Source organism: Nocardioides sp. Leaf374, assembly GCF_916862475.1.
GTDB lineage: Bacteria > Actinomycetota > Actinomycetes > Propionibacteriales > Nocardioidaceae > Nocardioides > Nocardioides kribbensis.
On sequence record NZ_CAKASO010000013.1, the window covers coordinates 1 to 86,191 of the forward strand.

At 73.8% G+C, this 86,191-nt stretch carries 81 protein-coding genes and 1 riboswitch; of the genes, 39 read left to right on the plus strand and 42 right to left on the minus strand.

The features are described 5' to 3' along the window. The 5 genes from LPA27_RS08220 to LPA27_RS08240 form a co-directional block, all read left to right on the plus strand. On the plus strand, positions 1-917 hold a 917-nt coding region (locus tag LPA27_RS08220), incomplete at its 5' end, for a Stk1 family PASTA domain-containing Ser/Thr kinase (RefSeq protein ID WP_228942141.1). 128 nt (positions 918-1,045) lie between these two features. Further along, a complete protein-coding gene (locus LPA27_RS08225) occupies positions 1,046-1,972 on the plus strand; it encodes a deoxyribonuclease IV (protein ID WP_056862488.1) in 927 nt (308 codons plus the stop codon). After that, positions 1,969-2,901, plus strand: a complete 933-nt coding sequence (locus LPA27_RS08230) for a DMT family transporter (protein ID WP_228942142.1) — start codon at positions 1,969-1,971, stop codon at positions 2,899-2,901. The genes LPA27_RS08225 and LPA27_RS08230 overlap by 4 nt, the downstream gene beginning before the upstream one ends. Positions 2,902-3,065: 164 nt before the next feature. After that, a complete protein-coding gene (gene aroF / locus LPA27_RS08235) occupies positions 3,066-4,103 on the plus strand; it encodes a 3-deoxy-7-phosphoheptulonate synthase (RefSeq protein ID WP_227489285.1) in 1,038 nt (345 codons plus the stop codon). After that, positions 4,100-4,948: a discoidin domain-containing protein gene (locus LPA27_RS08240; RefSeq protein WP_228942143.1), complete on the plus strand. Its 849-nt coding sequence runs from the start codon at positions 4,100-4,102 to the stop codon at positions 4,946-4,948. The genes aroF and LPA27_RS08240 overlap by 4 nt, the downstream gene beginning before the upstream one ends. A 68-nt stretch (positions 4,949-5,016) precedes the next feature. Here LPA27_RS08240 and LPA27_RS08245 read toward each other — a convergent pair whose 3' ends face one another. The 4 genes from LPA27_RS08245 to LPA27_RS08260 all read right to left on the minus strand — a co-directional run bounded on the left by LPA27_RS08245 (position 5,017) and on the right by LPA27_RS08260 (position 10,134). Next, positions 5,017-6,009 carry a threonine aldolase family protein gene (locus LPA27_RS08245; RefSeq protein ID WP_056862485.1) on the minus strand — a complete coding sequence of 331 codons (993 nt, stop codon included), beginning with the start codon at positions 6,007-6,009 and terminating at the stop codon, positions 5,017-5,019. A gap of 93 nt (positions 6,010-6,102) precedes the next feature. Continuing rightward, the gene (locus LPA27_RS08250; RefSeq protein ID WP_056862484.1) at positions 6,103-7,440 is read right to left on the minus strand and encodes a class II 3-deoxy-7-phosphoheptulonate synthase; all 1,338 of its coding nucleotides are present in this window, start codon (positions 7,438-7,440) and stop codon (positions 6,103-6,105) included. A 104-nt stretch (positions 7,441-7,544) separates the two neighbouring features. After that, positions 7,545-8,999, minus strand: a complete 1,455-nt coding sequence (locus LPA27_RS08255) for an APC family permease (protein WP_156697698.1) — start codon at positions 8,997-8,999, stop codon at positions 7,545-7,547. Between the two features lie 106 nt (positions 9,000-9,105). Beyond that, positions 9,106-10,134, minus strand: coding sequence for a 6-phosphofructokinase (locus LPA27_RS08260; protein ID WP_056862483.1), 1,029 nt, complete (start codon positions 10,132-10,134; stop codon positions 9,106-9,108). Between the two features lie 245 nt (positions 10,135-10,379). On the opposite strand from LPA27_RS08260, the gene LPA27_RS08265 reads away from it, so the two are divergent. Both LPA27_RS08265 and LPA27_RS08270 read left to right on the plus strand, forming a co-directional pair. Further along, positions 10,380-11,201, plus strand: a complete 822-nt coding sequence (locus tag LPA27_RS08265) for a DUF1028 domain-containing protein (RefSeq protein WP_228942144.1) — start codon at positions 10,380-10,382, stop codon at positions 11,199-11,201. Positions 11,202-11,249: 48 nt separating this feature from the next. Then, on the plus strand, positions 11,250-12,101 hold the full coding sequence (locus tag LPA27_RS08270; protein WP_228942145.1) for an FGGY family carbohydrate kinase: 852 nt from the start codon (positions 11,250-11,252) through the stop codon (positions 12,099-12,101). Here LPA27_RS08270 and LPA27_RS08275 read toward each other — a convergent pair. From LPA27_RS08275 to LPA27_RS08295, 5 genes are all read right to left on the minus strand, one after another. Next, positions 12,079-12,978 (minus strand): hypothetical protein, encoded by a 900-nt coding sequence (locus tag LPA27_RS08275; protein WP_228942146.1) that lies wholly within the window; start codon positions 12,976-12,978, stop codon positions 12,079-12,081. The genes LPA27_RS08270 and LPA27_RS08275 overlap by 23 nt on opposite strands. 103 nt (positions 12,979-13,081) lie before the next feature. Next, positions 13,082-13,744, minus strand: a complete 663-nt coding sequence (locus LPA27_RS08280; protein ID WP_056862479.1) for a response regulator — start codon at positions 13,742-13,744, stop codon at positions 13,082-13,084. Positions 13,745-13,813: 69 nt separating this feature from the next. Beyond that, complete coding sequence (locus LPA27_RS08285) at positions 13,814-14,320, minus strand: flavin reductase family protein (protein WP_056904540.1); 507 nt, start codon at positions 14,318-14,320, stop codon at positions 13,814-13,816. Next, positions 14,317-15,501 carry a MacS family sensor histidine kinase gene (gene macS / locus LPA27_RS08290; RefSeq protein WP_228942147.1) on the minus strand — a complete coding sequence of 395 codons (1,185 nt, stop codon included), beginning with the start codon at positions 15,499-15,501 and terminating at the stop codon, positions 14,317-14,319. The genes LPA27_RS08285 and macS overlap by 4 nt, the downstream gene beginning before the upstream one ends. Before the next feature lie 19 nt (positions 15,502-15,520). Then, on the minus strand, positions 15,521-16,282 hold the full coding sequence (locus tag LPA27_RS08295; RefSeq protein WP_056862476.1) for a lysophospholipid acyltransferase family protein: 762 nt from the start codon (positions 16,280-16,282) through the stop codon (positions 15,521-15,523). 113 nt (positions 16,283-16,395) lie between these two features. Here LPA27_RS08295 and LPA27_RS08300 point away from each other — a divergent pair, with 113 nt between their 5' ends. Next, a complete protein-coding gene (locus tag LPA27_RS08300; protein ID WP_228942148.1) occupies positions 16,396-17,190 on the plus strand; it encodes an alpha/beta hydrolase in 795 nt (264 codons plus the stop codon). Between the two features lie 18 nt (positions 17,191-17,208). Next, entirely contained in the window at positions 17,209-17,718 is a 510-nt protein-coding gene (locus LPA27_RS08305) for a hypothetical protein (RefSeq protein ID WP_228942149.1), read from the plus strand. Positions 17,719-17,751: 33 nt separating this feature from the next. Here the strand turns inward: LPA27_RS08305 and LPA27_RS08310 are convergent, their stop codons facing one another. The 5 genes from LPA27_RS08310 to LPA27_RS08330 are packed head-to-tail and all read right to left on the minus strand — an operon-like array spanning position 17,752 to position 21,996. After that, a complete protein-coding gene (locus LPA27_RS08310) occupies positions 17,752-18,738 on the minus strand; it encodes an ROK family protein (RefSeq protein ID WP_228942150.1) in 987 nt (328 codons plus the stop codon). A 1-nt stretch (position 18,739) separates the two neighbouring features. Further along, positions 18,740-19,681: an ROK family glucokinase gene (locus LPA27_RS08315; RefSeq protein WP_228942151.1), complete on the minus strand. Its 942-nt coding sequence runs from the start codon at positions 19,679-19,681 to the stop codon at positions 18,740-18,742. After that, positions 19,678-20,337: a hypothetical protein gene (locus LPA27_RS19255; protein WP_267477196.1), complete on the minus strand. Its 660-nt coding sequence runs from the start codon at positions 20,335-20,337 to the stop codon at positions 19,678-19,680. The genes LPA27_RS08315 and LPA27_RS19255 overlap by 4 nt, the downstream gene beginning before the upstream one ends. Next, positions 20,334-21,542 carry an ArsA family ATPase gene (locus LPA27_RS08325; protein ID WP_228942152.1) on the minus strand — a complete coding sequence of 403 codons (1,209 nt, stop codon included), beginning with the start codon at positions 21,540-21,542 and terminating at the stop codon, positions 20,334-20,336. The genes LPA27_RS19255 and LPA27_RS08325 overlap by 4 nt, the downstream gene beginning before the upstream one ends. Before the next feature lie 13 nt (positions 21,543-21,555). Then, positions 21,556-21,996 carry an SRPBCC family protein gene (locus LPA27_RS08330; protein ID WP_056862471.1) on the minus strand — a complete coding sequence of 147 codons (441 nt, stop codon included), beginning with the start codon at positions 21,994-21,996 and terminating at the stop codon, positions 21,556-21,558. Between the two features lie 298 nt (positions 21,997-22,294). On the opposite strand from LPA27_RS08330, the gene LPA27_RS08335 reads away from it, so the two are divergent. From LPA27_RS08335 to LPA27_RS08380, 10 genes are all read left to right on the plus strand, one after another. Further along, entirely contained in the window at positions 22,295-24,088 is a 1,794-nt protein-coding gene (locus LPA27_RS08335; RefSeq protein ID WP_056862470.1) for an AMP-dependent synthetase/ligase, read from the plus strand. Positions 24,089-24,646: 558 nt separating this feature from the next. Beyond that, the gene (gene cpaB, locus LPA27_RS08340) at positions 24,647-25,384 is read left to right on the plus strand and encodes a Flp pilus assembly protein CpaB (RefSeq protein ID WP_228942153.1); all 738 of its coding nucleotides are present in this window, start codon (positions 24,647-24,649) and stop codon (positions 25,382-25,384) included. Positions 25,385-25,388: 4 nt separating this feature from the next. Next, on the plus strand, positions 25,389-26,582 hold the full coding sequence (locus LPA27_RS08345) for an AAA family ATPase (RefSeq protein WP_228942154.1): 1,194 nt from the start codon (positions 25,389-25,391) through the stop codon (positions 26,580-26,582). A 4-nt stretch (positions 26,583-26,586) separates the two neighbouring features. Continuing rightward, positions 26,587-28,173, plus strand: coding sequence for a CpaF family protein (locus LPA27_RS08350; protein ID WP_228942155.1), 1,587 nt, complete (start codon positions 26,587-26,589; stop codon positions 28,171-28,173). 38 nt (positions 28,174-28,211) lie between these two features. After that, positions 28,212-30,188, plus strand: coding sequence for a type II secretion system F family protein (locus tag LPA27_RS08355; RefSeq protein WP_228942156.1), 1,977 nt, complete (start codon positions 28,212-28,214; stop codon positions 30,186-30,188). Position 30,189: 1 nt separating this feature from the next. After that, positions 30,190-31,110, plus strand: a complete 921-nt coding sequence (locus LPA27_RS08360; protein ID WP_056904549.1) for a type II secretion system F family protein — start codon at positions 30,190-30,192, stop codon at positions 31,108-31,110. Between the two features lie 13 nt (positions 31,111-31,123). Continuing rightward, the gene (locus LPA27_RS08365) at positions 31,124-32,734 is read left to right on the plus strand and encodes a sensor histidine kinase (RefSeq protein ID WP_228942157.1); all 1,611 of its coding nucleotides are present in this window, start codon (positions 31,124-31,126) and stop codon (positions 32,732-32,734) included. Then, positions 32,731-33,387: a response regulator transcription factor gene (locus LPA27_RS08370; RefSeq protein WP_056862464.1), complete on the plus strand. Its 657-nt coding sequence runs from the start codon at positions 32,731-32,733 to the stop codon at positions 33,385-33,387. The genes LPA27_RS08365 and LPA27_RS08370 overlap by 4 nt, the downstream gene beginning before the upstream one ends. Positions 33,388-33,561: 174 nt before the next feature. Then, positions 33,562-33,789 (plus strand): Flp family type IVb pilin, encoded by a 228-nt coding sequence (locus LPA27_RS08375; protein WP_228942158.1) that lies wholly within the window; start codon positions 33,562-33,564, stop codon positions 33,787-33,789. A gap of 4 nt (positions 33,790-33,793) precedes the next feature. After that, the gene (locus tag LPA27_RS08380) at positions 33,794-33,988 is read left to right on the plus strand and encodes a Flp family type IVb pilin (protein ID WP_228942159.1); all 195 of its coding nucleotides are present in this window, start codon (positions 33,794-33,796) and stop codon (positions 33,986-33,988) included. A gap of 107 nt (positions 33,989-34,095) precedes the next feature. Here the strand turns inward: LPA27_RS08380 and LPA27_RS08385 are convergent, their stop codons facing one another. From LPA27_RS08385 to LPA27_RS08400, 4 genes are all read right to left on the minus strand, one after another. Next, entirely contained in the window at positions 34,096-35,316 is a 1,221-nt protein-coding gene (locus LPA27_RS08385) for a basic secretory family protein (RefSeq protein ID WP_228942160.1), read from the minus strand. 48 nt (positions 35,317-35,364) lie between these two features. Then, entirely contained in the window at positions 35,365-36,363 is a 999-nt protein-coding gene (locus LPA27_RS08390) for a C40 family peptidase (RefSeq protein ID WP_056904554.1), read from the minus strand. 12 nt (positions 36,364-36,375) lie between these two features. Then, a riboswitch (cyclic di-AMP (ydaO/yuaA leader) is annotated at positions 36,376-36,542 on the minus strand. Positions 36,543-36,724: 182 nt separating this feature from the next. Next, the gene (locus LPA27_RS08395) at positions 36,725-36,931 is read right to left on the minus strand and encodes a hypothetical protein (protein ID WP_193664864.1); all 207 of its coding nucleotides are present in this window, start codon (positions 36,929-36,931) and stop codon (positions 36,725-36,727) included. A gap of 128 nt (positions 36,932-37,059) precedes the next feature. Continuing rightward, complete coding sequence (locus LPA27_RS08400) at positions 37,060-38,358, minus strand: NYN domain-containing protein (RefSeq protein WP_228942161.1); 1,299 nt, start codon at positions 38,356-38,358, stop codon at positions 37,060-37,062. Between the two features lie 178 nt (positions 38,359-38,536). Here LPA27_RS08400 and LPA27_RS08405 point away from each other — a divergent pair, with 178 nt between their 5' ends. Then, entirely contained in the window at positions 38,537-40,318 is a 1,782-nt protein-coding gene (locus tag LPA27_RS08405) for a DEDD exonuclease domain-containing protein (protein ID WP_228942162.1), read from the plus strand. 112 nt (positions 40,319-40,430) lie between these two features. Beyond that, the gene (locus LPA27_RS08410) at positions 40,431-40,709 is read left to right on the plus strand and encodes an Lrp/AsnC family transcriptional regulator (protein ID WP_056862456.1); all 279 of its coding nucleotides are present in this window, start codon (positions 40,431-40,433) and stop codon (positions 40,707-40,709) included. Positions 40,710-40,725: 16 nt separating this feature from the next. On the opposite strand, the gene trpD is transcribed toward LPA27_RS08410, so the two are convergent. Genes trpD through LPA27_RS08425 form a run of 3 tightly spaced genes read right to left on the minus strand, consistent with a single transcriptional unit; the run spans position 40,726 to position 43,209 of the window. Beyond that, a complete protein-coding gene (gene trpD, locus LPA27_RS08415) occupies positions 40,726-41,748 on the minus strand; it encodes an anthranilate phosphoribosyltransferase (protein ID WP_056904557.1) in 1,023 nt (340 codons plus the stop codon). A 5-nt stretch (positions 41,749-41,753) separates the two neighbouring features. Next, on the minus strand, positions 41,754-42,164 hold the full coding sequence (locus tag LPA27_RS08420) for a response regulator transcription factor (protein WP_056862454.1): 411 nt from the start codon (positions 42,162-42,164) through the stop codon (positions 41,754-41,756). A gap of 10 nt (positions 42,165-42,174) precedes the next feature. Next, entirely contained in the window at positions 42,175-43,209 is a 1,035-nt protein-coding gene (locus tag LPA27_RS08425) for a cytochrome c oxidase assembly protein (protein ID WP_228942163.1), read from the minus strand. Positions 43,210-43,315: 106 nt separating this feature from the next. Here LPA27_RS08425 and LPA27_RS08430 point away from each other — a divergent pair, with 106 nt between their 5' ends. From LPA27_RS08430 to LPA27_RS08445, 4 genes are all read left to right on the plus strand, one after another. Further along, positions 43,316-43,921 carry a cytochrome c oxidase subunit 3 gene (locus LPA27_RS08430; protein WP_227489313.1) on the plus strand — a complete coding sequence of 202 codons (606 nt, stop codon included), beginning with the start codon at positions 43,316-43,318 and terminating at the stop codon, positions 43,919-43,921. 121 nt (positions 43,922-44,042) lie between these two features. Beyond that, complete coding sequence (locus tag LPA27_RS08435) at positions 44,043-44,846, plus strand: cytochrome c (RefSeq protein WP_056862923.1); 804 nt, start codon at positions 44,043-44,045, stop codon at positions 44,844-44,846. Beyond that, positions 44,843-45,991 carry a ubiquinol-cytochrome c reductase iron-sulfur subunit gene (locus tag LPA27_RS08440; RefSeq protein WP_056862451.1) on the plus strand — a complete coding sequence of 383 codons (1,149 nt, stop codon included), beginning with the start codon at positions 44,843-44,845 and terminating at the stop codon, positions 45,989-45,991. Before LPA27_RS08435 ends, LPA27_RS08440 begins: the two co-directional genes overlap by 4 nt. Beyond that, positions 45,988-47,736 carry a cytochrome b gene (locus tag LPA27_RS08445; RefSeq protein WP_056862450.1) on the plus strand — a complete coding sequence of 583 codons (1,749 nt, stop codon included), beginning with the start codon at positions 45,988-45,990 and terminating at the stop codon, positions 47,734-47,736. The genes LPA27_RS08440 and LPA27_RS08445 overlap by 4 nt, the downstream gene beginning before the upstream one ends. A 254-nt stretch (positions 47,737-47,990) precedes the next feature. Here LPA27_RS08445 and LPA27_RS08450 read toward each other — a convergent pair whose 3' ends face one another. From LPA27_RS08450 to coxB, 4 genes are all read right to left on the minus strand, one after another. Further along, a complete protein-coding gene (locus LPA27_RS08450) occupies positions 47,991-49,220 on the minus strand; it encodes a L,D-transpeptidase (protein WP_228942165.1) in 1,230 nt (409 codons plus the stop codon). Between the two features lie 184 nt (positions 49,221-49,404). After that, entirely contained in the window at positions 49,405-49,821 is a 417-nt protein-coding gene (locus LPA27_RS08455; protein WP_056862448.1) for a cytochrome c oxidase subunit 4, read from the minus strand. Next, positions 49,818-51,548, minus strand: a complete 1,731-nt coding sequence (ctaD, locus tag LPA27_RS08460; RefSeq protein ID WP_374108185.1) for a cytochrome c oxidase subunit I — start codon at positions 51,546-51,548, stop codon at positions 49,818-49,820. The genes LPA27_RS08455 and ctaD overlap by 4 nt, the downstream gene beginning before the upstream one ends. A gap of 56 nt (positions 51,549-51,604) precedes the next feature. Then, entirely contained in the window at positions 51,605-52,372 is a 768-nt protein-coding gene (coxB, locus tag LPA27_RS08465; protein WP_228942166.1) for a cytochrome c oxidase subunit II, read from the minus strand. Positions 52,373-52,593: 221 nt separating this feature from the next. On the opposite strand from coxB, the gene LPA27_RS08470 reads away from it, so the two are divergent. Both LPA27_RS08470 and LPA27_RS08475 read left to right on the plus strand, forming a co-directional pair. After that, positions 52,594-53,745: a cysteine desulfurase family protein gene (locus tag LPA27_RS08470; RefSeq protein WP_056862445.1), complete on the plus strand. Its 1,152-nt coding sequence runs from the start codon at positions 52,594-52,596 to the stop codon at positions 53,743-53,745. Further along, complete coding sequence (locus LPA27_RS08475) at positions 53,742-54,053, plus strand: sulfurtransferase TusA family protein (protein WP_228942167.1); 312 nt, start codon at positions 53,742-53,744, stop codon at positions 54,051-54,053. Before LPA27_RS08470 ends, LPA27_RS08475 begins: the two co-directional genes overlap by 4 nt. Before the next feature lie 33 nt (positions 54,054-54,086). Here the strand turns inward: LPA27_RS08475 and LPA27_RS08480 are convergent, their stop codons facing one another. Continuing rightward, a complete protein-coding gene (locus LPA27_RS08480; protein WP_056862921.1) occupies positions 54,087-55,028 on the minus strand; it encodes a carbohydrate kinase family protein in 942 nt (313 codons plus the stop codon). Positions 55,029-55,173: 145 nt separating this feature from the next. On the opposite strand from LPA27_RS08480, the gene LPA27_RS08485 reads away from it, so the two are divergent. Then, entirely contained in the window at positions 55,174-55,416 is a 243-nt protein-coding gene (locus LPA27_RS08485) for a hypothetical protein (protein ID WP_056862444.1), read from the plus strand. 529 nt (positions 55,417-55,945) lie between these two features. On the opposite strand, the gene erpA is transcribed toward LPA27_RS08485, so the two are convergent. Beyond that, positions 55,946-56,308 (minus strand): iron-sulfur cluster insertion protein ErpA, encoded by a 363-nt coding sequence (gene erpA, locus LPA27_RS08490; RefSeq protein ID WP_056862443.1) that lies wholly within the window; start codon positions 56,306-56,308, stop codon positions 55,946-55,948. A gap of 112 nt (positions 56,309-56,420) precedes the next feature. Beyond that, the gene (locus LPA27_RS08495; RefSeq protein ID WP_228942168.1) at positions 56,421-57,506 is read right to left on the minus strand and encodes a glycerate kinase; all 1,086 of its coding nucleotides are present in this window, start codon (positions 57,504-57,506) and stop codon (positions 56,421-56,423) included. A 53-nt stretch (positions 57,507-57,559) separates the two neighbouring features. Here LPA27_RS08495 and LPA27_RS08500 point away from each other — a divergent pair, with 53 nt between their 5' ends. Beyond that, positions 57,560-58,456, plus strand: a complete 897-nt coding sequence (locus LPA27_RS08500) for a GNAT family N-acetyltransferase (protein ID WP_228942169.1) — start codon at positions 57,560-57,562, stop codon at positions 58,454-58,456. Between the two features lie 91 nt (positions 58,457-58,547). Then, the gene (gene nadA / locus LPA27_RS08505) at positions 58,548-59,732 is read left to right on the plus strand and encodes a quinolinate synthase NadA (RefSeq protein ID WP_056904563.1); all 1,185 of its coding nucleotides are present in this window, start codon (positions 58,548-58,550) and stop codon (positions 59,730-59,732) included. Positions 59,733-59,861: 129 nt separating this feature from the next. On the opposite strand, the gene LPA27_RS08510 is transcribed toward nadA, so the two are convergent. The 5 genes from LPA27_RS08510 to LPA27_RS08530 all read right to left on the minus strand — a co-directional run bounded on the left by LPA27_RS08510 (position 59,862) and on the right by LPA27_RS08530 (position 63,930). Continuing rightward, complete coding sequence (locus tag LPA27_RS08510) at positions 59,862-61,166, minus strand: sensor histidine kinase (RefSeq protein ID WP_228942170.1); 1,305 nt, start codon at positions 61,164-61,166, stop codon at positions 59,862-59,864. Between the two features lie 129 nt (positions 61,167-61,295). Beyond that, positions 61,296-61,868: a PspA-associated protein PspAB gene (pspAB, locus tag LPA27_RS08515; protein WP_056862439.1), complete on the minus strand. Its 573-nt coding sequence runs from the start codon at positions 61,866-61,868 to the stop codon at positions 61,296-61,298. Next, positions 61,868-62,785, minus strand: coding sequence for a zinc metalloprotease HtpX (htpX, locus tag LPA27_RS08520; RefSeq protein WP_228942171.1), 918 nt, complete (start codon positions 62,783-62,785; stop codon positions 61,868-61,870). The genes pspAB and htpX overlap by 1 nt, the downstream gene beginning before the upstream one ends. Positions 62,786-62,860: 75 nt before the next feature. Next, complete coding sequence (gene pspAA, locus LPA27_RS08525; RefSeq protein ID WP_056862437.1) at positions 62,861-63,139, minus strand: PspA-associated protein PspAA; 279 nt, start codon at positions 63,137-63,139, stop codon at positions 62,861-62,863. Then, on the minus strand, positions 63,136-63,930 hold the full coding sequence (locus LPA27_RS08530) for a PspA/IM30 family protein (RefSeq protein WP_200918922.1): 795 nt from the start codon (positions 63,928-63,930) through the stop codon (positions 63,136-63,138). Before LPA27_RS08530 ends, pspAA begins: the two co-directional genes overlap by 4 nt. 256 nt (positions 63,931-64,186) lie before the next feature. Here LPA27_RS08530 and LPA27_RS08535 point away from each other — a divergent pair, with 256 nt between their 5' ends. After that, positions 64,187-64,771, plus strand: a complete 585-nt coding sequence (locus tag LPA27_RS08535) for a DUF3043 domain-containing protein (protein ID WP_056862435.1) — start codon at positions 64,187-64,189, stop codon at positions 64,769-64,771. A 103-nt stretch (positions 64,772-64,874) separates the two neighbouring features. On the opposite strand, the gene LPA27_RS08540 is transcribed toward LPA27_RS08535, so the two are convergent. Beyond that, positions 64,875-65,888 carry an aldo/keto reductase family protein gene (locus LPA27_RS08540; RefSeq protein ID WP_228942172.1) on the minus strand — a complete coding sequence of 338 codons (1,014 nt, stop codon included), beginning with the start codon at positions 65,886-65,888 and terminating at the stop codon, positions 64,875-64,877. A 63-nt stretch (positions 65,889-65,951) separates the two neighbouring features. On the opposite strand from LPA27_RS08540, the gene LPA27_RS08545 reads away from it, so the two are divergent. The 3 genes from LPA27_RS08545 to LPA27_RS08555 are packed head-to-tail and all read left to right on the plus strand — an operon-like array spanning position 65,952 to position 67,625. Then, entirely contained in the window at positions 65,952-66,506 is a 555-nt protein-coding gene (locus LPA27_RS08545; RefSeq protein ID WP_228942173.1) for a GNAT family N-acetyltransferase, read from the plus strand. Positions 66,507-66,516: 10 nt separating this feature from the next. Next, a complete protein-coding gene (locus LPA27_RS08550; protein ID WP_082503133.1) occupies positions 66,517-67,320 on the plus strand; it encodes an AzlC family ABC transporter permease in 804 nt (267 codons plus the stop codon). Further along, positions 67,317-67,625, plus strand: a complete 309-nt coding sequence (locus tag LPA27_RS08555) for an AzlD domain-containing protein (protein ID WP_056904567.1) — start codon at positions 67,317-67,319, stop codon at positions 67,623-67,625. Before LPA27_RS08550 ends, LPA27_RS08555 begins: the two co-directional genes overlap by 4 nt. 100 nt (positions 67,626-67,725) lie before the next feature. Here LPA27_RS08555 and LPA27_RS08560 read toward each other — a convergent pair whose 3' ends face one another. Further along, positions 67,726-69,720, minus strand: coding sequence for a PTS mannitol transporter subunit IICBA (locus LPA27_RS08560; protein ID WP_228942174.1), 1,995 nt, complete (start codon positions 69,718-69,720; stop codon positions 67,726-67,728). Between the two features lie 264 nt (positions 69,721-69,984). On the opposite strand from LPA27_RS08560, the gene LPA27_RS08565 reads away from it, so the two are divergent. Then, complete coding sequence (locus tag LPA27_RS08565) at positions 69,985-71,043, plus strand: zinc-dependent dehydrogenase (protein ID WP_056862430.1); 1,059 nt, start codon at positions 69,985-69,987, stop codon at positions 71,041-71,043. A gap of 208 nt (positions 71,044-71,251) precedes the next feature. Here the strand turns inward: LPA27_RS08565 and LPA27_RS08570 are convergent, their stop codons facing one another. Continuing rightward, positions 71,252-72,910 carry a M4 family metallopeptidase gene (locus LPA27_RS08570; protein WP_228942175.1) on the minus strand — a complete coding sequence of 553 codons (1,659 nt, stop codon included), beginning with the start codon at positions 72,908-72,910 and terminating at the stop codon, positions 71,252-71,254. 232 nt (positions 72,911-73,142) lie between these two features. After that, on the minus strand, positions 73,143-73,886 hold the full coding sequence (gene dapB / locus LPA27_RS08575; protein ID WP_193665218.1) for a 4-hydroxy-tetrahydrodipicolinate reductase: 744 nt from the start codon (positions 73,884-73,886) through the stop codon (positions 73,143-73,145). A 102-nt stretch (positions 73,887-73,988) separates the two neighbouring features. On the opposite strand from dapB, the gene LPA27_RS08580 reads away from it, so the two are divergent. Beyond that, positions 73,989-74,504 (plus strand): class I SAM-dependent methyltransferase, encoded by a 516-nt coding sequence (locus LPA27_RS08580; protein WP_056862428.1) that lies wholly within the window; start codon positions 73,989-73,991, stop codon positions 74,502-74,504. A gap of 76 nt (positions 74,505-74,580) precedes the next feature. Here the strand turns inward: LPA27_RS08580 and LPA27_RS08585 are convergent, their stop codons facing one another. The 5 genes from LPA27_RS08585 to ptsP form a co-directional block, all read right to left on the minus strand. Next, positions 74,581-76,008, minus strand: coding sequence for a pitrilysin family protein (locus tag LPA27_RS08585; protein ID WP_324251250.1), 1,428 nt, complete (start codon positions 76,006-76,008; stop codon positions 74,581-74,583). 6 nt (positions 76,009-76,014) lie between these two features. Then, on the minus strand, positions 76,015-78,261 hold the full coding sequence (locus LPA27_RS08590) for a polyribonucleotide nucleotidyltransferase (RefSeq protein ID WP_056862427.1): 2,247 nt from the start codon (positions 78,259-78,261) through the stop codon (positions 76,015-76,017). Positions 78,262-78,586: 325 nt separating this feature from the next. Further along, positions 78,587-78,862: a 30S ribosomal protein S15 gene (gene rpsO, locus LPA27_RS08595; protein ID WP_228942176.1), complete on the minus strand. Its 276-nt coding sequence runs from the start codon at positions 78,860-78,862 to the stop codon at positions 78,587-78,589. Between the two features lie 208 nt (positions 78,863-79,070). Further along, entirely contained in the window at positions 79,071-82,043 is a 2,973-nt protein-coding gene (locus LPA27_RS08600; RefSeq protein ID WP_228942177.1) for an NHL repeat-containing protein, read from the minus strand. 86 nt (positions 82,044-82,129) lie between these two features. Further along, positions 82,130-83,812 carry a phosphoenolpyruvate--protein phosphotransferase gene (gene ptsP / locus LPA27_RS08605; protein ID WP_228942178.1) on the minus strand — a complete coding sequence of 561 codons (1,683 nt, stop codon included), beginning with the start codon at positions 83,810-83,812 and terminating at the stop codon, positions 82,130-82,132. A 138-nt stretch (positions 83,813-83,950) separates the two neighbouring features. On the opposite strand from ptsP, the gene LPA27_RS08610 reads away from it, so the two are divergent. The 3 genes from LPA27_RS08610 to LPA27_RS08620 all read left to right on the plus strand — a co-directional run. Continuing rightward, a complete protein-coding gene (locus LPA27_RS08610; RefSeq protein WP_056862424.1) occupies positions 83,951-84,718 on the plus strand; it encodes a DeoR/GlpR family DNA-binding transcription regulator in 768 nt (255 codons plus the stop codon). Beyond that, positions 84,715-85,683 (plus strand): 1-phosphofructokinase family hexose kinase, encoded by a 969-nt coding sequence (locus LPA27_RS08615; protein WP_228942179.1) that lies wholly within the window; start codon positions 84,715-84,717, stop codon positions 85,681-85,683. The genes LPA27_RS08610 and LPA27_RS08615 overlap by 4 nt, the downstream gene beginning before the upstream one ends. Further along, positions 85,676-86,191: PTS sugar transporter subunit IIA (locus LPA27_RS08620; RefSeq protein WP_228942180.1), on the plus strand; the 516-nt coding region annotated here is incomplete at its 3' end. The genes LPA27_RS08615 and LPA27_RS08620, both read left to right, overlap by 8 nt.

Sequence of the window (86,191 nt, forward strand, 5' to 3'; positions counted from 1 at the left end):
GCAGCGCGCCCCCGGGCGCCCGCCCGCGCCGCTCGCGCCGTGGCCTGCTGCTCCTGGTGGTGGCGCTCGTGCTCGCCGTGGGCGTCGGCGGCGGCGCCTACTGGTTCGGCTGGGCCCGCTACTCCACCGTGCCGGCCGTGCTCGACCAGACCGGCGCCAGCGCGGTCACCGAGCTCGAGGCGGCCGGCTTCGAGGTCGTCGTGGGTGACCCGGTCTACAGCGACGACGTGGCGGAGGGCCGCGTGGTCTCCACCGACCCCGATCCCGGCTCGCGGCTGGTCAGCGGCCGCGAGGTCACCCTCGTCACCTCCCTCGGCGTCGAGGAGTACGAGGTGCCGCGCCTGGCCGGTCGCACCCGCGCCGAGGCCGAGGACGCGCTGCGCGACCTCACGCTCGTGCCCGGCCGCGTGCGCGAGCGCTTCTCCGAGCGCGTGCCCGAGGGCGTCGTGATCCGCAGCACCCCCGGCACCGGCGCCGTGCGCCGCCCCGGCGCCACCGTCGACCTCGTGGTCAGCAAGGGCCGACGCCCCCTCCAGGTGGGCGACTGGGTCGGGCGGTCGGCCGACCAGGCCGAGCAGACCCTCACCGAGCGCGGCCTGGTCGTCGTGCGCGACCAGGAGGTCTTCGACGACGAGGTCGCCGCGGGCGACGTGGTCAGCCAGAGCCCCGACGGCGGCACGCTCTTCGCCGGCGAGACCGTCACCTTCGTGGTCTCGAAGGGCCCCGAGCTGGTCGAGATGCCGCGTCTGACCGCCAGCGGCGTCGACGCGGCCCGCGAGCGGCTGGAGGACCTCGGCTTCGAGGTGAGGGTCGAGAACTCCTCCACCTACATCGGGCTGGGCTACGTGCTGTCCACCGACCCCGACCCCGGCGACATGGTGCCCAAGGGCAGCACGGTCACCCTCTTCCTGGTCTGACGGCCTGGTCCGACGTCCTGGTCCGACGTCCTGGTCCGACGTCCTGGTCCGACGTCCTGGTCCGACACCTTGGCCTGACGTCCTGGCCTGATTTCGCCGGCGGACGGGCGCCGCCCTAGCCTCGCGCCATGCGCAACCCCGTCGGCACCCACGTCCTCGTCGGCAAGGGGCTCGCGGCCGGTGCGCTGGCCGACGCCGAGCGGCTCGGCTGCGAGACCCTCCAGGTGTTCGTGGGCAACCCCCGCGGCTGGCGGCTCTCGCCGGGCAGGCCCGCCGACGACGCCGCCTTCCGCACCGCCACCGCCGAGCGCGCCATCCGCTCCTTCATCCACACCCCCTACCTGGTCAACCTCGGCTCCCCGACGGCGAGCACCTACGACAACAGCGTCGCCGTGGTCGCCCACAACCTGCGCCGCGCGGTCGAGATCGGCGCCGAGGGCGTCGTCGTGCACACCGGCTCCTACGTCGAGACCGGCGCGCCCGCCGGCGCGGCGGACCCCGCGGCGACGCAGGCCGCCCGCGCCGCGCGCCACGCCGCCGCCCTGCGGCAGGTCCGCGAGGGTCTGCTGCCGTTGCTGGAGACCCTCGAGGACGACGCCGCGCCGTGGCTGCTGCTCGAGCCCACCGCCGGCCAGGGCCGCTCGCTGTGCGCAGGCGTGGAGGACCTCACCGCCTACCTCGACGCCCTCGACCACCACCCCAAGGCCGGCATCTGCCTCGACACCTGCCACGTCTTCGCCGCCGGCGCCCCGCTCGACGAGCCCGGCGGCGCCGCTGCCACCCTCGACCGGGTCGTCGAGATCGGCGGGCCGGGCCGGCTGCGGCTGGTGCACGCCAACGACTCCATGGACGTGCGGGGCGCCCTGAAGGACCGCCACCAGAAGATCGGCCAGGGCCACATCGGCGAGACCGCCTTCGCCGAGCTGCTGGCCCACCCCGCCACCGCGGGGGTCCCCTTCGTGCTCGAGACCCCGGGCTCGCGCGAGGAGGGCGACCCCGACCTCGCGCTGCTCAAGCGGCTGCGGGCCCGCGTCGGGTCCGAGCAGGCCCGGTGAGCGCCCCGGCCCCGGCGACGCCCGCCCACGACGCGAGCGGCGTCGACCGGCGTACGACCCTGCTCGCGACGGCCGCGCTGCTGGCCATGACGGCCTGCTGGGGCAGCACGTTCTTCCTCATCAAGGACCTGCTCGAGCGGGTGCCGACCCTCGACTTCCTCGCCGTGCGGTTCACGATCGCCGGGCTGGTGATGCTGCTGGTCGCACCGCGCGCCGTGGCGCGCCTCAGCGCGGAGTCGCGTCGCCACGCCGCCGTGCTCGGCCTGGTCTACGGCGCGGCCCAGATCCTCCAGACCGCCGGCCTGGCCCACACCCCGGCGAGCGTCTCGGGCTTCATCACCGGCATGTACGTCGTGCTCACCCCCGTGCTGGCCGCCCTGCTGCTGCGCACCCGCACCTCCCCGGTCACCTGGGCCGCGGTCGCCCTCGCCACCGCCGGCCTCGGCGTGCTGACCCTCGACGGGCTGTCCATCGGCTACGGCGAGTCCATCACCCTGGTGAGCGCGGTGCTCTACGCCCTGCACATCGTGGGCCTGGGCGCGTGGTCCGACGCCCGCCAGGCGCTCGGCATGTCGATCGTGCAGCTGCTCGTCATCGCGGCGGTCTGCCTGGTCGCCACCGCGCCCGACGGCGTCGTGCTGCCCGCGACCACCGGCGACTGGGTCTCGGTGGTCTACATGGCCCTCTTCGCCGGCGCCCTCGCCCTGCTCGGCCAGACCTGGGCGCAGGCCCACCTCGCGCCCACGCGCAGCGCGATCATCATGAGCATGGAGCCGGTCTTCGCCGCCTTCTTCGCGGTGCTCCTCGGCGGCGAGGGCCTGACGCTGCGCATGCTCGGCGGCGGCGCGATGGTGCTGGCGGCGATGCTCGTCGTGGAGCTGGTGCCACGGCGCACGGTCGAGGGCGAGGTCCAGCACCTCGTGGTGTGACCCGGTGGTGTCTCGGGGGCCGGGAACGCCCCCGACGCGCGCCGTCACCGCCCTAGGGTCGGGCCCGGGCCCGGGTCAGCACGACGCGGGTCAGCACGGTGCGGCGACACACCACCGGCACCGTCCCGCGCCCGGCGAGGAGGGAGCACGTCATGGTCGTCGTCATGTCACCCGAGGCGACCGACGAGGACGTCGCCGCCGTCGTGGCCCGCGTCGAGGGCGTGGGCGGCCGCGCCAACGTGAGCAAGGGCCTCGAGCGCACCGTCATCGGGCTGGTCGGCGACATCACGTCCTTCCACCACCTCAACCTGCGCACGCTGCGCGGCGTCGCCGACGTGCACCGCATCTCCGACCCCTTCAAGCTGGTCAACCGCCAGCACCACCCCGAGCGCTCCACGGTCTGGGTCGGGCGTCCCGGCCGGCAGGTCCCGGTGGGGCCCGGCACCTTCACCCTCGTCGCCGGGCCGTGCGCGGTCGAGACCGCGGCCCAAACCCTGGAGGCGGCGCGGATGGCCCGCTCGGCGGGCGCCACGCTGCTGCGCGGCGGGGCCTTCAAGCCGCGCACCTCGCCCTACGCCTTCGCCGGCCTCGGCGTGCCCGCCCTGCGGATCCTCGCCGACGTCGGCGAGGCCACCGGCCTGCCGGTGGTCACCGAGGTGGTCGACGTCCGAGACGTCGACGTGGTCGCCGAGCACGCCGACATGCTCCAGGTCGGCACCCGCCACATGAGCGACGTCGGCCTGCTGCAGGCCGTCGGTGACGCCGGGCTCCCGGTCCTCCTGGAGCGCGGCGCCACCGCCACGGTCGAGGAGTGGCTGATGGCCGCCGAGCACGTCGCCCAGCGCGGCAACCTCGACATCGTGCTGTGCGAGGGCGGCATCCGCACCTTCGAGAGCGCCACCCGCCGCACCCTCGACCTCTCGGCCGTGCCGGTCGTGCAGGCGTGCAGCCACCTCCCCGTGGTCGTCGACCCCTCCCACGCCGTGGGCCGCAAGGAGCTGGTGGTGCCGCTGTCGCGCGCGGCCGTCGCGGTCGGCGCCGACGGGCTCGTCGTCGACGTGCACCCCGACCCCGAGACCGCACTGTGCGACGGCCCGCAGGCCCTGGTCGACACCGAGCTGCGCGAGCTGGCCCAGGCCGTACGCCGCTTCCCACCCCTGGTCGGCCGCGTGCCTGCGACCCCGACCCGGAGAGACCCGTGAGCAGCTGCCACCGCTGCGGAGCCGCGACCCCCACCGGGCGCTTCTGCGCCGAGTGCGGTGCCCCGGTCGCCGCCTCACCCGCCGCCGGTCCCGGATCCGCGAGTCCGCGCGACGCCAGCGCCGGCCGCACCGCCCGGGTGCTGCCCTGGGTCGTGGGCGCGCTCTTCGTGGTGCTGCTGGCCGCTGGCGGCGCCCTGCTGGTGCTGCGCGAGGGCCCCGAGGAGCCCGCGGCGGTCGACGTGCCGCGCGGCGGCGCAGGTCGCGACCCCGACAGGGCCCCCACCTCCGCGCCGTCGCCCTCCGGGTCCCCCGGCGAGGAGACCGCCCCGACCCCGACCGGCGACCCGGTCGAGGTCGCCGCCGCCGCGTCGATCACCGTGCCCGCCACCGCGCCCAGCAGCGTCGACGTCGCCGACGGCAGCACGACCTCCTACGACGACACCCGGCTCGTCGACGGCGACCCCACCACCTGCTGGCGCACGAGCGGCGACGCCGGCGGCTCCGAGATCGTCCTCGACCTCGCCGAGCCCGTGGCGCTCTCCCGGGTCGGCCTGGTCAACGGCTACGCCAAGACCGCGACCGACCCGCGCGGCACGACCTACGACTGGTACTCCCTCAACCGCCGCGTCCTCGCCGTGGAGTGGGTGCTCGACGACGGCACGACCCTGCGCCAGGACCTGGGCGAGAGCCGCGAGCTGCAGACCCTCGACGCCGGCGGCGCCGTCACGAGCAGCGTGCGGCTGCGCATCGTGGCGGTCTCGGCGCCCGGTGACGGCCCCGACGCCAAGGACTACACCGCGCTGAGCGAGGTCTCCCTCCTCGGCGCGCCCGTGGCCGCCGGCTGACCCGCGGGGCCCGGCACATCCCCGCGCGCGGGGGTCGCGGCGGGGGGCGTGGTCCCGGAGCCGTGGTGTCAGAGGGCCGCGAGCACCCCGGCGGCCCGCTCGACGTCGGCACGGCCGACGCCGAGGTGGGTGACCAGCCGCACGACGGCGGGGCCGACCGCCGAGACGAGCACGCCGGCCTCCCGGGCGCGCGCGACGACCTCGGCGGCGTCGCCGCGCGGCACGGCGACGATGTTGGTGTCGACGCCGGCGGGGTCGACGCCGCAGGCCTCGGCCAGCAGCCGGGCGTGCTCGTGGTCCTCGGCCAGCCGCTCCACGTGGTGCTCGAGGGCGTGCAGGCCGGCCGCGGCGAGGATGCCGACCTGCCGCATGCCGCCGCCCATGCGCTTGCGCCACACGCGGGCCTCGGCGATGACGTCGGCCGAGCCGACCACCAGGGAGCCGACGGGGGCGCCCAGCCCCTTGGACAGGCAGACCGCCATGACGTCGGCGATCGCGCCGTACTCGCTCAGCGCGGTGCCGGTGGCCACGTGGGCGTTCCACAGCCGCGCGCCGTCCATGTGCACCGCCACGCCGGCGCCGGTGGCCAGCTCGCGCAGGTCGCGCAGGTCGGCCAGGGGCAGCACGGTGCCGCCGGCGAAGTTGTGGGTGTTCTCCACCGAGATCGCCGCGGTGCGCACGAAGAACGGACCCATGTCGGGGGCCAGGATCGAGCGCACGGTCGGCAGGTCCACCTGGCCGCGCGGGTGGATCCAGGTGCGGGAGGTGATGCCGGAGTAGGCGCCGTGGGCCCCCAGCTCGGCGCGCACGATGTGGGCCGAGGCCTCGCAGAGCACCTCCTCGCCCGGCTTCACGACCGCGCGCACGGCCAGGACGTTGGCCATCGACCCCGTGGGGCAGAAGAGCGCGGCCTCGTGGCCCAGCAGGTCGGCCACCCGCTCCTCGAGCGCCAGGACGGTGGGGTCCTCGCCGTAGACGTCGTCGCCGACCTCGGCCCGGGCCATGGCCTGGCGCATCGCGTCGGTCGGGCGGGTCACGGTGTCACTGCGCAGGTCGATCACGCGGCCATCCTCCCGCACCGGCTCCCGTCGCCCGGTCGCGGGGCGAGCAACGACAGCGGCCCGGCGACGTGCCCGGGCGCCCTCGTGGCTTGCTCAGGCCTTGCGCAGCATCTCGGCGACGAGGAAGGCCAGCTCGAGGGACTGCACGCGGTTGAGGCGCGGGTCGCAGACCGACTCGTAGCGCGAGGAGAGGTCCATGTCGGTGAGCTCCTCGCCGCCGCCGACGCACTCGGTGACGTCGTCGCCGGTGAGCTCGACGTGGACGCCGCCGGGCCAGGTGCCGAGCGAGCGGTGCACGTCGAAGAAGCCCTGGACCTCGTCGATGACGTCGTCGAAACGGCGGGTCTTGTAGCCCGAGGAGGCCTCGAAGGTGTTGCCGTGCATGGGGTCGCAGACCCAGGCGACCTCCAGGCCCGCGGCCTTGACCTTCTCCACCAGCGGCGGCAGACCGTCGCGGATCCTCCCCGCGCCGAAGCGGGTGATGAAGGTGAGCCGGCCGGCCTCGTTGTGGGGGTTGAGCTTGGCGGCCAGGGCGATCGCGTCGTCGGGGGTGGTGGTGGGGCCGAGCTTGACGCCGATGGGGTTGCGGATGCGGCTGAGCAGCTCCACGTGGGCGTTGTCGAGCTGGCGGGTGCGCTCGCCGATCCAGACGAAGTGCCCCGAGACGTCGTACGGCGCGTCGGTGCGCGAGTCGATGCGCGTCATCGCGTGCTCGTACTCCAGCACCAGCGCCTCGTGGCTGGAGTGGAAGTCGACGCGGTGGAACTCGTCGGGGTCGGCCCCGATGGCCTGCATGAAGGTGAGCGCGCGCTCGATCTCGCCGGCCATCTCCTCGTAGCGCTGGCCGACCGGCGACTCGCGCACGAAGTCGGTGTTCCAGGTGTGGACCTGGCGCAGGTCGGCGTAGCCGCCGGTGGTGAAGGCGCGCACGAGGTTGAGGGTCGCGGCGGAGGCGTTGTAGACGTCGACCAGGCGCTGCGGGTCGGGCACGCGGGCCTCGGGGGTGAACTCGAAGCCGTTGACCGCGTCGCCGCGGTAGGCCGGCAGGGTCACGCCCTCGCGGGTCTCGAGGTCGGAGGAGCGCGGCTTGGCGTACTGACCGGCCAGGCGGCCGACCTTCACGACCGGCACCGAGGCGGCGTAGGTGAGCACGACCGCCATCTGCAGCAGCACGCGCAGCTTGTTGCGCACGTTGTCGGCGGTGACCCCGGCGAGGGTCTCGGCGCAGTCGCCGCCCTGGAGCAGGAAGGCCTCGCCGCGCGCGACCGCGGCCAGCTTGCCCTTCAGCTCGTCGCACTCGCCGGCGAAGACCAGAGGCGGCATCGTGCGCAGCTGCGCGACGGCGGAGTCGACGGCCGCCTGGTCGGGGTAGGTCGGCTGCTGGGCCGGGCCGAGGGCGTGCAGGGTGGCGAGGTCGGGGATGGTGCTCACCGGCCAAGGGTACGGCCGGGTCCGCTCGCGCCCCGAAACAGCGCGACCCCGCCCGCGATGCGGACGGGGTCGTGCCGGACGGTGCGCGCGACGCGGCGGGGCCTTCAGTCCTCGAGGTGCTCGATGTCGCGGAAGCCGGTGCGCTTGGCGCGCACCCCGCGGTTGACGAACCAGGTGAGCAGCCACAGCGCCACGCCGATGAGCAGCAGCACGAGCGCGATCTGGTACTGCAGGACGTCGCGGTCGACCCACGGGCCGATGAGGAAGGCGCAGAGCACCGCGGCCACGGCCGGGGTGACGCCCGGGGAGCGGAAGAAGCCCGTGCCCTGCTTGTCGTCGCGGCGCAGGATCAGGCAGGCCACGTTGACGATGGTGAAGACGCCGAGCAGCAGCAGCGAGGTCGTGCCGGACAGCGCGGCGACGATGCTCGAGTCCGACTGCGTCGCGACGTACCAGATCAGGGCCACGGCGATGAGCGTGGTGAAGATGATGCCGACGTAGGGCGAGCGGCGGTTCGGGGAGACCTTGCCGAGGCTGCGGGGCAGGACGTCCTGACGGGCCATGCCGTAGACCAGGCGGCTGGCCATGAGCATGTTGATCAGCGCGGTGTTGGCGACGGCGAAGACGGCCAGGAACGGGAAGACCTTGTCGATCGGGAAGTCGGGGGCGCCCTTGCCGACCACCTCGAGCAGCGCGCGGCCCTCGGACTCGTTGATGACCGCGAGCTCGTCGGGGGTGAGCACCGTGACCACCGCGATGGCCACCAGCATGTAGAAGATGACCGCGATGCCGAGGCCGGTGAGCATCATCTTCGGGAAGATCCGCTCGGGCTCCTTGGTCTCCTCGACCATGTTGACGGAGTCCTCGAAGCCGACCATCGCGAAGAAGGCCACCGAGGTGGCCGCGGTGACGGCGAGGAAGAGGCCCTTGTCCTCGGGCGACTCGAAGGTCGTGATCTGGCTGATGTCGCCCTCGCCCTGGGCCATGGCGTAGAAGCCGACGCCGATGACGATGGCCAGCGCGGTCATCTCCACCAGCGTGAGCACGACGTTGAACTTCACGCTCTCGCCGACCCCGCGCAGGTTGATCGCGGCCAGCAGGCCCATGAAGAGCATGGCGATGATCGTGGTGCCGGTGGTCGAGAGCCCGGTCTCCAGCCCGATGCCGTCGAGCCCGGCCAGGAGGTTCTGGGCCAGGACGTTGGCCGAGGTGGAGGCGCTGGTGATGCCCGAGCAGATCACCGCGAAGGCCACGAGGAAGGTGACGAAGTGGATGCCGAAGGCCTTGTGCGTGTAGAGCGCGGCGCCGGCGGCCTGGGGGTACTTCGTGACCAGCTCGAGGTAGGACAGCGCCGTGAGCGTCGCGACGACGAACGCGACCAGGAACGGCAGCCAGACGACGCCGCCGACGATGCCGGCCATCTGGCCGGTCACGGCGTAGACGCCGGCGCCGAGGATGTCGCCGACGATGAACAGCAGCAGCAGCTTGGGGCCCATCACCCGCTTCAGGGTGGGCTCGGACCCGGGTGTCTCCACCGCGGCGGTCTCGTGGGTGCTCATCAGGGTGCCTCCTGGTGGATGCGTGCGAGTGGGCCTACCCAACCCCAGGCGGGGGGTCGTTGGCTACTCGCCCCGCGGCAGGAGGCCTTCCCGGCGGGCCCGGGGCTCAGCCGAAGAACACCTCGGCCTCGGCGTACTCCTCCGCAGAGACCAGCTTGAGCTCGGCGGTGCCCTCGGCCAGCGGCACCCGGTCGATGCGGGTGCCGCGCAGGGCCATCATCGTGCCGAAGTCGCCGTCGGCGACCGCGTCGACGGCCTGGAGGCCGAAGCGGGTGGCCAGCCAGCGGTCGAACGCCGTGGGCGTGCCGCCGCGCTGCACGTGTCCGAGCACCACCGCGCGGGCCTCCTTGCCGGTGCGGTGCTCGATCTCGGAGGCCAGCCGGTCGCCGATGCCGCCGAGGCGCACGTGGCCGAAGGCGTCCTTCTCCCCCGAGGCCAGGGTCATGCCCGAGCCGTCGGCGGGGACCGCTCCCTCGGAGACGACCACGATGGGGGCGTACTCGCTCTCGAAGCGGGTCTCGACGTGGGCGCAGACCGCGGCGATGTCGAAGGGCTGCTCGGGGATGAGCACGGCGCTGGCACCGCCGGCGATGCCGGCGTGCAGAGCGATCCAGCCGGCGTGGCGGCCCATGACCTCCACGACGAGCACACGGTGGTGCGACTCCGCGGTGGTGTGGAGGCGGTCGATGGCCTCGGTGGCGATGTTGACCGCGGTGTCGAACCCGAAGGTGAAGTCGGTGCCCGAGAGGTCGTTGTCGATCGTCTTGGGCACCCCCACGACCTTGACGCCCAGGTCGGCCAGCCGGGTGGCGACCCCGAGGGTGTCCTCGCCGCCGATCGCGACGAGGGCGTCGACGCCGTCGGCGGCGAGGTTGTCCTTGATCCGCTCCACGCCGCCCTCGATGGAGAACGGGTTGGTGCGGCTGGAGCCCAGGATGGTGCCGCCGCGGGGCAGGATGCCGCGGCACTGCTCGACGCCCAGCGGCATGGTCAGCCCCTCGAGCGGGCCCTTCCACCCGTCGCGGTAGCCGACGAACTCGAAGCCGTGGTCGCGCGTGCCGCGCCGCACGACCGCGCGGATGACGGCGTTGAGACCGGGGCAGTCCCCGCCTCCGGTGAGTACTCCGACGCGCATCTGCGCTCCTGTCCTGGTGACCCGGGAGGGCCGTGGTCGGTGGTCGGCCCGGCCGACGGCTTGGATCGTTCGAAGCGGGCGGGCCCGACTGTAGTGGCGGTCACACGGTCGGGCCAGGTGCTGTCCACCGCCCGGGCGGGTCGGCGTCGGGCCGCCGGGGTGGCGGGTGGGGTGGCGGGCGGGTGGGCCGGGGTGGAGCCGCCGGGGTGGGCCGGGGCGGGGCGGGCGTGTCCTAGGGTCGCGCCATGACCTTCTCGATCGTGGCCCGCTCCGCCGACGGTGAGTCCTGGGGCGTGGCGGTGGCCTCCAAGTTCCTCGCGGTCGGTGCGGCCGTGCCGGCCGCCGTGGCCCAGGTCGGCGCCCTCGCGACCCAGGCCGACGCCAACGTCGCCTACAAGGGCATGGCCCTCTCCCACCTCGACGACGGCGCCACCGCGGAGGTCGCCCTGCAGCGGCTGCTCGAGGAGGACCCGGGCCGCGACCACCGCCAGGTCGGCATCGTCGACGTCGACGGCGGCGCGGCCAGCCACACCGGCCCCGCGTGCCTCGACTGGGCCGGCGGCGCGACGGGCGAGGGCTTCGCGATCCAGGGCAACGTGCTGGCCGGGGAGCACGTGGTCGAGGCCATGCGCACGGCCTGGGAGGGCTCCCCCGCCGAGGCTCCCCTGGCCCGGCGCCTGCTCGCCGCCCTCGCGGCCGGCGACGAGGCGGGCGGCGACAAGCGCGGCCGGCAGTCGGCCGCGCTGCTCGTGGTGAGCGACGGCGCCGGCTACGGCGGGCTCGACGACATCGCCGTGGACCTGCGCGTCGACGACCACGTCGACCCGCTGGCCGAGCTGGCCCGGCTGCTCGACCTCAACGACCTCTACCTCACCGCCTCGACCGAGGAGGAGAAGGTGCCCGTCACGCCCGAGCTCGAGGCCGAGCTGACCGCCTTCGCCGCGGCCCAGGGCCAGCGCGACTTCCACGCCTGGGTCGGCACCGAGAACTACGAGATGCGGGTCGACCCCGAGCTGGCCTGGATCGACCGGCGGGTGCTCGACATCGTGCGCTCCACCGGCGCGTGAGCGCCGCCGGCAGGCCGGGCCCGTGGGCGCCGGGCCCGTGACCCGGCCATGAGCGGCCAGGGCGGCGCGCAGGGCTCCGACGTGCGACTGGCCGTGCGGGTGACCTCCACGGCCGTGCACGTGGCCGGCCTCGCGCCCAACGGCGCGACCATCGCCACCTCCGCGCTCACGCTGCGCCACCACCGGCCGGCGCCCGACCAGGTGGAGACCTCCCCCGAGGAGGTCTGGCAGGGCACGCTGAGCGCCGTCGCCGAGGTGGGCGCGGCGCTGCCCGAGGGCTGGGCGGTGGTCGAGGTCGCCGTCGGCGGCGACCCCCACACGCTGCTGGTCTGGGACCGCGAGACCCTCGGCGCGCCCCGACCCGCGATCACCGCCGGCGACCGTCGTACGACGGGGCTGTGCGAGCAGCTGCGCGCGGAAGGGGCCGCGGCGCACGTCGAGCTGCTCGCCGACCAGCCGCTGGACCACCGGGTCGCCGGCCCGCGGCTGCGCTGGCTGGCCGAGCACGAGCCGCACACGTGGGCGCTGGTGGAGGACGGCCGCTACGCCGTCGGCGGGGTGGAGTCCTACCTCGTCGCCCGGATGACCCGCGGGCTCGAGCACGTCACCGACGCCGCCCACGCCCGGCCGACGCTGTTGCTGGGTGCCGAGGGCTGGTCGGAGGAGCTGTGCGCCCTCTTCGGCGTGCCGCTCGACGCGCTGCCCGAGCTGGTCGAGGCCACGTCGCCCGCGCACGCGCCGACTCCCCGGACCGACGCCCGGCCCGACGCCCGGACCGACGCCCGGACCGACGCCCGGCCCGATCTGCGACCCGACCTGCGGGTCGGCGCCTGGGGTCGCACCGACCCCCGCACGTTCGCCGGGCTGGCCGTGCCGGTCAGCGCGCTCGCGCCGGCCTGAGCCGGTCGCGGGCGGCCGCAGCCGCGTCGCGCTCGGCACGTGCGACCTCGAGGGCGCCGGCCGCCTCGCCGCGGGCGTCCTCGGCGTCGTCGAGCTCGTCGTCGACCTGCTCGGCGCGCGCCTCGGTCTCGGCCACGCGGCGACGCAGCTCGTCGAGGTCGGCCTGCAGCTGCATCGAGCGGGCCTCGAGCTCCTGCACGTGGGCCTGCGCCTGCTCGTGCTCGCCGGTCGCCGCCGCCAGCGCCTCCTCGGCCGCCTCGAGGGTCTCCTGGGCCGAGGCCAGGGCCTTCGCGTCGGCCTCCGGGTCAGGCACGACGCGCAGCTCGGGTCGCGGCGTCGGCGCGGCCTCGCGCGGTGCGGCCGCGTGGCCGAGCGCCGCCGGCAGCGCGAGGGCCGCGGCCACGTCGACCTCGTCGACGCCGGTGCTGGCGAGCGGACCCACGAGCAGGCCGCTGCGCACGGCGGCCCCGCAGCGCTCGTCGAGCACGGCGGCGGTGAGCGTGGCCTCCACCTGGTCGGCCACGGCCTGCGTCACCCGCACCCCCGCCTCGGCGGCCAGGGACCGCGCCTGCTGGGTCACCGCCGCCGTGAGCTGGCGGCGCTGACGCGTGAGGGCCCGCAGCTGGTCGGCCGACATGCCGGCCTGGGCCTCGCGCAGGGCCGAGCCCACGCTGAGCACCTGGTCGACCTGGGCGGCCTCGCGACGCACCAGGAGGTTGACCACCCAGGCCGCCGTCGACGGCTTGCGCAGCGCCTTGAGCGCGGCGGCGAGGTCGGTGCCCTTGTGGGCCCTGGCCCGGGCGTCCCGCGCGGCGGTGAAGTCACCGGGCGGCAGCGCGTAGAGCTCGTCGGCGAGCTCGAGCACCGGGTCTGCCATCCGGCGAGCATAGGGCGGGGCCCGCGGGGGCTCCCACGGGCACCGGGGCCTCGACGTCGCCGACGGGCGGCCCGGTGCGCGGGCCCGCGGGCGGACGGGTCGCTCAGCCGTCGTCGTCGAGGCCCTGCTCGATGGCGTAGCGGGTCAGCTCGACCCGGTTGTGCATCTGCAGCTTGCGCAGGGTGTTCTGCACGTGGTTCTGCACCGTGCGGTGGCTGAGCACGAGGCGCTCGGCGATCTGCTTGTAGGACAGCCCCTTGGCGACCATGCGCAGCACCTCGGTCTCGCGGTCGGTCAGCGCGTCGCGGGAGGGGTCGGGCGCGGCGGGCCCCTCGGCCATGCGCCGGAACTCCCCCAGCACCAGTCCGGCCAGGCCGGGGGTGAAGACCGAGTCGCCGCGCGCCACCCGACGCACGGCCTCGAGCAGCTCCTCGCGCGACGCCGACTTCACGAGGTAGCCGGTGGCCCCCGCCTTCACCGCCTCGAGCACGTCGGCCTGCTCGCCGGAGGCCGAGAGGATCAGCACGCGCGCCGACGGGTCGTGGCGCAGCACCTGGGCGGTGACCTCCACCCCGTCGGGCTCCGGGATGCGCAGGTCGAGCACCACGACCTGCGGGCGCGCGGCCGGGAAGCGGGCGATCGCCTCCGCCCCGGTGCCGGCCACCGCGACCACGTCGAAGCCCGCCGCCTGCAGGTCGCGCTCGACCGCGTCGCGCCACATCGGGTGGTCGTCGACCACCATCACCCGCACCGCTCGCTCCGCCATGGCCCGGACCCTACCCAGGTCGGCGGGCCCTGACGCGTGGTCGGCCGCGGGTCCCCCGGGCCGCGAGGGTCAGCCCAGCCGCGAGTAGCGCCCCCGGCGGTGGCCGAGCGGCTCGACGTCGTCGCCCACCTCGACGTGCTCGACCAGGCAGGTCAGCAGCCGCGACCAGCCGGCCGGCTCCGCCGCGACCAGCCGCACCCCGGCCCACGTGGTGACGTCGGCCAGCCGCGGCCCCCAGGCGGTCTCGGTGAAGGCCGCCTGCCGGAAGGGCCCTCCGGGCGCGGGCGCCGTGCCGGCGAACTGGTCGGCCAGGTCGCGGTGGCCCCAGGCCAGCAGCTGCACCACGAGGGCGTCGCCCACGTCGACGGAGTCGGCGAGGTCGGAGTCGGGGTCGACCAGCCCGAGCACGCGGGCGGGCTCGCCCCCGGCCACCAGGAACGAGCTGACGGTGAGCCCGGCGCGCGCGGGCCCGGCGCCCGTGGTCCACAGCGAGACCGCGCCGCCGGTGCGGCCGCGGAGGCGGCGTACGGGGTCGGGATCGGGGTCGGCGAAGGGATGGGTGTCGTGGATGGTCATGCGTCCTCCTGCGCCGCGTCGCGACGTACGACGAGCTCCCACTCGGTGCCGTGCGCGCCGGTGCTGAGCGTGGCGGTGCCGCCCAGGTCGACCATCCGGCCGACGACGGAGCCGCTCACCCCCATCCTGCCCTCGGCCTCGGCGCTCGCCAGCCGTCCGGGGGCGATGCCCGGGCCCTCGTCGCGCACCGAGACCTCCACCCGGGCGCCGAGGTCGTCGAGCAGCACCCAGGCCGGGGCCCCCTCGCCGACGTGGCGCGCCACGTTGTCGAGGCAGGCTCCCACCGCCGCGGCGACCTCGCCGGCGACGTGACCGGGCAGCAGCACCGGCTCGGCCGGCACCACCACGGTCACGCCGGCCCGCTGCTCGAAGCGGGCCAGGGCGACCGCGAGGTCGACGGTCACGGGGCCAGCGGAGCCCGGCACCGCCCCGTCGGCCCCGTCGCTCCCGTCACCACCGCGCCCCAGGGAGGCCTCCTCCTGCACGAGCCGGCGCAGCGCCGCCTCCTGCTCCCCGGCGAGCCGGGCCAGCTGCGCGCCGTCGCCGCCCAGCTCGCGACCGCGGCGCTGCACGAGCGCGAGCACCTGGAGCACGCCGTCGTGCACGGCGCGCGCCAGGCGCACGCGCTCGGCCGCGGCCGCGGCCGCGCGCTGGGCGAGGTCGCGCTCGGTGGCCATCTCCTGCAGCGAGCCGCACATGTAGCCCACGATCGGGCCGCCGATGACGAGCAGGAAGACGTTGCCGTAGTTGTTCTGCGTGAGGTCCTCGCGCACCAGCAGGTCGGTGCCGCCCAGCACCAGCCCGGCGACCAGGCCGCCGGCCCAGCGCCAGTGGACCGCCCAGGCCAGCAGGGCACCCATCACCCAGAAGCCGGGCAGCGACGCGCTGAACCCGTCGCCCTTGAGCAGCGGCGTCACCGCCAGCGAGCCCACCGCGAGCCCGAGGTCGGCCACGAGCAGCAGCGCCGTGCGCCGCCGGACCACGGCGTACGCCGCGAGCGCCACGCCGGTCCACACGACCATCGCGACGACCGCCGCCGCGGCCCACCGCGGGTGCTGGAAGTTCTCCGCGCGGTAGAGGTTGAGCCCGACCGCGTTGGCCAGCACCACCACCCGCAGCACGGCGAGCGCACGGAACAGCCGGTCCTCGACCGCCCGCGCGGCCGCGCTCGCAGGACCCACCGGTCTCAGCCCACCGGTCTCAGGAGGCCTGGCGCCGGGAGTCCTCGGCGGCCTTCTCCTCCGCGCGCGCCCTCGCCTGCTCCTTGGCCAGGTCCTTGGCCTGCTCCTTGGCCAGGTCCTTGGCGCGGGTGGCGTACATGTCGACGTACTCCTGCTCGGAGAGCCGCATGATCTCGTACATGATCTCGTCGGTGACCGAGCGCAGGATGTAGCGGTCGTTCTCGAGGCCCTCGTAGCGCGAGAAGTCCAGGGGGCGGCCGAAGCGCACGATCGGTCGGGTGAACGAGCCGAACTTCTTGCCCGGCGGCGCCACGACGTCGGTGCCGACGACGGCGACCGGGACCACCGGCACCCCGGTCTCGAGCGCGAGGCGGGCCACACCGGTCTTGCCGCGGTAGAGCCGGCCGTCGTGGGAGCGCGTGCCCTCGGGGTAGATGCCGAAGAGCCCGCCCTCGCCGAGCACCCGCTTGGCCGACGCCAGCGCGCCCGCCGCCGCGTCGCCGCTGGTGCGGTCGATGGGGACCTGGCCGGATCCGGAGAAGAACGTCTTCTGCAACCAGCCCTTGAGGCCGGTGCCGGTGAAGTACTCCGCCTTGGCCACGAAGGTCACCCGCCGCGGCAGGGTCAGCGGCATGAAGAGCCAGTCGGCGTAGGAGAGGTGGTTGCTGGCCAGGATGGCCGGGCCCTCGGGGGGCACGTTGTCGGCGCCGAAGGTCTGGGGGCGGAAGACGACCCGGAGCAGGGGGCCGATCGCGACCCACTTGAGGAACCAGTAGAACACCGAGACACCCTCCCCGACCTCGCACGCCTGTCACACCACGACCGCCAGCGCCGATCAGCTGGAGGGGCCGTCGGCCCGGGTCGCCAGGCGAAGACTAGGGCATGATCGCCGCCATGGAGACCCAGCCGCAGGTCCACCCTCAGGCGCAGCCGCTCTCGATCCCCGCGCGACCGGAGCTCACCGGCGGGCGCCGGGTGGGGGTGCTGCTCAGCCACGGGTTCACCGGCTCCCCTGCCTCGATGCGACCGTGGGGCGAGCGGCTCGCAGCCCGTGGCTACGCCGTCGAGGTGCCGCGCCTGCCCGGGCACGGCACGTCGTGGCAGGACCTCAACACCGTCGGCTGGTCGCAGTGGCGCGACGCGCTCGAGGAGACCCTGGAGGAGCTGGCCGCGCGCTGCGACGCCGTCGTGCTCGCCGGGCTCTCGATGGGCGGGGCGCTGGTGCTGCGCCTGGCCGCCGACCACGCCGACGACCCCCGGGTGGCCGGCGTCGTCGTGGTCAACCCCGCGCTGGCGACGAAGCGTCTCGACGTCAGGCTGCTGCCCGTGCTCAAGCACGTCGTGCCGTCCTTCCCCGGCATCGTCAACGACATCAAGCGACCCGGCACCGACGAGCACGGCTACCACCGCACGCCGCTCAAGGCGGCCCACTCGATGATGCGTGCCTGGCCGGGGGTCGTGGCCGACCTGCCCCGCATCTCGGTCCCGCTGCTCTACCTGCGCTCCACCGTCGACCACGTCGTCGACGACTCCACCGAGCCGCTCGTGATGGACCGGATCTCCTCGCCCGACCGCACGCTGGTCCGGCTCGAGGACAGCTACCACGTCGCCACGCTCGACAACGACGCCCAGCGGATCGTGGAGGAGACGCTGCGCTTCCTCGAGCGGGTGACCGCACCCGCCCGCTGACCGCGTACCGTGGGCCGGGTGCAGCGTGAACCCCACGACGCCGAGGACGGGTCGACCGACCCCCACGACGCCGCCTGGCGCGCGATCGTCGACAACTACGGCGACCGCCCCGAGCTCGACCCCGACGACCTCCCGGGGGCGGGGCCGCGCCACGACGACGCCGCGGCCGGCCCCGGTGACGCACCGGAGCCTCCCGCCGAGCGCGTGGGCCGGTGGCGCCTGGAGCCCGAGACCCCCGTCGAGGGACCCCGCGACCCGTTCGCGCTGACCCCGGAGGACCGCTTCGTGCCGCCGGAGCCCCCGCCGGTGGACCGCCCGCCGCTCGACCGCCTGGCGGCGTGGGTCGGTGTGCTCGGCGCCCCCGTGGTCGTGGTGGCCCTGCTCCTGCTCTCCACCGTGCTCGGCGTCGGGTTCCCCGGCTGGGTGCTGCTGCTGCTGGTGGCCGCCTTCATCGGCGGGTTCCTCTACCTCGTGGCCCGCATGCCCCGCGAGCCCCGCGACCCCTGGGACGACGGCGCCCAGGTCTGAGCCCCACCCGCGGGCGCCGGCACCCGGACGGCCTCAGCCTCCGGCGGCCCCGCGCGCCAGGTACGCCGCACCGACGACACCGGCCTCGGGGCCGAAGCGGGCCCGCAGCACCGGAGGCACGCGGCGGTGGGCGGCGCCGACCAGCGACCGGGCCAGCGCGGAGCGGGCCGGCTCGAGCAGCCGGTCGCCCGCGGCCGAGACCCCGCCGCCGACCACGACGACCTCGGGGTCGAAGGCGGCCACGAGGTTGGCCAGGCCGACACCGAGCCAGTCGCCGACCGACGCGAAGGCCTGCCGGGCCAGCAGGTCGCCGTGCTCGGCGGCCTCGGTGACCATCGGGCCGAGCAGCCGCTCCGGCACGCCGCCGCACATCTCCTCGAGCACCGTGGGCTCGTGGCCGAGGCGGTCGCGGGCGAAGCGGACCAGGGCGTTGCCGCTGGAGTACTGCTCCCAGCAGCCCCGGCCCCCGCACTCGCACGGCGCACCGTCGGGCACGACCTGCGCGTGGCCGAACTCGCCGGCCATGCCGTTGGTGCCGCGGTGCACCCGCCCGCCCAGCACGACCGCACCCCCGATCCCGGTGCCCATCGTGACCACCAGGGCCTCCGAGGCGCCCCGGGCGGAGCCGGCCACGCACTCGGCCAGCGCGGCGCAGTTGGCGTCGTTGTCGAGGGCGACCACGGTCTCCCAGCGCGCGGCCAGCCGGGCGCGCACGTCCTCGCCGCGCCAGGGCAGGTGCGGGGCGAACATCACCCGCTCCCCCGCCGCGTCGACGAACCCGGCCGCGGCCAGGCCCACCCCCGCGACCGGCCGTCCGTCGGCCACCTCGCGCACGGCCTCGTCCAGGGCGGTCTCCACCAGACCCACCTCGACGCGGCGGCCCGGGGTGGAGCGGCGGGCGATGCGCGGCAGGGAGTCGTCGGGGGCGACCTCGGCGGCGAGCACCTTGGTGCCGCCGACGTCGACGCCGATGAACAGCCCGGCGCCGTCGTGCGACACCGTCTCGTGGGGCGGGGCCACGTCAGTAGCGCGCGAGGTCGGCGGCGCCGATGAGGCCCGCGCGGTTGCCCAGGCGGGCCTTGCGGATCTCCAGGCTGGGGCGGTGCCCGCGCCCGGTGAGGTTGGCCGCGAAGGCCTGGCGGATCGGGCCCAGCAACAGCTCGCCGGCCTCGCTGACCCCGCCGCCGATCACCACGACGGCCGGGTCGAGCACGGCGGTGAGCGAGGCGATGCCCTCCCCGAGCCAGCGACCGAGGTCGGCCAGCTGCTCCACGGCGAAGGGGTCGCCCTCGCGCGCGGCCTCGGTGATGAGGGGGCCGGTGATCGCCTCGGCCGCCCCGTCGGCGCGGTCGAGCAGGGTGCGCGCCAGCAGCGAGCCCCCCGCGGCGGCGCCGCGGGTCTCGCGCACCAGCGCCGAGCCGCTGGCGTACTGCTCGAAGCAGCCGTAGTTGCCGCAGCCGCACAGGTGCCCGCCCGGCACGACCCGCATGTGGCCGATCTCGGCGCCGACACCGAAGGCACCGCGCCGCAGGTGGCCGTCGAGCACCAGCCCGCCGCCGACGCCGGTGCCGACGGTGACGAGCAGCAGGTCGTCGACGTCGTGGCCCGCACCGAAGCGGAACTCGCCCCAGGCCGCGGCGTTGGCGTCGTTCTCGATCACCACCGGCAGGTCGACGCGCGCCTCCAGCTCCGCCTTGAGGTCGACGTGGCGCCAAGCGATGTTGGGGGCGAACATCACCACCGCGCGCGACTTGTCGACGTAACCCGCGGCGCCGACGCCCACGCGGGTGATGTCGTGGCGGCTGCGCAGCTCGGTCACCAGCCCGGCGATGGCCAGCTCGATGGCCTCCTCGTCGGAGGCCGGGGAGACCACGCGCAGCTCCTCGAGGATGCTGCCGTCCTCGTCGACCACGCCTCCCGCGATCTTGGTGCCGCCGACGTCGATGCCGCACGTGAGCGTCACTGGTCCTCCTGGAGGTGCTGGGTCTGGTGCCGGGTCTGGTTGTGCGGGGTCTGGTCCTGCTGCTGCTCGGCCCGCGGGGGCCGGGCCGGGTCGGGCGGGTCGGGCGGGTCGTCGTCGAGGTCGATGTGCTGCACCCGGGACGGGCGCCGCTCGGCCGCGGCCCCGGTCGGGTCGGCCTCCGAGCGGTCGGCCCCCGTGGTGCGGGGGCCGGCGTCGTCGGGCACCTGGGTGGCCAGGACCCCGGCGGCGGCCTGCACGAGGGAGGAGGCCGCGGAGGTGAGGTGGGCGCGCACCTCCGGGCTGAGCTGGCGCACCGCGGCGACCGCACGGCAGACCGGGCACCAGGCGCACTCGGGGGCGCCCGTGGCGAGGTTGTCCTGGAGACCGCGGTGCACGTGCTCGCCGACGCGGGCGGCCTGCTCGGCCACCTGCTCGGCCAGCCCCGAGAGGCCGGCGCCGAGGCCCGACCCCAGTCCTGCGCCCAGCCCTGCGCCCAGGCCCGCGCCGAGGCCGGGGCCCTGGTCGCGGGCCCAGTCGGCGAGGGCGCCCATGAGCTTCGCGGCCTCCTCGGCCACGTCGCCCACGTCCTCACCGGACCCGCTGCTCGCGTCCGGCTCGCCCGCAGCGCCCGGCGGCTGCTCCTCCGGCCCGGTCACGACGTGCGCTCCCGTCGCGGGGGCACGTCCACGGCCGCGGCGGGAGCCCCGGCGAAGCGCACCTGCAGCTCCCCGTCGACCACGCCCGCGCCGACGAGGTCGAGGCGCGCGAGGGCGGTGGGCAGGGTGAGCAGGCGGCGGTAGGACCCCACGGTCACGACGAGGTCGTCGGCGGTGCGGGCCAGGTCGACCTCCGAGCGGGTGGCGCCGGGCAGGGCCAGGCGCAGGACGGCGCCGTCGCTGCTGCGGGTGATGCGGAAGGGGCCGGCCCCCGTGGGCGCGACGAGCGGGTCGTCCCCGGCGTAGAGCTCCTCGGCCAGGCCGCGCAGCGCCTCGAGGCCGACCGGCTCCTGCGCGCGGTAGGCCGCGCGCCACACCGGGAGGCCCGCGAAGGACTCCTGGACGCCGGCCAGCACGTCGTCCTGGGCCAGCACCCAGCCGGCACGCCAGTCATCGGAGCCGCCGGCCGGGAAGACGCGGTTGGCCACGACGCCGTCGACGCGGTAGCCGAAGAGCGACAGGGTGGTGTGGAGGCGACGGGCCTCGGCGACGACCACCTGCTCGGGGGTCAGCACGAGGCGCACGCTGGCCTCGGGCCCCGAGAGCAGCGCCTGCACCTCGACCAGGTCGGCGTGCAGCCGCTCCAGCGCGCCCAGCACGGAGTCGGCGGGCAGCGGCACGCCCGCCGCGCGGGTCAGCACGGGGCGCAGCGCGCGCACCAGGCGCCGGTCGGCGGGCAGCGCGCGCTCGACGTACCACCCCAGCGCCTCCGGCAGGGCCAGCAGCCGCAGGGTCTCGGCGGTGGGCGCGCAGTCGACGACCACGACGTCCCACTCGCCGGTGAGGGCCTGGGTGCGCAGCTCGAGCAGCGCCAGCACCTCCTCGGCGCCGGGCACCACGGTGAGCTCCTCGGCGGTGACCGCGTCGACGCCGGCGCGGTCGAGCACGGAGAGCAGGTAGCCCTGCACCTCCACCCAGGACTGCTGGAAGCGCAGCTGCGCGTCGACCTGCTGCACGCTCAGGTGCGGCGCGACCTCGGTCGGCTCGCTGCCCACCGCCACACCGAAGGCGTCGGCCAGCGAGTGGGCGCCGTCGGTGGAGAGCAGCAGGGTGCGGTGACCCTCGGCGGCGGCACGGGCGGCCGTGCCGGCGGCGACGGTCGACTTGCCCACGCCGCCCTTGCCGGTGAACAGCAGGATGCGCACTGGTGCGTCCCGGTCAGGCGATCGACTCGACGCGCTTCTTCAAGCCCTTCAGCGCCGTGTCGATGAGGATCTTCTCGCCGCGGCGCTTGAGCATGCCGATGAGCGGGATGGTGACGTCCAGGGCGAGGCGGTAGGTGACCTCGGTGGAGCCGCCGGGCAGGGCACGCAGGGTGTAGGCACCGTCGAGGGAGCGCAGCATCTTGCCCTCGACCAGGGTCCAGGTGACCTCGCGGTCGCCCGACCAGGTGTAGGCCAGGGTGTACTCGTCCTTGATCGGGGCGACGTCGAGGACGAAGAAGACCTGCGCGGCCCGGTCGCCGCTGCCGGGCTCGACGACCTCGACCGTCTTCACGCCCTTGGCCCAGGCGGGGTACGACGGGAAGTCGGCGATCACCGCCATGACGTCGGCCGGCGCGGCGTCGATCACGATCGACGACGTGGTCTGCTCGGCCACGCGAGCCTCCTTGTTCCTACGGCGTTCTTGCGGCTTGGTCTGGGGCTCGGCCGGTGGCGGGCGCCTCGGCCGGGTGGGATCCGGGCGACCCGGCGGCCGCACGTCGACCTGGCAGGTCCGCCACGGGGCACGCCGGTGACGGGGGCAGGTCGATTCGCGAGCGTACCGGATGCCGCGCCTGCCGCCCCCAGCGGTAACCTGCGCCGGGACCGACCTCCTCGCGGTCGCGCCCGGACGGCCGACGACCGCCCGCTCCGGATCCGCTCCGGACCCCCGCCAGCACCCCACAGGAGGCACCGTGCGTGAGTTCTCCACGCCCCTGACCATCGAGGTCCCCGCGACCGGCAACCTCACCGACGACGTCGTGCGCAACGCCGCCGAGGCCCCCGACGCGGTCGTCTTCAGCCGGCCCGCCCCCGACGGGTCGGGGTGGGCCGACGTCACCGCGGCCACGTTCCTCGCCGAGGTCCGCGGCGTCGCCAAGGGCCTGGTCGCCGCCGGGATCGAGGCCGGCGACCGCGTCGCGCTGATCTCCAAGACCCGCTACGAGTGGACGCTGCTCGACTACGCGATCTGGTTCGCCGGCGCCGTCACCGTGCCGGTCTACGAGACCTCCTCCGAGGAGCAGGTCGCCTGGATCCTGCACGACTCCGGGGCCCGCGCGGTCGTGGCGGAGACCAGCGCCCACGTCGCCCGCGTGAGCGCCGTGCGCCGCGACCTGGAGGACCTCGTCCACGTCTGGTCGATCACCGACAACGCCGTCGACGTGCTCACCCGCCTCGGCGGCGACGTCACCGACGCCGAGCTGGAGGCACGACGTACGGCGGCGACGCCGCTGGACCTGGCGACCCTGATCTACACCTCCGGCACCACCGGGCGGCCCAAGGGCTGCATGCTCACCCACGGCAACTTCATGTTCGAGCTGGGCGTGGCCGTCGACGAGCTCGAGCGGCTCTTCGAGGCCGAGGGCGCCTCGACCCTGCTCTTCCTGCCGCTGGCCCACGTCTTCGCCCGGATCATCCAGGTCGGCGCGGTCAAGTCGCGCACCCGGCTGGGCCACAGCGCCGACATCACGCACCTGCTCGACGACCTCCAGGTCTTCCGCCCCACCTTCATCCTCGCCGTGCCCCGCGTCTTCGAGAAGGTCTTCAACACCGCCTCGCAGAAGGCGGCCGCCGACGGCCGCGGCGCGATCTTCGACAAGGCCGCCGAGACCGCCATCGCCTACTCCCGCGGCCTCGACAGGGGCCGCCCGTCGCTGGCGGTCAAGGCCCGCCACGCCGTCTTCTCCCGGCTCGTCTACGCCAAGCTGCGGGCCGCCCTCGGCGGGGAGTGCACCCACGCCGTGTCGGGCGGGGCGCCGCTGGGCGAGCGGCTGGGCCACTTCTACCGCGGGATCGGCCTCACCGTGCTCGAGGGCTACGGCCTCACCGAGACCACCGCGGCGCTCACCGTCAACCTGCCCGACGCCGCCAAGATCGGCACGGTGGGTCGCCCGCTGCCCGGCACGGCCGTGCGCGTGGCCGACGACGGCGAGCTGCTCTTCCGGGGCGGCCAGGTGTTCGCCGGCTACTGGCGCAACGAGGCCGCCACCGCCGAGTCGCTCGAGCGCGACGGCTGGTTCCACACCGGCGACGTCGGCGAGGTCGACGACGAGGGCTTCGTGCGGATCACCGGGCGCAAGAAGGAGATCCTGGTGACCGCCGGCGGCAAGAACGTCGCTCCCGCGGTGCTGGAGGACCGGCTGCGGGCCCACCCCCTGGTCGACCAGTGCATCGTGGTCGGCGACGGCCAGCCCTTCATCGGCGCCCTCGTCACCCTCGACCCCGAGTCGCTGGCCGCCTGGGCCCAGACCCACGGCAAGTCCGGCGGTGTCGAGGCGCTCGTCGACGACCCCGACCTCCAGGCGGAGATCGAGGCCGGCGTCGAGGAGGCCAACAAGGCGGTCTCGAAGGCGGAGTCGATCCGCAAGTTCCGCGTGCTCACCGAGGAGTGGACCGAGGAGGGCGGCCAGCTCACCCCGAGCCTCAAGCTCAAGCGCAACGTCGTCATGCGCGAGCTGCGCGCCGAGGTGGACGCGCTCTACTCCTGACGCATCCGACCGGCGCATCCGACCGGCGCGGCTCAGGGCCGGGTTCCCTTCTTCCCCGGGGCCCGCCCCCTCGGCAGCGGGCCACCGGTCGCAGGACGGGTGACCCAGCCCGTGCCGCCTCGCCCTCTGCGCAATTGCGCGATCCACGCACCCGGATCACGCAATTGCGCCGCCGCAACGACGGCACGGCTGACGCACGGCGAGCTCTGCGCCACTTCGACCACCAAGCCGGCCCCCACCCCGCACCAACCACGCAAAGCCCGGCCCCCACCACCCCACCGCTCCCCCCACCCCGCGCAATTGCGCGATCCACGCACCCGTCAGCCGAGCCCACGGGTGTCCGAGGCGTCCCAGGCGCCCCACGAGCACCCGGGGTCCCACCCGACGAGACGGCGGGGCCTTTTGCTCAGCAGCGGTGGCGATTGACCGAAAAGCCAGATGCACCGCCGGCGCGTCCCTAGCATGAGTCGCGGAGGGGCGCCAGGGCCGGATCGGCCCGGGCGCCGGTGCACGGGGCCCGAGGGCGGTCCCGTCTGAGCCGAGGAGAGGTCACCGACGATGGACCGACGCAGGGTGCTCCTGGTGGTCGCGGCCGTGGTGGCCGCCCTGGGCACGGTGCTGGTGTTCCTCTACGTGCAGGGAGCCGACAACCGGGCCGAGGCGCAGTTCGCGACCCAGGACGTCCTGGTCGCCAACACCCAGATCGAGCGCGGGGAGACCGTGCGCCAGGCCCTCGACAGCGGCAAGCTGTCGCGCGAGGCCGTCGCCGAGGGGCAGATCCTGCCCGGGGCGCTGAGCGAGGCCACCGACGTCGCCGACCTGGTCGCCCTCACCACGATCTACCCCGGTGAGCAGATCGTGCCGCAGAAGCTCGGGGCCACCGCGGCCGGCGAGTCGCCGCTCACCATCCCGCCGGGCAAGATCGCGGTCTCGGTCAACCTCACCGACCCCGCCCGGGTCGCCGGCTTCATCACCCCCGGCTCGGAGGTGGCCATCATCTACAACGGCACCGACCCGGCCGGCCAGCAGTTCACCCGCACGCTGATGACGCGTGCCACCGTCCTGGGCGTCGGCTCCACCACCCCGGTCAGCGTGGCCGCCGCCGCCGACGGGCAGGAGGCCCCCGCGCCGGCGGAGCAGGTGCCCAACACGCTGCTCACCCTCGCCGTCGACCAGGCGCAGGCCCAGCGCATCCTGTTCGCCCAGGGCTCCGGGGAGCTGACCTTCGCGCTGCTGACCCCCGAGGCCAACCTCAAGGCCGACCCGGGCGTCACCGCCGAGAACCTCTTCGGGTGACGACGTGCCCGTAGTCGTCGACCCCGACCCCGCCGTCCTGGCCGCCCTGCTCCCGGCACTGCCCGCGGGCAGCCAGGCCCTCGACACCACCGACCGCATGGCGGCCTGGCTGGCCCAGCACCACGACGAGTACGTCGTCGTGCTCGGCCCCGGCCTCAAGCTGGTCGACGCCCTCGACGTGTGCGAGCAGCTGCGCACCTCCCGCCCCACCGTCAGCGTGGTGCTCGTGCTCGGCGAGCTCGACACCACGATGCTCACCCAGGCCATGAAGGCCGGCGCGCGCGACGTGGTGCCCGAGGGCGACCTGGAGTCGCTCACCTCGGCCGTCGCCCGCGCCCACCAGCTCTTCGTCGCCCTGCGCGGCCCCGCCGGGGCCACGCAGGTGGGCAAGGTCGTCACCGTCTTCTCCCCCAAGGGCGGCGTCGGCAAGACGACCATGGCGGTCAACCTCGCCCTGGCGCTCAACGACGGCGGCGCCCGCCGCGTCTGCCTGGTCGACCTCGACCTCGCCTTCGGCGACGTGGCGATCACCATGCAGCTCTTCCCCAGCCACTCCCTCGAGCACGCCATCGGCTCCGAGGACAGCCTCGACCTCACCCTGCTCGACGGGCTGCTCACCCGCCACCGCGACTCGCTCATGGTGCTCGCCGCGCCCGCCCACCCCGACGTGCGCGAGCGGGTCACGCCGCTGCTGGTGGCCCGCATCCTGCGCACCCTGCGCGAGGGCTTCGACTACGTCGTCGTCGACACCGCGCCGTCCTTCGACGAGCAGGTCCTCACCGCGCTCGACGAGACCGACGAGTGCGTCGTCGTGGCCACCCTCGACGTGCCGACGCTGAAGAACGTCAAGGTCGCCCTGGAGACCCTCGAGATGCTCGACATCGCTCCGGGCCACCGCCACCTGCTGCTCAACCGCGCCGACGACGCCGTCGGCATCAGCGCCGAGAAGGTGGAGACCATCCTGGGCATGCCGGTCGCGGCGCAGATCGCCACCTCGATGGACATCGCGGCGGCCACCAACGCTGGCACCCCGATCGTGGTCGGCTCCCCCGACCACCAGTCCAGCACCGCGATCCTCGCCCTCGCCGCGGAGCTCGTCGGCGACGCCGACGACCGGGCCGCCACCCCGGCGACCGCGTCGACGGGTGCCCCCGCCGAGCCCACCGCCGCGAAGGCCCGCTTCCGGATCAGGAGATGACGCGATGAGCACCCTCGCCGACCGTCTCGCCGCGGCCCGCCGCGCGTCCGGGTCCCCCGCCGGATCCAGCACCACGACGTCCACCACGACCACCGAGGTCGCACCGGGGCGGACCGCTGAGGAGTCCGGCGCGCCGCAGCCGGCCCGCCACCGCGGCCCGGTCGGCGCGGTGACCCCGGAGGCCAGCGTGCAGGCGGCCGCCGCGGCCGCGGCGTCGTCCGCCACGGCCGGCTCGGCCCTCACCACCCGGCGACCGGCGCCCGCCGAGCAGCCCTCGGTGGGCGCCGCTGCCCGGCGTACGCTCGCCTCGCAGCAGGGCGACCGGATCGAGGAGCTCAAGAGCAACGTCCACGTCGAGCTGCTCAAGCAGCTGGGGCCCCACCTCTACGCCTCCGACATGGACCAGGACGAGCTCGACCAGCGCGTGCGCGCCGTGCTCGCCGAGGTGCTGGGGGCCCAGGACCGCCCGCTCAGCAGCAGCGACCGCGCCCGCGTCACCCAGGAGATCAGCGACGACATCCTGGGCTACGGACCGATCGAGCCCTACTTGCGCGACCCCGACGTCTCGGAGGTCATGGTCAACGGCCACGACTCGATCTGGCTGGAGAAGGGCGGCCGGCTGGTGCCGGCCACGGCCCAGTTCGCCGACGAGGACCACCTGCGCCGCACCATCGACAAGATCGTCTCCCGCATCGGCCGGCGCGTCGACGAGTCGAGCCCCATGGTCGACGCCCGTCTGCCCGACGGCAGCCGCGTCAACGCCGTGGTGCCGCCCCTGGCCGTCGACGGCTCGGCGCTGACCATCCGCAAGTTCGCCGCCGACCCGCTCACGGTCGACGACCTCATCCGCTTCGGCTCGCTGAGCCCCCACACCGCCGACTTCCTCGACGCCTGCGTGCGCGGTCGGCTCAACGTCATCGTCTCCGGCAGCACCGGCGCCGGCAAGACGACCACGCTCAACGTGCTGTCGTCCTTCATCCCCGACGACGAGCGCATCGTCACCATCGAGGACGCCGCCGAGCTCCAGCTCAAGCAGGACCACGTCGTGCGGCTGGAGTCGCGCCCGGCCAACATCGAGGGCAAGGGCGCGGTCACGATCCGCGACCTGGTCAAGAACAGCCTGCGCATGCGCCCCGACCGCATCATCGTCGGCGAGGTCCGCGACGCCTCCGCCCTCGACATGCTCCAGGCCATGAACACCGGCCACGACGGCTCGATCTGCACCCTGCACTCCAACGGACCGCGCGACACGCTGGCCCGCATGGAGACCATGGTGCTGATGGCCGGCATGGACCTGCCCGTGCGCGCCATCCGCGAGCAGGTCGCCTCGGCGGTGGACCTGATCGTGCACCAGACCCGCTTCAAGGACGGCACCCGCCGCATCACCCACATCACCGAGGTGGAGCGCATGGAGGGCGACGTCATCACGCTGCAGGACATCTTCGTCTTCGACAACGCCATGGGCTTCGACCACGACGGCCGCACCCTGGGCCGGATGCGTCCCACCGGGCTGCGCCCGAAGTTCCTCGACAAGATGGCCTACGCCAACGTCACCGTCGACCCGGTGCTCTTCGCGACGGACCGGATCTGATGCGCCCGCACTCCCCGACCGGGCCCGGCGCGACCGCGGTGCGGTCACAGCCCCGGCACCTGCTGTGGGGCGCCGCCCTGCTCGCCGTCGCGGCGACCCTGGGCCTGGGGGCCGCCGGTCCGGCCCTGGCCGCCGGCTCCGCCCCCGGTTCCATCGGCGGCTCCCCTGGCGCGTCCGAGGCCACGATCTCGCACGTCGAGCCCCGCGACGACGGCGCCGAGGTGCTCGTCTCGGTGCCGCCCGACAGCGACGTCGACCTCGGCGGCGTCTCGGTGACCGTCGACGGCACCGCGGTCGAGGCCACCGCCCAGCCCGCGGGCAGCTCCGGCGCGGTGCGGCGCACGGCGGTCCTCGTGGTCGACACCAGCAACTCGATGGCCGGGGAGCGGTTCGCCGCGGCCCGGCAGGCCGCGCTCACCTTCCTCGACAGCGCACCCGACGACGTCCTGGTGGGGGTCGTCGCCTTCTCCGGCGAGGTCACCGCGGCGCTCGAGCCGACCCTCGACCGCGACGCCGCCCGCGCCGTCGTCGAGGGCCTCTCCCTCTCGCGCCGGACCCTGCTCTACGACGGCGTCCTCGGCGGCGTCGCCATGGCCGGCGACGAGGGCCAGCGCAAGCTGCTCGTGCTCTCCGACGGCGCCGACACCTCCGAGACCGACATCGACGACGTCGCCGCCGCCGTCGAGGACTCCGGCGTGCTGGTCGACGTCATCGCCCTCGAGCAGGGCTCCGCCCAGGAGAAGGTGCTCCAGACCCTCTCGCGGGCCGGGCAGGGCCGGGTCGTGGCCGCCGACAGCGACGCGCTGCGCGCCGCCTTCGCCGAGGAGGCCGACGCCCTCGACCGCCAGGTGCTGGTCAGCCTCACCGCACCGGCCGACCTCGCCGCCACCGAGGCCGAGCTGCGGATCGCCCTGCCGACACCGCAGGGCGAGGTCGTCGCCGAGGCCTTCACCACCGTCAGCGCCGCCAGCGCGGCCGCGCCCGGGAGCGCCGGCCTCGACGCGTCCGTCGTCGACGACAGCGGCTGGGTCGCCCCGGCCTGGACCATGTACGCCGGCGTCGGCGCCCTCGGCGTCGGCCTCGTCGGTCTCGTCGTCCTGCTGGTGCCGCGACCAGCCGCGCCGATGACCGCCGCCGAGCGGGTCGAGTCCTACACCGCGAGCACCTCCGGCGGGTCCCGGCTGCCGGCGGTGCCCAAGGTCGACCCCGACCAGGCCCTCCAGCAGGCCAAGGACGCCGCCGGCAAGGTGCTGCGCCGCAACAAGGGGCTGGAGGCCCGCATCGCCGTGCGCCTCGACGGGGCCGGCAGCGACCTCAAGGCCGCCGAGTGGCTGCTGGTGCACACCGGCATCGTGCTCGCGGCCGGCCTGATGGGGCTGCTGCTCGGCCAGGGCAGCCTCGTCGTCGGCCTGCTCTTCCTCGCCCTGGGCGTGCTCGGGCCCTGGATCTACCTCGGCGTCCGGCGCTCGCGGCGCCGCAAGGCCTTCAACAGCGCGCTGCCCGACACGCTGCAGCTCATGTCGGGCTCGCTGTCGGCGGGGCTCTCGCTGGCGCAGTCGGTCGACACCATCGTGCGCGAGGGCGTCGACCCCGTCGCCTCGGAGTTCCGCCGCGTGCTGGTCGAGGTGCGGCTCGGGGTGAGCCTGGAGGAGGCGCTCGAGAGCGTCGCCGAGCGCTTCGAGAGCAAGGACTTCGAGTGGGTCGTCATGGCCATCCGCATCCAGCGCCAGGTCGGCGGCAACCTCGCCGAGCTGCTCGACACCGTCGCCGGCACGATGCGCGAGCGGGAGTACATGCGCCGCCAGGTCGCCGCGCTCGCCGCCGAGGGCAAGCTCTCCGCGTGGGTGCTCGGGCTGCTCCCGCCGCTGTTCATGGTCTACCTCGTGCTCACCAACGGCGACTACGTCAAGCCGATGTTCACCGAGCCCCTGGGGTGGTTGATGTTGGGCGGCGCCGGGCTCATCCTGGGTCTGGGCGTGTTCTGGATGAGCCGGCTGATCAAGGTGGAGGTGTGAGATGACCATGGTCTTCCTGCTCGGGGTCGTGCTGGTGGCGGTCTCCCTCGTCCTCGTCGGTGCCGCCCTGCGCACCGACGCCGAGTCGGCCGGGGTCACCCGCTCCCTCGCCGTGCTCGAGGCCATGACCGATGCTCCGAAGGTCCTCACCGAGGAGATCGATCGGCCCTTCGCCGAGCGGGTCCTCGACCCGCTGCGGGCCCGGGCCCTCGTGGTCGGCCGCAGGATCACCGGCGCCGACGCCGCCGAGCGGATCCGGCGCAAGCTCGACCTCGCCGGCAACCCCGCCGGTCTCACCGTCGACAAGGTCGTCTCGGCCAAGGTGCTCGGCGCCGTGGCCGGGCTCGTGGTGGGCGTGCTGGTCGCCCTGCTCCTCGGCGCCTCGCTGGGGGTGCTGCTCGGCGTCGGTCTCGGCGCTCTGGTGCTCGGCTTCCTCGGCCCCAACCTCTACCTCTACCAGAAGACCTACGACCGCTCGGCGCAGATCCTGCGCGAGCTGCCCGACGCCATCGACCTGATGACGATCAGCGTCGAGTCGGGCCTCGGCTTCGACGCCGCGCTCCAGCAGGTCGCCCGCAACACCGAGGGTCCGCTGGCCGACGAGTTCGCCCGCGTGCTCAAGGAGATGCAGATCGGCCAGGGGCGCTCGGCGGCCCTGCGCGGCCTGTCGGAGCGCACCGACGTCGACGATCTGCAATCCTTCGTCAGTGCCATGGTCCAGGCCGACTCGTTCGGCATCCCCGTCGCCCAGGTGCTGCGCGTGCAGTCCAGCGAGATGCGCGTGAAGCGCCGCCAGCGCGCGGAGGAGAAGGCCCAGCAGGTGCCGGTGAAGATCACGGTGCCGCTGATCTTCTGCATCCTGCCCTGCCTCTTCATTGCCGTCATGGGCCCGGCCGTCATCAGCATCATGGACAACTTCTAGTGGGCCGCCCCCGGTGAAGGACCTCCAGCCGCTCTCCATCAGCGCCGCCGCACGAGCCTTCGTGCTGGTGGCCCTGCTGGTCCCCGTCTCCCAGGGGCGAGGGTCGGCTGCCGCCTACGCCCTGGTCGTGGCGGGACTGGCCTGGCTCCTGGCGAGCCTGGCCGAGCGGCGCAGCGCCGGGTCGTCGCCGCCGCTGATGGTGGTCGAGGCGCTGGCGGTGGGCGTGGCCGCCGGCTACGGCCTGCCGGGCACCATCGCGATCCTCGGCATCCTCGCCGTGCCGCCCTTCGTCGCCGGGCTGAGCCGCGGGCTGGTCGGCACCGCGGTGGCCCTGGGCGTCGAGCTGGCGGCCCTGCTGGCCGCGGTGCAGCTGCTCCACGGCGGCGCGAGTGGCGACGAGGCCTTCAGCATCGTCACCTGGACCATCACCGGCCTCGGGCTCGGCCTGATCGCGACCTTCCTGCGCTCCTCCATCGCCCGCACCAACGACCCCTTGGAGCCCTACCGCTTCGCCCAGGAGCTGCTGCGCCAGCTCATCGACCTCAGCGGCGGCTTCAGCTCCGGCCTCGACCCCAACGCCCTGGGCGGGGCCATCCTCAGCGGGGTGCGCGACGAGATTCCCACCTCGACCCTCGTGCTCTACGTGCCCCGCGGCGACGGCCTCACCCCGCTGCTCACCCGCTCGCTCGAGGGCGAGGACCTCGGCGACAGCGAGCTGCGCGCCGAGCGCTCCTGGGCGGGAGCGGCGATCCTGGTGGAGGGCCGCTCCTTCGCCTTCCCGCTCTCCACCGGCGCGGGCGTCGCCGGCATCGTCGCCGGCACGCTCTCGGAGCGGCTCGACCCGGTGCCGCTCGACCTGCGCGACCGCCTGGTGGGCCTGGCCCGCGGGCTCGGCCCCAGCGCGGTGCACCTCGACACCGCCCTGCTCTTCGCCTCCTTCCGCGACGCCGCCACCGCCGACGAGCGCCGCCGGCTCTCCCGCGAGATGCACGACGGGGTGGCCCAGGAGATCGCCTCCCTGGGCTACGTCGTCGACGCCCTGGCCGCCCGGCCCGCCGACCCCCAGCAGGCCGAGCGGATCGAGATGCTGCGCGAGCGGATCAGCGCGATCGTCGCCGACGTGCGCCGCTCGGTCATCAACCTGCGCACCACGGTCGGCGAGAGCGAGAGCCTCGGCGCCGCGATCGGGGCGATCGCGCGCAACCTCAGCGAGGTCTCGGGCCTGGCCATCGAGGTCACCCTCGACGAGCACACCGGCCGGCTGCGCCCGGAGGTCGAGGCCGAGCTCTTCCGCATCACCCAGGAGGCCGTCAACAACGCGGTCAAGCACGCCCGCTGCACCACCGTGCGCGTGCACTGCCAGGTCCACCCGCCGCGCGCGTCGATCAGCGTGGTCGACGACGGCCGCGGCCTCGGCGAGCCCCGCACCGACTCCTTCGGCCTCGGCATCATGCGCGAGCGGGCCCGCCTGGTCGGGGCCGACCTCACCGTCGAGGACCTCCCCGGCGGCGGCGTCGGCGTGCGGGTGAGCCTCGGCGACCGGCCGGCGCCGCAGGACTCGTCCCAGCCCTCGGGCCCGGCGGCAGACAGCGAGCCCGTGAGCACCACTACAGTGAGGGCATGACCGACCAGCCGATCCGTGTCCTGCTGGTGGACGACCACGAGCTCATCCGCACCGGACTCTCCGGCGTCTTCGAGCTCGAGGCCGACATGACCATCGCCGGGGTGGCCGCCACGGTCAGCGAGGCCATCGCCTCCTTCGACACCCTGGCGCCCGACGTGGTGGTCACCGACCTCCAGCTGCAGGACGGCACCGGCCTCGACGTCGTGCGCGCGGTGCGCAAGCAGAGCACCACCGTCGGGCTGGTCGTGCTGACCATGCACTCCGGCGACGACCAGATCTTCGCCGCCATGGAGGCCGGCGCCTCGGGCTTCGTCGGCAAGGACGCCCCGTCGGCCGAGGTCATCCGCGCCGCGCGGCACGCCAAGGTCTCCCCGCGATCCTTCGTGTGCACCGGTCTGGTCGGCGCCATGATGCGCCGCACGGCCGCGGAGTCGACCCGCCTCACCGACCGCGAGCACGAGGTGCTGCTGCTGCTCGCCGACGGCCTGGGGGCCGCCGCCATCGGCGACAAGCTCTACCTCAGCGAGTCGACCGCCAAGTCCCACATCGCGCGGATCTACCAGAAGCTCGGCGCCGCCAACCGCGCCCAGGCCCTCGTCACCGCCATGCGGATCGGCCTGCTGTCGAGCATCGCCCCGGGCGGACGGTCCTGAGGCTCCGCCGGCCGGGCCATGGGCCCGCGGCGGGCGGTGCGGAGAGGTAGTCCGAAGGGACTACCCGGGTCGGAGCGGTGGGCCGATCCGGCGGCGCGCGATCCCTAGCAGGATCAGTGGTGTGAGGTCCCCCGACCTCGACCTCAGATCCACGGACCACATGGGAGCCCCAACATGATCACCTACCTGAGCATCCTGCTCAACGCCCTGCGCATCGACCGCGACGACGAGCGCGGCGCCTCCGCCGTGGAGTACGGCCTGCTCATCGCCGGCATCGCGGCCCTCATCGTCGTGGTGGTCTTCGCCTTCGGCGGCACCATCAGCGGCATCTTCGAGGACACCTGCGGAGACATCGGCGGCGCCGCTGCGGACTGCGACGGACCTGCCCCCGCTGGCGGCTGACAAGGTGCGCGAGGCTCGGGCCACCGACAGGCTCGCTGACCTCGGCGCTTCAGCCGTCGAGTACGGGCTGCTGATCTCCGGCATCGCCGCCCTCGTGGCCGCCGCGGTCTTCGCCTTCGGCGGCGGTGTCGACGGACTCTTCGGGGACACCTGCGACACCGTCAGCACGAGCACCGCCTCAGCGACCGACGGCTGCTGAGGCCGCACCCAGCACGGCACGACCCCGACACGGGGAGGGACGAGCAGCCCCCGTCGACCACAGCGGTGGTCGACGGGGGCTGCTCCGCGTCCGACGACGTCTCGTTGTCAGCCGGAGGCGTCGGCGAGGGCCCGCAGCTCGCGCCGCCAGTCCTGCGTGAGGCTCCCGACGTCGAGGCCCGACACCCGCCTCAGGGTCGCGCCGAGGTCCTCGCCGCGGCTGGTGGCCTCGTAGAGCCGCACGAGCGCCTGCTGGCCAGCCTGCTCGGCGACGACCCGGCAGGCCAGCCAGGCGCTCTCGTAGGTCGCCCCGAGGTGGGTCTGCGCGACGTCGAAGTCGTCGGTGCCGGGCAGGGCCGCCGGCAGACCCTCTCGCCGCACCCGGGCGATGGCCTGTGCCGCGGTCGTGGCGAGGGGGAGGTCGACGTCGCGCAGGGCGACGTAGTCGGCGAAGCCCTCCACCAGCCAGAGCGGCGCCCGGCTGGTGGGGGCGTCGGTGACCGCGTGGGTGGCCTCGTGGCTCATCACCACCTGGGCGCCGGTCGGGCGCAGTCCCGACATCTCCTCGGGGTTGACGAAGACGTGCAGCGGGCCGCCCGGCTCGTCACGGCCGTCGACGGGGGCGGTCACCGCGGCGACGCCGGCGTAGGTGCCGGCGGGCACGTCGAGGAGCGCGTCGAGCTGGTCGGCGCTGGCGGGCACCTCGACCACCAGGCGGCTGCGCTCGGCGGGCACCACGCGCGCGACCACCGGCACGGCGCGGCGCGCCAGGGCGGCGTACTCGCGCAGCTCGGCGGCGTCGCCGGCGACCATCACCAGCGTGTCGGGGGTGCGGGCCACCCGCAGCGGCTCGGCGAGCCACAGCGGTGTGCGCAGGCCCCCTCCCCCGGCCGAGACGAGGGCGACGCGGTCGGGCTCGGCCCGCAGCGTGAACGCCACCTCGGTGCGGGCGGGCGCCGGGTCGAAGCCGCGCAGGCGCCAGGTCACCTCGACCGCCGCCGACCAGGTGCCGGCCGCGTCGACCGCGCTCGCCTGCTCGACGTATCGCAGCGTCACGCCGGTGAGCCGCAGGGCGTCCGCGTTGTCGACCGCGGCACGCAGGCGCTCCGCCGCGGCCGGGTCGTCACCGGGGGCCAGGGCGGCCGCCGCCGCGGCGTCGCCGGTCGCGATCGCCTGCTGCAGCCGCTGCAGCGCCGCGGTGGCCAGGCCGGGCTCGGCCTCCCCCGCCGCGGCCGGGTCGGGACCGGCCGGTGCGACGTAGGGCGAGTCGGCGACCCGCCACACCGCGAGCCCGGCGAGCACCAGCACGCACAGCGAAAGGCCGGCCACCCACGTGCGTGGGCGACCGGCCTTCGAGGTCGGGGCGTCGGTCAGGGCTCAGCCCGGGCGGACGGCGCCGACGTAGGGCATCGACATCACCGGGGCGGTGGTGACACCGCTGCCGGGGTTGGCGGCGTGCACGATCATGCCGTTGCCGATGTACATGCCCACGTGGCTGATCGGGCTGTAGTAGAAGACCAGGTCGCCGGGCTGGAGGTCGCTGGAGCTGACCTGCGGGCCGGAGGAGAACTGGGCGCTCGAGCTGTGCGGCAGGGAGACGCCCGCCTGGGCCCAGGCCATCATGGTGAGGCCCGAGCAGTCGAAGGCCGACGGACCGGCGGCGCCGTAGACGTAGGCGTCGCCGACCTGGGCGAGGGCGTACTGCACCGCGGCGGCGGCGCGGCCCGAGGCCGGCACGCTGGTCGGCGCGGGCGCGGCCGTGCGGGCCGAGCTGTCGCGCGAGACGACGGCCTCGCGGGCCTCGGTCTCGAGGCGGTCGAGCAGCGACTCGGCCTCGGCGAGCTTGTCGTCGATGGTCGCCTTCTCCTCGGCGAGCTGCTCCTTGGTCTCCGCGACGTCGGCGGCGCGCTGCGCGACGGCCTGCGCCCGGATGTCGAGGGCCTTGGTCTCGAGGGTGTAGCTGTCGAAGAGCTCGTCCTGCACGGAGTCGAAGGACGACATCGTGGTCATCTGGGCCAGGAAGGCGCTGGGGTCGTCGGAGACGACGACCTGGCCGACGGCGGAGATGCTCTCGCCCTCGTACTGGCGCACGACGGAGTCGCGGACCTGCTCGCGCACGGCGTCGAGTCGGGCGTCCTGGCGGTCCTCGTCGGCGTTGAGCGCCGCCAGGTCCTTCTGCAGGTCGGCCAGCTCGATGCGGGCGTCGTTGAAGCGCTCCGAGGCCTGCTCGGCCTCGTGGTAGAGACGGTCGACGCGTGCCTCGACGTCGTCGATGTCGGGCTCGGCCTGGGCCGGCGAGGTGGGGATGAGCCCGATCGCACCCACGAGGGTGAGTCCGACGAGGGCGGTGCTGAGTCGTTTCCGGCCGTGCTGCACGAGCGGACGGTCTCCCTTGCTGTCGTACGCCTACCGGGTGAGCTGACGGATTCGGGCACGACTCGCCCTACGCCCGCTCCTCGCACCGGTGGGTGCGCCTCGCGGGAGATTCACCCCAGAAGAGTTGGTTCCCCGGCTCCGGCGCCGCCAGGCGGCGTCGGACTCAGCGTGGTGCCCGCGCGAACCGGATGGTCCACTGCCACGGGCACCTGAGCACGCGAGGTTAGTCGCCTCACCCCGGCGGACAAAACCCGCCCGCCGGATCGCCCCGGCGCGTCGGGCGCCTTCACGCAATCTTTACCCCCGTCAGCCCCTCGGGTCCCAGTGACCACAGGAGTCACACCCGGCGCGGGGGTCCGCGTCACGCGGACTCGGCGCCCGGGGTGTCGACCGCCCGCACCAGCCGCAGCGGCGGCACCAGGCCGCCGGCGGCGAGCGCCTCGAGCGCGGCCGCCTCGTCGTCGTCGAAGGTCAGCTCGGGCGGCGGCCCGAGCAGCACGGTGACCACGCAGTCGTGGCAGGCCAGGCCCCGGACCACGCAGCTGTCGCAGTCGATTCTCGTCGTCATGGGCGAGACGTTCGCAGGCGCCACCGACAGTCCTGCGCCGCACCGGGCGGGAGCGCGTGTCGCAGGGGCCGGGTCCGTGGACCGGCAGGTCGGTGGGCGGTGGGTCGGCCCCGGCGTCGGCCCCGGCGTCAGACCCGGCCCAGCAGTCCCGCGAGGGCGTGGACGCCGACGACGCGCGCTCCGGAGCGGGTGACGTCGGCGCGCAGGCTGCGGTCGTCGGTGACCACGAGCACCGTGCGGCCGGCGGGCTCGGCCGCCACGAGGTCGCGCAGCACGTCGTCGGCGATCACCCCGGGCGGGCTGAAGAGCACCTTGACCCCGCGGGGCGGGCTGACGGGGGGCCGGTGCTCGGAGTCGGCGGCGTCGAAGACCACCGTGGTCTCGGCCCCCGTGCGCGCGACCAGCGGCGCCAGGGCGGCCAGCAGCCGGATCCGCTGGGCCTCGAGCGACGAGCCGCCCCACACGCCCTTGCTGACGTTGTAGCCGTCGACGAGCAGCCGTCCGTGGGGCAGGGCGAGCAGCTGCTCGAGCACCGCCGGGCTCACGGTGTCGGCGACGCCGCCGGGGGCGCGGGGTCCGCGCTCCGCCGCCACCTCGGCCTCGACCCGGTCGGCCGGGCTGCCGCTCACCGGCGGCAGGGCCAGCTCGCGGCGCAGCCCCGCGGCGGCGTCGATGACCGAGTCGAGCAGCAGACGGGCGCGCAGGCTGACCTCGTCGCGCTCGCTGCGGGCCGCGCGGCGCTCGGTGCGGCTGGTCGCCTCGAGCCGCTCGACCTGCGCCTGCAGCCGTCGTACGCCGCTCCGCTCGGCCGCCAGTGCGTCCTCGGCGGCCCGGCGGGCCCGGGTCTGCTCGTCGAGCTCGCCTCGGAGCCCGTCGAGGACCGCGTCGTCGACCGCCTGGTCGCCGCGGCGCGCCTCGGCCAGCCGGCGCCGCAGGCCCGCCACCTCGGCCTTGTAGTCCTCGACCTGCTGGCGGTGCAGGGCGCGTTGCTCGCGCAGGGCCTGCTCGGCCGCCTCGGCGCGGCGTCGCCACCGCGACTCCTGCTCGGCCTCCTGCTGTGCGGCCCGGGCCGCGGTCAGGTCGACCGCGGCGGCGACCGGCTCCTGCCAGCCGTCGGGGCGCACCAGCCAGGCCAGCGCGGCCGCCTCGACCGGGTCGTCCAGCCGCGCCAGGTCGGCGAGGGTCGACGACCGTCGAGCGGCGACCTGCACCGCCACCCGCTCGCGCAGGCGCTCGTCGCCCAGCGCTGCGGCGAGGGCGGTCGCACCGAGGCGCGCGCGCCGGGACGGCGTGAAGGCCGCGACCCGTCGCAGCGACGGCGGGAGCGCGGCCACGTCGGGCAGCACCTCGGCGCTCAGCGCCACCACCCGGGCGCGCACCGGCTCGGGGAGGTCCCCGAGGTCGGAGGGGGCGGCCGGGTCGGACATGGAGGGGCACCTCGCGGGGAAGTCGGGTCGGGCGGGTCGGGACGGGCGGCTCGGGGCGGGCACCGCGCGGTGGGCCCACGGCACCCGGGGCACGACCCGGACCGCGCCCCTGCGGACCGCCAGCCTATGCCGCGCGTCGCCACCGGACTGTCGGTGCGCCGCTCTAGCGTCGCCCACCATGAGCAGCAGCACGCGAGAGGCGCCCTCGCCCTGGGAGGCCCAGCGCAGCTTCGACGAGCTCGGGCGCCCCCTGCGCGACTTGACCTTCTGCGTGGTCGACCTCGAGACCACCGGGGGCTCGGCCGCGGGTGGCTCGATGATCACCGAGATCGGCGCGGTCAAGGTCCGTGGCGGCGAGGTCCTCGGCGAGTTCCAGACCCTGGTCGACCCCCGCGGCGAGATCCCGCCGTTCATCGCCGTGCTCACCGGCATCACCAACGGCATGGTCGCGGGCGCACCGCCGATCGAGTCGGCGCTCCCGGCCTTCCTGGAGTTCGCCGCGGGCTGCGTGCTCGTCGCCCACAACGCCCCCTTCGACGTCGGCTTCCTCAAGCACTTCGCCGAGCAGCAGCAGCGGCCGTGGCCGCGCTTCGAGGTGCTCGACACCGCGCGGCTGGCCCGCCGCGTCATCACCCGCGACGACGCTCCCAACTGCAAGCTCTCCTCGCTGGCGGCCCTCTTCGGCGCCACCACGACCCCCAACCACCGCGCCCTGTCCGACGCCCGCGCCACCGTCGACGTGCTGCACGGCCTCATGGAGCGGCTGGGGGGCCTCGGCGTGCACACCCTGGAGGAGCTGCAGACCTTCTCGGCCCGGGTGAGCACCGCCCAGCGCAAGAAGCGCCACCTCGCCGAGGGCCTCCCCCACGCCCCGGGGGTCTACCTCTTCCGCGACGACCGCTCGCGGGTGCTCTACGTCGGCACCTCGCAGGACCTGCGCACCCGCGTCCGGTCGTACTTCACGGCCTCCGAGACCCGCTCGCGCATGGGCGAGATGGTCGGGCTGGCCGCCACGGTCACCGGCATCGAGTGCGCGACGCCGCTGGAGGCCCAGGTGCGCGAGCTGCGGCTCATCGCCGAGCACGAGCCGCGCTACAACCGCCGCTCGCGCAACTCGCGCAAGGTGCACTTCGTCAAGCTCACCCGCGAGACCTGGCCGCGGCTGTCGCTGGTGACCCGGGTGCTCGACGACGACGCCGACTACCTCGGCCCCTTCGGCTCGCGCCGCGCCGCCGACAAGGCCCTCGCCGCGCTGCACGACACCTTCCCGGTGCGCCAGTGCTCGGGCCGCCTGCCGCGGCGCCCCTCCCGCAGCGCCTGCGTACTGGCCGAGATGGGCCGCTGCCTCTCCCCCTGCGACGGCAGCGTCGACGAGCAGACCTACGCCGCGATGGTGCGCCGGCTCAGCGACACCCTGCTGCGCCGCCCCGACGAGGTCGTGGAGTCGATCAACCACCGCATGGAGGCGCTGGCCTCCGACGACCGGTTCGAGGAGGCAGGGGTGCACCGCGACCGCCTGGCCGCCTTCGTGCGCGCCGCGTCACGCACCCAGCGCCTCTCCGCGCTCAGTGGCTGCCCCGAGCTGGTGGCCTGCCGCCGCGAGGACGACGGCCGCTGGGCGGTGCACGTCGTGCGCCGGGGGCGCCTGGCCGCCGCCGGGGTGATCCCCACCGGCGCCGACGCCCACCAGTACGTCGCGGAGCTGCGCGCGAGCGCCGAGACCGTGGCCGCCGCGCCGGGGCCGGTGCCCGCGGCCACCGCCGAGGAGAGCGAGAAGATCCTGCGGTGGCTGGAGTCCCCCGGCGTGCGCCTGGTCGACGTCGAGGGCGAGTGGGTCTGCCCGGTGGCCGGGGCGACCCGCCACCTGGCCGTCCACGACGCGGTCGCCGAGTCGCGCCGCACCCTCGTGCCCTTCGAGGACCGCCGCGACCTCGCGCCCGTGCACCGCCCGGCGCGCTGAGCCCACCCCGGCCCACGGCCCCGCCCACCCCGGCGCCCCGACCCCGGCGCCCCCACCCCGGCCCGGGTCCGGTCGCGCGGGCTCGCGGCCCGCCGGGTCTAGGCTGGCCCGCATGCTGACTGCGATCGTCTTCGTCAAGGCCGACGTGGCCCGGATCCCCGAGGTCGCCGAGGGCATCGCCGCTCTCGAGGGCGTCTCGGAGGTCTACTCCGTCACCGGTCAGATCGACCTGATCGCGCTCATCCGGGTGCGCCACCACGACGAGGTCGCCGCGGTGGTGGCCGACCGGCTCAACAAGGTCCCGGGCGTGCAGTCCACGGAGACCCACATCGCCTTCCGGGCCTACTCCCGCCACGACCTGGAGTCGGCGTTCTCCCTCGGCCTCGACTGAGCCGCGGTCGGGCCCCTCAGGCGGAGGCGGCCACCCAGCGGGCGAGCAGGTCCTGGGCGGCCCCGGTGTCGACGGCCTCGGCGGCACGCGCGATGCCGGCGGCCAGGGCCTCGTCGACGGGCTCCCCCGGCGCTGCGTGCACCGCGAGGGCGGCGCCGGCGTTGAGCAGCACGGCGTCGCGCACCGGCCCGCGCTCACCGGCGAGCAGCCGCCGCACCACCTCGGCGTTGTAGGCGGGATCGCCCCCCGCGAGGTCGGCGGTCGTCGCCGCCGCGAGACCGTGGGCCCGCGGGTCGACCGAGGTGCGGGTGACCTCCCCGGCGTGCACCACCCACAGCGAGGACGTGGTGGTGGTGGTGAGCTCGTCGAGGCCGTCGTCACCGCGGAACACCCAGGCGTCGACCCCGCGGGCGGCGAACACGCCAGCCATGACCGGCGCGACGGCGGCGTCGGCGCACCCGACGGCCTGGGCCGCGGGGCGCGTGGGGTTGGTGAGGGGGCCGAGGAAGTTGAAGGTGGTGCCGACGCCCAGCTCGCGACGGGCCACGGCGGCGTGACGCATGGCCGGGTGGAAGGCGGCCGAGAAGCAGAAGGTGATGCCGACGCTGCCGGCCAGCTCCGCCACCCGAGCGGCGGAGAGGTCGAGGCGCACCCCGAGCGCCTCCAGCACGTCGGCGGAGCCGGACTTGGAGGAGGCCGAGCGGTTGCCGTGCTTGACCACGCGGGCGCCGGCGCCCGCGGCGACGATCGCCGACATCGTGGAGATGTTGACCGACATCGAGCGGTCGCCGCCGGTGCCGACGATGTCGAGCAGGCGACCCTCGACCGAGATGGGGGTGGCGCGCGCGCTCATCGCCTCGACGAGGCCGAGCATCTCCTCGATCGTCTCGCCCTTGGCGCGCAGCGCCACGGCGAAGCCCGCGATCTGCACCGGCGTGGCGTTGCCCTCGAGGATCTCCGCCATCGCCCACGCGGTCTGCTCCGCGCTCAGGTCGCGGCGCGCGACGAGGTCGCCGAGGACGTCGGGCCAGGTGACCACGGCGCTCAGGTCGCCGCGGGCGCGCGGTCGCGCAGCAGCGTGACGACGGTCTCGGCGAGCTGGAGGGGGTCGATCGGGTGGGGCACGGCCGCCTCGGCCCGTGACCAGGTGGCCAGCCACGCGTCCTGCGGGCGGCCGGTGAGCACGATCACGGGCGGGCAGTGGTAGATCTCGTCCTTGAGCTGCTTGGCGATTCCCATGCCGCCGGCGGGCACGGCCTCGCCGTCGAGCACCGCGAGGTCGATCAGCCCGGAGTCCATGTGCTGCACGACGACCGGCTCGGTGGCGACCTCGACGTACTCCAGCTCGGGGAGGTCGGGGTGGGGGCGCCGGCCGAGGGCCAGGATCACCTGCTGGCGCGTGTGCACGTCGTCGCTGTAGACGAGCACCTTCAGGGCGGTCTTCGGGCTGGTCACGGGCGCGATGCTACCTCTCGGGATCGCGGCCGGGCGGCGGGGTGGCGGCGCTCCCCGCGCCGGCGACGGCCGCCGAGCGGGCCTCGCGTGCCTCCATCAGGTCGAGGCGACGGTCCTCGCGCGTGGCCTCCTTCATCGACGAGCGCACCCACTGGGTGAAGAGCACGCCGAAGAAGACCAGGGCGATGAGGTCGCCGGTGCCCCACAGGATCCCGCCCGCGAGGTGCTGGTCGTCCATCGGGTCGGGGAGCCAGGCGCCCATCGGGCCCTCGGAGAGCCGGGGGTACCAGTCGCCGCCGAGCAGGGTCTCCTGGCCCATGATCGTGACTCCGAGGAAGGCGTGGAAGGGCAGCGTCAGCACCGTGAGCAGGACCCGGAAGGGGTAGCCCACCCGTCCCGGCACCGGGTCGATGCCCATGAGGGGCCAGAAGAAGAGGGCGCCGACCATCACCAGGTGCACGTGCATCATCTCGTGGACCCACACCGACTCCAGCGAGGCGCGGTACCACCCGGAGAAGTACAGCGCCCACGGCGAGACGATGTAGAGCGTGAAGGTGAGCGGGGGGAAGGACAGCACCCGCCCGACCCGCGAGTGGAGCACGGCGAGGAGCCAGCGGCGGGGGGTCGCGGGGAGCGTGCGCAGCGCGAGCGTGACCGGCGCCCCCAGGGCGAGCGCCAGCGGCACGAGCATCGACAGCGCCATGTGCTGCACCATGTGCACGCTCAGCAGCGTGGTGTCGTAGGCCGCCAGCCCCGAGGCCGTCGCGACGTAGAAGGTGCCCATGCCGAGCACCACGAAGGAGACGGTCCGGCCGACCGGCCAGTGGTCCCCCCGGCGGTGCATCGCGCGCACGCCGAGCAGGTAGAGCCCGACGACCCACACGGTGCCGATCGTGGGCACCGGGGCCAGCGACCACTGGCTGAAGAAGGCGCCGAGGTCGAAGGGCGGCAGGGTCAGGTCGGAGGTCCAGGCCGTGCCCGCGGACACCGCCGGAAGACCTCCGGTGGAGGCGGGCAGGAGCGACGACAGCGCGGCAGGATCCACGCGCTCCACGATAGGACGACTCTCATGAGGGGGTCGGGGTGGCCTCAGCCCGGGCTCAGGACATAATGCTCAGGTGGCGACAGCAGCAACTATCCCTGCATCCCGTCTGCACGGGCACCATGACCGACCGAGCATGGTCAGCGTCGGGACAATCATCTGGCTTTCGAGCGAGCTGATGTTCTTCGCGGCCCTGTTCGCGTCGTACTTCACGATCCGCGCGGTGAGCCCGGAACTGTGGGCCGAGAACACGGCGGTCCTCGACGTGCCGTTCGCCTCGGTGAACACCACGATCCTGGTCCTCTCCTCGCTGACCTGCCAGCTCGGCGTCTTCGCCGCGGAGCGGGGCCAGGTGGGCCGTGCCGGCTCCCTGCTCCAGTTCCGCAAGTGGGGTCTGCGCGAGTGGTTCTTCCTCACCTACGTGATGGGCGCGATCTTCGTCGGCGGGCAGGCGGTGGAGTACGCCAACCTGGTCCAGGAGGGCATCACCATCCAGGACTCGGCGTACGGCTCGATGTTCTACCTCACCACCGGCTTCCACGGGATCCACGTGACCGGCGGCCTGATCGCGTTCCTCCTCGTCCTCGGTCGCACCTACCTGGCCAGGCGGTTCACCCACGAGCAGGCGGTCAGCGCGATCGTCGTCTCCTACTACTGGCACTTCGTCGACGTGGTCTGGATCGGTCTGTTCGCCACGATCTACCTGGTGAAGTGACCGATTCCTACACAACAGATGTAGAGTTTTCTCAACAGACGACAGAGGATCTACTGTGCGCTTCCTGAACCGCTCCGCCGGACGACTCTCCCGGCACCGTCGTGGCCGCCTCGCGGGCCTGATGATGCTGGTCGTGGGTCTGCTGCTCACCGGCAGCATGTACGCCGCCTTCGCGCCGGCCCAGGCGGAGAGCACCGACACGCAGGCCGCCGACGTCGAGGCCGGCCGCGAGCTGTTCCTCATCGGCTGCGCCTTCTGCCACGGGCAGAACGGCGAGGGCCAGTACACCGTCAACGGCGACCAGATCGGCCCGAGCCTCGTGGGCGTCGGCGCCGCGGCGGTCGACTTCCAGGTCGGCACCGGGCGGATGCCGATGGCCCAGCCAGGCCAGCAGGCCCCCCGCAAGCCGGAGTCCTACAGCGACGAGGAGACCGCCCAGCTGGCGGCCTACGTCGCCTCCCTCGCTCCCGGCCCGGGCATCCCCGACGAGAGCGACTACAGCCTCGAGGGCCTCACCGCCGAGGAGCAGGAGGCCGCCATCGTCCGCGGTGGCCAGATCTTCCTCACCAACTGCACCGCCTGCCACAACTTCGAGGGCGCCGGCGGGGCCATGCCCCGCGGCGGCTACGCCCCCACCCTGCGGGGCGTCGAGCCGAAGTACATCTACGAGGCCATGCTGACCGGCCCGCAGGCGATGGACAGCTTCTCCAACGGCAACATCACCCCTGACGAGAAGCGCGACGTCATCGCCTACCTCGGCTCGCTCGAGGAGTCCCCGCAGTACGGCGGCTTCGGCCTCGGCGGCCTTGGCCCCGTGGCCGAGGGCCTCTTCGCCTGGGTCGTCGGCATCGGCGCCCTGGTCGGCTTCGCCATCTGGATCGCAGCCCACACGACCCGCTCGAGCAAGAAGAAGGTGAGCGCGTGACCACGACGCACGACTCCCAGGGAGGCGGCGCCGGACTCGAGCAGAGTTCCGACGGCCACCACCTCCCCGCGCTCCCGCCCGAGGAGCCGCTGGCCAACCCCGGGCTCCCGGAGCACACCTGGCGTCCCACCGACGTCGACCCCAAGGCCGAGAAGCGCGCCGAGCGCCAGGTCGCGGTGCTGTTCGGCCTGTCGGCCGTGTGCACCGTGCTCTTCGTCGTCGGCTACATCGCCCTCGGCATCGGCGACAACCACGACACGGTGCTCAACTACGGCGCCTCGACCGTGGTGCTCGGCACCACGCTGGGCGGCGCGCTCCTGCTGATCGGGATCGGCATCATCCAGTGGGCCCGCAAGCTCATGGCCGACCACGAGATGGTCGAGATGCGCCACCCCGCCCGCTCCTCCGACGAGGACCGCGAGGTCACCCTCAAGGCCCTCAACGACGGCCTCGAGGAGTCGGGCATCGCCCGGCGCCCCCTCGTGCGCAACTCGCTGCTCGGCGCCGTCGGCCTCCTGGGCGCGCCGGCCATCGTGCTGCTGCGCGACCTCGGCCCCACCCCGAGCCAGGCGGCCGCCGCCGACCCCGAGAGCGGTGGCCTCGAGCGCACCATCTGGGCGCCCGGCATGCGCATCGTGCGCGACGTCGTCGGCACCCCGATCCGTGCCTCCGACCTGGAGATCGGTGACCTCGTCAACGCCGAGCCCGAGGCGATCTTCCCGACCGAGGAGAACGGCTACCCCGAGATCGAGGGCGTCGAGCTCAACGTCGCGAAGTCGAAGGCCGCGGTCATCCTGCTCCGCATGGACCCCGACGAGATCATCCCTGGCGAGGGCCGGGACAACTGGACCGTCGACGGCATCACCTGCTACTCCAAGATCTGCACCCACGTCGGGTGCCCGATCTCGCTGAACGAGCGCACCACGCACCACCTGCTGTGCCCCTGCCACCAGTCCACCTTCGACCTGGCCGACTCCGGCCGCGTCATCTTCGGCCCGGCCGCCCGGCACCTGCCGCAGCTGCCGATCATGGTCGACGACGAGGGCTACCTGGTGGCGCAGAGCGACTTCACTGAGCCCGTCGGGCCCAGCTACTGGGAGCGATCCCACGAAGACATCGGCGATCAAGGCGAGGCTGACCTATGAGCATCGACACCAGCAAGGTCGCGACGACCACCTCCGGCGCCGCGGCGACGGCCAAGCCCAACCGGGCCGGCGCCGTCGCGAACTGGGCGGACGAGCGCCTCGGCCTCGGCACGCTCGCGAAGAAGAACCTGCGCAAGGTCTTCCCCGACCACTGGTCCTTCATGCTGGGCGAGATCGCCCTGTGGAGCTTCGTGGTCCTCCTCCTCAGTGGTGTCTTCCTGACGCTCTGGTACGTCCCGAGCATGGGCGAGGTCCACTACGAGGGCTCCTACAACCAGCTGCGCGGGATCGCGATGTCGGAGGCCCTGGCCTCCACGCTGCACATCTCCTTCGACGTGCGCGGCGGCCTGCTGATGCGCCAGATGCACCACTGGGCCGCGATGCTCTTCATCGCGTCGATGATGATCCACCTGCTGCGCGTCTACTTCACGGGTGCGTTCCGCAAGCCCCGCGAGCTCAACTGGGTCATCGGCTCGCTGCTGCTGCTCCTGGGCACGCTCGAGGGCTTCACCGGCTACTCGCTGCCCGACGACCTGCTCTCCGGCACCGGCATCCGGGCCGCGGACGGCTTCATGAAGTCCATCCCGGTGGTCGGTACCTACCTGTCGTTCTTCCTCTTCGGCGGCGAGTTCCCGGGTGAGTCGATCATCCCGCGGCTCTACACCATCCACGTGCTGCTCATCCCCGGTCTGCTGCTGGCCCTGATCGCGGCCCACATGCTGCTGCTCGTCTACCACAAGCACACGCAGTGGCCCGGTCCCGGACGCACCGAGGAGAACGTCGTCGGCTTCCCGATGCTCCCGGTCTACGCCGCGAAGGCCGGCGGCTTCTTCTTCATCGTGTTCGGCGTCTGCGCCATGATGGGCGGCCTGCTGACCATCAACCCGGTGTGGAAGTACGGCCCCTACGACCCGACGAAGGTGACCGCGGGCTCCCAGCCCGACTGGTACATGGGCTGGCCCGACGGAGCGCTGCGCATCATGCCGGGCATCGAGTCGCACATCTTCGGCTACACGATCGCGTGGAACGTGTTCCTCCCGATCATCGTGCTGCCGGGCCTGATGTTCACGATCCTGCTGATGCTGCCCTTCATCGAGTCGTGGATCACCGGCGACAAGCGGGACCACCACCTGCTGGAGCGCCCGCGCAACGCCCCGACGCGCACCGCGATCATGGTGGCGCTGATGACCTTCTACGGCCTCATGTGGGCCGCGGGCGGCAACGACATCATCGCGATCAAGCTGAACCTGAGCATCAACCAGATCAGCTACTTCATGCGGGTGGCGGTCTTCGTCGGTCCGGTGCTGGCCTTCTTCATCACGCGTCGCTGGTGCATCTCGCTGCAGCGTCACGACGAGCAGAAGCTCCTGCACGGCTACGAGACCGGCATCATCATGCGCTCCCCCGAGGGCGGCTACAGCGAGCGTCACCTGCCCATCTCGGAGAGCGCGGCCTACACCCTCACCGCCCGCTCCCGCGAGGAGGTCTACGACCCCGAGGCGCAGACCGACGCCAACGGTGTGCCCGCCCCCGGCGGTCGCCTGGCCAAGCTGCGCGGACGGCTCTCCACGCTGTGGTACGCCGACAACGTGCAGAAGCCGACGGCGGCCGAGCTCGAGGAGGCCCACCACCACGCGGAGCACGAGCACCAGCTCCAGGGTGCGATGGAGGGTCGCTCCGCCGACGGTCACCAGTTCGACGGTCACCACTCCGTCGAGGGCGAGACGCTCCGCGGCGACCACTGATCCACCCGCACCACCACGACGAAGGCCCCGGACCGATCGGTCCGGGGCCTTCGTCGTTCCCGCTCCCCTCCCCCGCCGCGCCCGCCGCACGCGCGTGGAGCCAGGCGCCCACCCTCGTGCGCGAGCGACCCCGCGGACGCCTCTGACGACGCCCAGCGGGGCGGCACCGGCCTCAGAGGGTGGGTGTGGCGTGAGTCATCCGCGAAGCACCACGGGAACATCGGAGAGGGCGCCCGGGGTGCCCCAGAGCGGCCTCAGAGGGCGGAGGCGGCCCGGTAGTCGGCGTAGGAGGCGTTCCAGTCGCCGTAGCCGTTGTCGAGCGTCATCGGGCGGTCGGTGCCGGTGTACTCGACGACGTCGCCGCGCAGCGTCATGGCGTAGAGCCAGGCGGCGTTCTCGGTGCTCATGCCCGTGCAGCCGTGGCTGACGTTGGCCGAGCCCTGGGACGACACCGACCACGGGGCGGCGTGGATGAACTCCCCCGAGTAGGTCAACCGCATGGCGTACTGGACGTCGGCGATGTCGTAGGCCTCCGCACTGCCCGCGGCGATGCCGACGGTCTCGGAGTTCATGCGGCGGCTCTCGAACTTCTCCATGATCACCTTCGTGCCCGACCGGGTGGTGAACCCGGCCTTGCCCGTGGTGATCGGGATGGTGCGCAGCAGCTCGCCGTTGCTGAAGACCTGCATCTGGTGGGTCCTGGCGTCGACCTTGTAGACGTGGGCGTCACCGACCGTGAAGTCGATGTCGCGGTCCTCCTGGCCGTAGATGCCGCCGCCGGCGTCGACGCCGTTGACGTCGACGTCGACGCTGACCTGCGTGCCGGCCTTCCAGTAGGTCTTCGGCCGGTAGTGGACCTCGGAGTCGCTGAGCCAGTGCCACGTGCCCGGCTGCGCGGGGGTCGCCGTCACCGACATCGCCCGCTCGATGGCTGCACGGTCGGTCACGGGCAGGTCGAAGGTCACCACGACGGGCATGCCGACGCCGACGGTCTCGCCGTCGAGCGGTGCGACGGAGGGGAACGTCTGCTGGTCGAGGGTGAGGTCCGCGGTCGTGAAGCGCGTGACGTCGCGGACCGGCTCCCCCGCCCCGTCGTGGGCGAGCGTGGTGACGGTGTAGGGGGTGCCGGGCTCCAGCCGCTCGGAGGCCTTCCAGGACGAGGCGTCGTCGGCCATGGCGCCGGCGACCGGCCCGGCCGGGGAGGTCACCTTCACCGAGTCGAGCTCGGCGTGGGCGACGGTCACGGCGACGAGGGTGTCGACCGACACGTCCTGGGCGGCCTTGCGCACGTTGGCCGAGACCGAGGCGGGGGCCGCCTGCGAGGTCTCGTCGGTGCCCGACCGTCCCGGCGCGGTGTCGCTGCCGGCGCCCGCGTCGGTCTGTCCCGCGTCGCAGGCGCTCAGGCCCACACAGGCCGCCAGGGCCAGGGAGGTCATGACGGCCGCGCTCGACCGGCGGGCGCGACGGGGCAGGCTGAGCGACATGCGGGCGACTCCAGGAGGACGACGTCCCGGGTCCCCCGGGACAGGTGGTGGCGTCGGCCCAGCAGGGCCGCTCCTCCAGGGTAACCGCGCAGAGAGTAAAAAGACCGACTCCGCACGCCGGACGGCGTGCGGAGTCGGTCACTGCGCGGTGCGGTCCGTGCGGGACCTCACGACGGGGCCTGCCTCAGTGGGCGTGCTCCCCGCGGTAGAACTCGAAGATCAGGCCGCAGGTGGCCACGGCGCCGAGCACGGTGCCGATGATGAAGAGCCACCACGCGCCCATGGCGATCGCGAACACCATCACGCCCAGGGTCAGCGCGGCCCACAGCGGCCACCACGAGTACGGCGGGAAGAAGCCCAGCTCGCCGGCGCCGTCGGCGATCTCGCCGTCCTTGCGGTCCTCGGGCCGGTCGTCCATCTTCTTGGCGTGGAAGCCGAGGTAGATGGTGACCATGAGGGTCAGCAGGGTGGTCATGGTGAGCGCCGAGGTGCCCGTCCAGTCGCCACCGGTGCTGCCGGCCTCGGTGATGAACCAGTAGGCCGGGGTGACCAGCACCAGGAAGATCGTGCAGATCGCGAAGATCCAGGCCTCGGCCTTCATCGCTGGGTACCTCCGTCGGTGCCGTGGTCGTCGGTGCCGGTCTGACCGCGCCGCTCTCGCAGCAGGTCGGCACGGCCCTCCATGTCGGGTGCGTCGGCGAACGAGCCGCTGTCGGCGGCGGCGGCGTTCTGCTCCATCTCCATCGCCGCGATCTCCGGGTGGTGTAGGTCGAAGGCGGGCGACTCTGAGCGGATCCGCGGCAGCGTCACGAAGTTGTGGCGCGGCGGCGGGCACGAGGTGGCCCACTCCAGCGACCGGCCCCAGCCCCACGGGTCATCGGTCTCGACGAGCGGGGCGTTGCGGGAGACGTAGACGTTGTAGAAGAAGGGGATCATCGAGGCGCTGAGCAGGAAGGCGCCTACGGTCGAGATCTGGTTCAGCGTCGTGAAGCCGTCCTCGGGGAGGTAGTCGGCGTAGCGACGGGGCATGCCCTCGACACCGAGCCAGTGCTGCACGAGGAAGGTGAGGTGGAAGCCCACGAAGAGGATCCAGAAGTGGAGCTTGCCGAGCCGCTCGTCGAGCATGCGGCCGGTCATCTTGGGCCACCAGTAGTAGAAGCCGGCGAACATCGCGAACACGACGGTGCCGAAGACGACGTAGTGGAAGTGCGCGACCACGAAGTAGGAGTCGGAGACGTGGAAGTCGAGCGGCGGGCTGGCCAGGATGATGCCGGTGAGACCACCGAAGAGGAAGGTCGTCAGGAAGCCGATCGACCACAGCATCGGGGTGTCGAAGGACAGCGAGCCGCCCCACATCGTGCCGATCCAGTTGAAGAACTTCACCCCGGTCGGCACGGCGATGAGGAAGGTCATGCCGGAGAAGAACGGCAGGTCGACCGCGCCGGTCACGAACATGTGGTGCGCCCACACCGCCACCGAGAGGATCGCGATGCCGAGCGTGGCGCCGACCAGGCCGACGTAGCCGAAGAGCGGCTTGCGGCTGAAGACCGGCAGGATCTCGGTCACGATGCCGAAGAACGGCAGCGCGATGATGTAGACCTCGGGGTGGCCGAAGAACCAGAACAGGTGCTGCCACAGGATCGCGCCGCCGTGGGCGGTGTCGAAGACGTGGGCACCCAGCTGCCGGTCGGCCTCGAGGGAGAGGAGCGCGCCGGCGAGCACCGGGAAGGCGATGAGCACCAGCAGGCTGGTGATCAGGGTGTTCCAGACGAACAGCGGCATCCGGAACATCGTCATGCCCGGAGCGCGCATGCAGATGATCGTGGTGATGAAGTTGACCGCACCGAGGATCGTGCCGAGACCGGCCATCCACAGACCCATGATCCACAGGTCGCCACCCACGCCGGGCGAGCGGACCGCGTCGGAGAGCGGGGTGTAGGCGAACCAGCCGAAGGAGGCGGCGCCCGAGGGCGTCAGGAACCCGGAGGCGGTGATGAGGCTGCCGAAGAGGAACAGCCAGTAGCTGAACATGTTCAGACGCGGGAACGCCACGTCGGGCGCACCGATCTGCAGCGGCATGATCACGTTGGCGAAGCCGAAGAACAGCGGGGTCGCGAAGAGCAGCAGCATGATCGTGCCGTGCATGGTGAAGAGCTGGTTGTAGAGCTCGTCGTTGACGACCTGCTGGCCGGGGTAGGCCAGCTCGGAGCGGATCAGCAGCGCCATGACGCCACCGATCAGGAACCACGCGAACGACGTGATGAGGTACAGCTTGCCGATCAGCTTGTGATCGGTCGTGGTCATGATCGTGACCAGCTGCTGGCCCAGCTGCTTGCGCGGCTGGCCCTGCGGCGCCGACGTGGTCGGCTGTGCTGCGGTGGCGGTCACTCTGCTGCTCCCTCGGTCTCGTCGGTGGGGGCTCCGGCCTGCGTCCGGACGAACTCGCCGCCGGTGATGGGTGCGTCGGTCTCACGACCGGCGTCGACCAGGGTCTGCAGGTAGGCGTCGTACTCCTCCTGCGGGACCACCTGGACGTTGAAGAGCATCCGCGAGTGGTAGGTGCCGCAGAGCTCGTAGCACTTGCCGGCGAACTCGCCGAGGCGCTTGGGCGTCACCTGGAAGGAGTTGTCGCGACCGGGGATGACGTCCATCTTGATCAGGAAGCCCGGCACACCGAAGTCGTGGATGACGTCGGGCGAGCTGAGCTCGAAGCGCGTGGTGGAGCCCTCCGGCACGTAGAGCGTCGGGATGTAGCCGGCGGTGCCGGCCTCCCACACGTAGCGGTCGGTCTCGGAGACGCCGTCGCCGTTCTCGTCGTCGAGGGCGTAGTTGAACGCCCACGACCACTGGAAGCCCACGACGCCGATGGTCTGGTCGGGCGGGGTGTCCTCGTCGAGGACGATGTTCTGCACACGCACGGTCTGGGCGAAGAACACGATCACCATCATGATCGGCGCGACGGTGTAGAAGATCTCCAGCGGCAGGTTGTAGCGCGTCTGCACGGGGATCTCGTCGTCGCTGCGCCGGCGGTAGCGCACCACGACCCAGAAGATGAGCCCCCACACCACGACGCCGGTGACGAGGGCCGCGATCCACGCGCCCTGCCACAGGTCGAGGGTGTGCTCACCCTGCTCGGTGACGGGCTCGGGCATCGCCAGACGCCGCGCCTCCGAGGAACAACCGGACATCAGCAGCACGCCGAGGCCGAGCGCGGCAGACAGGCCGAGGCGGCGTGCACCGCCTCGACTCACAGCTGAGCGCTGGGGAAGCCACAGACTCACGAAAGAGCCTTCCTCTCAAGCCATCTTGGGTAGTTCTCAGAGTACTTCACCGCCCCCTCACGGGGGGAGCAGGGTGGCCTACGGTTGCCACCGTGACCGACTCCGCGCCGCGACCGGCCGCGACCTACCTCGACGCCGCGTCCGGCGAGCCGCTCCATCCTGCCGCGCGCGAGGTCGTGCTCGCCGCGCTCGAGCGGGGCTACGCCGACCCGCGCCGCCTGCACGGGCCCGCCCGCGACGCCCGACTGCTGCTCGACAACGCCCGCGCCGTGGTGGCCGAGTGTCTCGGGGTCCGTGCCGACGAGGTCAGCTTCACCGCCTCGGGCACCGACGCGGTGCACCGCGGGCTGCTGGGCCTGCTGCGGGCCCGCGCCCGCAGTGGCGACCGGGTCGTGCTGCCGAGGGTCGAGCACTCCGCCGTCCTGCACGCCCTGGAGTGGGCCGGCGCGAGCGCCGAGACCCTCGAGGTCGACCGGCTCGGCCGTGCCGACCCGGCCTCGCTCGCCGCGGCGGCCTCGGCGCCCGGGACCGCGCTGGTGGCGCTGCAGTCGGCCAACCACGAGGTCGGCACCCGCCAGCCCGTGACCGGTCTCGTCGCGGCCCTGCGCGCGGGCGGCAGCGACGTGCCCGTCTTCGTCGACGCCCGGGCCTCGGCCGGTCGCGAGGACCTGCCGCCCGGCTGGGACGTCGCCGCCGCCTCGGCCCACCTGTGGGGCGGTCCCGCGGGCGTGGGCGTGCTGCTGGTGCGCCACGGCACGGGCTGGGTCAGCCCCTTCCCCGCCGACGACCGCGTCGACGAGCGCACCTCCGGCTTCGAGAACGTGCCGGCGGCGCTGGCCGCTGCCGCCGCACTGCGCGCCGTGGTCGCCGAGAGGGTCGAGGTCGATGCGCGGCAGCGCCGGCTCGTCGACCGCATCCGGGCTGCCGCGGCGGCGGTGCCCGACACCGAGGTCGTCGGCGACCCCGAGGACCGGCTGGCCCACCTGGTGACGTTCTCCTGCCTCTACCTCGACGGCGAGGCGCTGGTCACCGCGCTCGACCGACGGGGCTTCGGGGTGGCCAGCGGCTCGGCCTGCACCGCCTCGACCCTCGAGCCCAGCCACGTGCTGGCCGCGATGGGCGCCCTGACCCACGGCAACGTCCGGGTGTCGCTGACCGCCGCGACCACCGAGGACGAGGTCGAGCGCTTCGTGAGCGCGCTGCCCGAGGTCGTCGCCGACCTGCGGGCCGAGGTCGGCCTGTGACCCGGGGCGCCGACCCGGACGAGGCGCCCGGCCAGGTGCCGGCCCAGGTGGCGGGCCAGGTGGCGGGCCAGGACCCGACCGCGGTCGCCCTCGAGCTCGACTGCCGCGGCATGGTGTGCCCCGCGCCGGTCATCGAGCTGGCCCGGCACGTCGGCGACGTGGCGCCCGGCGAGGTGGTCGCGGTGGTCGCCACCGACGTCGCGGCCCGCGTCGACGTGCCGGCGTGGTGCCGCATGCGCGGGCACCACTACGTCGGCGCCGACGACCTCGGCGACGGCGCGGTGCGGCTGCGGGTGCGCCGGGCCTGAGCCCGGCCGACGGCGGGCGGGCCCGCCGGCACCTCAGGCCAGGCGGGCCACGTGCGGAGCGACGTCGGCGGCCGCCTCCGCGCCGTAGGAGTCCTCGAGGCGGCCCAGGAACTGCTCGGAGGTGAAGGAGTACTCCTGGGTGCCGACGGTCTCGACGACGTAGGCCGCGAGCACGCAGCCGACCTGCGCGGAGCGCTCGAGGCCGAGCCCCCAGGCCGCGGCGGCGAGGTAGCCCGCACGGAAGGCGTCGCCGACCCCCGTGGGCTCGACGGCGGTCACGCCACGGGCCGCGTGGAGCTCGATCGGCTCCTCGCCCGCCCGCAGGATCCGCACGCCCTCGGCGCCCAGCGTGGTGACCTGGGTGCCGACGCGGTCGAGCACCTCGGCGCCCGACCAGCCGGTCTTCTGCTCGATCATCGCCGACTCGTACTCGTTGGAGAACAGGATGGTCGCGCCGTCGATGAGGTCGCGGATGACCGCCCCCTCGGCGAAGGCCAGCTGCTGGCTGGGGTCGGCGATGAAGGGGTAGCCCCGCTGACGGCACTCCTCGGTGTGGCGCAGCATCCCGTCGGGGTCGTCGGCGCCGATGAGGACGTAGGCCGGGGCGCCGACCTTCGCCACGATCGGGGCGAGCTCCAGCAGGCGGGCCTCGCTCATCGCGCCGGGGTAGAACGACGCGAACTGGGCGCCGGTCGTGTCGGTGGTGCAGACGAAGCGGGCGGTGTGCTTGCTCTCGGAGATGCGCACGTGGTCGCAGTCGACGCCGTGGCGCTCCAGCCAGGAGCGGTAGCCCGCGAAGTCCTCGCCGGCCGCTCCGACCAGCACCGGGCGCAGGCCGAGGCGGCCCAGGCCGAAGCTCATGTTGGCCGCCACTCCCCCGCGACGGATCTCGAGGTCGTCGACCAGGAAGGACACCGAGAGCTTGTCGAGCTGGTCCACGACCAGCGAGTCGGCGAACCGGCCGCCGAAGCCCATCAGGTGGTCGGTGGCGATCGAGCCGGCGATGAGGAGCGCGGCGGGAGCGTCGACGGGGGCGTCGGCAGAGGTGGGAGGCACGTCGGCGAACACTACCCGCGGGTACTCCTGGGAGTACCCGTTGGTAGCCCCTAGCGTCGCACGCATGACTGCTGACGCCCGCACCGACCGGCTCGCCCACGCCGACCTCGCCAGCCCCGTCGACATGCGCCGCGACTGTGTCGAGGTCGGCCGCAACCTGGGCCTGGCCGACGCCCTCGACCGGGTCGGCACCCCCGCCCCGGGCCTCACCTACGACCGCTACCCCACCGATCTCCCCAAGCGCGAGATCGCGATCTCCGAGGCCGCGCAGCGGCTGGCCAACGCGCTGCACCTGCACCTCGACTGACCTGCGGACGGCTCGTCCGGCCCCGTCGTCGGACCGGGTCCGCCCGCCGGCGGTGCCGTCGGACCTCCGGCGGTGGGCCGCCTGCGGGTCGGGCCCGCCCGTCGGCAGCGGCCGGTGCGGGTGCTGCGACGGCGGCCCGGGCCGGAGTGGCGGCGAACGACACGCCGGCGGTCCGTCGACCTGCCGTATGCCGCCACGTCGCGCGGCCGAGCGGCACCACCGGCCCTACGACTGGGGTCCGACGGCCCTGGAGCCCGCATTCAGCCGGCCCGACGGGCCGACGTCGAGCGCCCGGGACCGTCCCTCGGGTCCGGGGGCGGTCGGCGGTGCGGTGGCCTGTCGGGCGCCGTCTCGCTCAGGGCTGCCCGCCTCGACGGGCCCCACGACGGAGACCACGACCACGGGCCCGGGGCCTGACCGGGGCTGGTCCGACGACGAACGCCCCCGACCAGAGGTCGGGGGCGTTCGTCGTCCCGCAGCCGGTGGCGGCCTCAGGGGCCGTCCGGCGCGTCTGCTGCCGCGGTGCGGCTCAGTGGAAGGAGTCGCCGCAGGCGCACGAGCCCGTCGCGTTGGGGTTGTCGATGGTGAAGCCCTGCTTCTCGATGCTGTCGACGAAGTCGATCATCGCGCCGTTGAGGTAGGGCACGCTCATCCGGTCGACCACGACGGACACGCCGTCGAAGTCGGTGACGACGTCGCCGTCGAGGCTGCGCTCGTCGAAGAACAGCTGGTAGCGCAGGCCCGAGCAGCCACCGGGCTGCACGGAGATGCGCAGCGCGAGGTCGTCGCGGCCCTCCTGCTCGAGGAGGCTGTTCACCTTCGCAGCCGCCACCGGGCTGAGGTTGATGCTGTCGGTGCGGCGCTCCGTGGTGGTCTCCACCTGCTCGGTCATGTCTGTGGCTCCCGATCGTCGAGGGTGCGAGGGTGTCGCCCCGGGGAGGAGCGACGTCTACGTTCTCCTCAATGGTCGCACACCTGCGGCTATTCCCCCGCCGGTCGGCACCTCAGCGCGACCAGGTGCGGGCGACCCGCTCGGCGAGCTCCGCCAGGGCCCCGGCGGGGTCGGCGAAGGCGCGCTCCTCGCCCACCAGGTCGACCAGCGAGTACGCCGACTCCACGCCGAGGGCCCGCATCTCGCGCGAGCCGACCAGCACCTGCCCGGCCAGCGCGACGCAGGGCCGCAGCGCCTGCTGCGCGACGTCGGCCACCCCGGAGGGCACCTTGCCCGCGCGGCTGGAGAAGTCGAAGGCGCCCTCGCCGGTGAGCACGAGGTCGGCGGCGCGGGCCCGCTCGGCGAGCCCCACGGCGTCGACGACGAGGGCGATGCCGGGCTCCCGGGTCGCCCCGAGCAGCAGCAGCGCGTGACCGAGGCCCCCGGCGGCCCCGGCGCCCTTCTCCAGCGACGTGCGCCGGTCGGTGGCCCCCGCCCACTCCTCGAGCCAGCCGTCGAGGACCGGCAGCCGGTCCTCGCCGACGCCCTTCTGCGGACCGAAGACCTTGGTGGCCCCGAAGAGGCCGGTCAGCGGGTTGTCGACGTCGGAGGCGGCGACCAGCCGCACGTCGCCGACCCGCTCGCGGGCCGCGGACAGGTCGACCTGGGTGACGCCGGCCAGACCCGCGGGCCCGGCGTCGAGGGCGACGTCGGCGGTGGCCCCCAGGGCGGCGAGCAGGCCGGCTCCCCCGTCGTTGGTGCCGCTGCCGCCCAGGCCGAGGACCACGGTCCGGACACCGGTGCCCAGCGCGGCCTCGAGCAGCTCCCCCACCCCGCGCGTGGTGGCGCCCTCGGCCCCGGAGGCGCCGGTGAGGTGCAGTCCGCAGGCCTGCGCGGTCTCGACGTACGCCGTGCCGTCGAGCACCAGCACCGTGGCCGGCGTGGGCGCACCGGTCGGGCCGGTGACGGTCACCGCCAGCAGCTCGCCGCCCCGCGCGGCGTGGAGGACGTCGATGAAGCCGGGGCCGCCGTCGGACATGGGCGCCAGGTCGACCTCGTCGTCGGGCGCCTGCCGGCGCCAGCCGAGCGCGACCGCCTCGGCGGCCTCGACCGCGGAGAGCGTGCCGGCGAACTTGTCGGGAGCCACGAGGATGCGCATGCGACCATCCTCACACCCTGCGCCGGGCGGCCCGGGGACCTAGGGTCCCGGTCATGGGCGCAGACGTGGACGGCTGGGTGCTGAGGCCGATGGAGCACGGTGACGTGGCGGCGGCCGAGGCGCTCAGCGGCGCGGCCTTCGAGGCCGTCGACACCGCCACCCGGAGGCCCGGTCGGCCCGAGCCGGGCCGCCGTGGGCCCGAGCGGGTCGCACGATGGGTCACCCGCACCGCACGCTTCCTCGACACCGACCCGGGCGGCTGCTGGGTGGCCGAGGACGCCGCGGGGCTGGTGGGGTTCGCCACCTCGGTGAGGCGGGAGCGGCTGTGGGTGCTGGTCACCTTCGCGGTGCGCCCGGGAGCGCAGGGTCGCGGCGTCGGTGCGGCCCTGCTCGCCCGCGCCGAGGCGCACGGAGCCGGGTGCGACCGCGCGATCCTGTCGGCCTCGGAGGACCAGGGGGCACTGCGGCGCTACTGGGCGGCGGGCTTCAGCCTGCACCCCCAGCTGCTGCTCCACGGGCGCCTCGACCGGTCCCTGCTGCCGTCGGTGAGGGGGCTGCGGGAGGGCACCGCGGCCGACCGCACCTGGATGGACGACCTCGACCGCGCGCTGCGCGGCGGACCGCACGGGCCCGACCACGTCTCCCTCTCGGAGATGGCGCCGCTGGTCGTGGCCGGCGACCGCTCCGGCTACGCCTACGCCGGACCCGCGGGCCCCGCCCTGCTCGCCGCTCGAGACGAGGCCACCGCCCGCGACCTGCTGGTGGAGTGCCTGGCCCGGGTGGAGGACCGCGGGGGCTCCTCGGTGCAGGTCGGCCACGTCACGAGCCTCAACGCCTGGGCCGTCGACGTGGCCCTCGGGCTGCGGCTCGCGCTCGACACGCAGGGCCACCTGGCGGTGCGCGGCATGGCCCCGCCCGCGCCGTACGTGCACAACGGCGCCCTGCTCTGAGGCCGCCGGGCGGGGCCGGGGCACGCCGCGGGGCGTCCAGCGCCGCGCAGGGGATGCGCCGGCGCGCGGGTGGCAGGAATACGATCGGGGCATGACGACCGTCGACCTCCCGCTGCTGCCGCTGGGCCGCGGCACCGACCTGTCCGCCGAGCGCGGCGTCGAGTGCCCGGGCGACCTCCCCCCGGCCTCCGACCCCGACCTGGTCGCACGCGCCCGGGCGGCGAAGGAGGCGCTGGGCGACAAGGTCTTCGTGCTCGGCCACCACTACCAGCGCGACGAGGTCATCGCCTTCGCCGACGTCACCGGCGACTCCTTCAAGCTGGCCCGCGACGCCGCGGCCCGCCCCGACGCGGAGTACATCGTCTTCTGCGGCGTGCACTTCATGGCCGAGTCGGCCGACATCCTCACCGGCCCCGACCAGCAGGTCATCCTCCCCGACCTCGCCGCCGGCTGCTCCATGGCCGACATGGCGCGCCTGACCCAGGTCGAGGCCGCGTGGGCCGCCCTCGAGGCCGCCGGCGTCGCCGACTCGGTCGTGCCGGTGACCTACATGAACTCCTCGGCCGACATCAAGGCCTTCTGCGGTCGCCACGGTGGGGTCGTGTGCACCTCGAGCAACGCCGAGGTCGCCCTCGAGTGGGCCTTCGAGCAGAAGGGCGGCGTCGCCGGCGGTGCGAAGGTCCTGTTCCTGCCCGACCAGCACCTCGGCCGCAACACCGCCGTGCTGCAGATGGGCCTGGGCCTCGACGACTGCGTCGTCTACGACCCCCACCGCCCCGACGGCGGCCTGAGCCCCGAGCAGCTCTCCGACGCGACCATGATCCTGTGGAAGGGCCACTGCTCGGTGCACGGCCGCTTCTCCGCCGAGGTCGTCGACCAGCTGCGCGCCACGATCCCCGACGTGCAGATCCTCGTGCACCCCGAGTGCACCCACGAGGTCGTGCTGAAGGCCGACCTGGTGGGCTCCACCGAGTTCATCATCACGACCATCGAGGCCGCACCGGCAGGCTCGAGCTGGGCCATCGGCACCGAGCTCAACCTCGTCAAGCGGCTGGCCGCCGCCCACCCCGACAAGCGCATCACGTTCCTCGACAAGACCGTGTGCTACTGCTCCACGATGAACCGCATCGACCTGCCCCACTTCGTGTGGGCCATGGAGTCGCTCGTCGCGGGCACCGTGGTCAACCGCATCGAGGTCGACCCCGAGACCGAGAAGTGGGCGCTCGTGGCGCTCGAGCGGATGCTCGCCCTGCCCGGGCGCACCGCCAAGGACTGACCCGGCCCGTACGCCGGGGCCGCCCCGCGGTCCTGGCCGCGGGCCGGGCCGACGGGTCGGCAGGTCCGGGCGGCCGGTCGGAGCGACGGGTCGGAGCGGCAGGTCGGAGCGGCAGGTCGGAGCGGCAGGTCAGAGCGGGAGGGCGAACCAGACGGTGGCCCCGCCGCCAGCGGTCTCCGTGACACCGACGTCGCCGCCGTGGGCCTCGACGATGCGGCGCACCGTGGCGAGGCCGATGCCGAAGCCCGGCACCTCGGTCGCGACGCGGGCCAGGGGCTCGAAGACGCGGTCGCGCTGCTCGGCGGGGATGCCGATGCCGTGGTCGACGACCTCCACGCGCCAGCCGTCGACGCCCTGGCCCGCCTCGGGGTCGAGCGGGTCGCCCACCCCGGGGCCGACCACCACGGTGGGTCGGGCGCAGACCTCGATGCGGGCCGGCTGCCCGGGCCGGGTGAACTTCGCGGCGTTGGCCACGAGGTTCTGCAGGACGGCGCGCAGCTGCACGTGGTCGCCCGGCACGGTGGGCAGCGGGTCGATGGTCAGCTCGGCGCCGACCAGCGCGGTCTCGAGGTCCTCGTGGACCTCGGCGGCGACCTCGTCGAGGTCCACCGGCTCCCGTGTCAGCTCGGCCCCCACGCGCGCGAAGGCAAGCAGGTCGTCGATCATCGACTGCATGCGCGTCGCGCCGCCGCGGGCCCGGCGCACGAGGAACTGGAGGTCGTCGGACTCCGGGTCGACCTCCTCCTCGATCATGCTCAGCGACATGGCGACGGCGGTCAGCGGGTTGCGCAGGTCGTGGCTGACCTGGCCGGCGAAGGCGGCCAGCTGCTGGTTGGAGCGCTCCAGCTCGACCCGGGCCTGCTCGAGCTCGACGACGGAGGCCGCGAGCTCACGGCTGCGCAGCTCGAGCTCCAGGAGGTCGACCACACGGTCCGCGAGCTTGGTCAACGCGCCCTCCTGGGCTGACGACAGCTCGCGCGGCACCGTGTCGAAGACGCACAGCGTGCCGATGACCACCCCGCCCGGGGTGGTCAGCTGGTGGGTGGCGTAGAAGCGCACGTCGCCGAGCACCCCGGTGACGAACGGGTTGTCCCTGAAGCGCTCGTCCTGGGAGGCGTCGGCCACGATGACCGGCTCGTCCTCGTGGAGGACCGCGGCGCACATCGAGTCCTCGCGGCTGCACACCGAGGCGTCGAAGCCCTTGGTGGCGATCTGGTGCTGGGAGGTGTCGGAGATGAGGTTGATGGTGGCCATCGGCACGTCGGCGACCTGGGCGGCCACCTCGACCAGGGCGACCAGGTCGTCGCGCGGCGGGTCGACGAGCACCTGGTAGCGGTCGATCTCCACCACGCGCTGGCGGTCGAGGGCCGAGCCGTCGCCGTCCGGCGCCACCGGCGGCGCGGGGTGGGGCCGGGACTGCTCCGAGAGGGACACGACGCTCCTGGGGGGGGGTGAGACCGCGGCCCCCGCGGGGGGACGTGGGCGCGGTGGATGGGTCCTGGGGCAGACCCTAGTGCCTGGGAGCACGCGTGTGCGGCGTACGGCCGGGTCGGGGCCGCGGGGTCACAGGCCCGGTGCGCCCCAGACCGCGAGCCAGCGCGACATGTCCTTCTCCACGGGCAGCTCGCCGGCCAGGGTCTCGCGCAGGGAGATCTCGGTGAGGTTGTCGCGCTGCTGCGGACCCGACGGGGCGAAGGGGTAGAAGGTCCCCTGCTTGTAGAGGTAGACCAGCCCCACCCGACGCCCGGAGGCGTCCTGGAAGGGCACCAGGGAGCACAGCAGCCCGGGACCGAACCCGTGGGCCTCCAGGGTCGTGTTGACCGCGTGGAGGTCGGTGCACAGTCCCGCGACGTCGTCGGGGTCGTCGTCGACGACCAGCCAGGTGAAGCCGAACTCGTCGCGGCTGGTGCGCACCTCGGGAGCGTCCGGGGCGTCGCGCAGCAGCGCGAGGATGTCGGCCTCGACCTGCCCGAAGGCGGCACCGCCGGCGGCGCGGTAGCACACCGCCCCGGAGCCGGTGGGCCGCAGACCGGCCGAGGCCTGCAGGGTGATCGCCGCGCTGGGCACGAGGAAGAGCGCGTCGAGGTTGGCCTGCTTGGGGGTGGTGCGCCCCAGGATCGCGTCGAGGAAGCCCATCAGAGCGCCGGCCGACCGAGCTCGACCTGGATGCGGGCCAGCTGCTCGAGGCGCTGCTCGAGGGAGGGGTGGGTGCTGGTGAGGCTCTTCAGCGAGGCGCCACGCACGGCGGGGGCGATGAAGAAGGCGTTCATCGACTGCGAGGCGCGCAGGTCCTTCTGCGGGATCGTGTTGATCTCGCCGGTGATCTTCTGCAGCGCGGAGGCCAGTCCCTGGGGGTTCATCGTGAGGTAGGCCCCCGAGCGGTCGGCCGAGAGCTCGCGGTAGCGCGAGAGGACCTTGATGAGCACGAAGCTCACGGCGTAGGTGACCACGCTGACCAGCAGCACGAGCAGCCACACCGGGAGCCCGTTGTTGTTGTCGCGGCGCCCGACGCCGAAGATCGCGCCGTACTGCGCGCCCTGGGTGAGGGTGCCGGCGAGGATGCCGGCCGAGGAGGCCGCGGTCATCACCAGCACGTCGCGGTGCGCGACGTGGGAGAGCTCGTGGGCGAGCACGCCCTCCAGCTCCTCGGCGTTCAGGGTCTGCATGATGCCGGTGGTGACGACCACGACGGCGCGCTCCGGGGACCGGCCGGTGGCGAAGGCGTTGGGCAGCCGGTTGTCGGCGATGCCGACCCGCGGCTTCGGCATGTCGGCCAGGGCGCACAACCGGTCGATCATGCCGTGCAGCTCGGGGGCCTGCTGCGGGGTGACCTCGCGGGCCCGCATGGCCTTCATCGCCACGGTGTCGGAGGAGTACCACTGCCACCACACCAGCCCGAGGCCGGCGACGCCGATGAGCAGACCGAGCCCCGGGCTGCGGAAGGCCGCCATCAGCCCGACGACGAGCACCACGAAGAGCAGCCCGAGCAGGAACATCACGAGGGTCATCCGCGCGGTGAGGCCGCGGTCCTTGACGAAGCGGGAGTGGGCCATGACCCCAGTGTCCCCGACCGGCCCAAGAGGACCCTGTGAGCGGCCTGGGGCGGGAGGACGGGGCCCCACGGCGGGTCAGCCGGGGATGAGCCCGTCGTCGGCCAGCATCTCGCGCACCTCGGCCAGGCTGGCGTCGGCGGGCGGGAGGATGAGGTCGGACTCGTCGAGGCTGTCGAGGGCGTGGGCCACGCCGACGGTGCGCACGCCCTCGAGCAGGGCGTGCAGCGCCGGCGCGAAGGCGTCCTCGTCGCCGGCCTCGACGGCGGTCTCCACCGCGGCGTCGAGCGCGTTGAGACGGTCGAGGGCGTTGTCGGCGACGTCGTACTGCCCCTCGCCGAGGATGCGGACGATCATGCCTGGCCGTCCCGCGGCTGCTCGGCCCTCTGCGGCTCGGCGGCGAGGATGTCGCCGCCGTCGCCGCCCTCGATGGCCTGCGGCTGCGCCGGGGCGGAGACGCCCTTGAGCCGGGCGAGCTCGGCCTCGACGTCGGACTGCGAGCTCATCGCGTCGAGCTCGCGGCTGATGTCGTCGCCGCGGTTGAGGGAGCTGGCGTCGTCGAGCGCACCGGAGGCGATCAGTTCGTCGATGGCGCCGGCGCGGGCCTGCATCTGCGCGGTCTTGTCCTCGGCGCGCTGCATGGCCAGGCCGATGTCGCCCATCTCCTCGCCTATGCCCGACATCGCCTCGTTGATGCGGGTCTGGGCCTCGGCGGCGGTGTAGGTGGCCTTGATCGTCTCCTTGCGGGTGCGGAAGGACTCGACCTTGGCCTGCAGGCGCTGCTGGGCGAGGGTCAGCTTCTCCTCCTCGCCCTGGAGCTGCGCGTGCTGGGCCTTGAGGTCGTCGATCTGGCCGTTGAGGGCCGACTTGCGCGTGAGCGCCTCGCGGGCGAGGTCCTCGCGGCCCATGTCGATGGCCTTCTGGGCCTGGCCCTGGAGCTTGGCGCCCTGCTGCTCGAGCTGGTTGACCTGCAGCTCGACGCGCTTGCGGCTGGTGGCGACGTCGGCCACGCCGCGGCGGACCTTCGAGAGCAGGTCGAGCTGGCGCTGGTAGCTGTAGTCCAGCGTCTCGCGGGGGTCCTCCGCACGGTCGAGGGCGGTGTTGGCCTTCGACCTGAAGATCAGGCTGATGCGCTTCATGAGGCTCATGGGGTGCTGGTCCCTCTTCCGGACGGGTGCGGCTGTGGTGCTCACCCTACGGCCGCGCGGCAACACCGGCCACGGCCACCGGGGCACGGGCACGCACGGGCGGCCGGGCGGCACCTCCGGCACACCGTCACCGCACTGCCACCGCACCGCCGACGGCGCCACGACGCCGGTAGGCTGGCACCGGGCAGGTGCGCGGGGCCGCCCTCACGCTCAGCACCCTCTCCGTCCGCTCCCCGCCCGTCACGAGGTCACCGCGTTGTTTGGTCGCAGCAAGTCCGACACCACCACCGAGGCGCCGCCGGTCGTCAAGCCCGGCGGCAAGGGGCGCCCGACGCCCACCCGCAAGGAGGCCGAGGCCGCCGCCCGTGCCCGCGCCAAGGTGCCGCGCACGCGACGCGAGCAGGCCCAGGCCCAGCGCGCCGCGCGCGTGGAGTCGAGCCAGAAGGTCCGCAAGGCGATGAAGGAGGGCGACGAGCGCTACTTCCTGGCCCGCGACCGGGGGCCGGTGCGCAGCTTCATCCGCGACTTCGTCGACGTGCGCTTCTCCTTCATCGAGCTGATGATCCCGCTGCTGATCATCACGATGATCCTCACCTACTCGGGCAACGCGACGCTGGCCGGCATCGGCAACACCATCCTCTTCGGCACGCTGCTGCTCGTCGTGCTCGACATGGTCTTCCTGCGCTTCAAGATGCGACGCGAGCTCAAGCGACGCTTCCCCGACACCGCGCTCAAGGGCACGACGTACTACGCGCTCACCCGCGCGCTGCAGATGAAGTTCATGCGGCTGCCCAAGGCGAAGGTGAAGCTCGGCCAGAGCCTGCCCGAGCACTACCGCTGACCCGGCAGCCCCGGCACCACACCCCGGCACGACACCGCCCCCCGACCGAGCCGGTCGGGGGGCGGTGCGCGTCCGGGGCGGCGACGCCCAGGGCGGTCGGGGCTCAGCGGTCGGAGAAGTCCCGGGTCCTCGGCGACTGGGTCTTGGCCGGGTCGCGCTCGACGACGGGGTCGAGCACCTCGTCGATGCGGCGCAGCGCCTCGTCCTCCAGCTTCACGCCGGCGGCCTTGACGTTGTCGGTGACCTGCTCGGGGCGGCTGGCCCCGATGATCGCGGAGGAGACGTTGGGGTTGTGCAGCACCCAGGCGATCGCCAGCTGGGCCAGGGTCAGGCCGGCCTCGTCGGCGATGGGCTGCAGCTGCTGCACGCGCTCGAGCACGTCGTCCTTCATCCAGCGGCTGATCATGTCGGCGCCGCCCTTGCTGTCGGTGGCGCGCGAGCCGGCGGGGGCGTCCTGGCCGGGCTTGTACTTGCCGGTGAGCACGCCCTGCGCGATCGGCGACCAGACGACCTGGCCGATGCCGAGCTCCTCCGAGGTCGGCACGACCTCCGACTCGATGACGCGCCACAGCATGTTGTACTGCGGCTGGTTGGAGACGAAGGGGATGCGCAGCTCGCGGGCCAGCGCGTGGGCGGCCCGGATCTCCTCCGCGCGCCACTCCGAGACGCCGATGTAGAGCGCCTTGCCGGAGTGGACGACGTCGGCGAAGGCCTCCATCGTCTCCTCGAGCGGGGTCTCGTAGTCGTAGCGGTGGGCCTGGTAGAGGTCGACGTAGTCGGTGCCGAGGCGCGAGAGCGAGCCGTCGATCGACTCCATGATGTGCTTGCGCGACAGGCCGTGGTCGTTGTGGGCGCCGGGGCCGGTGGGCCAGTAGACCTTGGTGAAGATCTCCAGGCCCTCGCGCCGCTCGCCGGCGAGCGCCCGGCCGAGCACGCTCTCCGCGGCGGTGTTGGCGTAGACGTCGGCGGTGTCGAAGGTCGTGATGCCCTCCTCCAGCGCCTGCCGCACACAGGCCAGGGCGGCGTCCTCCTCGACCTGCGAGCCGTGGGTGAGCCAGTTGCCGTACGAGATGGCCGAGATCTTCAGGCCGCTCTTTCCGAGGTTACGAATCTCCATGGCTCCGACCCTAGTCCCGGGGGGCAACGGCCCGGGGCCGCCGGGTGCTGCGAGGATCGCGCCATGAGCTCTGCCGGCCCCGACGTGTCCGTGCGGGTGGCGTGGGCCGACGACGCCGCCGCCATCGCCGCCCTCCAGCTGCGCGCCTGGCCCGACCTGTACGCCGGGGCCGTGCCGGTCGACGCGCTGCCGAGCGGCCCCGAGGCGGAGGCGGCCGCGGCCGAGACCTGGGCCCGGTCGCTGGCCCGCCCCGCCGACGCCCGCAACCGCGTGCTCGTCGCCCTCGAGCGCAACCGGCCCACCGGCTTCGTGGTGCTCACCCCCGCCGCCGACCCCGACTGCGACCCGGTGGCCGACGCGGAGGTCGTCGAGCTCGTCGTGGCCGCGGCCGACCGCGGGCGCGGCCACGGGTCGCGGCTGCTGCAGGCGGCGGCCGAGACCCTGCAGGCCGACCGCTTCACCCGCGCCGTGCTGTGGTCGGTGGCGGCCGACGACGTCCTCCGGGCCTTCCTGGTGGGCGCGGGCTGGGCCGCCGACGGCGCCCACCGCCGCCTCGACCTCACCGGCGACGGCACCACCGTGGTCTCGCAGGTGCGGCTGCACACCTCGCTGGTCTGACGCGGCGCCCGTGACCACCCCACCCGGCGACGGCGGGCAGCCTCCCGCGGCCCACGAGCCCACCGGGGAGCCGGTCGGAGGACCGGGCCAGGAGCCGGGCCGTGAGCGTGCCCAGCGGCGCGCGATCGTGCGCGACGGCCTCGGCATCGGGCTCGCCACCGGCGCCTACGGCCTCTCCTTCGGCGCGGTGTCGGTCTCGTCGGGGCTGGACGTGGCCCAGACCTGCGTCCTGTCGCTGCTGATGTTCACCGGGGCCTCGCAGTTCGCGCTCGTCGGCGTGCTCGCCGTCGGCGGCAGCCCCGTCTCGGGTGCGGTCACCGCGCTGCTGCTCGGCACCCGCAACACCCTCTACGGGCTGCGCCTCGCCCCGCTGCTGGCCTGGCGCGGGCGTCGCCGGGCGCTGGCCGCCCACCTGCTGATCGACGAGTCGACCGCGATGGCGGTGGCGCGCCCCACGACCGCGCTGGCCCGTCTGGGGTTCTTGTCGACCGGCCTGTCCGTCTTCGCGCTGTGGAACCTCGCCACCCTCCTCGGCGCCCTCGCCGGTGAGTCGCTCGGCGACCCCCGCGCCCTCGGCCTCGACGCCGCGGTGGGTGCGGCGTTCCTGGCCCTGCTCTGGCCGCGGCTGCGCGACCTGCCGACCCGCCTGGTGGCGCTCGCCGCGGCCGGTGTGGCGCTGGGTGCCGTACCCCTGACGGCCGCGGGCGTGCCCGTGCTCGTCGCGGGCGGGGTGGCGCTGCTGGTCGGCGTGCTGCGCCGCGACCGGCCCGACCCGGGGACGGCCCCGGGGGCGGCAGCGGGGGCGGCGTCGTGAGCGCGACCTGGGTCGCCGTGCTGGGCGCGGGCGTGGGCTGCTACCTGCTCAAGCTGGCCGGGCTCTCGGTGCCCGAGCGGGTGCTGGAGCGTCCGGTCGTGCGGCGGGTGGCCGACCTGCTGCCGGTGGCGCTGCTCGCCGCGCTCGTCGCCGTGCAGGTGCTGGCCGGCGACCGGCGGCTCGAGGTCGACGCCCGCCTGGCCGGTCTGGGCGCGGCGGTGCTGCTGCTCCTGGCCCGGGCGCCCTTCCTCGTCGTCGTGGTCGGGGCCGCGGCGACCGCAGCACTCCTGCGCCTGTCCGTCTGACCGCCCGGCCACACCTGGTCGCCGGGCGCCGCGACGCACGACGGCCCCCGGCCGGAGCCGGGGGCCGTGCATGGTCGGGCAGGGGCGCGAGCGGGCCGGGTCAGGCGGGCTGGACCTGGCCGAGCACCTCGAGCACCTCGTCGGTGGTGGAGGCCCGCTCCAGCCGCGCGACCTGGTCGTCGTCGAGGAACACCTCGGCGATGCGCCCCAGCAGCTTGAGGTGGTCCTTGCCGACCGCGGCGATGCCCACGACGAAGCGCACCTGCTTGCCCTTCCAGTCCAGCCCGTCGGAGTAGCGCACGAGCGAGATCGCGGTGCGGTGCACCGAGGACTTGGCCTCGTTGGTGCCGTGCGGGATGGCCAGGCCGTTGCCCATGAAGGTGGACACCGACGCCTCGCGCTCGTGCATCGCCTCCACGTACGCCGGCTCCGCGGCCCCGGCGGCGACGAGCAGTCGGCCGGCCTCGGTGATGGCGTCGTCGCGGGTGCGGGCCGTGCCGTCGAGCACGATCGACTCGCGCGCCAGGAGCGCGCCGCCGAGGGCGCCCTCCTCCTCCGCCGACGCCGGGGTCGGGGCACCGCCTGCGCCGTTGCGCTGGCGCAGCAGGTCGACGATCTCGTCGTAGGCGGGGCTCTGCATGAAGTTGTCGACCGACACGTGGAGGGCCGAGCCGCTGCGCTGCCGGGCCCGGTCGGTGAGGTCCTGGTGGGAGACCACGAGGTCGACGTCGTCGCGCAGGTTGGAGATCGCCTTGTTGGTGACGCTGACGTCGGAGAAGCCGGCGGCCTGGACCTTCTTGCGCAGCACCGAGGCGCCCATCGCGGAGGAGCCCATGCCGGCGTCGCAGGCGAAGACGATCGAGTGGATCGCCCCGGTGCCCGCACCCGGACCGGTCAGCGCGGAGGCCACCGACGACTTCTTGCCCTTGCGGGCCTCCATGTCCGCGGTGGCCGCGGCGAGGTCGCCGGCGTCCTCGGAGCGGTCGAGCTTGAGCAGGAAGGAGGCGACGAGGAACGACACGCCCGCGGCCACGACGACCGAGGCCGTGACCCCGAGCAGGCTGCTGGGCGGGGCTGCCGCCCACACCGCGATGATCGAGCCGGGCGAGGCCGGCGAGCGCAGGCCGGAGTCGAAGACCAGGTTGGTGGCGATGCCGGCCATGCCGCCGGAGATCACCGCGAGCACCAGGATCGGCTTCATCAGCACGTAGGGGAAGTAGATCTCGTGGATGCCGCCGATGAACTGGATGACAATGGCGCCGGGGGCCGAGGCCTTGGCCGCACCCTTGCCGAAGAACATGAAGGCCAGCAGCAGACCGAGGCCCGGGCCGGGGTTGGCCTCGAGCAGGAAGAGGATCGACTTGCCGTTCTCGGCGGCCTCGGACGTGCCGAGCGGGGTGAGGATGCCCTGGTTGACGGCGTTGTTGAGGAAGAGGATCTTGGCTGGCTCGATGAAGATCGACGTCAGCGGGAGCAGGTTGTTCTCGACCAGGGTGTCGATGACGTTGGAGGCCGCGTCGCTGAAGGCCTCCACGAAGGGTCCGGCCACCACGAAGCCGATGATGGCGAGGAAGCCGCCCCAGATGCCGGCGGAGAAGTTGTTGACGAGCATCTCGAAGCCGGGGCGGATCTTGCCGTCCCACAGCGCGTCGAGCTTGCGCATCGACCAGCCGCCCAGCGGGCCCATCACCATGGCCCCGAGGAACATCGGCACGCTGGCGCCGGTGATGGCACCCATGGTGGCGATGGCGCCGACCACGCCGCCGCGCATGTTGCCGTCGTACATCATCTTGCCGCCGGTGTAGCCGATGAGCAGCGGCAGCAAGTACGTGATCATCGGGCCGACGATCCCGGTGCCGTCGGCGCCGGACCCCCAGGCGCCGAGGTCCTCGACGAAGCCGTAGCCCCCCGAGTAGCCCAGCTTGTCGCCGATGAGGGTGATCCAGCCGGCCTCGATGAACAGGGCCGTGATCAGGCCCCAGGCGATGAAGGCCCCGATGTTGGGCAGGACCATGTTGGACAGGAAGGTCCCGAACCGCTGGACGTGGACGCGTGCCCCCGACCTTCCGGGTGCTGTGTGGGTGGTGCTGGCCATGGCGCCTTCTCTCGAACAGCCCGGCAGAGCCGGGATCCCGTGTCGAGGCGGGTCGGACGATCTGTGACCGCGGTCACCCACCTTCGTTTCGCTGTTTATATCCCCCACCATGGGGGGTCGTCAAGCAACAAACCAACACAAGCGGGTGCGTTTCCACACAAACGCGGGTAGGGTCGGCGCGAGCCCCGGCCCCGCGGCCGAGGTCTAGGGTGATCCGTGGGTGACCGCGGTCACTCCCGTCGACAGCACCCCTGGAGGAGACACATGAAGGCCCTGCGGTTCTACGCCCCCGAGGACGTCCGGCTCGAGGACGTGCCCGAGCCCGAGTGCGGGCCCGGCGAGGTCAAGCTCAAGGTGAAGAACTGCTCCACCTGCGGCACCGACGTGAAGATCTTCCACAACGGCCACCAGAACCTCACTCCCCCGCGCACCATCGGCCACGAGATCGCCGGCGAGGTCGTCGAGGTCGGTGCCGACGTCAACGCCACCTACGGCAGCAGCTGGGCCGTCGGAGACCGGGCCCAGGTCATCGCCGCCGTGCCGTGCGGGGAGTGCCACGAGTGCCGCAAGGGGTGGATGGCGGTCTGCCAGAACCAGACCTCGGTCGGCTACCAGTACGACGGCGGCTTCGCCGAGTACATGATCGTGCCGCAGCAGGTGCTCAAGGTCGACGGGCTCAACCGGATCCCCGACAACGTCGGCTACGACGAGGCCTCGGCCGCCGAGCCCTTCGCCTGCGCGATCAACGCCCAGGAGCTGCTCGACATCGAGGAGGGCGACACCCTCGTGGTCTTCGGCGCCGGCCCGATCGGCTGCATGCACATCCGCATCGCCCGCGGCGTGCACAAGGTCGGCAAGGTCTTCCTCGTCGACGTCAACGCCGCCCGCCTGGCGATGTCGGCCGACGCGGTGCAGCCCGACGAGGTCATCAACGGCGCCGAGGTCGACGTCGTGGAGCGGGTCATGGAGCTCACCGACGGTCGCGGCGCCGACGTCATCATCACCGCCACCGCGGCCAACGTCACCCAGGAGCAGGCCATCGCCATGGCCGCGCGCAACGGCCGCATCTCCTTCTTCGGCGGGCTGCCCAAGACCGACCCGACCATCACCTGCGACTCCAACGTCGTGCACTACCGCCAGCTGCACATCCACGGCGCCAACGGATCGGCCCCCGAGCACAACAAGCGCGCGCTGGAGTACATCTCCACCGGTCAGGTGCCGGTCAAGGACCTCATCACCGAGCACGTGCCGCTCGAGCGCGCCCTCGACGCCTTCGCGATCGTCAAGGCCGGCGAGGCCATCAAGGTCACCGTCGAGCCCTGAGCGGGCCCACGGACAGCGACGCGCCCGGACAGCGGCACAGGGACAGCGACACCGGGACAGCGACACAGGGACAGATGAAGGCCCGCACCCCGAGGGGTGCGGGCCTTCGTCGCGTCCGGTCCCTCCCCCACGGAGGACCGGGTCCGCGACCAGGTGGGACCGTGCCGTTTCCGTCCGGCACGAGCCCACGGTCAGGGGGCGTGCCGGGTCAGGCCACGCTCACGGCGCTCCAGGCCGCGGCCACCGCCGACTCCTGGGCGCTCCCGGCGCCGTAGAGGTCGCGGGCGGCGGACAGCGTCGCCGCCCGGGCCTGCGAGTAGGTGGTGCCGGAGGTCATGTAGACCGTCAGCGCGCGGAACCAGATCGCGTCGGCCTGGTCGCGGCCGATGCCGGTGACCGTAGAGCCGTCGCAGGTCGTCGAGCGGTGCGCGACCCCGCCGATCGTCTTGGCGCCCGAGCCCTCGGCGAGCAGGTAGAAGAAGTGGTTGCCCACGCCCGAGGAGTAGTGGACGTCGAGGTTCTTGGTGTCGGCGGAGTAGCAGTTCGGCGAGCTGCCGTCGGCGATCGGGTCGTCCATGCGCCGGAAGCCGACCTTCTCCTTCAGGTCGAACTCCTCGCCGATCAGGTAGTCGCCCGGGTCGGCGGGGTTGGCGGCGTAGAACTCGACCATGGTGCCGAAGATGTCGGAGGTGGCCTCGTTGAGACCGCCCGACTCCCCCGAGTAGGTCAGGCCGGCGGTGTTCTCGGTGACGCCGTGCGACATCTCGTGGCCCGCGACGTCGAGGGAGACGAGCGGACCAAAGTTGGTGCCGTCACCGTCGCCGTAGGTCATCTTCTCGCCGTCCCAGAAGGCGTTGACGTAGTTCTTGCCGTAGTGGACCCGGTTGTAGGACCCCGAGCCGTCGCCGAAGATGCCCTCGCGACCGTGCACGTCGGAGTAGTAGTCCCACGTGACGTCGGTGCCGTACTGCGCGTCGACGCCGGCGGAGTCGGGGTCGCTGGTCGTGCCGTTGCCGAAGCTCGTCGTGGGGCTGGAGACGACCTTGCCGGTGGCGCAGCCGACGCCGAGCACACCGCACAGGGCGGAGTCCTGCTTGCCCGCGAGGTCGACGGTGTAGGTGCCGCCGCGGGTCACGTCGCGCAGCTCGTACGCCGATCCCGCGGGCGCGACCTGCAGCGGCACCGTGCCGCCGTAGAGCGACTGGCCGGAGCCGTCGACGGTCTGGATCTGCTCCTCGCGGCGCAGCACCTGGCCGGTGCGGGCGTCGACGTAGCTGGCCAGACGGCTGGGGGTGCCGTCGTCCTGACGACCCGTCGTGACGACCTCCCACGCGAGCCGGGGAGCGCCGGCGAGGGCGTCGACGACCAGGCGGGGGGCCTGGTCGGCGGACACCTCCATGTCCTCGATCGCACGGGTCTGCGCCGTCGGCGCGGTGGTCCGCGCGGCGGCACGGGAGGCCGTGACGGTGGGCGTGACCGACAGGTCGAGGGGGGTGTCGAGGGACTGGCTCACCCCGCGCCAGGCGTCGGAGGCGCCCTGGTGGACCACCAGGTCACCGCCCAGCACGGGCAGGCCGCGGTAGGTGCGCTCCATGCGCACGTGGGTGGCGCCGCTGGGGTCGAGCATCGTCTGGGTGGCGCGCACCTGCTGGCCCGGGGCGGCGAGCGCGGCGCGGGGGTGGGCGGCGAGCGCCGCGACCGCGTCGCGCGCCGCGCCGGTGGCGCCGTCGAGCTGCTGCACCGTGCCGCCCGCGGCGGGGCCGGCGGACGGGCCCTCCCCGGGGCCCGCGAGCGCGCCGGTGGTCTGGGCGCCGAGCGCCCCGAGCGCCAGCACTGCGGCCGCCGCGATCCCCGTGGTCCTTCTCATGCGTGCATCCCTCTCGCCCGCGCCGTCCGGAGGGACGGCGTCGGGGACGACCCTGCCAAGCGGGGGGCGCGCGCGGAACCGGCGCCGCACCTCAGGTTCGTGCATCGCACGAACCTGCAGATGTCCGCGACGCCGCGTCGGCGCAGGGCGTGACGACGGGCCGTCGGCCAGCGGCGCCCGACCCCTCGCGCTCCGGTCCGGCCCCGGGACCGGTCGACCCCCCGGTCGACCCTCAGCCCAGGTCGAGCAGGTGCTCCAGCCCCACCGTGAGGCCCGGTCGCGACCCGATCACGCGCAGGGAGGCCAGCACCCCGGGGGTGAAGGAGGCCCGGTCGAGGGAGTCGTGGCGGATGGTGAGGGTCTCCCCCACGCCGCCGAGCACGACCTCCTGGTGGGCCACGAGACCGCGCACCCGCAGGGCGTGGACCGGCACGCCGTCGACGTCGGCCCCGCGGGCCCCGTCGAGGGCGGTCGAGGTCGCGTCGGGCGCAGGGCCCAGCCCCGCCTCGCGGCGGGCGGCGGCGACGAGCTCCGCCGTACGACGAGCCGTGCCGGAGGGGGCGTCGGCCTTGTCGGGGTGGTGCAGCTCGACGATCTCCACCGACTCGTAGTGGGGCGCCGCCAGCGCCGCGAAGCGCATCATCAGCACCGCGCCGATGGAGAAGTTGGGGGCGATGAGCACCCCGGTGCCCGGGGAGTCCTCCAGCCAGCCGCGCAGCGTGGCCAGGCGCTCCTCGTCGAAGCCGGTGGTGCCGACGACGGCGTGGACGCCCTCGGCGACGCAGCGCTCGAGGTTGCCCATGACGACGTCGGGGTGGGTGAAGTCGACGACGGCCTCGACCCGCTGCTCGGCCAGCACGTCGAGGGAGTCACCGGCGTCGACCTGCGCGACGAGCTCGAGGCCCTCGGCCCCGCGCACCGCGGCACAGACGGCGCTGCCGACCTTGCCGCGCGCGCCGAGCACACCGACCCTCAGGGCTCCCGGGGCGTGCCCCTGCCGACCGTCCTGCGACTGCGCTGCTTCCACAGCGCCAACCTACCGGCCACGCGCTCGCGGACTTCTGGCAGTCTTGCCCCCATGGTGCTGCAGACGATCCCGGCCCGGATCCGCTGGTCGGTCGACCTCATGGACGTCCAGCCGGGAGACCACGTGCTCGAGATCGGGTGCGGTCCCGGCGCGGGCGCGGAGCTGATCTGCAGCCGGCTGGAGACCGGCAAGCTCTTCGCGATCGACCGCTCGGAGTCCGGCGTCGACCGCACCAAGCGCCGCTGCGCGCGCTACGTCGAGTCGGGGCGCCTCACCGTGCGCCAGATCGACCTGGCCACCCTGCGGGTGCCGGTCAAGCGCCTGAACAAGGTCTACGCCTTCAACGTCAACCTCTTCTGGGTGCGCGACTGCGCCGACGAGATCGCACTGCTGCACGAGCGGGTCGTGCCGGGCGGCGCGGTCTACCTCTTCTTCGAGGCCACGCGCCCCGAGGAGGTCCCGACCATCGTCGAGAAGTGCTCCGCCGCGCTCGCCGAGGGCGGCTTCCGCGTGCAGGTCGTGCAGCGCAAGGTGCCCTCGGTGGTCGGCATCGTCGGACGGCGCTGAGCGCGCCGCCCGACACCGGCCGACAACGCCGCCCGACACGCGCCGCCCGACACGCGCGGCGCGGGGCGGGGCCGGCTCAGGCCGGCCCGACGACCGCGAGGATCTCGGGGCGGGCGAAGATCTCGGCCGCGATCTGCCGGGTCTCCTCCAGGGTCACCGCGTCGATGCGCTCGATGACCTCGTCGATGCCGAGCAGCTCGTCGTAGACCAGCTCGGCCTTGCCCAGCCGTGACATCCGCGAGCCGGAGTCCTCCAGGCCCAGCACGAGGCCGCCGCGGAGCATGCCCTTGCCGCGCTCGAGCTCCTCGGCGGTGATGCCCTCGGCGGCCACCCGGGCCAGCTCGGCGCGCACCACGGCGAGCACGTCGTCGAGCTTGGCCGGCAGGCAGCCCACCGAGACCCCGACCAGGCCGGAGTCGAGGTGGTGGCTCTCGAAGGAGTAGACCGAGTAGGCCAGTCCGCGACGCTCCCGCACCTCCTGGAAGAGCCGGCTGGAGGTGCCGCCGCCCAGGGCGGTGTTGATGACCCCGAGCGCGAAGCGGCGAGGGTCGTTGCGGGTGATGCCCTCCATGCCGAGCACGACGTTGACCTGCTCGAAGGGGCGGGTCGTGGCCACCGTGCCGGGGCGCACGGGCAGCAGGGCCCGCCCGCCGGCCGCGTCGTCCGGTGCCAGGGTCACCGGCTCCTCGTCGCCGTCGAGGAACCCCCCGCGGCCGAAGGCGGCCTCGACCTGCGCCACGACCACGTCGTGGTCGACGTTGCCGGCCACCGCGACCACCATGGTGGCGGGGCGGTAGTGGCGCCGGTAGAAGGCCACGATGCGCTCGCGCGTCATCGCGGTGATCGACTCCTCCGTGCCCGCGATCGAGCGGCCCAGCGGTGAGGTGGAGCCCCACGCCTGCTCGGCGAAGAGGTTGTGCACCACGTCGTCGGGGTCGTCGTCGTGCATCGCGATCTCGTCGAGGATGACGTCGCGCTCGGCCTCGACGTCGTCCCCGTCGATGCGGCTGGCGGTGATCATGTCGCCGAGCACGTCGACGGCCAGGGGCAGGTCGTCGTCGAGCACCCGGGCGTGGAAGCAGGTGTACTCCTTGGCGGTGAAGGCGTTGAACTCACCGCCCACCGCGTCGAGCGCGATGGAGATGTCCAGCGCCGAGCGCTCCGCGGTGCCCTTGAAGAGCAGGTGCTCGAGGAAGTGCGAGCAGCCGTGCAGGGTGTCGTCCTCGTCGCGGGAGCCGACGCCGACCCACACCCCGATGCTGGCCGAGCGGACCCCGGCCATGTGCTCGGTGATGACCCGCAGACCCCCGGGCAGGACCGTACGCCGCACCAGCGACACCACAGCGCCCGCGGCGTCGGTGACGGTCTGCAGCGTGTGGGCCGTGCCCGTGCCGCGGGCGGCGAGCCCGCGGTCGGACGGGGCGAGGGGGCCGGGCGCACCGGCCTGGGAAGCGGTCGACCCGCCCGAGGTGCTCGGGCGGGTCGACCGGGGTGCAGCAACCACGAAGGGTCAGGCCTCCTCGGGGGCGGTCTCCGCGGCGGCGTCGTCGCCGCCCTCGGTCTCCTCGACCACGGGGATCAGGGAGAGCTTGCCGCGGTCGTCGATCTCGGCGATCTGGACCTGGACCTTCTGGCCCACCGCGACGACGTCCTCGACGGCGTCGACGCGCTTGCCGCCGGCCAGGCCGCGCAGCTTGCTGATGTGCAGCAGCCCGTCCTTGCCCGGCATCAGCGACACGAAGGCGCCGAAGTTCGTCGTCTTCACGACGGTGCCGAGGTAGCGCTCGCCGACCTCGGGCATCGTCGGGTTGCCGATCGCGTTGATCGCGGCCTTCGCGGCGTCGGCGGCGGCACCGCTGGTGGCGCCGATGTAGACGGTGCCGTCGTCCTCGATGGAGATCGAGGCGCCGGTGTCGTCCTGGATCTGGTTGATCATCTTGCCCTTCGGGCCGATGACCTCGCCGATCTTGTCGACGGGCACGCGCACGGTGATGATGCGCGGCGCGGTCTCCGCCATCTCCTCGGGCTCGTCGATGGCCTCGGCCATGACGTCGAGGATGGCCAGGCGCGCGTCGCGGGCCTGGGTCAGGGCCGCGGCGAGCACCTCGGCGGGGATGCCGTCGAGCTTGGTGTCGAGCTGCAGGGCGGTGACGAACTCGCGCGTGCCGGCGACCTTGAAGTCCATGTCGCCGAAGGCGTCCTCGGCGCCGAGGATGTCGGTCAGCGCGACGTACTGCGTCGAGCCGTCGACCTCGCCGGAGATGAGGCCCATCGCGATGCCGGCGACGGCGGCGCGCAGCGGCACACCGGCCTGGAGCAGCGACATCGTCGAGGCGCAGACCGAGCCCATCGAGGTGGAGCCGTTGGAGCCCATGGCCTCGGAGAGCTGGCGGATCGCGTAGGGGAACTCCTCGCGGGTGGGCAGCACGGGCAGCAGGGCGCGGCGCGCGAGCGCACCGTGGCCGACCTCGCGGCGCTTGGGCGAGCCCACGCGGCCGGTCTCGCCGGTGGAGAACGGCGGGAAGACGTACTTGTGCATGTAGCGGCGCGACTTCTCCGGGGAGAGGGTGTCGAGCTGCTGCTCCATCTTGAGCATGTCGAGGGTGGTGACACCCAGGATCTGGGTCTCGCCGCGCTCGAAGAGCGAGGAGCCGTGCACGCGCGGGATCACGCCGACCTCGGCGTGCAGCGGGCGGATGTCGGCCAGGCCGCGACCGTCGATGCGGACCTTGTCGCGCAGGACGCGCTCGCGCACCAGCGACTTGGTCAGCGAGCGGAAGGCGGCGCCGAGCTCCTTCTCGCGACCCTCGAACTGACCGGCGAGCTTCTCCAGGACGGCGGCCTTGACCTCGTCGGTCTTGGCCTCGCGCTCCTGCTTGTCGCCGATGGTCATCGCGGCGGCCACGTCGGACTGCGCGGCGGCCTCGACGGCGGCGTAGACGTCGTCCTCGTAGTCGAGGAAGATCGGGAACTCCTGCACGGGCTTGGCGGCCACGTTGGCCAGCTCGACCTGCGCCTCGACCAGCTGCTTGATGAAGGGCTTGGCCGCGTCGAGACCGCCGGCGACGATCTCCTCGGTCGGGGCCTGCACGCCGCCCTGGACCAGGGTCCAGGTCTGCTCGGTGGCCTCGGCCTCGACCATCATGATGGCGACGTCGCCGGTCTCGGTCACGCGGCCGGCGACGACCATGTCGAAGACGGCGCGCTCGAGCTCGGAGTGCTTCGGGAAGGCGACCCAGCGCCCGTCGATGAGGGCGACGCGCACGCCGCCGACCGGGCCGGAGAAGGGAAGGCCCGAGAGCTGGGTGGAGATCGACGCGGCGTTGATGGCCAGCACGTCGTAGGGGGTGTCGGGGTTGAGCGCCATCACCGTGATGACGACCTGGACCTCGTTGCGCAGACCCTTCTTGAAGGTCGGGCGCAGCGGGCGGTCGATGAGGCGGCAGGTGAGGATGGCGTCCTCGCCCGGACGACCCTCGGAGCGGAAGAAGGAGCCGGGGATCTGGCCCGCGGCGTACATCCGCTCCTCGACGTCGATCGTCAGGGGGAAGAAGTCGAAGTGGTCCTTGGGGTGCTTGCCCGCGGTGGTCGCGGACAGCAGCATCGTGTCGTCGTCGAGGTAGGCCGTGACGGAGCCGGCGGCCTGGCGGGCCAGCAGCCCGGTCTCGAACTTGACGGTGCGGGTGCCGAAGGGACCGTTGTCGATGACGGTCTCGACGGCGGAGATCACGGGCTCAGCCGTGGTGTTCTCGGTCAAGGGGTGTCCTTGTTCTGTGCTCGCGGAGCGGACCGCGGCGTCCCCGCTCGAGGTGGCGGGCGTCTTGCGACGAGGATCCCGCGTGGGTGACCCTCCCGATAGCTGCTGGGAGGGGGCCGGTCTTCGATCGAGGCCCGCAGCGCGTCCGCCTCCTGGCGGGTCTGAGGGCCACTACCGAGGACCGGGCCGACGATGCGGGTCGCTCCTGGTGAGTGGAGATGGTGTGGAGATTCAGTTGTTCCGTCTCCGAGCGTAGTGCCCGGAGCCGTAAATGCGAGGGAGCGGCTGCCCACGAGGGGCAGCCGCTCCGCCCGTCAACGCGGTGTCAGCGACGCAGGCCGAGACGCTCGACGATCGAGCGGTAGCGGGCGATCTCCGTCTTCTGCAGGTAGTTCAGCAGGCGACGACGCTGGCCGACGAGCAGCAGCAGACCACGACGGCTGTGGTGGTCGTGCTTGTGCTGCTTGAGGTGCTCGGTGAGGTGGCTGATGCGGTGGCTCAGCAGCGCGATCTGCACCTCGGGCGAGCCGGTGTCGCCGTCGGTCGTGGCGTACTCGGCGATGATCTTCTTCTTGGTCTCCGCGTCGGTACCGATCGACATGCGGTCTCCTTCCGTGCCCGAGGTGGGCGTTCGCTGCGCGGCGCGCCGGGGCCTGTTCTCCCGGGCACTCTGGTTCCGCGGCCGTTGGACGGCGGTGTTCGTGTGAGGGTCGTGCGAGGTGGTGCCGCTGCCCGCGGCGACGGCGTACGACGTGCTGCGGGCAACCGGTGGAGACTACCGCGCGCACGCCGGGGCCCCCAAAAGGGCGTCAGCCGACGCTGACGTCGACCCACGCCGGGGTGGCGTCGACGCGCCCGCCGCCGTCGCGCGCCCGTGCTCCCATCCGGTAGGACCCCGGCGCGAGGGCCGACCAGGTCCAGGACCACGTGGTCGGGCTGGCGAAGCGCGCGGCGGGGGTCGAGGCGCCGTCGTTCCAGGTGAAGGGTCCCCAGCTCCCGGTCGCGGCATTCCACCACAGGCCCGTGGTCCGGTCCTGCAGCGCCACGTCGACCCAGCCCACCCCCGAGAGGTCGGTGGCGCGGCCGGCGAGGACCACGTCGCCCGGCGCGAGCACCTGGCCCGCGGTCGGTGCCGTCACCCGGGTCTCCGCGCCGGTCTGGTCGGGCTCGGCGAGGCCGACCACGAAGCCCGCCGAGGCGCCGACGGGGTCCTCTCCCCCACCGGTGTCGACGGCGCGGGCGACCACGACGTACCGCTCGGCGGCCGGCGGGGTCCAGGTCGCGCTCCAGCCGGTCGCCGTCGCGCCGGGCGCCGTGAGCGTGGCGGTCGACCAGGTCGGGTCGGCCGACCAGGCGCTGCCGGTCCACCACAGCCCGCTGCGCGCGTGCTGCACCGCCCAGCGCACCGCCGCGACGCCACGGTCGTCGGCCGCGTCGCCGGACAGGGCGACCGTGCCGGGCAGGAGCGTGGTGGCGGGCGGGGTCACGGTGGTGCTCGGCGCCACCGGGTCGGGCTCGCGCACCGAGACCTCGGTGCTGCGCACCGGCGCCGACAGCGTGCCGTCGGCGTCGCGGGCCCGGGCCTCGAGGTGGTAGTCGTGGTCGGTCTCGGCGCCGGGGAAGACCCACCGCCACCGGGCCGAGGTGGGGCTGCCCGCCCACGGGGCGAGACCCCAGGTCTGCGCGGTCGCCCAGGTCGCCGTGGTCGGGTCCCACCACAGGCCCGTGGCCCGGTCGCGCACCGACACCTCCACCGAGGCCAGCGACCGGTCGTCGCCCGCCAGGCCCTCGACCACCACCGGACCGGGCGTGACCGAGCCCGTGGCCGGCGAGGTCAGCGACAGCGTGGGTCGTGAGAAGAGGTACGCCGGGCGCGCGCGGCCCGGGTCGAGCACGACGACCCGGTCGTTGGAGGAGTCGGCGACGTAGAGCAGGCCCGCCGCGTCGTGGGTGATGCCGGCGGGGTTGCGCAGCTGCAGCGGACCCGAGCCCACCGAGCCCCAGCGCCCGAGGAAGGCCCCGCCGGTCGTGAAGGCCTGCACCCTCGACTGCGCCTCGTCGGTGGCGTAGACGACGCCGTCGGAGACGGTGACGCCCCACAGGCCGGTGAACTTGCCGGCCGCGGTGCCCCTGCCGCCGAAGCTGCGCAGCGCCGGACCGCCGGTGGGGCCGTAGACGTAGATCTTCTGCTGGTTGGTGCCCGTGTCGGCGACGTAGACCAGACCGGTGGCCTCGTCGACGGCCACGGTCCGGGCGTTGCGCGCGATGGTGGCGACCTGCGCGCCGGTGTCGGCGTCGAGCACCTTGACCTGGGCGCTGCTGTTCTCGTAGGTCGACCCGGGGTCCGCGACGTAGGCGTAGCCGCTGCCGAAGGCCATCCCGAAGGGCTTCTCGAGCATGCCGGGCTCGTTGTTGCGCCGGTTGCCCTCCTCGCCGACCTGGAAGAGGAAGCCGGCCTCGTCGTCGTAGACGAAGACGGTGCCGCCGGCGTTGTTGCTCACCCAGACGCGGTCGCGCGCGGCGTCGACGGCGATGCCGCGGGGGTACTTCACGCCGTAGGGCGGGGTGTTGCCGCGCCCGCCCCAGCAGCCGGTCCACGTGCCGTCGGCGGCGTAGCGGCAGAAGCGCTGGTTCCAGGAGTCCGCCACCCAGACCTCGCCGGTCGCGGGGTCGACGCCGACGTCGCGCGGCTGGCCGAGCTGCCCGCCGGGGCGCTCGGGCAGCGGGGTCGGCTCGACCCCGCGCGAGACGCCGGTCAGGGGGTCGAAGGCCTGGATGCGGTAGTTGCCGTACTCGCTGACCCACAGGTCGCCCTCGGGCCCGAAGGCGAGCTGGCGCGGGGCGACGAGGCGCCCGGGCCCGGTGCCGTGGCCGCCGATCTGCAGCAGCGGTCGGCCCTCGAGGTCGAAGACCTCGACCTGGTCCTGCACCGCGTCGACGACGTAGAGGCGCCCGGCCTCGTCGTCGACCACCACGCTGCGCAGGTCGCCCGAGAGCGCGCCGGGCACGTCGGCCTCGCCGGAGGTGCCGATCGAGCGGATCAGGGTGCCGTCGGGCGAGAGCACCTGGACCCGGCGGTTGACGGCGTCGGCGAGGTAGACGCGTCCGTCGGAGTCCACGTCGATGCCGTAGAACTGGCCCGGCTTCTGGCCCGGGAAGGACAGGTCCCACGAGGAGACCTGGGCGCCCCCGCCGGGGGCCAGGCGGATCAGCCGCGAGGGGTCGGCGTCGGTGTTCCACAGGTGGCTGTCGAGCACCCAGACGTAGCCCTCGTCGTCGACGGTGACCCACGCGGTGTAGGTCTGGGAGCCGGACGTCGGATCGACCACCACGTCGGGCAGTCGCGTGCCGTCGGCGGCGTAGTGGGCCAGGGTGTCGGGCTTGGGCTTGCCGACGTAGGTCTCGCCGGTGCGCGGGTCGACGGCCACCGAGGCCAGGACCGACTCGGGGTCGCCCGAGGCCGCGCTGGGCTGCGGGAGCACGCCGGTGGAGCGCCAGTCGGCGTCGAAGGTGCGCACCTGGTAGTTGAAGTAGTCGCCGACGATCCAGCGCTGCGAGACGGGGTTCCACGCCAGGCCCCAGGGGAAGAGGCTGGCGCGACCGGTGCCGCCGATGGTGCGCACCAGCGCGGGGGGCTTCCACGGCTCGGCCGCCGCAGCCGCGCCGGGGCCGACCCCGGCCCGGTCCGGGCCCGGCGCCGGGAGGAGCGGGAGGAGGGGCAGGGCGAGGGCGAGGAGCGCGACGAGCGCCCCGGTCACCGCACGGCGCGCAACAGGCTTCACCCAGCGAGTCTGCGAGCGCACCGCCGCACCCGCGACCCCCATTGTGGGGAGCCGGTCCGGGCCGGGCTCCCCCGGCCCGGACCCGCTCAGCCCTCCAGCAGCGCGAGCACCGCGGCCCGCGCGGCCTGCGGGTCGGGCGCCGACAGCGCGGCCTCCGCGGCCTCCTCGCACGTGGCCATCGACACGGTGCCGAGGCGGGCGCCGACCGACCGCACGGCGGCCGAGGCCATCGACAGCGAGGTGACCCCCATGCCGACCAGCGCGCAGGCCAGCAGCGGGTCGGCCGCGGCCTCGCCGCACACGCCCACGGGCTTGCCGGCCTCCTGGCCCGCGTGGGCGGTGATGGCGATCAGCTGCAGCACCGCGGGCTGCCACGGGTCGGTGAGGTGCGCCAGGTCGGTGGCCATGCGGTCGGCCGCCATGGCGTACTGCGTGAGGTCGTTGGTGCCGATCGAGAGGAAGTCGACCACCTCGAGCATCCGGTGGGCGAGCAGGGCGGCGGAGGGCACCTCGACCATGACACCGGCCTTGAGCCCGCGGGAGCGCACCGCCTCCGCGAACCCGGCCGCCTCGGCGACCGTGGCGACCATGGGCGCCATCACCCAGGTCTCGGTGCCGGTGCGCTCCGCGGCAGCGGCGATGCCGTCGAGCTGACGCTCCAGGAGGCCGGGGTTGTCGAACGAGAGCCGCAGCCCGCGCACGCCCAGGGCGGGGTTCTCCTCCCCGTCGTGGGTGGCGAAGGCGACCGGCTTGTCGGAGCCGGCGTCCAGGGTGCGCACGACGACGTAGCGCTCACCGGAGAAGGGCGACAGGACGTCGGAGTAGATGTCGGCCTGCTCCTCGACCGAGGGCTCCTCGGTGCGGTTGAGGAAGCACAGCTCGGTGCGGAAGAGCCCGACGCCCTCGACGGGGCCGGTGGCCGCCCCAGCGGCGCTCTCGCCGTCGGCGACGTTGGCCAGGATCTTCACGCTCGTGCCGTCGGTGGTGCGCCCCGGGCCGGTCCAGCCCTCGACCGCCGCGCGGACCTCGCGGTCGGCCGCGACCCGGCGGGCCGTGTCGGCCTCGTCGGGGTCGAGCTCGACGACGCCGGTGGACCCGTCGACGAGCAGGCGGGTGCCCGAGCGCAGGCCCATGGCGCCCGCCGTGCCGACCACGCAGGGGATCCCGAGCTGGCGCGCGATGATCGCGGTGTGGCTCGTGGGCCCGCCGCGCTCGGTCACCAGCGCGACGACCACCGTGGGGTCGAGCCCCGCGGTGTCGGAGGGCGCGAGGTCCTCGGCCACCAGCACCGAGGGCTCCTGCGGCGTGGGCACGCCCGGCTCGGGCTCGCCCACGAGGTGCGCCAGCACCCGGCGCTCGATGTCGCGCAGGTCGGTGACCCGCTCGGCCATCAGCCCGCCCATCTGCGTGAAGACGCCCACGAACTGCTCGACGCCGGCGGCGAGGGCGCTCAGCAGGTCCTCACCGGAGCGCAGGTGCTTGCGCACGGCGATGCGCAGGCCCTTGTCACGGGCCAGGCCCGCGCTGGCGGTGAGCACCTCCGCGGCCGCGCCGTGGGCGCTGCCCGCGCGGCGCTCGAAGCCGGCCGCGACCGCGCCCGCGGCGTCGTCGTAGGCCCGCAGGGCGGCCTCCTCGTTGAGGGAGGCGCCGTCGAAGGCCTCGATCGCGGCGGGGCTGATCTCGGAGCGGACCACGAGCGCGGGCCCGGTCGCCAGCCCGGGCACCACCGGGGTGCCGAGGAGCTGGTCGGTGGACGTCTGGGTGACCATGGCCACAACTTATCCCCGGAATCACTTGACAGTCAAACAGAAACGGGGATAAAACAACATGAACGCAGAACCGCACCGGCCGAGCCGGTGACCGACCAGACCGGCAGGAGCCGGCAACCGAGAGGGGGGACGAGGGCAATGTACGCAGAGGAACGCCAGCAGGCCATGGCCCAGCTCGTCGCCGACCGCGGCCGACTGTCGGTGACCGCGCTCGCCGAGACCTTCGAGGTCACCACGGAGACCGTGCGCCGCGACCTGTCGGCCCTCGAGCGGATGGGCCTCGTGCGGCGTGTCCACGGCGGGGCGATCCCGGCCCACACCCTCGCCGCCATCGAGTCCGGCCTGCTCGAGCGCGACCAGGCCAACGTCGCGCAGAAGGACCGCATCGCCCAGGCCGCGCTCGACCTGCTGCCCGCGCCCGGCTCGGTCGTGCTCTTCGACGCCGGCACCACCACCGCCCGCCTCGCCAGCCTGCTGCCCCGCGACCACCAGCTGATCGTGCTCACCCACTCGGTGCCGATCGCGGCCCGCCTCGCGACCGTGCCCCACATCGAGCTCCACCTGCTGCCCGGACGCGTGCGCACGACGACGCAGGCCGCCGTCGGCGCCGACACGGTGGCCGCCCTCGAGCTGGTGCGCGCCGACGTCGCCTTCGTCGGCACCAACGGCATCACCGTGGGCCACGGCCTCAGCACCCCCGACCACGACGAGGCCGCCACCAAGCGGGCCATGGTCGCCGCCGCACGCCAGGTCGTCGTGCTCGCCGACGCCGCCAAGGTGGGGCAGGAGGCCCTCGTGCGGTTCGCGTCGCTGGAGGACGTCGACCTGCTCGTCACCGACGACGCCATCGACCCCGAGCACGCCGTCGAGCTCAAGGACCACGACGTGGAGGTCGTCATCGCATGATCGTCACCCTGACGCCCAACCCCAGCCACGACCGGACGGTCACGCTCGACGCCCCGCTCGAGCGCGGCGCCGTGCAGCGCGCGGCCTCGGTGCTCTCGCAGGCCGGAGGCAAGGGCGTGAACATCTCGCGCGCCTCCGTGGCCGCAGGAGTGCCGTCGATCGCGGTGCTGCCCGCGCCCTCCGACGACCCCTTCGTGCTCGAGCTGCTGGCCGCCGGGATCGACTGCCGCCCCGTCGACGGCACGGGCAGCCCGCGGGTGAACATCACGATCACCGAGCCCGACGGCACGACCACCAAGCTGAACAGCCCCGGGCCCGACGTGACCCCCGAGGTGCTGCGGGCGCTGGTCGACTCGCTGCGCCGCCGGGCAGGCAGCGCCGACTGGATCGTCCTGGCCGGCTCGCTGCCCCCCGGCGCGCCCAGCTCCTGGTACGCCGAGGTCGTCACCGCGGTGCGCGACACCCCCGCCCGGGTGGCGGTCGACACCAGCGACGCCCCGCTGCGCGCCCTCGTCGACGCCCTGCCCGGGGCGGCGCCGTACCTGATGAAGCCCAACGGCGACGAGCTGGCCTCCTTCACCGGCGGCGACGCCGAGGAGCTCGAGCGCGACCCGCACGCCGCGGCCCGCGCCGCCCGGCTGCTGGTCGACCGCGGTGTCTCCACGGTGCTCGCCACCCTCGGCGGCAACGGCGCCGTGCTCGTGACCGCCGACGGCGCGTGGCACGCCACTCCCCCGCCCACCACCGTGGTCTCCACGGTCGGTGCGGGCGACTCCAGCCTCTTCGGCTACCTGCTGGGCGACCTGCGCAAGCACTCGCCCGCCCAACGACTCGCGCTCGCCGTCGCCTACGGCAGCGCGGCCGCCGGACTCCCCGGCACCACCATCCCGCTGCCCGCCCAGGTCCGCCCGGACCTGGTCGCGGTCCGCGACCTGCTCGACACCCAGGAGGGTGAACGTGTCTGACCTCATCACTGCCGACCTGGTCCGCCTCGACGCGGACCTCGGCTCGGAGAAGCACGACGTGATCCGTGCGCTGGCGGCGACGGTCGGTGAGGCCGGCCGCGCCACCGACGTCGCGCAGCTCGCCGACGACGCGATCGCCCGCGAGGGCACGTCGCCCACCGGCCTGCCCGGCGGCATCGCCATCCCCCACTGCCGCACCGCCGGCGTGGAGGAGCCGACGCTCGCCTTCGCCCGGCTCTCGCCGCCGGTCGACTTCGGCGCCAAGGACGGGCCGGCCGACCTCGCCTTCCTCATCAGCGCTCCCGCGGGCGGTGACGCCACCCACCTGCAGCTGCTGACCAAGCTGGCCCGCGCCCTGGTGAAGCCGGCCTTCACCGACGCGCTGCGCGCCGCCGAGACGCGCGAGGAGGTCGTGGAGATCGTCGCCGACGTGCTCGGCACGGCCCCCGCGGCCAAGCCGGCCGCCGCCGCGGCCCCGGCCGCCGCGAGCGCGTCGGCGTCCGCCGGC

What these genes read in the sequence shown, in the direction of transcription:
- LPA27_RS08360 (WP_056904549.1), top strand. Translation starts at nt 30,190, where the DNA reads ATGACCATGGTCTTCCTGCTCGGGGTCGTGCTGGTGGCGGTCTCCCTC.
- LPA27_RS08530 (WP_200918922.1), bottom strand. Translation starts at nt 63,930, where the DNA reads ATGAGCCTCATGAAGCGCATCAGCCTGATCTTCAGGTCGAAGGCCAAC.
- LPA27_RS08260 (WP_056862483.1), bottom strand. Translation starts at nt 10,134, where the DNA reads ATGCGCGTCGGAGTACTCACCGGAGGCGGGGACTGCCCCGGTCTCAAC.
- ptsP (WP_228942178.1), bottom strand. Translation starts at nt 83,812, where the DNA reads ATGGTCACCCAGACGTCCACCGACCAGCTCCTCGGCACCCCGGTGGTG.
- nadA (WP_056904563.1), top strand. Translation starts at nt 58,548, where the DNA reads ATGACGACCGTCGACCTCCCGCTGCTGCCGCTGGGCCGCGGCACCGAC.
- erpA (WP_056862443.1), bottom strand. Translation starts at nt 56,308, where the DNA reads ATGACCGAGCAGGTGGAGACCACCACGGAGCGCCGCACCGACAGCATC.
- LPA27_RS08410 (WP_056862456.1), top strand. Translation starts at nt 40,431, where the DNA reads ATGCTGACTGCGATCGTCTTCGTCAAGGCCGACGTGGCCCGGATCCCC.
- LPA27_RS08560 (WP_228942174.1), bottom strand. Translation starts at nt 69,720, where the DNA reads ATGGCCAGCACCACCCACACAGCACCCGGAAGGTCGGGGGCACGCGTC.
- LPA27_RS08280 (WP_056862479.1), bottom strand. Translation starts at nt 13,744, where the DNA reads ATGGCGGAGCGAGCGGTGCGGGTGATGGTGGTCGACGACCACCCGATG.
- LPA27_RS08435 (WP_056862923.1), top strand. Translation starts at nt 44,043, where the DNA reads ATGATGCTGGTCGTGGGTCTGCTGCTCACCGGCAGCATGTACGCCGCC.
- LPA27_RS08480 (WP_056862921.1), bottom strand. Translation starts at nt 55,028, where the DNA reads ATGGGCTTCGGCGGCCGGTTCGCCGACTCGCTGGTCGTGGACCAGCTC.
- LPA27_RS08350 (WP_228942155.1), top strand. Translation starts at nt 26,587, where the DNA reads ATGAGCACCCTCGCCGACCGTCTCGCCGCGGCCCGCCGCGCGTCCGGG.
- LPA27_RS08495 (WP_228942168.1), bottom strand. Translation starts at nt 57,506, where the DNA reads ATGCGCATCCTCGTGGCTCCCGACAAGTTCGCCGGCACGCTCTCCGCG.
- LPA27_RS08285 (WP_056904540.1), bottom strand. Translation starts at nt 14,320, where the DNA reads ATGACCATCCACGACACCCATCCCTTCGCCGACCCCGATCCCGACCCC.
- LPA27_RS08375 (WP_228942158.1), top strand. Translation starts at nt 33,562, where the DNA reads ATGATCACCTACCTGAGCATCCTGCTCAACGCCCTGCGCATCGACCGC.
- pspAA (WP_056862437.1), bottom strand. Translation starts at nt 63,139, where the DNA reads ATGATCGTCCGCATCCTCGGCGAGGGGCAGTACGACGTCGCCGACAAC.
- LPA27_RS08615 (WP_228942179.1), top strand. Translation starts at nt 84,715, where the DNA reads ATGATCGTCACCCTGACGCCCAACCCCAGCCACGACCGGACGGTCACG.
- LPA27_RS08570 (WP_228942175.1), bottom strand. Translation starts at nt 72,910, where the DNA reads ATGAGAAGGACCACGGGGATCGCGGCGGCCGCAGTGCTGGCGCTCGGG.
- pspAB (WP_056862439.1), bottom strand. Translation starts at nt 61,868, where the DNA reads ATGGGCTTCCTCGACGCGATCCTGGGGCGCACCACCCCCAAGCAGGCC.
- LPA27_RS08545 (WP_228942173.1), top strand. Translation starts at nt 65,952, where the DNA reads ATGAGCTCTGCCGGCCCCGACGTGTCCGTGCGGGTGGCGTGGGCCGAC.
- LPA27_RS08395 (WP_193664864.1), bottom strand. Translation starts at nt 36,931, where the DNA reads ATGACGACGAGAATCGACTGCGACAGCTGCGTGGTCCGGGGCCTGGCC.
- LPA27_RS08400 (WP_228942161.1), bottom strand. Translation starts at nt 38,358, where the DNA reads ATGTCCGACCCGGCCGCCCCCTCCGACCTCGGGGACCTCCCCGAGCCG.
- LPA27_RS08270 (WP_228942145.1), top strand. Translation starts at nt 11,250, where the DNA reads ATGAGCGGCCAGGGCGGCGCGCAGGGCTCCGACGTGCGACTGGCCGTG.
- LPA27_RS08565 (WP_056862430.1), top strand. Translation starts at nt 69,985, where the DNA reads ATGAAGGCCCTGCGGTTCTACGCCCCCGAGGACGTCCGGCTCGAGGAC.
- LPA27_RS08580 (WP_056862428.1), top strand. Translation starts at nt 73,989, where the DNA reads ATGGTGCTGCAGACGATCCCGGCCCGGATCCGCTGGTCGGTCGACCTC.
- LPA27_RS08450 (WP_228942165.1), bottom strand. Translation starts at nt 49,220, where the DNA reads ATGTCGCTCAGCCTGCCCCGTCGCGCCCGCCGGTCGAGCGCGGCCGTC.
- LPA27_RS08610 (WP_056862424.1), top strand. Translation starts at nt 83,951, where the DNA reads ATGTACGCAGAGGAACGCCAGCAGGCCATGGCCCAGCTCGTCGCCGAC.
- cpaB (WP_228942153.1), top strand. Translation starts at nt 24,647, where the DNA reads ATGGACCGACGCAGGGTGCTCCTGGTGGTCGCGGCCGTGGTGGCCGCC.
- rpsO (WP_228942176.1), bottom strand. Translation starts at nt 78,862, where the DNA reads ATGTCGATCGGTACCGACGCGGAGACCAAGAAGAAGATCATCGCCGAG.
- LPA27_RS08500 (WP_228942169.1), top strand. Translation starts at nt 57,560, where the DNA reads ATGGGCGCAGACGTGGACGGCTGGGTGCTGAGGCCGATGGAGCACGGT.
- aroF (WP_227489285.1), top strand. Translation starts at nt 3,066, where the DNA reads ATGTCACCCGAGGCGACCGACGAGGACGTCGCCGCCGTCGTGGCCCGC.
- coxB (WP_228942166.1), bottom strand. Translation starts at nt 52,372, where the DNA reads ATGCCCGAGCCCGTCACCGAGCAGGGTGAGCACACCCTCGACCTGTGG.
- LPA27_RS08370 (WP_056862464.1), top strand. Translation starts at nt 32,731, where the DNA reads ATGACCGACCAGCCGATCCGTGTCCTGCTGGTGGACGACCACGAGCTC.
- LPA27_RS08445 (WP_056862450.1), top strand. Translation starts at nt 45,988, where the DNA reads ATGAGCATCGACACCAGCAAGGTCGCGACGACCACCTCCGGCGCCGCG.
- LPA27_RS08225 (WP_056862488.1), top strand. Translation starts at nt 1,046, where the DNA reads ATGCGCAACCCCGTCGGCACCCACGTCCTCGTCGGCAAGGGGCTCGCG.
- LPA27_RS08265 (WP_228942144.1), top strand. Translation starts at nt 10,380, where the DNA reads ATGACCTTCTCGATCGTGGCCCGCTCCGCCGACGGTGAGTCCTGGGGC.
- LPA27_RS08275 (WP_228942146.1), bottom strand. Translation starts at nt 12,978, where the DNA reads ATGGCAGACCCGGTGCTCGAGCTCGCCGACGAGCTCTACGCGCTGCCG.
- LPA27_RS08540 (WP_228942172.1), bottom strand. Translation starts at nt 65,888, where the DNA reads ATGGAGATTCGTAACCTCGGAAAGAGCGGCCTGAAGATCTCGGCCATC.
- LPA27_RS08255 (WP_156697698.1), bottom strand. Translation starts at nt 8,999, where the DNA reads ATGAGCACCCACGAGACCGCCGCGGTGGAGACACCCGGGTCCGAGCCC.
- LPA27_RS08455 (WP_056862448.1), bottom strand. Translation starts at nt 49,821, where the DNA reads ATGAAGGCCGAGGCCTGGATCTTCGCGATCTGCACGATCTTCCTGGTG.
- LPA27_RS08300 (WP_228942148.1), top strand. Translation starts at nt 16,396, where the DNA reads ATGGAGACCCAGCCGCAGGTCCACCCTCAGGCGCAGCCGCTCTCGATC.
- htpX (WP_228942171.1), bottom strand. Translation starts at nt 62,785, where the DNA reads ATGGCCCACTCCCGCTTCGTCAAGGACCGCGGCCTCACCGCGCGGATG.
- LPA27_RS08485 (WP_056862444.1), top strand. Translation starts at nt 55,174, where the DNA reads ATGACTGCTGACGCCCGCACCGACCGGCTCGCCCACGCCGACCTCGCC.
- LPA27_RS08405 (WP_228942162.1), top strand. Translation starts at nt 38,537, where the DNA reads ATGAGCAGCAGCACGCGAGAGGCGCCCTCGCCCTGGGAGGCCCAGCGC.